The 94004-nt window shown below is 65.2% G+C and carries 77 protein-coding genes and 2 pseudogenes (1 of these 79 cut by a window edge); 34 read left to right on the top strand and 45 right to left on the bottom strand.

What is annotated here, in order from left to right; genetic code table 11:
- Nucleotides 1-500: 500 nt before the first annotated feature.
- Nucleotides 501-839 carry a hypothetical protein gene (locus F8S13_23325; protein KAB8140682.1) on the bottom strand — a complete coding sequence of 113 codons (339 nt, stop codon included), beginning with the start codon at nt 837-839 and terminating at the stop codon, nt 501-503.
- A 467-nt stretch (nt 840-1306) separates the two neighbouring features.
- Between F8S13_23325 and F8S13_23320 the strand changes: the two genes are divergently transcribed.
- The gene (locus tag F8S13_23320; protein ID KAB8140681.1) at nt 1307-2404 is read left to right on the top strand and encodes a D-hexose-6-phosphate mutarotase; all 1098 of its coding nucleotides are present in this window, start codon (nt 1307-1309) and stop codon (nt 2402-2404) included.
- Between the two features lie 37 nt (nt 2405-2441).
- Here F8S13_23320 and F8S13_23315 read toward each other — a convergent pair whose 3' ends face one another.
- Complete coding sequence (locus F8S13_23315; protein KAB8140685.1) at nt 2442-3314, bottom strand: DNA adenine methylase; 873 nt, start codon at nt 3312-3314, stop codon at nt 2442-2444.
- Nucleotides 3315-3566: 252 nt separating this feature from the next.
- On the opposite strand from F8S13_23315, the gene F8S13_23310 reads away from it, so the two are divergent.
- Nucleotides 3567-5267, top strand: a complete 1701-nt coding sequence (locus F8S13_23310) for a peptide ABC transporter substrate-binding protein (protein ID KAB8140680.1) — start codon at nt 3567-3569, stop codon at nt 5265-5267.
- Between the two features lie 75 nt (nt 5268-5342).
- Here F8S13_23310 and F8S13_23305 read toward each other — a convergent pair whose 3' ends face one another.
- The 9 genes from F8S13_23305 to F8S13_23265 form a co-directional block, all read right to left on the bottom strand.
- Complete coding sequence (locus tag F8S13_23305; protein ID KAB8140679.1) at nt 5343-5867, bottom strand: hypothetical protein; 525 nt, start codon at nt 5865-5867, stop codon at nt 5343-5345.
- 468 nt (nt 5868-6335) lie between these two features.
- The gene (locus F8S13_23300; protein ID KAB8140678.1) at nt 6336-7604 is read right to left on the bottom strand and encodes a DUF1911 domain-containing protein; all 1269 of its coding nucleotides are present in this window, start codon (nt 7602-7604) and stop codon (nt 6336-6338) included.
- A 32-nt stretch (nt 7605-7636) separates the two neighbouring features.
- The gene (locus F8S13_23295) at nt 7637-8272 is read right to left on the bottom strand and encodes a hypothetical protein (protein ID KAB8140677.1); all 636 of its coding nucleotides are present in this window, start codon (nt 8270-8272) and stop codon (nt 7637-7639) included.
- A 9-nt stretch (nt 8273-8281) separates the two neighbouring features.
- Nucleotides 8282-13861, bottom strand: a complete 5580-nt coding sequence (locus F8S13_23290) for a DUF4157 domain-containing protein (GenBank protein ID KAB8140676.1) — start codon at nt 13859-13861, stop codon at nt 8282-8284.
- Between the two features lie 404 nt (nt 13862-14265).
- Nucleotides 14266-15024, bottom strand: coding sequence for a hypothetical protein (locus tag F8S13_23285; protein ID KAB8140675.1), 759 nt, complete (start codon nt 15022-15024; stop codon nt 14266-14268).
- Between the two features lie 226 nt (nt 15025-15250).
- Nucleotides 15251-15679: a hypothetical protein gene (locus tag F8S13_23280; protein ID KAB8140674.1), complete on the bottom strand. Its 429-nt coding sequence runs from the start codon at nt 15677-15679 to the stop codon at nt 15251-15253.
- A gap of 31 nt (nt 15680-15710) precedes the next feature.
- Nucleotides 15711-16430, bottom strand: coding sequence for a YcxB family protein (locus F8S13_23275; protein KAB8140673.1), 720 nt, complete (start codon nt 16428-16430; stop codon nt 15711-15713).
- Between the two features lie 533 nt (nt 16431-16963).
- A complete protein-coding gene (locus F8S13_23270) occupies nt 16964-17974 on the bottom strand; it encodes an AraC family transcriptional regulator (GenBank protein KAB8140672.1) in 1011 nt (336 codons plus the stop codon).
- A complete protein-coding gene (locus F8S13_23265) occupies nt 17949-18797 on the bottom strand; it encodes an SDR family oxidoreductase (GenBank protein ID KAB8140671.1) in 849 nt (282 codons plus the stop codon). The genes F8S13_23270 and F8S13_23265 overlap by 26 nt, the downstream gene beginning before the upstream one ends.
- Before the next feature lie 483 nt (nt 18798-19280).
- Here F8S13_23265 and F8S13_23260 point away from each other — a divergent pair.
- The 7 genes and pseudogenes from F8S13_23260 to F8S13_23230 all read left to right on the top strand — a co-directional run bounded on the left by F8S13_23260 (nt 19281) and on the right by F8S13_23230 (nt 27753).
- Nucleotides 19281-19523, top strand: a pseudogene (locus F8S13_23260) (hypothetical protein).
- Nucleotides 19524-20533: 1010 nt separating this feature from the next.
- On the top strand, nt 20534-21040 hold the full coding sequence (uraD, locus tag F8S13_23255; protein ID KAB8140670.1) for a 2-oxo-4-hydroxy-4-carboxy-5-ureidoimidazoline decarboxylase: 507 nt from the start codon (nt 20534-20536) through the stop codon (nt 21038-21040).
- A 147-nt stretch (nt 21041-21187) separates the two neighbouring features.
- Nucleotides 21188-21550, top strand: a complete 363-nt coding sequence (uraH, locus tag F8S13_23250) for a hydroxyisourate hydrolase (protein KAB8140669.1) — start codon at nt 21188-21190, stop codon at nt 21548-21550.
- Between the two features lie 3 nt (nt 21551-21553).
- Complete coding sequence (locus F8S13_23245; protein KAB8140668.1) at nt 21554-22813, top strand: allantoate amidohydrolase; 1260 nt, start codon at nt 21554-21556, stop codon at nt 22811-22813.
- Complete coding sequence (locus tag F8S13_23240) at nt 22813-24177, top strand: allantoinase (GenBank protein KAB8140667.1); 1365 nt, start codon at nt 22813-22815, stop codon at nt 24175-24177. Before F8S13_23245 ends, F8S13_23240 begins: the two co-directional genes overlap by 1 nt.
- A gap of 11 nt (nt 24178-24188) precedes the next feature.
- On the top strand, nt 24189-25595 hold the full coding sequence (locus F8S13_23235) for a 2Fe-2S iron-sulfur cluster binding domain-containing protein (protein KAB8140666.1): 1407 nt from the start codon (nt 24189-24191) through the stop codon (nt 25593-25595).
- Nucleotides 25582-27753 carry a xanthine dehydrogenase family protein gene (locus tag F8S13_23230; GenBank protein ID KAB8140665.1) on the top strand — a complete coding sequence of 724 codons (2172 nt, stop codon included), beginning with the start codon at nt 25582-25584 and terminating at the stop codon, nt 27751-27753. Before F8S13_23235 ends, F8S13_23230 begins: the two co-directional genes overlap by 14 nt.
- 116 nt (nt 27754-27869) lie before the next feature.
- Here the strand turns inward: F8S13_23230 and F8S13_23225 are convergent, their stop codons facing one another.
- Nucleotides 27870-28697, bottom strand: a complete 828-nt coding sequence (locus F8S13_23225; GenBank protein KAB8140664.1) for an STAS domain-containing protein — start codon at nt 28695-28697, stop codon at nt 27870-27872.
- Nucleotides 28698-28901: 204 nt separating this feature from the next.
- Between F8S13_23225 and F8S13_23220 the strand changes: the two genes are divergently transcribed.
- Both F8S13_23220 and F8S13_23215 read left to right on the top strand, forming a co-directional pair.
- Nucleotides 28902-29318, top strand: a complete 417-nt coding sequence (locus F8S13_23220; GenBank protein KAB8140663.1) for a DUF3830 family protein — start codon at nt 28902-28904, stop codon at nt 29316-29318.
- A 42-nt stretch (nt 29319-29360) separates the two neighbouring features.
- A complete protein-coding gene (locus F8S13_23215; GenBank protein KAB8140662.1) occupies nt 29361-30725 on the top strand; it encodes an 8-oxoguanine deaminase in 1365 nt (454 codons plus the stop codon).
- 287 nt (nt 30726-31012) lie between these two features.
- Here F8S13_23215 and F8S13_23210 read toward each other — a convergent pair whose 3' ends face one another.
- The 5 genes from F8S13_23210 to efp form a co-directional block, all read right to left on the bottom strand.
- Nucleotides 31013-32905 (bottom strand): hypothetical protein, encoded by a 1893-nt coding sequence (locus tag F8S13_23210; protein KAB8140661.1) that lies wholly within the window; start codon nt 32903-32905, stop codon nt 31013-31015.
- Between the two features lie 3 nt (nt 32906-32908).
- On the bottom strand, nt 32909-33127 hold the full coding sequence (xseB, locus tag F8S13_23205) for an exodeoxyribonuclease VII small subunit (protein ID KAB8140660.1): 219 nt from the start codon (nt 33125-33127) through the stop codon (nt 32909-32911).
- Between the two features lie 102 nt (nt 33128-33229).
- The gene (gene xseA, locus F8S13_23200) at nt 33230-34423 is read right to left on the bottom strand and encodes an exodeoxyribonuclease VII large subunit (GenBank protein ID KAB8140659.1); all 1194 of its coding nucleotides are present in this window, start codon (nt 34421-34423) and stop codon (nt 33230-33232) included.
- 60 nt (nt 34424-34483) lie between these two features.
- Nucleotides 34484-34996 (bottom strand): acetyl-CoA carboxylase biotin carboxyl carrier protein, encoded by a 513-nt coding sequence (gene accB, locus F8S13_23195; protein KAB8140658.1) that lies wholly within the window; start codon nt 34994-34996, stop codon nt 34484-34486.
- 87 nt (nt 34997-35083) lie between these two features.
- Nucleotides 35084-35644 carry an elongation factor P gene (gene efp / locus F8S13_23190; protein ID KAB8140657.1) on the bottom strand — a complete coding sequence of 187 codons (561 nt, stop codon included), beginning with the start codon at nt 35642-35644 and terminating at the stop codon, nt 35084-35086.
- Between the two features lie 274 nt (nt 35645-35918).
- On the opposite strand from efp, the gene F8S13_23185 reads away from it, so the two are divergent.
- Together F8S13_23185 and F8S13_23180 are read left to right on the top strand one after the other, a co-directional pair.
- Nucleotides 35919-38921: a glycogen/starch/alpha-glucan phosphorylase gene (locus F8S13_23185; protein KAB8140656.1), complete on the top strand. Its 3003-nt coding sequence runs from the start codon at nt 35919-35921 to the stop codon at nt 38919-38921.
- A gap of 223 nt (nt 38922-39144) precedes the next feature.
- Nucleotides 39145-39405 (top strand): annotated as a pseudogene (locus tag F8S13_23180) (serine/threonine protein kinase).
- A gap of 4 nt (nt 39406-39409) precedes the next feature.
- Here the strand turns inward: F8S13_23180 and F8S13_23175 are convergent.
- The 4 genes from F8S13_23175 to F8S13_23160 form a co-directional block, all read right to left on the bottom strand.
- On the bottom strand, nt 39410-40945 hold the full coding sequence (locus F8S13_23175) for a response regulator (GenBank protein KAB8140655.1): 1536 nt from the start codon (nt 40943-40945) through the stop codon (nt 39410-39412).
- 112 nt (nt 40946-41057) lie between these two features.
- Nucleotides 41058-41705, bottom strand: coding sequence for a response regulator transcription factor (locus F8S13_23170; protein KAB8140654.1), 648 nt, complete (start codon nt 41703-41705; stop codon nt 41058-41060).
- Nucleotides 41674-43956 carry a PAS domain S-box protein gene (locus tag F8S13_23165; GenBank protein KAB8140653.1) on the bottom strand — a complete coding sequence of 761 codons (2283 nt, stop codon included), beginning with the start codon at nt 43954-43956 and terminating at the stop codon, nt 41674-41676. Before F8S13_23165 ends, F8S13_23170 begins: the two co-directional genes overlap by 32 nt.
- A gap of 57 nt (nt 43957-44013) precedes the next feature.
- Nucleotides 44014-44961, bottom strand: a complete 948-nt coding sequence (locus tag F8S13_23160; protein KAB8140652.1) for a heme A synthase — start codon at nt 44959-44961, stop codon at nt 44014-44016.
- Between the two features lie 300 nt (nt 44962-45261).
- Between F8S13_23160 and F8S13_23155 the strand changes: the two genes are divergently transcribed.
- Together F8S13_23155 and F8S13_23150 are read left to right on the top strand one after the other, a co-directional pair.
- Nucleotides 45262-46182 carry a spermidine synthase gene (locus F8S13_23155; GenBank protein ID KAB8140651.1) on the top strand — a complete coding sequence of 307 codons (921 nt, stop codon included), beginning with the start codon at nt 45262-45264 and terminating at the stop codon, nt 46180-46182.
- Nucleotides 46179-46850, top strand: a complete 672-nt coding sequence (locus F8S13_23150) for a hypothetical protein (GenBank protein KAB8140650.1) — start codon at nt 46179-46181, stop codon at nt 46848-46850. The genes F8S13_23155 and F8S13_23150 overlap by 4 nt, the downstream gene beginning before the upstream one ends.
- A 13-nt stretch (nt 46851-46863) precedes the next feature.
- Here F8S13_23150 and F8S13_23145 read toward each other — a convergent pair whose 3' ends face one another.
- A complete protein-coding gene (locus F8S13_23145; protein KAB8140684.1) occupies nt 46864-48768 on the bottom strand; it encodes a hypothetical protein in 1905 nt (634 codons plus the stop codon).
- A gap of 222 nt (nt 48769-48990) precedes the next feature.
- Nucleotides 48991-49470, bottom strand: coding sequence for a DUF1992 domain-containing protein (locus tag F8S13_23140; protein ID KAB8140649.1), 480 nt, complete (start codon nt 49468-49470; stop codon nt 48991-48993).
- A 238-nt stretch (nt 49471-49708) separates the two neighbouring features.
- Between F8S13_23140 and F8S13_23135 the strand changes: the two genes are divergently transcribed.
- The 6 genes from F8S13_23135 (at nt 49709) to F8S13_23110 (ending at nt 54468) form a co-directional block, all read left to right on the top strand.
- The gene (locus tag F8S13_23135; protein KAB8140648.1) at nt 49709-50728 is read left to right on the top strand and encodes a hypothetical protein; all 1020 of its coding nucleotides are present in this window, start codon (nt 49709-49711) and stop codon (nt 50726-50728) included.
- Nucleotides 50729-50890: 162 nt separating this feature from the next.
- The gene (locus F8S13_23130) at nt 50891-51277 is read left to right on the top strand and encodes a hypothetical protein (GenBank protein ID KAB8140647.1); all 387 of its coding nucleotides are present in this window, start codon (nt 50891-50893) and stop codon (nt 51275-51277) included.
- A 248-nt stretch (nt 51278-51525) separates the two neighbouring features.
- Nucleotides 51526-52299, top strand: a complete 774-nt coding sequence (locus F8S13_23125) for a hypothetical protein (protein ID KAB8140646.1) — start codon at nt 51526-51528, stop codon at nt 52297-52299.
- Entirely contained in the window at nt 52299-52757 is a 459-nt protein-coding gene (locus tag F8S13_23120) for a hypothetical protein (GenBank protein ID KAB8140645.1), read from the top strand. Before F8S13_23125 ends, F8S13_23120 begins: the two co-directional genes overlap by 1 nt.
- A gap of 559 nt (nt 52758-53316) precedes the next feature.
- Nucleotides 53317-53961, top strand: a complete 645-nt coding sequence (locus F8S13_23115) for a DUF4291 domain-containing protein (protein ID KAB8140644.1) — start codon at nt 53317-53319, stop codon at nt 53959-53961.
- Between the two features lie 63 nt (nt 53962-54024).
- Nucleotides 54025-54468 (top strand): DUF1569 domain-containing protein, encoded by a 444-nt coding sequence (locus F8S13_23110; protein KAB8140643.1) that lies wholly within the window; start codon nt 54025-54027, stop codon nt 54466-54468.
- On the opposite strand, the gene F8S13_23105 is transcribed toward F8S13_23110, so the two are convergent.
- Nucleotides 54455-55051 (bottom strand): TetR family transcriptional regulator, encoded by a 597-nt coding sequence (locus F8S13_23105; protein KAB8140642.1) that lies wholly within the window; start codon nt 55049-55051, stop codon nt 54455-54457. The two genes, F8S13_23110 and F8S13_23105, sit on opposite strands and share 14 nt — an antisense overlap.
- A 120-nt stretch (nt 55052-55171) precedes the next feature.
- Here F8S13_23105 and F8S13_23100 point away from each other — a divergent pair, with 120 nt between their 5' ends.
- Nucleotides 55172-55588, top strand: a complete 417-nt coding sequence (locus tag F8S13_23100; protein ID KAB8140641.1) for a nitroreductase family deazaflavin-dependent oxidoreductase — start codon at nt 55172-55174, stop codon at nt 55586-55588.
- A 42-nt stretch (nt 55589-55630) separates the two neighbouring features.
- Here the strand turns inward: F8S13_23100 and F8S13_23095 are convergent, their stop codons facing one another.
- From F8S13_23095 to F8S13_23085, 3 genes are all read right to left on the bottom strand, one after another.
- On the bottom strand, nt 55631-57478 hold the full coding sequence (locus F8S13_23095; GenBank protein KAB8140640.1) for a peptide ABC transporter substrate-binding protein: 1848 nt from the start codon (nt 57476-57478) through the stop codon (nt 55631-55633).
- A gap of 134 nt (nt 57479-57612) precedes the next feature.
- Nucleotides 57613-58533 carry an ABC transporter permease gene (locus F8S13_23090; protein KAB8140639.1) on the bottom strand — a complete coding sequence of 307 codons (921 nt, stop codon included), beginning with the start codon at nt 58531-58533 and terminating at the stop codon, nt 57613-57615.
- Nucleotides 58533-59492 (bottom strand): ABC transporter permease, encoded by a 960-nt coding sequence (locus F8S13_23085; GenBank protein ID KAB8140638.1) that lies wholly within the window; start codon nt 59490-59492, stop codon nt 58533-58535. The genes F8S13_23090 and F8S13_23085 overlap by 1 nt, the downstream gene beginning before the upstream one ends.
- Before the next feature lie 984 nt (nt 59493-60476).
- Between F8S13_23085 and uvrC the strand changes: the two genes are divergently transcribed.
- Both uvrC and F8S13_23075 read left to right on the top strand, forming a co-directional pair.
- Entirely contained in the window at nt 60477-62516 is a 2040-nt protein-coding gene (uvrC, locus tag F8S13_23080; protein KAB8140637.1) for an excinuclease ABC subunit UvrC, read from the top strand.
- Between the two features lie 66 nt (nt 62517-62582).
- Nucleotides 62583-63497, top strand: a complete 915-nt coding sequence (locus F8S13_23075; GenBank protein KAB8140636.1) for a sugar kinase — start codon at nt 62583-62585, stop codon at nt 63495-63497.
- Nucleotides 63498-63561: 64 nt separating this feature from the next.
- Here F8S13_23075 and F8S13_23070 read toward each other — a convergent pair whose 3' ends face one another.
- Nucleotides 63562-65364 (bottom strand): ATP-dependent helicase, encoded by a 1803-nt coding sequence (locus F8S13_23070; protein KAB8140635.1) that lies wholly within the window; start codon nt 65362-65364, stop codon nt 63562-63564.
- The gene (locus F8S13_23065; GenBank protein ID KAB8140634.1) at nt 65357-67174 is read right to left on the bottom strand and encodes an AAA family ATPase; all 1818 of its coding nucleotides are present in this window, start codon (nt 67172-67174) and stop codon (nt 65357-65359) included. Before F8S13_23065 ends, F8S13_23070 begins: the two co-directional genes overlap by 8 nt.
- A 376-nt stretch (nt 67175-67550) precedes the next feature.
- Between F8S13_23065 and F8S13_23060 the strand changes: the two genes are divergently transcribed.
- Nucleotides 67551-69029 (top strand): glutamate--tRNA ligase, encoded by a 1479-nt coding sequence (locus F8S13_23060; protein ID KAB8140633.1) that lies wholly within the window; start codon nt 67551-67553, stop codon nt 69027-69029.
- A 59-nt stretch (nt 69030-69088) separates the two neighbouring features.
- Here F8S13_23060 and F8S13_23055 read toward each other — a convergent pair whose 3' ends face one another.
- Nucleotides 69089-69589, bottom strand: coding sequence for a dihydrofolate reductase (locus tag F8S13_23055; protein KAB8140632.1), 501 nt, complete (start codon nt 69587-69589; stop codon nt 69089-69091).
- Nucleotides 69590-69708: 119 nt separating this feature from the next.
- Here F8S13_23055 and F8S13_23050 point away from each other — a divergent pair, with 119 nt between their 5' ends.
- Nucleotides 69709-70644 carry an AraC family transcriptional regulator gene (locus tag F8S13_23050; GenBank protein KAB8140631.1) on the top strand — a complete coding sequence of 312 codons (936 nt, stop codon included), beginning with the start codon at nt 69709-69711 and terminating at the stop codon, nt 70642-70644.
- A gap of 132 nt (nt 70645-70776) precedes the next feature.
- A complete protein-coding gene (locus F8S13_23045) occupies nt 70777-71829 on the top strand; it encodes a type III polyketide synthase (protein ID KAB8140630.1) in 1053 nt (350 codons plus the stop codon).
- On the opposite strand, the gene F8S13_23040 is transcribed toward F8S13_23045, so the two are convergent.
- Complete coding sequence (locus F8S13_23040) at nt 71826-72137, bottom strand: FHA domain-containing protein (protein KAB8140629.1); 312 nt, start codon at nt 72135-72137, stop codon at nt 71826-71828. The two genes, F8S13_23045 and F8S13_23040, sit on opposite strands and share 4 nt — an antisense overlap.
- 285 nt (nt 72138-72422) lie before the next feature.
- Between F8S13_23040 and F8S13_23035 the strand changes: the two genes are divergently transcribed.
- Nucleotides 72423-73673: a CBS domain-containing protein gene (locus F8S13_23035; protein ID KAB8140628.1), complete on the top strand. Its 1251-nt coding sequence runs from the start codon at nt 72423-72425 to the stop codon at nt 73671-73673.
- A 74-nt stretch (nt 73674-73747) separates the two neighbouring features.
- Here F8S13_23035 and F8S13_23030 read toward each other — a convergent pair whose 3' ends face one another.
- Together F8S13_23030 and F8S13_23025 are read right to left on the bottom strand one after the other, a co-directional pair.
- Entirely contained in the window at nt 73748-73948 is a 201-nt protein-coding gene (locus F8S13_23030) for a hypothetical protein (protein KAB8140627.1), read from the bottom strand.
- A gap of 62 nt (nt 73949-74010) precedes the next feature.
- A complete protein-coding gene (locus F8S13_23025) occupies nt 74011-75552 on the bottom strand; it encodes an NAD(P)-binding protein (GenBank protein ID KAB8140626.1) in 1542 nt (513 codons plus the stop codon).
- A 377-nt stretch (nt 75553-75929) separates the two neighbouring features.
- Between F8S13_23025 and F8S13_23020 the strand changes: the two genes are divergently transcribed.
- A complete protein-coding gene (locus F8S13_23020; protein ID KAB8140625.1) occupies nt 75930-77555 on the top strand; it encodes an NAD-dependent malic enzyme in 1626 nt (541 codons plus the stop codon).
- 543 nt (nt 77556-78098) lie between these two features.
- Here F8S13_23020 and F8S13_23015 read toward each other — a convergent pair.
- The 9 genes from F8S13_23015 to F8S13_22975 all read right to left on the bottom strand — a co-directional run bounded on the left by F8S13_23015 (nt 78099) and on the right by F8S13_22975 (nt 85451).
- Nucleotides 78099-79124 carry a prolyl oligopeptidase family serine peptidase gene (locus F8S13_23015; GenBank protein KAB8140624.1) on the bottom strand — a complete coding sequence of 342 codons (1026 nt, stop codon included), beginning with the start codon at nt 79122-79124 and terminating at the stop codon, nt 78099-78101.
- A gap of 84 nt (nt 79125-79208) precedes the next feature.
- On the bottom strand, nt 79209-79529 hold the full coding sequence (locus F8S13_23010) for a hypothetical protein (GenBank protein ID KAB8140623.1): 321 nt from the start codon (nt 79527-79529) through the stop codon (nt 79209-79211).
- 140 nt (nt 79530-79669) lie between these two features.
- Nucleotides 79670-81334 carry a hypothetical protein gene (locus F8S13_23005; GenBank protein KAB8140622.1) on the bottom strand — a complete coding sequence of 555 codons (1665 nt, stop codon included), beginning with the start codon at nt 81332-81334 and terminating at the stop codon, nt 79670-79672.
- A 59-nt stretch (nt 81335-81393) separates the two neighbouring features.
- The gene (locus F8S13_23000) at nt 81394-81891 is read right to left on the bottom strand and encodes a rhodanese-like domain-containing protein (protein KAB8140621.1); all 498 of its coding nucleotides are present in this window, start codon (nt 81889-81891) and stop codon (nt 81394-81396) included.
- Nucleotides 81888-82352, bottom strand: coding sequence for a hypothetical protein (locus F8S13_22995; protein KAB8140620.1), 465 nt, complete (start codon nt 82350-82352; stop codon nt 81888-81890). Before F8S13_22995 ends, F8S13_23000 begins: the two co-directional genes overlap by 4 nt.
- 155 nt (nt 82353-82507) lie before the next feature.
- Nucleotides 82508-83092: a hypothetical protein gene (locus tag F8S13_22990; GenBank protein KAB8140619.1), complete on the bottom strand. Its 585-nt coding sequence runs from the start codon at nt 83090-83092 to the stop codon at nt 82508-82510.
- 9 nt (nt 83093-83101) lie between these two features.
- Complete coding sequence (locus tag F8S13_22985) at nt 83102-83350, bottom strand: sulfurtransferase TusA family protein (GenBank protein ID KAB8140618.1); 249 nt, start codon at nt 83348-83350, stop codon at nt 83102-83104.
- A gap of 164 nt (nt 83351-83514) precedes the next feature.
- Nucleotides 83515-84567, bottom strand: a complete 1053-nt coding sequence (locus F8S13_22980) for a HAMP domain-containing histidine kinase (GenBank protein KAB8140617.1) — start codon at nt 84565-84567, stop codon at nt 83515-83517.
- A gap of 185 nt (nt 84568-84752) precedes the next feature.
- Nucleotides 84753-85451, bottom strand: a complete 699-nt coding sequence (locus F8S13_22975) for a response regulator transcription factor (protein ID KAB8140616.1) — start codon at nt 85449-85451, stop codon at nt 84753-84755.
- On the opposite strand from F8S13_22975, the gene F8S13_22970 reads away from it, so the two are divergent.
- The 4 genes from F8S13_22970 to F8S13_22955 all read left to right on the top strand — a co-directional run bounded on the left by F8S13_22970 (nt 85399) and on the right by F8S13_22955 (nt 89697).
- The gene (locus F8S13_22970; protein ID KAB8140615.1) at nt 85399-85947 is read left to right on the top strand and encodes a hypothetical protein; all 549 of its coding nucleotides are present in this window, start codon (nt 85399-85401) and stop codon (nt 85945-85947) included. The genes F8S13_22975 and F8S13_22970 overlap by 53 nt on opposite strands.
- Before the next feature lie 429 nt (nt 85948-86376).
- Nucleotides 86377-86817 (top strand): hypothetical protein, encoded by a 441-nt coding sequence (locus tag F8S13_22965; protein KAB8140614.1) that lies wholly within the window; start codon nt 86377-86379, stop codon nt 86815-86817.
- A 42-nt stretch (nt 86818-86859) separates the two neighbouring features.
- A complete protein-coding gene (locus F8S13_22960; protein KAB8140613.1) occupies nt 86860-88326 on the top strand; it encodes a hypothetical protein in 1467 nt (488 codons plus the stop codon).
- Between the two features lie 105 nt (nt 88327-88431).
- Nucleotides 88432-89697 carry a DUF2029 domain-containing protein gene (locus F8S13_22955; protein KAB8140612.1) on the top strand — a complete coding sequence of 422 codons (1266 nt, stop codon included), beginning with the start codon at nt 88432-88434 and terminating at the stop codon, nt 89695-89697.
- A 197-nt stretch (nt 89698-89894) separates the two neighbouring features.
- Here F8S13_22955 and F8S13_22950 read toward each other — a convergent pair whose 3' ends face one another.
- From F8S13_22950 to F8S13_22940, 3 genes are all read right to left on the bottom strand, one after another.
- Entirely contained in the window at nt 89895-90731 is an 837-nt protein-coding gene (locus F8S13_22950; GenBank protein KAB8140683.1) for a carbohydrate ABC transporter permease, read from the bottom strand.
- Nucleotides 90732-90746: 15 nt separating this feature from the next.
- Nucleotides 90747-91706, bottom strand: a complete 960-nt coding sequence (locus tag F8S13_22945; GenBank protein KAB8140611.1) for a sugar ABC transporter permease — start codon at nt 91704-91706, stop codon at nt 90747-90749.
- Nucleotides 91707-91796: 90 nt separating this feature from the next.
- Complete coding sequence (locus tag F8S13_22940) at nt 91797-93233, bottom strand: sugar ABC transporter substrate-binding protein (GenBank protein KAB8140610.1); 1437 nt, start codon at nt 93231-93233, stop codon at nt 91797-91799.
- Nucleotides 93234-93513: 280 nt separating this feature from the next.
- Here F8S13_22940 and F8S13_22935 point away from each other — a divergent pair, with 280 nt between their 5' ends.
- On the top strand, nt 93514-94004 hold the 5' portion of the coding sequence (locus F8S13_22935; GenBank protein ID KAB8140609.1) for a hypothetical protein. The gene runs 2476 nt beyond the window's last position; 491 of the gene's 2967 nt are visible here — the first part of the coding sequence; its start codon is at nt 93514-93516; its stop codon lies beyond the right edge, outside the window.

Genomic DNA, 94004 nt, shown 5'->3' with positions numbered 1-94004 from the left:
GCAGTGCAGCTTGTTCACCCTGGCCATCGCGTGGCAAAACCGCCAGCACGCGTTCGGTCTATCCATGCCCGTTCGCTGGAAAGTGTACTTCTGACACTTCCCAAAAGTGACACCATGTGAGGGGCAATGCCCCCTCGCGGGGTCGCTAGGGGCTGGCCCCTAGCCGCCGCCCGCGTAGGGCACACACCAAACAACCAAAAAAATCATCCTCGTCGAAGCCGCACATAGTCGGCCCATCCCACAACGCTCCACGCAGCATCTATGGTCGACCCGACGCAGAGACACCCCAAACGTGACACCCTGCGCGAAACCTGCGCCCTAGCGCGTCCGCCCTTGGAGCAGCACGCGCACATCCGGCGCGGGAGCGGCGGGGAAGCGCAGCGGACTGAACGATGCGGGCAGCCGCCTCTGCGTATCCAGCAGCATCTTGATATCGGCGATCTGCTGCGCCGATCGAGTGGCCATAGCACCTGCTCACGTTCTCGCTCCGCGCGGCGGGGCTAGGCATCGGGCGCGTCAAGCGCGGGGGGAATAAGATGCACAGTGGAGCGGCGCGCACGGCGCTTGCGGTCGCCCAGCGGCTTCAGTCCGATCGTCCGCAGCACGTGCGACCTGCGCCCATAGGCCGCTACGATATATGCGCGGGTGCGCATCAGCGCCTCGTGGCGTATCTGGGCGCTGCGCAGCAGCGCGGCCCGCGCCTGCTCTACTGCGCGCTCCGCCGCATCGAGCGCATCGAGGTGCATCTGTACGTCGTCGCTCATGGCCAGCAGCGCGGGCACGCTCGGCAGCGCCGACGGCGGCGCGTAGCTGGCGATCTGGCTGATCGCCAGCACCATCGCGCGCTCCTTCTCAAGGTACTCTCTTGAAAAACGATTTCTCCCGCTTATCTCCATCGTCTTCCTCCCGCCCTGTGGCACGCTCTAGCAGCCTGAAACCCGATCTGAAACTATCATATGCCTGCTATACCTCAGCACCAGATACAGAATCATTGCGACATCGACTCTGCTTGATAGCACTCGTATGCTGCGCGCTTCTCTATCACATATGCGCAGAGTTGCTATATACATGCACCCTTATACATGCCTGCTACCTGATACGACAAAAAGAATACGGTGTTTGAGAACATAGATATGGCTGATCGCATAATCTGTGCAATGCCTTGCACAATATATATTTCTTGCTACATCGATATAACTGCCCCCATCATCACCAAGCGAGAAACACATGCACTACCAAAGCGGCAAAAGAGACCCCTATCATAGCGCGAGAAGCCCTGGGTGAGATGGCCAAGCAAGCGTAGACAATGCCCGCAGCCCTGCCCACCCGCCGCAATCGTCGAAGCAGACCATACCATCGGGGTGACAAGCGCGCGCAGGAAACATATCCACGAGCAACATCCCAGGCGAACCCGAAGACCAAGGCCCACCAGCGTGCTATAATCCGGCAGAGAACCGCATTGACACGCCCCACAGCGGGCGGGAGCATACCACCCATGACACTCACCCCAAGCGAGCTAAACGAAGCCTACGCCATCCCCGACCACGTACAGGTGCTGCCGGGCCACGAGGGCTGCGCCCCCGTGGTCGAGCTGCGCCACGGCGGCGCGGTCGCCACAGTGGCGCTGGATGGCGCGCAGGTGCTGGGCTACACCCCGGCAGGGCAGCAGCCCGTGATCTTCCTGAGCAGGCAGGCCGCATTCAAGCCCGGCAAATCGGCGCGCGGCGGCGTACCGGTATGCTGGCCCTGGTTCGGCGGCGTGCGCGACAACCCGTCCATCCCCTTCCACGGCTTCGCCCGCATGACCACATGGGAGCTGCGCCGCGCCGCCGCCACCAACGAGCACACCACGGTGGAGCTGGCCCTGGCCCCCAGCGACTTCACCCGCAGCTACTGGCCGCACGAGTTCGAGCTGAGCCTGCGCGTGCAGCTGGGCGCGCAGCTGCGGCTCGACCTGACGGCCCACAACACCGACGGACAGCCCGTGGAGCTGACCGCTGCGCTGCACACCTATTTCCGCGTGGGCGACATCGGCCAAGTTGCCATCAGCGGGCTGGATGGCGTGGGCTACATCGACAAGCTGGATGGCGAGCGCCAGAAGCTGCAGCAGGGCGACATCCGCATCGCCGAGATGGTGGACCGGATCTATGTGGGCACATCCGGCGCGTGCGTGATCGACGACGCCGCGCTGGGGCGCAGGATCGTGGTAGGAAAAGAAGGCAGCGACTCGGTGGTGGTGTGGAACCCCTGGGCCGAGGAGGCCAAGAAGATCGCCGACATGGCCGACGAGGAGTACCGCGAGTTCGTGTGTGTGGAGACCACCAACGCCGGGGGCGACGTGGTGACGCTCGCGCCGGGGGCCAGCCACACGCTCACGGCGATCATCCGCGCCGAGCCGCGCTAGGCGGGCGGCAGGGGCGGGGCTGGCCCGCCCCTGCGCGCTAGGCATCCCATCCGTACGAGCAGACGATCAGCTCCTGCACCGCGCCGCGCTTGCGGCCATCGCAGTTGATCTTGCGGCTGGCCGAGACCGCCGCGCACGAGAAACCCTCGGCCAGGTAGATCTGCCGCGTCTGCGCCGTGTCCGAGTTCGAGAGCATCACCGCCACGCCGCGCTCGGCCAGCTGGCGGGTGACATGGGCCAGGCGGCGCTGCTCGGCGGCGCCGAAGGTGTGGCCGGTGTAGTGGGTAAAGGCCGAGGTAATGCTGAGCGGGATATAGGGCGGGTCGAAGTACACCAGATCGCCCTCCTGCGCAGTGTGCAGCACATCGGCGAAATCGGCCTGGCGCAGCTCCACCGTGCGCAGCGCCGCGCTGGCCGCCGTCAGGTTCTCGGCGTCGTAGACGCGGGGCTTCTTGTAGTGGCCAAATGGCGCGTTAAACTGGTGCCTGCGGTTGAGGCGGTAGAGCCCGTTGTAGCAGGTGCGGTTGAGGAAGAGCGTGCGCGCCGCCAGCTCGACCTTGCCCAGCTGGGCGAAGCCGGGGCGGCGGTCCCAGGCCCGCACATCGAGAAAGTAGTCGCGGTCGAGCGCGTGCCGCTCGTGCTCGCGCAGGCGGTCGAGCAGCGCGGGCAGGTCGTCGCGCACCACCTGGTAGCAATCGATCAGCTCGCGGTTGTAGTCGCTCAGCACCGCGCCCTCGCGCAGGCGGCCAGCGCGGTGCAAGAAGAAGAACAGCGCCGCACCACCGAGAAACGGCTCGTGGTAGCGGCGGAACGCCCTGGGCAGACGGCGGACAAGCTCTGGCAGCAGCTGGCCCTTGCCGCCGACCCACTTGATAAACGGGCGGGCGGAGTCATGCTGGGGCTGGGGCAGACGTGCGTCGCTTCTCACGGGCGGAAACCTTCTGACAATGCGCCCTGGGCCGCAGCGCCGCGCGGGTGGCGAGGCTCAGACGCGGCGCGCCCCCGAGCTGGCAGGCCCCGCGATCCGACTGCATAGCCCAAAGAGCCAAAGACACATGCCGCGCGATTATAGCACAGGAAGATCGCGCCGCCACACGGCCACACGCCCGCGCCAAGATGGTATAATCGCCTGCTGAACCCTACAGCGAGTTAAAGACTAACTATGATTGTTCTCCCAAATCGAAACATCCTGGTGGCATCCATGGCGGGCGCGCTGCTGGCGCTGGGCCTGCTGGCGGGCTGCGCCAGCAACAACACGCCCACACCGCTGCCCACGGCCACGCCCGAGCCGACCGTCACGCCCCTGCCGCGCGGCGGCAACCTGACGATCCGCGCCGCCGACGAGGTGGCCGAGCTGCGGCCCTGGCAGCCGCGCACGCGGGCCGAGGAGCAGGTGATCGAGCTGATGTACAGCGGCCTGACCTACCTGGACGACAAGCTCCAGCCCCGCCCCGACCTAGCCGAGCGCTGGGACGCATCCGCCGATGGGCGGCTGATCACCTTCACGCTGCGCACCAACCTCACCTGGCACGACGGCACCCCCGTGACCAGCGACGATGTGGCCTACACCCTCGGCGAGCTGCGCACTATCTCGCCCACCACCTCGCTGCTGGCCGATCTGCGCGCCCGCGTGGCCCAGGTGACGCCGCTGAACGCCAGCACCGTCGAGATCTCGCTCACCGAGCGCTACGCGCCGATCTTCGCCGAGCTGGCCGTGCCCATCCTGCCCAAGCACCTGCTGAACGGAAAAAACATCGCCGAGCTGAACTTCTGGGATGCGCCGGTGGGCAGCGGGCCATTCAAGCTGGAGAAACGCGAGGCGGGGCAGTCGATCAGCCTGGCAGCCAACCCGCTATTCTACCGCGGGCCGCCGCTGCTCGACCGCGTGGTGTTTGCGGTGGCCCCCGACGCCGCCGTGGCCGCCAAGGCCATGGCCGACGGCCAGCTGCTGCTAGCCGAGCTGCCCGCCGACAGCAGGCCGATCACGGCCACGGTGCCCGACGCGCGCGTGGGCGAGTACGTCGAGAACGGCTACTACTTCCTGGGCTTCAACACGCGCCAGGGGCGGCCCTTCGCCGACGCCCAGGTGCGCAACGCCCTGGCCAAGGCCATCGACATGCCCGCCCTGGTGCGCGAGGCCACCGGCGGCGTGGGCCGCGCCATCGGCTCGGATGCCGCGCCCGGCTCGTGGGCCGACGTGGTGCCGCCGCCCACCAGCACGGTCGATCTGGCCCAGGCCCGCGCCCTGCTGGATGAGGCCGGCTGGCGCGTGCCCGACGGCGGCGCAGTGCGCCAGCGCGACGGCAAGCCGCTGGCCGCCCAGCTCTTCGTGCGCGGCGACGACCAGCGCCGCATCAAGGCCGCCAACCTGATCGCCAAGGCCGCCGCCACCGTGGGCATCAGCCTCACCGTGCAGCCCGCCGACTTCGAGACCGTGCTCTCGGCCCGCTACATGCCGCCCTACGACTTCGACCTGCTGCTGGGCAGCTGGGTCGGCGGCGCGGGCGACCCAGCGTTCGGCGACTACCTGTTCTACGACCCCGACAACTACGCGCTGTTCCACAGCAGCCAGATCAACCAGGGCGTGGCCGACATGCGGGCGGCGCTGAACTTCGTGGGCTTTAGCGACGCCCAGTACGAAAACCAGGTGGTCGCGGCCCGCCAGATCTACGACAGCGCCCAGCGCACCGACGCGCTCCAGCGCGCCCAGCAGCGCATCAGCGAGCTGAAGCCCTACCTGTTCCTGTGGAGCGACCGGCGGGTGGCGGCGCTGAGCGCCAAAGTCACCACGCTGGATGGCCCGATCAACAAGAGCACGCCGCTCTACCTCTGGAACATCGAGCGCTGGCACCTGGTGAAGTAGGCCACACCCGGCGCGACACAGCGAAGGCGGGCCGCGCTGGCCCGCCTTCACTCATGAAGCCCGCCTCACCCAGAGTCAGCGCTGCGCGCGCTGCTCAAACACCCTCATGTGCTGCTCGCGCTCCCGCCTCAGCGCCGCGCGGGCCTGATCGGCAGCCGCGCGCAGCTCCTGCTGCAGCGTGCCCGCCTTATGCTCCTCAGCGGCCCGCTTGATCAGCGAGGTCTCCTGCTTATCCTCGCGCGAGAGCTTCTGCGATGCTTTCTCCTGGCTATCGGCAGCGGCCCACGCGGCCATATCCAGATCGTGCACCAGCGCCTCAAGCGTATCGATATCTTTCTCGGTCAAGCACTGCTTGACAAAGAACCCCCGCGCATCGGCGTAGAGCTTTTTGTAGGTAGGCAGCTGGTAGTGCGTCAGGATCAGGTCTTTGGCTGTCCCGACCGTGAGATCGGCGCGGCTTCGGATGGGCGCGCCGCAGGCGGGGCAGGAGTCGGGCATCTGCACCACGCCGGGGCGCGCTGGCTCAAACCAAGTGCGGAGGGGAAATGCCGTGTGGCAGATCGAGCAGGTGTAGGGGACGCTGGGCAGGTAGCGAGGCATGGGCATCTCTCCCCACAAATACGATCAGCTACGGCGCTGAATCGCATCCGCGACATCGGCATGCAAAAACGATGGCTGGGCATCCCGCAGGTGCTCCAGCACTCGCAGGGTCGCCGCGCATGCTCTGCCCTAGATACAGCGCCTACGTGGCCACGATCTCGCCGTAGACCTTCGTGTCGTCGCCAAGGAGCAACGTCTGGCGATACGCTCCATCGGGCTGCGTCACCAGCAGGTCAAGGCTGGCGATATGGCGCTGCTTCATCTCGCTGTAGCGTGCCCCAGGCGAAGCGCGAAGGTCAGGGCGCCAAACCGTGCGTTCTCGACCGAACCCTGCGCCGTGGTCGGCAGCAGCGCCACCCAGTCGGGGTACGTTTGTATCTCATCTGCGATCTGCTGGGCAAGAAGTTCGCGCTCATAGCGATAATTCATCATCAGAATAGAAAAAAACCTGCGCCTCATGCAGAAACATCAGCCCTTGATCTCTTCACGATAGCGCTGGTATGCGCTGCGATCTGCCGCCCCCTGCTCCGAATCCTCCCACGTCCGATACATCCGCCGCCCGGTCAGGTCGCGCGGGTAGAAATAGTCATCGGCAAACGCCGCATCCTCGACCCCCTCGCACACCACAAACGCCGCCACCTCGAAGCTCCAGTAGCCAAAGAACTTCTCGCTCGACCTCAGATGCAGGTCGTGCCACGAGAGCTTCGCGGCGCTCGGGTAGTACTGGCCCAAAAACATGCGCAGCAGCTCGCCGCGCCGAGGCTCCGCGCTAGAAAGCGCCATAGCGAGCGACGTATACGGCAGCGGGTGCAGCAGATCGGGACACAATTCCCCACCTGGGCGGCGATAGGCCACTAGCCGGTCGAACAGCATATCGCGCCCGCCCTGGTTGAGCAACCCCAGCAGCCGGTCAAACAGCGCGTCATCCACATGCAGCAGGGTAGCCAGCGACACCAGCCACATGCAGGAAACATAGTGCTCATAGAACTCAAGGGCGATCCCATACGAGTCGGGGGTAGCGAGATAGGCCGCAAGCGCATCCACAATCGCGGGGAACTCGGCCCCAAGGCTCGCGATGGCGTCCCCACGAGAGTAGCGCGCAATCAGATGGGACAGCCGGTAGCGGAAGATCATATCCAACGCGATCTCGCGCCCGCCCGCATCGGTAGATGGGTCGCTCGCCATCAGCGCGAGGCGCTCCACCTCCTCACGGAGGAATCGCACGGCCACCTCGCGGTGCGCAGGGGCGAGAAACGCCTCGCGCGGGCGAAGCGGCGCAAGCTGCGGAGCGATCCCCAGCAGCGCATCATCTGGGTCAACCGCAAGATAGTCGTCGGCTCCGCTCCCAAGCACAAATGCCCAGGTGGCCAGCACCTCGCTCAGGCGCGGGGGGCGCGCCATAGCATCCTGGTAGAACCGCAGCGTGCGGGCGCAGGCACGGCGGATCGGCGCGATCTGCCACGCATCAATCCAGCGCTCACCGTTCCCACTGATCGTCACACCAGAGCGCATGGTGGCCTCCAGGCCAGCCAGCGCCACACGCTGGGCATCATCCAGCACCGCCAGATCTGGCTCGCGCAGCACCGTGGCAAGCAGGCCGAGCAGATCACCCACGCTTGGCAGCGCGCCGCTGCGCTGCTGCGACTGTTCAGCAAGGACGTTAAGCGCCAGCGCCACACTATCGGCAGGGTCATCGCCAATCACATCGCCATCAGAACCTATTGGCCACCAACCCATTGCAGCACCTACATCTTCTTAGAGAGGAAACATCAATAGAAGCGTGCAAGATCAAATCCGCGTGAGGCCGCAAAGGGGTAGTATGGCTCATCTTCCGACAGACCAAGCGCCTGGTACACCTCGCTGCGGCGATCGTTGAAGCGCAGATCCTGGTTGGTGAGCTTGGCGTTAGCCAGTGCCGCTGGGGCAATTCCCTCGTGCCGCCCAAGATAGTATCGGCAGATGTTTGGCAGCACAATCGGCGGCTTAACCTTCAGCGGAACAGAAATGCCTTGCCAACCATCAATGCCTGGCCCCAGCAAGAGGCGTACCTCGCCCCGCATCAAATACATATTCATCCCAAACGGGCTGACAAACTCAGGAAACGCCACCTGCGTCGGATCAACTGGGACATGTTCCACAATCGGCCATGTCCCATCTTTCACCAGCTGTGGTGAGACAAAATAGCCTGGGATGAGCAGATCAGACTGCTCGCCCACGGGATGATCGTAGGTGGTCTTATAGATCTCAACCAGCAGACTATTCGAGAATGCGTGCAGCGGCGATGTATCCTCGATCAGCTTGGGCTTCCAGCACTGCTTTGCCACATCCAGCATGATCCGCCCGATGCTGTAGGTTCCATCCCCAAGCGGTATTGCAAACAGGTCTCCTGTTTTATAGGTCGGCATTATATACTCCTAGAGGCATGGATTATGCATACTCTTGAACTCATTATAGTTATCCTCAGTGATCGGTGCTATCTGATTCTGCATATGGGCCTCAAACTGAGCCTTCTCCTTATTGATGTAATAGAGTTCCCATATAGCAATTTCGTAAGCAGTCCGTTCACCAAGCGGCACTCTGTCTACAGATAGGCGTGCTTTAACCTCAGGATCCCCCCAAGGCTTACCATCTATACGCTTATAAGAGCTATCTTTTAATGATTCATCAAGGTGCTGCTGGTATCTTGTATCTGGATCCTGAATAGTTTTACCAACATATATGGTAACTTCACTACCATCTGCCTGCACACATTTAATAATATAAATATATGCATTCGCTTTTTCGGTACTAGCGAAGTTCGAAAGATCATCATCAGAACCATTGTGTACAAGAACACCATCGCCACCAACAAAGTAGTTATGGGTTTCCTCAACCTCAAGGTTATAGGTTGTCGAAACCGCAGGGTATACTCGTGCTGATTTCACCACCCCGATAGTCCCATCAAGCAATCGGATGAGCATACCCGTCTCAAGCTGTGCGGCTGGCAGCCATTCCTGGGCGCTCTCTACCCAAAATGGGTGCATACGGGTAGCTGTGATTATATCATTGCCAACCTGCACATCAACGAGATGTTCGGTATGGCCTTGATACAGCTTTAAAATCAGCCTCTTCACCACCGTCTTCTGTGTAAAATCATAGGTATAGACCAGATCCCCCACACGAAGTGACTCAATAGGGCAAGAGCCATTCGGCGTATGAACAAGCGTCCCAGGAACAAAACAGGGCTTCACATCAGAACTATTATACGAATGATCGGCCCAATCACCGCCAGCAAGCTCCGGCGCGACATAGTCTTTGCCCGAATTTGCGTCGATCCAGCGCTTCGTCTTCGGATCATAGGTAATTGATGGCATGCCTTGTTTCGTCGGCTCTAAGGTGTATTCATACTTGCCATTCTTTTGCTGCGGCTTCCACTGATAGTCTTTCGGGGGGGTGACATCCGGCATAAACTGCGAAGGTGAGTCGGCATCATAGCGAAGTGGGACAAGCGAGTCTCCCTGGCCTGGGTTTCGCTTCACAATAAGCTGGCCACCATCCTTGTACCAGTAATATCCCTCAGGGGCCGCAGGAAGGCCAGCCTGCTGCGCAGCCACCGCAGCCTTCGGATCAATACCAGCAGGAGTGCCATTACTCGTAGCTTCTACGCGTACCGCTTCTAGGCGCGCTGCAAGCTCTGCCGAGGCCTTTGCTTTTGCGGTTGGGTCTGCTATCTTTGCGATGGCGTCAAGCTCTGTCCGTAGCTTGGGATCGGCCAGCAACTCCGCAGCATACTGAGTACGAATCTCGCTACATGTGGAGCAGCGTATGATACGACCATCTTTAAGGACTTTGACCTGATGCCCACCATCAAGCTCCTGCTTCGCCACCACGCCTGGCTCGATCTCAGGCTGATCATAGTGCGTGCTAGATGATGGTTCGTCCAGCTTCGGCGCGGTAGCCTCTGGCTCCTCCACCTTCGGCGCAGGACTATCAGTCTTCGGCGCATCGGCCTTTGGTGCTTCTGTATGCGGCGCGGGCGTATCCGTCTTCGGCGCAGTTGGTGTGTCGGCCTTCGGCGCGTCCACCTTCGGTGTCTCCGCGTGGGTCGCGGGCGTATCGACCTTCGGCGCATCCACCTGCGGCGCGGGCGGGGCATCCACCTTCGGCGCATCCACCTGCGGCGTCTCGTTATGCGGCGCGGGCGTGTCAACCTTCGGCGCATCCACCTGTGGGGCGGGCGGCGCGTCCACCTTCGGTGCGTCGACTTTTGGCGTCTCCACGTGCGGGGCGGGCGCGTCCACCTTCGGCGCATCTACCTGTGGTGCGGCGGCCTGGGGCGCGGGCGTGTCGACCTTCGGCGCGTCCACCTGCGGTGCGGGCGGGGCATCCACCTTCGGCGCATCGACTTTTGGCGTCTCCGCGTGCGGCGCGGGCGTGTCGACCTTCGGCGCATCCACCTGCGGCGCGGGCGGGGCATCCACCTTCGGCGCATCCACGTGCGGGGCGGCAGAAGGCGCGTCCACCTGCGGCGTGCTGACCTTCGGCACCGAAATATCCATCGCCGCGCCCACCTTCGCGCCGATCGCGCTGCCGACCGAGTCGCCAGTGCCCATCGAGCGCTGCTGGATACCCTCAATGCCCTTGCCAAACTTGCCCATCTTGGTCAGGCCGTTGGTGATCAGCGACATGCCGCCGCTCATCGCCAGGCCCGAGACCAGATCGCCCAGCGTGATCGGCTGGCCGGTGGCCAGGCTGCCCAGCACATTGCCCACGGTGTCGGCCACCATGTCCACGCCGAACTTCAGCGCGGCCTTGCCGAACGTCGAGGTGAGCGTTCCGGCCAGCGCATCGCCCGCCAGCCCGCCCACGCCGCCCAACGCGCCGCCGATCGCGCCCACGATCGCGGCCTGGACCACGCCCTCCATCAATGGCTTGCCGTCGATCAGGTTGTTGCCCATCTGGATGACCGCGCTGGAGCCTGCGCCCACAATCGCGCCGCCCACAATCGCGCCGATAGCCCCCGCCGCCGCCGCGCTGGCTCCCAGCGCGCCCGCCGCCGCGCCCACCGCGCCGATCACGAACGGCCCGACCACCAGCGCCACCACCACGATCACTGCGATGATCAGCACGATCTTCAGGATGCCCTTCCAGCGCGGCTGCTCCTGATCCGCCGCCTTGTCGGCCTCCTCGCGGATCTTGGCCCGCATGTCGTTGAGCGCCCCGCGCAGACCTTCCTGAAGGGCCGGGGTGGCCTGGGCAAATGCGGTGCTGATGTTCTGATTGACCTGCTGGAACGACTGCTCGGTGCCCTTCAGCACCTGGTCGAAACCATCGGCTGCGCTCTTCTGGATCTGGGAGGACTGCGTGGTGAAGGACTTCTCGATCTCACCAAAGGCATTTTGCGCGCCGCTCTGCAGTTGGGTCAGGCCGCTTGTCATCTGCGCGACTAGCTGGGTGGCCGCAGCAGCGCCCTGCTGCGCCGCGGTAGCCAGGCCCTGCACCACCTGGGCGCTCTGCTGGGTGAGCTGCTGCTGGGCATTAGCCACACTCTGCTGCACCTGGGCCTGCAGCGAGGCAATACCGCTGTCGATCTGGCCCATCGCCTCCGCGAGCTTGTTGCCCACCGCCTCGGGATCGGGCACCTGCACGCCCGCCAGCGCGCCCGACACGCCGCCGATCGACTCCTGCAGTCCACCGACCGCCTGCTTCACCGACCGCTGTAGGCCCGCGATGATGCCCTGTCCCGCCTGCCCGATCGCCATCGACTGCTGCTGGCCCATGGAACGCAGCCCTTGGAGCTGGCTGGCCTCCTGCGACTGCAGAGTCTGCATAGTGCTGCTCAAGCTCTGGGTGATCGATTGCAGGAACTGGGTTTTGGCCTGCATAGCCTGCTGCTTCGCCGCATCGGCGGCGGCGCGGGCCTGCTGGAGCAGCGCCTGCTGCTGCTGCTGCAGGGTGGTGAGCGCCTGGGTCTTGATGCCACTCAGGGTCGAGAGATCGCGCGGCTTGCCCTTCTGGGCCTCGTCGGCCTGCTTGTTGGCCGCATCCACCAGCCCCGGCTGGTACTGGCTGGAGACCTCGCGCGCGGCCTTGGCCCGCGCCTCGCAGCGTCGGTCGGTCAGGTCGCCATCCAGCAGGCTGTCGTCGCGGTTGATCTTGTGGCTCAGGTACTCGGCAGCCATCTGATTGCCGATGCCCACGGCCTCCTGGCCCACCTGCACGCCTGTGGCGCGATAGTCTTTATCGGCCTTGGCGTAGCTCTGGTTGAGCACCTGCACCTGGGTCTGCTCCAGCTGCTGCACGCGCTGCATCGACTGCTGGTAGCGGGTATCGATCTGCTGGGTGGTCTTGGTGAGGTTAGCCTGGATCGACGCGACCGAAGCGGCATACTTCGCCTCCACCTGCGCCCGATTGGTGGCCGCCGCGCTCTGGGCCTGCGCGCGGGCCTGGGCAAACTGGGCGCTAAGCACGGCGCACTGCTCCTGCACACCTGCCTGGATGGTGGCCTGGGCGCTGGCCACCGGCCCCTGGATCTGCGCCGCCGCCGTCTGGCCCAGCGCCAGCGCGCCCTGCACCCGACCGGTGGCATTGGCCATGAATCCGCTCACCATGCCCTGGCACTGGCTGCGCATCTGCTCGATCTGGGCCTGCAGCTCCGCCGGGTCGACCTCCTGCTCGTCGCCAGTGCCATCGCTGGGCGGCGGGCCGCTCTCCTTGCGGAAGACGCTGGCATCTGGCCCATCGGCATCGTGGCGCTTGGGCTTGAGGCCCGCCTGCTTCATCACGCTCTCGATGTCCAGCGGGGCCAGCTCGGCGGGCTGGCCAGCCAGCTTGGCGGTAGCCTCCTGGGCGCTGGCCAGTTCGGCACCGGCGGCGGCGGCCTTCTCGCCAGCCTGGACCTGGGCCGCCTGGGCCTCGGCCATGCCATCCTGAGCGGGCGCGGGCTGCTTGGCGTCGGCGGCGGGCTGCTTGGCGTCGGCGGCGGGCTGCTTGGCGTCGGCGGACAGCATCTGGCCGCCCAGCTTCTGGGCCTGCTCCTGCAGGGCCTGACGTGGGCCGCCTTCGGCGGCCTTCTGCACCGACTGCGCCAGCGGCTCGCCCGCGCCCGCTTCCTCGGCGGCGGGGCTGGTGCGCCTGCTGGTGTCGGCCTTGGCCTTCACCTCGGCACCGGGGGGATTGCCCTGCGCCTGGGCTGCGCCCTCGGCGGCCTGGGCAGAACCCTCGGCGGCGGGCTGACCGGGCGCGGGCTGCTCGGCGGCGGGGGCGGCGGTCTCGCCCGCATGGTCGGGCGTCTTGCGCTGGATGCGCTTGGTAGCCACGCCGCCGGTCTGCTGGATGGTGTGGGTCAGCTCGTGGGCCAGCAGCTTGCGGCCCTCGGCGCTGCCTGGCTGGTACTCGCCAGGGGCGAAGGCGATGCTGTTGCCCACCGTGAAGGCGCGCGCGCTCAGGTCTTTCGAGGCGTCAGCGGCGTTCTGATCGCTGTGGATGCGGATCTTGCTGAAGTCGTGGCCCATCTTGCGCTCGAAGAAGGCCTGCTCGCTGGCGGGCAGCGGCGCGCCGCCGCCCGACTGCATGGAGGCAATGCGCTCTTCGGCCACCGGCCCAGCCTCGGCCCCGCCGCTGCGCTGGAGCTTGCCGCCTGTGGCCGCGCCCGCGCTCGGCTGCTCGGTCGTCGGCTCCTCGGGGTCGCGCATCACCTCCTCGGCCACGCGGTCGGCCTCCTGCTCGAAGGCGTCGCCGGGGGTGTTGACGGTGAGCTTGGCCTGCACCGGCGGCGTCCCTGGTGCAGCAGCCACACCCACCCCGCCGCCAGCCCGCAGCGGCACGCTGCCGAAGCTATGCCGCAGGGTGGGGACCGCCTGCTGGGAATCCTGCTGCGGTGCCGCCTCTGCGCCCGTGCGATCGATCTCCGCCACTCCAAATCCCTGTGAGATATCCGCCGACTCAGGCTGCGCCAGCGTAGGCTCATTGGCAAGATCAGGAGTACGTTTTCGAGAGCGCGTCGAGTAGGTCATCGCAGGGCTCCTCGTTCAGATGATCCCAAGACTCTATTAAGATTGAACAATATGTTGGGTGATTTAACAGGGTGAGTATACACTAGCCCTGTACAAGAATCAATCCATCTTGAATCTGGTTTTTCAATTGAAGAAGATAATAGGGCACTAGAACCATTTATCCCTTACACCGCGCCTAGCAGAGCCGCAGAGAGCAGGCCTTTTCTCAAAGATAAACGTGCGGTGGCATCGCTCTTGGGGTCTGCATCTTCGGTTCGTCGCGGGGTGCCACACACGTGGAGACATTAGCCAAGAGCGCCTAGGCATCTATCTTGCGCGCGACATACAAGCGCCGCCGCCAGCACACTGAACGGCGGCGCTCGGCCCAGGAGTCACAATAGTAGGCAGCAATATCAACAGCCGCGCTACCGATACGCCATCCGCATGGGCGCGGCAGCCCGCAGCGCCTCGGCCACGGCCTGGCTGGCAGGCCCGCCGCCTGCGGTCATGGCCAGGGCCAGCTGGCGAAGCACCCTGCGGCTGTGCGACTGGGTCTCAAGCAGCTGGCAGGCGTACCCAGCGGCGGCCTCGTCATCCACATGCGCCAGCGGCACCAGCAGGCAGGCCAGCTGGAAGCCCAGGTCGAAGGGCGGCTGCTGGTCGCGCAGCAGCGGCAGGCAACGCTCGAAGGCGGCGCGCAGGTCGACGTGCAGCAGCTGCGCGGCATCCGAGCTGCCGACGGCTATGGCCAGCGTGCGGTCGAAGTAGTAGCCGTGGTAAATGCGCAGCATGGCCCGCAGCGCCGCCACGCGTAGGTAGCGCGTCCCCGGCGTCAGGCCCGAGGCCGCGCCGCGCCCCACCGCATCGGCCAGAGTCTCGAAGGCCGCATCGGTGCCGCTGGCCGGGTGATAGACCACCGGCTCGCCTGCCCATGGCGTGCGATCTGGCGCGGTGGCCCAGCCGATCAGCGTCTGGAAGCCCAGCTCGTGCCCCCACGCGGTCAGCGCGGCGCAGGCCAGCAGCGCGTGGTAGGGCGACCCGCCGCGCACCACATCGCCCAGGCCAGCGATACGATCATCTAGGCCGCCATCCAGGCCGTCGCGCACCACATCCTGAAAGGCGGACCTGCTCCCATCCCTTCCGGTGAAGAGGAGTTGCTCGGCATACGTCGTTGTGATGCCCATGGGTCGCTCCTTGTCGAAAATGCTGCCGTCGTGGGGTTGCTGTGCCATAACGTGCCATATAATCCAAGATCATCGCTATTATAGCCTAGGGAGAAGGCGCTTGGCTATAGGGGTTTTCCTATTCCTGAAGCGGCAGCCTTTTTGTTTTCCGTGGGCATCGTAGGGTATCATAGCAAAAGAGCGCCTACTGACAGGGCATACATTGCACCTCGGTACGGGCGTAGGGTCACACCACCCACAGCCCCAGCGCGCCGTCGCGCTCTAGCGTGGCGCGCGGCCCCTCGCCCAGCACCCGCAGCGCGTAGCCCCTGGCGTAGCGCCGCCCCATGTGGGCGTTCCAGACCACGTGCGTCCGATCCGGCGTGATGTGGAAGCTGATCAGCCCATCCCCCCAGAACATGCCCGACTCCTCGCGGTTGAGGACAAAGGCCCGCCCCGCTGGCAGCGGCACCAGCGCCGCGCCATCATAGGCCCACAGCATGTCGGCGGGGCCTGCACACGTCAGCAGATCCGCTGTGCAGCGGGCGTGCCGCTGGATGTAGAAACGCCCCGGCGGCGTGCCGCGCGTGCCGCCGCCCTCGCCCTGCACGCCCACCCATGCCCGCTCCACCTGCTGAAAGATCAGGCCGTGCAGCCAGTCGGCCTCCCAATCCATGATGTCCCCCGATCCTCCAATGAATGCGGCGCTAGGCCGACCACGATCCATAGGCCGGATCTTGCTCCAGCACGGCGGCCCGACCCTGGCCCGTCACGCGCAGCACGCGGCCGCGCGCGTGCTTCCGGCCCATATACATGTTCCACACCACATGCCGCCCATCGGGGCGGATGTGCAGCATCAGCACGCCATCCGCCCAGTATCCCCCCCGCTCGTTCTGGTCGACAGTGAACGGCAGCCCGCCTGGCAGCGCCAGCAGCAGCGATCCATCGTATAGCCACAGCCGCTCGACCGCCCCCGTGCAGTAGGCCAGATCATCCGAGCAGGCCGTATGCTCCTGGATGTACCAGCGCACGGGCGGCTCGCCGGGCATCCCCATGGCGCTGGCCTGCACCTCCTGCCATGCCCGCCGTAGCTCGGGCAGCAGCAGGCCGTATACGCCAGAACACTCCCACGGCACCCCATCGGCGCGCGCCGTCACGCTAGAAAGGTGCGCGACAGCGGGCGGCGGTGGCACCGCATCCCCATACCGCTCATGCCTGCCTGCCGCAACAATCAGCCTGTGCATAAATCGCTCGCGCTGCATCTGCGTGGCGAAGGCCCGCTTCGCGATCCAGATCTCCTTGCCGCCATCCACCACCACAAAGTACAGGTCGGGCGACTCCAGCACGCGCTGGATCATCCAGATCGGGGTGCGATCCTCGCCGCGCTCGCTCACGTGGACCAGCTCCTGCCAGGTCTGCATCAGCATGTGCGGGCCAAGGTGCTCGCGGTAGCGCCCGCGCTGTATCGCAATGCGGACAGCGGCGGGGATGTAGGGGGGAAGAAGTAGGCCAAGCCAAATCGCGATGACAAAGACGATAGGGACGACGCTTATGAATAATTCCGTGCTTGGCGCTTCGGCAAGTACCGACACAGCCATCACCACCGCCATAGCCGCAAAACCGCCGCCCAGCACCAGGCGCGCTTTCTTGGCATTCTTCTTCCGCCGCGAATCCGCCACGTGGCGGTTCCATGTAAAAATATCGCCCTCTTCGAGCGTGTATGCGATATGCACAGCGATCTCGCGCTAATATACGGCAACCTACCGCGCATGCATGATCGAAGCTGCCGCAGAGCACAGACTGACAGCAGAGCGCGGGAGCTACCCCGCTATCATACACCACAAGCTGAGAGCGCCGCGTGCAGGTAAGCATCCAAAGCAGGGTCTATGGGTTGTGTGTGATGCCGTTTTGTGTCTTGGTGGTCAGTATTTTCTGCCGACCAAGGGTGCATAGCCCCCGGCTAGGGCCGCGCGCGATTGGCCGCGCGCCACTGCCCAGGCGTGGTGCCCTCCCACTGGTGGAAGGCGCGGTGAAACGAGCTGGCCTCCTCGTAGCCCAGCAGGAAGGCGATCTCGCTCAGCTCCAGCGCCGAGCCGCGCAGGTAGTGCCGCGCCATGTCGCGCCGCGCCTGCTCCAGCACCTGCTGGAATCCCAGGCCCTCGCTGGCCAGCCAGCGCTGCAGCGTGCGCACGCTCACGCCCAGCTCGTCGGCCACGGCCTGCAGGGTGGGCTGCTGCCCGGCCAGCCTACTGCGCAGCAGCGCACGCACCCGCTCGCCCAGCGGCTGCGGGGGCTGGCTGGCCCGCAGCTCGGCCTCCAGCTGCGGCTCGATCAGGGCCAGCAGCTCGGGGTTGAACATGGCGAAGGGCGCGTGCATCACCGCCCCGGCGTAGGCCATGGCGTCGCGCTCGGCCTCGAAATCCACCGGGCAGCGGAAGAAGCCCTCGTACAGGGCGCGGTCGCGCGGCGGGCGGCGCAGCGCCACCCGCGCGGGGTAGAGCGGCTCGCCCGCGCCGTGCCGCCCCAGCTCGACAAACGACGCGAACATCGCGTCGATCAGCAGCGTGGGCGGCGGCTCGCGCGTGGCCGTCCACGCCACTGTCAGCCGCCACAGGTCGCCATCCTGAGCCACCGCTATCTGCTCCGAGCAGAACAGCCGCTTGTAGCGGGCGATCTTCAGCAGGCCCTCGTAGAAGCTGCGCGCCGAGAACGCCGTGATCGCGATCGGGTCGTACGGCCCGCCCAGCACTGCGCCGGCCAGCCGCAGCCCCAGCGCGGGGTCGGTGTTCAGCTCGCCCACCGCCCGCCAGAGCGCAAACCACTGCGCCGTGCTCACCACCACGCGATCCTGCGCGAACAGGGCCTGCGGCACCCTGGCCCGCTGGCAGATCGCGGCAAACGGCACGCCCAGCGCATCCAGCCGCGCGGGCAGAAAATGCGTGACCCTAATCTGATCCGCCGCTGCTTCCATAGCCAAAGTACGACCTCATAAATGCGATATAGTCATCTTCCGACAGCTCGCGGCGGGCCTTCACAAAGCCCCGCTCGTCGCTGCCGATCAGGTAGCGCAGCCGCGTGCTGCCGTCGGTGGCGGCCTGCCAGATCAGCTCGGCCACCTCCTCGGCGCGGATGAGCTTGGCCGAGGCCATGGCGGCAAACGTCGCGCCCATGCGTGTGACAAAGGCATTGTACCCCGCCAGCGCCGGGTCGTGGGCGAAATCGCCGGAGGAGCGCTCGCCAAAGCGGGTCTGGCCCACGCCGCCGTGCGGGATCACCTGCTTCACCAGAATGTTCTGGTCGGCCAGCTCGTACGAGAGCGACTCGGCAAAGCCCTCCAGCGCGAACTTGCTGGCGTTGTACATGGTCATCATCGGCAGCCCAAAGATGCCCGCGCCCGAGCTGACGTTGATGATCGTGCCCGCGCCATTTGCGCGGAAGTGCGGCAGGATGGCGCGGATGCTGTCCATCACGCCGAACAGGTTCACCGCAAACTGCCGCTGGATCTGCTCGTGGGTCAGCGCCTCGAAGATGCCATACTGGCCGTACCCGGCGTTGTTCACTAGCGCGTCGATGCGCCCGAAGCGCGCGATGCCCTCCGCCACCGCCCGCTCGATGCTGGCCGGGTCGGTCACATCCAGCGGCAGCAGCAGCACCCCTTCCAGCCCCGCCAGCTCGTCCTCGGGCGCGGGGCTGCGCATGGTCGCCACCACATTCCAGCCGCCGCTGGCGAAGCGCCGCGCCGTCGCCCGCCCGATCCCCGACGAGCACCCCGTGATCAATATCGTGTGGGCCACTGTTGCTGTCCTTCCATAATCTCGCCAGGCCCAGGTAGCCCGGACACGCACAGTATAGGCAGGGGCACGGCGGCGGGCATTCGCAGAAGACGCCAGATCATTGTCCGATCACGCCAGGGGAACGCACGAGTGAGCCAGGTGAGCGCTCGATGAAGCATTCAGAAAAAATCGCCCCGCCTCGTGCGCAGCCGCCTCGTCGCTACGGTCTCGATTATGGCCAGAAGCCCCCATCGCACACCTTCGCCGGATGGGAAAGGTGGGTGAACAGATCCATTGCTGTTTTTTGCTGTTGGCGCATATGGCGATCACGGTGCGGCTGGCGCGGGTGCTGTATGCTTGAGCTGTTTTGGCCTTGGTTTTGTTTACCTCGACCCTCATCAACACAGCTCTGACCTTCGTCAACACAGCTCTGACCTTCGTCAACACAGCTCTGACCTTCGTCAACACAGCTCTGACCTTCGTCAACACAGCTCTGACCTTCGTCAACCCATCCCTGACCCGCGTCAACCTGTCCCTGACCTGCGTCAACCCGTCCCTGACCCGCGTCAACCCATCCCTGACCTGCGTCAACCCATCCCTGACCCACGTCAACCCATCCCTGACCTGCGTCAACCCATCCCCGACCCACGTCAACCCGTCCCTGACCCGCGTCAACCCATCCCTGACCCGCGTCAACCCATCCCTGACCCACGTCAACCCGTCCCTGACCCGCGTCAACCCATCCCTGAGGGCATGCAATAGGTTGAGATCGGGGCGACCGCCTGCGGCTTCGATCATGATGGTTCCTCACGGTTGGTGGGTGGATGCCCTGCACGGGCGGCGACGAGGGGCCTGCCCTTCGTAACCCCGCGAGGGGGAGATGCCCTCACATGATGTCACTTTTGCAGCGTTCCCAGGTCTGTTTGGCAACCATATGGGATCGATGGCCGTGAATCACATTGCCGTCATCGCCCCTCGACCCGATGCCCGCGATGATCCACAAGGGGTGTAGGGGCGGATCTTGTGTCCGCCCCATCGATGTGCGCCGCCCACATCGAATTCCGAATCCGATGATTTCGGCGCGTGACGATGCGCTCCGTGCCGCGTTTCATCGCCCATATCGTGGGGTCGTTCGATGCTGGCGCTGGCTACGGCGCGGGCGGGCACCAGACCCGCCCCTACCGCAATGAATGACATGGCTGGCGCGGCATCACCTGCCGATGGTGCCACTTGGGCAGGCGCGCTATTACCTGGCATGGCTCGGCACGCACGATGGTGCGTTTTGCCGCTTGCAAATGCCCCGCCCAAAAAAGTGACACCCCGCGAGGGGGCGATGCCCCCTTCGAACCCCCAATTTGAGGTGTTCCTGTGGCGAAAACTGGCGGCTCGTATTCGTGCATAGGACCATTAAAACGATAGCGGCACCTTCGCCGCAGGGGCCGGGTGGGTAGGGTGAAGCGCTCTCATCCGCTCGCTTGCCCATCATCATCGATTCCTCAGCCGGTCAGCCCGACCGGGCAACGCGCAAAGCATTTCCCCTGCTCTCTTGGTGCCTTGGGGCCTTGGTGGTAAAACAGGGTGGGCGCGGGTGATACAAAAGCCCGCTGGCCTGATACCTTTATGCACTGACAGCGCCCGAGGCATGGGCTACTATCCCCCATACACCAAACAGCAACCAGCACAGCGCAGCCATCCCAGCCACGCAGGGATGAACGATCCCCAGGCCAGGGGCGGCGAGAAGCAGAAAGGGAGGCGGCGTGCTCACCATCGATGAGATCAACCAGCTCGACGACGAGCGCTTTATCGCGACGTTCGGCCCGCTCTTTGAAGGCTCACCCTGGATCGCCGCCGAGACCTGGAAGCGCCGCCCGTTCGCGAGCGTGGCCGCGCTGCACCGCGCCCTGGTGGACACGGTGGCCAGCGCGCCCATCGAGCGCCAGCTGGCGCTCATCCGCGCCCACCCCGACCTGGCGGGCAAGGCCGCCATGGTCGGCGCGCTCACCGCCGAGTCGACCCGCGAGCAGGCCGCCGCCGGGCTAAGCCAGCTGACCCCCGAGGAGTTCGCCAGCTTCAATCGCCTGAACGACAGCTACCGCCGCCGGTTCGGCTTCCCCTTTATCATCTGCGCCCGCGAGCACAGCAAGAGCAGCATCCTGATGGCCTTCGCCGACCGCCTGGGCAACAGCGTGCAGGCCGAGATCCTGACAGCGCTGGGCGAGATCGCCAAGATCGCGCGGCTGCGGCTGGCCGACCTGGCAGGCTGAGAGGTGCCGTTTACCACGAAGACACGAAGACGCGAAGGCCGGGAAGAACCGTTTACCACCAAGGCTCCAAGACTCCAAGATTCTTGAGACGGGCTGAGACGTCACCATTTTTGCATGAGCAATAGGCGCAGCGAAGAGAGAGGGGCTATGGAAGGACGGCTGACCACCCACGTGCTGGATACGGCAAACGGCTGCCCCGCCGCTGGGATGCAGATCGCGCTCTGGCGGATCGCGGACGGCGAGGGCGCGACCAAGCTGCTGGCCGAGGTGCGCACCAACGCCGACGGGCGGCTTGACGCGCCGCTGCTGGCGGGGCCGACCATGGCCGCAGGAACCTACGAGCTGGTGTTCGACGTGGCCGCCTACTTCGCCGCGCGGGGCGCGGCCCTGGCCGAGCCACCGTTTCTCAGCCACGTGCCCATCCGCTTCGCCATCGCCGACGCCGCCGCGCACTACCACGTGCCGCTGCTGGTCTCGCCGTGGGCCTACAGCACCTACCGAGGGAGCTAGCCCATGGCGCAGCACAGCACACAGCCCGCCGCCTACGCCCCGCAGGTAATGGCGCGCTGCAGCGCGCTGGGCGAGATCAGCGAGGAGGCGGGCAGGCTCACGCGGCGCTTCGCCACGCCCGCGCTGGAGGCGGCCATGCTGGCGGCGGCGGCCTGGATGCGCGGCGCGGGCATGACGGTGCGACGCGACAACATCGGCAACCTGATCGGGCGCTACGAGGCCGACCGACCGGGGGCCAAGACGCTGCTGCTGGGATCGCACCTGGACACTGTGCGCGACGCCGGGCGCTACGATGGCCCGCTGGGCATCCTGGTGGCGCTGGCCTGCGTGCAGCAGCTGGCCGACAGCGGCACGCGCCTGCCCTTCGCGATCGAGATCGTGGCCTTCGCCGACGAGGAGGGCGTGCGCTACCACACCGCCTACCTGGGCAGCAAGGCCTTCATCGGCCAGTTCGACGCCCAGCTGCTGGCATCCATTGATGAGGACGGCATCTCGCTCTCCGAGGCCATCCGCCGCGCTGGCGGCGACCCCGCCGCGCTGGCCCGCGACGCCCGCGCCAGCCACGACCTGCTGGGCTACTGCGAGGTGCACATCGAGCAGGGGCCGGTGCTAGAGGCGCTGGATCTGCCGGTGGGGGTGGTCACATCGATCGCGGGGCAGAGCCGGTTCGCGCTGAGCTTCAGCGGTGCGGCGGGGCACGCGGGCACGGTGCCCATGCGGCTGCGCCACGACGCGCTGTGCGCCGCCGCCGAGTTTGTGCTGCTCACCGAGGCGCTGGCCTGCGAGACCAAGGGGCTGGTGGCCACGGTGGGGCAGCTGTGGGCCGCGCCGGGAGCCAGCAACGTCATCCCCGGCCATGTGACGCTGAGCCTGGATGTGCGCCACCAGGATGACGGGGTGCGGCTGGCCGCCATCGAGTACCTGCGGCAGCAGGCGGCGGATCTGGCCGAGCGGCGCGGGGTGGCGCTGGAGTGGGAGAAGGTGCAGGAGAACCCCTGCGTGCCCTGCGACGGCGCGCTGACGGCCCAGCTAGAGCGAGCCATCGAGGCCTGCGGCCTGCGCGCCCACGCCCTGCCCAGCGGCGCGGGCCACGACGGGGCCATCCTGGCCTCGGCCATGCCGATCGCGATGCTGTTCGTGCGCTGCGCGGGCGGCATCAGCCACAACCCCGCCGAGTCGGTGCGCGAGGAAGATGCGGCGGCAGCCATCGAGGTGCTCGCGGCCATGCTTGCGGGCATGGCGCGGACGCGAAAGGAAGGGTGATGACCCGCTACGACACGATCATACGCGGCGGCAGGCTGGCCGCCGCCCCCGGCGAGCCTGCCGACATCGCGATCGCGGGCGGCGCGATCGCCGCAATCGGCCCGGAGCTGGCGGGCGATGCGGGCGAGACCATCGACGCCAGCGGGCAGCACGTGCTGCCCGGCGGCATCGACGCGCACGTGCACCTGAACGAGCCGGGGCGCACCGAGTGGGAGGGCTTCGCCAGCGGCACGCGGGCCTTGGCGGCGGGCGGCATCACCAGCTTCTGCGAGATGCCGCTGAACGCCCACCCACCCACCTGCGACGCCGCCAGCTTCGCCGCCAAGCTGGCCGCCGCCGAGCGGTCGAGCCTGATCGACTTCGCGCTGTGGGGCGGCCTGACGCCCGAGAACCGCGATCAGCTCGATGAGCTGGCGGCATGCGGCGTGATTGGGCTGAAGGCGTTTATGTCAAACAGCGGCACCAGCGACTTCAGCGCCGCCGACGATCTGACGCTCTACGAGGGCATGCAGGTGGCCGCGCGCCACGGGCTGCTGGTGGCGGTGCACGCCGAGAGCAACACCATCACCGCCGCGCTGGCCCAGCGTGCCCAGGCCGAGGGCCGCACGGGCGTGCGCGACTACCTGGCCTCGCGCCCGATCATCGCCGAGCTGGAGGCGATCAACCGCGCGATCTTCCTGGCCGAGCAGACCGGCTGCGCCCTGCACATCGTGCACGTGAGCAGCGGCGCAGGCGTGGCCGCCGTGGCCGAGGCGCGGGCGCGCGGGGTCGATGTCTCGTGCGAGACCTGCCCGCACTACCTAGTGCTGACCGAGGACGACGTGGAGCGGATGGGCGCGGTGGCCAAGTGCGCCCCGCCGCTGCGGCCCCAGGCCGAGCAGGATGCGCTCTGGGCCCAGATCGCCGCTGGCACGCTGCCCATGGTCGCATCCGACCACTCGCCCGCCCCACCCGACATGAAGACCAGCGATAACTTCTTCGCGGTGTGGGGCGGCATCGCGGGCGCGCAGTCCACCATGGCGCTGATGATCTCCGAGGGCCACCTGCGGCGCGGGCTGCCGCTGGCGCTGCTGGCCGAGATCACCGCCGCCTTTGTGGCGCGGCGCTTCCGGCTGGCCCCGCAGAAGGGCGCGCTGGCCGTGGGGGCCGACGCCGACCTGGCGCTGATCGACCTGGGCGCGAGCGCGACCCTGCGCGCCGACGACCTGCACTACCGCCACAGGATCAGCCCCTACATCGGCATGGCAATGCAGGGCACGATCGCCCGCACGATCGTGCGCGGCACCACCGTGGCCCGCGATGGGGCGATCGTCTCCCCGCCGATCGGCAGGCTGCTGCGGCCCCTGGCAGCGACGGCAGACTAGAGGACAACGCTATGTGGGAACACTACTACCAACCAGCAACGCTCGACGAGGCCCTGCCGCTGCTGCGCGATCATGCGGGCGCGGCGCGGATCGTAGCGGGCGGCACCGATGTGATGGTCGAGCTGTCGCGCGGCGTGCGGCCAACCAGCGCGCTGATCGACATCAGCCAGCTGCGCGAGCTGGCCTACATCCGCGAGGATGCGGGCCTGCTGCGGATCGGGGCCTTGGCCACCCATAACGACGTGATCGCCAGCGCCGCATGCGTGGCCCGCGCGCTGCCGCTGGCCCAGGCCTGCTGGGAGCTGGGCGCGCCGCAGATCCGCACGCGGGCCACGGTGGCCGGGAACCTCGTCACCGCCTCGCCCGCCAACGACACGATCAGCCCGCTGATGGCGCTGGGGGCCGAGCTGGTGCTGGCCAGCGCGGCGGGCGAGCGCACAGTGCCGCTCCACGCGTTCTACACCGGCTTCCGCCGCACCGCGCTGCGCCCCGACGAGCTGCTGCGCGAGATCCGCGTGCCCACGCTGGGCGAGCGCTCGCGCGGGCTGTACCTAAAGCTCGGGCTGCGCCGCGCCCAGGCGATCTCGGTCATCCATCTGGCCTTCGCGCTAGAGTTCGAAGAGGACATGCGCCACATCCGCACGGCACGGATCGCGCTGGGATGCCTCGCGCCCACCGTGGTGCTGGCCAGCGCCGCCAGCGCCTACCTGGCGGGGCGGGAGCTGGACGAGGCGACATGCGCCGAGGCGGCGCGGCTGTGCGCCCAGGGTGCCCAGCCGATCGGCGACGTGCGCGGCTCCGCCGACTACCGGCTGCTGGCGCTGCGCAATATGGCCGCCGACGGCCTGCGGCAGCTGGCCGAGGGCCGCGAGCGCGAGCTCTGGCCCGCCCAGCCGGTGCTGCTGGAGAGCGACCGCGCCGCGACCGCCGCCACGCCCCGCGCGGGCGGGATCGTCGAGGCCGTGCGCACCACCATCAACGGCCAGCCCCACACGCTGGTGGGCGCGCAGGCCAAAACCCTGCTCGACGCCCTGCGCGACGACGCCGGGCTGACCGGCACCAAGTCGGGCTGCGCCGAGGGTGAGTGCGGGGCCTGCACCGTGTGGCTGGATGGCAAGGCGGTGATGTCGTGCCTCACCCCCGCCGCCCAGGCCAACGGCGCGCACGTCACCACCATCGAGGGGCTGGGCAGCCCCGACGAGCTGCACCCGCTGCAGAGCGCCTTCATCCGCAACGCCGCCGTGCAGTGCGGCTACTGCATACCGGGCATGCTGATGGCGGGCGCGAAGCTGCTGGATGAGCAGCCCTGCCCCAACCGCCAGCAGGCCCAGTGCGCGCTGAGCGGCAACATCTGCCGCTGCACCGGCTACCGCAAGATCCTTGATGCCGTAATGGACGCAGCCCATGAACAAGCCTAACAACCCCAAACAAGAAAGCCTGATCGGCGCATCGCTGCCCCGCCCCGACGCGCTGCGCAAAGTCACCGGCGCGGCCACCTACCCCGGCGACCTGGTGCGCGAGGGCATGCTGCACCTCGCGGTGGTGTTCGCGCACCGCCCGCACGCCCGCATCCTGTCGATCGACAGCGGCGCGGCGCTGGCCCACCCCGGCGTGGTGGCCGTGCTCACCGCCGCCGACGTGCCCTTCAACGCCTACGGCCTGATCGAGCGCGACCAGCCGGTGCTCTGCGCCGACACCGTACGCTTCGAAGGCGACAAGGTGGCGCTGGTGGTGGCCGAGAGCAGGGCGGCGGCGGCGGCGGGCGCGCAGCTGGTGCAGGTGGCCTACCAAGACCTGCCCGCGATCACCGACCCGCGCGCGGCCATGGAGGTGGAGGCCGTGCAGATCCACCAGGGCCACAGCAACGTGCTGGCCCACATCCCCATCCGCCGTGGCGACGCCGAGCGGGCGCTGCGCGAGGCCGACGTGGTGGTGGAGGGCGAGTACCACACCACCTGGCAGGAGCACGCCTTCCTGCAGCCCGAGGCGGGCGTAGCCCACATCGACGAGCATGGCAACCTGGTGCTGGAAACCGCAGGCCAGTGGCTGCACGAGGACCGCCGCCAGATCGCCGAGATCCTGCAGATCCCCGAGCAGCGCGTGATCATCCGCTACGCCTCAATCGGCGGTGCGTTCGGCGGGCGCGAGGACATGTCCATCCAGCACCTAGCCGCGCTGGCCGCCTGGAAGCTGCGCCGCCCGGTGGCGATTGTGTGGAGCCGCGAGGAGTCGATGGTGGGCCACCACAAGCGCCACCCGATCAGCCTGCGCTGCACCTGGGGCGCGATGCGCGACGGCACCATCGTGGCCGCCAAGGCCGAGCTGCTGGCCGACGGCGGGGCCTACGCCTCCACCAGCGTCGAGGTGATCAAGATCGCCACACTGCTGGCCACCGGCACCTACCGCATCCCCAACGTCGCGCTGGATGGCTACGCCGTCTACACCAACAACATCCCCAGCGGGGCTTTCCGGGGCTTCGGCGCGCCCCAGGCCCAGTTCGCCAGCGAGCTGATGCTGGCGCGGCTGGCCGAGGCGCTGGGCATGGACGCGCTGGAGCTGCGGCGCAAGAATATCTACCGCGAGGGCGATATCGAGCCGAGCGGCGACACGCTGCCAGCGGGCGTCAGCGCGCTGCCCGTGCTAGAGGCCTGCGCCGCCGAGATGGAGCGCCGCATGCAGCAGCCGCGCCCGCCAGCGCGCCCAGGGGTGCGGCGGGCCTGGGGCTTCGCCAGCGGGATCAAGAACGTGGGCTACTCGTTCGGCTACCCCGAGCAGGCCACCGCCACCGTGGAGCTGCACGGCCAGGCCAGCGTCGAGCGGGCCGTGGTGCGCGTGGGCGCGGCGGATGTGGGCCAGGGCGCGCACCTCGCGCTGCGCCAGATCGCCGCCGAGCGGCTGGGCCTGCCGCTAGCCCATGTGCAGATGATCACCGACGACAGCAGCCAGGCCCCCAACGCAGGGAGCGCATCGGCGTCGCGCATGACGCTGATGGGCGGGCGGGCCGTGCACGACGCCTGCGCCGCCGCGCTCACGCGCTGGCAGGAGGAGGATCGCCCGGCCATCGCCACCGCACAGTACCGCCCGCCCGCCACCACACCGCTGCACCCCATCACCGGCGAGGGCAGGCCCAACTACTGCTACGGCTACGTCTCGCAGGCCGTGGAGCTGGAGGTCAACACCCTCACCGGGCAGGTGCAGGTGCTCACAATCATCAGCGCGCACGACGTGGGCAAGGCCATCAACAAGCAGCAGGTCGAGGGCCAGATCGAGGGCTGCCTGGCCCAGGCGCTGGGCTACGCGCTGATGGAGGATTTTCAGGTGAAGGGCGGGAAGGTGCTCACGCCGAGCTTCAGCACCTACCTGCTGCCCACCGCGCTGGACATGCCCACCGAGATCGTGCCGATCATCCTTGAGCTGGCCGACCCCAATGGCCCCTACGGCGCGCGCGGCATGTCCGAGATGGGGCTGGTGCCCTTCGCGCCCGCCGTGGCCGACGCCATCCACCGCGCCACCGGGGTGTGGCTGCACCACCAGCCCATGACACCCGAGCGCGTGCTGCGGGCACTGGAGGGGTAACGAATATCACGAAGATGCGAAGGCGCGAGGTTTTGAAGAGAAAAGCCACAAGGCGCGGAAAAGCCAGCGCCCCACGGGCAAACCCGCAGGGCGCTGGCAAGAGAAGGGGGGAAATTCTAGCGCTGGCGAAGCGCAAACGCAATGCCCGACTGTAGCGAGCTGAGCGTCACAATGCTGCTCAGGTCGACGCCCAGGCCCACCAGCGTCTGGGCCACCTCGGGGCGGATGCCAGTGAGCACCACCTTCGCGCCCAGCAGCTTCACGGCCTGGGTGGCGTGCAGCAGCGCATTGGCCACCTGCGTATCTACGATGGGCAGGCCGGTGATGTCGATAATCACAAACTGGGCTGCGTAGGTCGTCACGCCCGTCAGCAGCTCCTGCATGATCATCTCCACCCGCCGCGAGTCGATCGCGCCGATCAGCGGCATCACCACAGTGCTCTCGCTGATCTGCAGCAGGGGCGAGGACAGCTCGACCAGCACCGCGTTCTGGCTGGCGATGATCCGGTCCTTCTCCTCCTGATCGCGCTGCTCGCGCTCTTTCTGCTCGGTGATGTCGACGACAATATTCACCGTGCGCACCAGCTGGCCACCATCGTCGAACAGCGGGACGATCTGGCCGCGCAGCCACATGGGGCCAGCCGGCGTCTGGGCCAGCAGATCGCCCTCCACCATGGCGCGGGTGCGGGCGCTCTCCTCGGTCTGGGCCACAATCCACTCGACCGAGGCGGGCGGCATGAACTCGCCGATCTCCTTGCCCAGCAGCTGCGTGCGATCCTCGCCGAAGCTGCGGGCGGCCATAGCGTTCATGCCCGACAGCCGATAGCGCGTGGGGGCGAGCACATCGAACACGAGCAAGATCATCGGCAGGCTATCGAAGATGGACTGCTGGGCATCGATCATGGCAAGCAGCTCATCTGGGCTTGAGGCATGAGAAGGGAACATAGCACATCTCTCGTTTATTCGATATAGAGCCGGTTTCGCAAGTTGTCACTCTCTATTGTACGAATAACGATACGGGTTAAGATCACCTATATCGGCTCAACTGGCGCACATTTTGAGAAAGAAAGCTGCGGTACACTGTGGCGGCGCGGCATATATTGCCACCTGCCCATCTGCCGCTATACTATGAGCGAAGGAGAATCGCCCATGACCACGCTGAAGATCACCGCTGGCCCATTCACCTACACCGCCCGCCTAGAGGAGGAGCTGGCCCCCGAGACCTGCGCCGCATTCCTGAAGCTGCTGCCCTACCACCAGAAGCTCATCCACTGCCGCTGGAGCGGCGAGTCGTGCTGGATCCCGCTGGGCGACTTCCAGCTGGGCGTCGGCTTCGAGAACCACACCAGCCACCCCTCGCGCGGCGACATCCTGTTCTACCCCGGCGGCTTCAGCGAGACCGAGATCCTCTTTCCCTACGGAAGCGCGTGCTTCTCCAGCAAGGTCGGCCAGCTGGCCGGGAACCACTTCCTGACGCTGCTGGATGGCCACGAGCAGCTGCCCGCCATGGGCAAGCTGACGCTGTGGGAAGGCGCGCAAGACATCGTGTTTGAGCTGGCGGAGTAGCCGCAGCCACGCCGCGCTACCCGCCAGCGAGGAAGGACAACTATGGCAACCCTTTTGGTACGCAACGCGGCCATGCTCGCCACGATGGATGACGCGGGCACCACCTACGCCGACGGCGGCATGTACATCGTGGATGGCGCGATCGAGCAGGTGGGGCACAGCGCCGACCTGCCGCAGCAGGCCGACACGATCATCGACGCCAGCGACATGGTGATCCTGCCCGGTCTGGTCAACACCCACCACCACTTCGTGCAGACGCTGACGCGCAATGTGCCAGGGGCGCAGGACGCGGTGCTCTTCAACTGGCTGCGCACGCTCTACCCGATCTGGGCGGGGCTGACGCCCGAGGCCATCCAGGTGAGCACCAAGGTGGCGATCGCCGAGCTGATGCTCTCGGGGTGCACCACCACCAGCGACCACACCTACATCTGGCCCAACGGCGCGCGGCTGGATGACCAGATCGAGGCCGCGCAAGACATGGGCGTGCGCTTCCACGCCACGCGCGGCTCGATGTCGGTGGGCGTATCGAAGGGCGGCCTGCCGCCAGACCACGTGGTGGAGAGCGAGGAGTTCATCCTGCGCGACTCGCGGCGGCTGATCGAGCAGTACCACAACCCCAAGCGCTACTCCATGCTGCGCGTGGTGCTCGCGCCCTGCTCGCCCTTCACCGTCTCGCCCGACCTGATGCGGCAGAGCGTGGAGCTGGCCCGCAGCTACGGCGTGCACTCGCACACCCACCTGGCCGAGACCCGCGACGAGGACGACTACTGCCGCGAGCACTTCGGGCGCAGCCCTGTGGAGCTGGCCGAAGACCTGGGCTGGGTGGGGCCGGATGTGTGGCACGCCCACATGGTGCACCCCAGCCCCGACGAGGTGACGCGGCTGGGCCGCACCCACACCGGCGTGGCACACTGCCCCACATCCAACATGCGGCTGGCCTCGGGCTTCGCGCCGCTGCGCGGGCTGGTGCGGGCCGGGGCCAGGGTGGGCCTGGGCGTGGATGGCTCGGCGTCCAACGATGGCTCGCACCTGCTAGCCGAGGCCCGGCAGGCGCTGCTGCTGCACCGCGTGCTGGGCGACCCCGCCGCGCTCACCGCGCGCGAGGCGCTGCGCCTGGCCACGCGCGGCGGTGCCGAGGTGCTGGGCCGCGACGACATCGGCGTGCTGGCCCCCGCCATGGCCGCCGATTTCATCGGCTACCGGCTCGACACCCTGGGTTTCGCGGGCGGCGCAGTGCACGACCCGCTGGCCGCACTGGTGTTCTGCCAGCCGCCCATGGTCGACCTGAGCGTAATCAACGGCGTGGTGCGCGTGCAGGAGGGCCAGCTGCTCGGCATCGAGCTGCCCTCGCTCATCCAGCGCCACAACCAGATCGCGCGGGCTTTGGTGCGCGGCGAGCTGAGCTAGCGGCGCGGCCCAGCGGCGTAAACAGGGGGCGTCGGAGCCAGGGAACCCTGGCTCCGTGCTTGTCAGCCTACCTTAGGGGATCGAAGGCGGCAACGCCCTCAGCAGGTTTCGATGCTATCGATGCGAGCAGCGCGGGCGGGCACGCGACCCGCCCCGACAGCACCGATGACCTTGTTGGCCTAGCATAGCCGCAACAGCGCCGAAGGGCCGCCTAGCGGCAGAGCATACCATGCACAAAGGGGGAGGCCGCATATGCGGCCTCCCCCTTTGTGCGCTTGTGCCCCGCCCTAGCGCAGCGCAAACATATAGACAAACAGCACCAGCATCTGGAAGATCGCCGGGATGGCACCGCCCAGCAGCAGCTGGCTGCCGCGCCAGTCGTAGAGCGTGCCCCACAGCCCCGCCGCCAGCATGAACGACCAGCCGATCGCGCCTAGCCACAGCAGCGCGGGCAGCGCCGGGACGCCCAGCAGCGTGAGGATCAGCGCGCCCAGCAGCGGCAGCGCGCGCGGGATCTGCGTGGTGGGGTAGAGGTAGAAAGGCCGGTGCCCCTCCTCGCCGCCGCCCGACATCTCGTCGTACGTCTCGGCCGCCAGCGCCACCACCGGCCACTCGATCATGCCGATCACCACAATCAGCAGGCACATCACGATCAGGGCTGGGCTGGGCAGCAGCGCCCGGTGGATGGAGCGCTCGGCGAAGCCCAGCAGCGCGGGCAGCACCGCGAGCCACAGCATGGGGTTGGCCGCGCGCAGCAGGCGCGGCGTGCTGATCGCGGTGGTATCGTTGGTCTCGCGGATGTCCTCGATCTGGCGGTCGATCGACGCGGCGGCCCGCATGCTGGTGAACAGCAGCGGCGAGTAGGCGTCGCTCTGGAAGATCGGCGAGTCATCCAGATCAACCTGGCCGCTCTGATTCCGCGTCACCTCCAGCACCACGCGCTGCAGCAGCGGCTCGAACGAGCTAATCGCCGAGGTGAGCAGCACGCCCGGTTTGAACGAGCCATCGTAGAGCAGGCTGGCAAACCGCGTGGATGGCGGCAGCCCGCCGCTGGCCTGGATCAGCACCACCTGGCTATCTTCCGAAAGCTCGGTCACCTTGATCGCCGCGATCCGCGCCCAGGGCAGCACGATCCAGCGATTGAAGTGGCGCACCGCCAGCCCCTCGGCCCGCGCCTCGATCTCGGGCAGGGTGTGGCGCAGCGCGATCAGCAAGCTAAACATCGCGATCGCCATCAGGTGGGCGGCCACCAGCAGCCACCACGGCGCGAGCGTCTGCTGCTGGGTCACCATCAGGCGGTCGAAGACCGGCAGCCGCAGCAGATCGGTGAAGGTGAGCGCCAGGAACTCCAGCCAGTAGATCACATAGCGCACCAGCGTGAGCACGGCCAGCAGCATCGCACCCCAGGTGAACAGGCCCGAGATCCGCGCCGGGTAGCTGCCGCGGATGGGCCCAGAGACCGGCCCAGCCGAGAAGGCCACACCCTCCTCGCTGCTATCGCGGCGGCTGAAAAACGACGCCGGGCCAAGCATAAAGCGGAACAGCGGCGAGGCGGTGTTCTCCTGCAGCTTGACCGTGTTGATGCGGTCGAGGGCCCGGGCCACACGGTCGGTCTCGCTGAGCAGCGTCTTCACCAGGCCGTCGAAGTTCTGGATGGCCGAGGTGATCAGGAAGCCGCGCCGCAGGCTAAAGCGGTAGAGGAAGCCATAGAGCCGATGCCAGCCGGTCAGGTAGTCCTTGCTGGCCTCGGCAAACAGCACGAAGCGCTCGGCCCCAAAGTCCTCGGTCACCTTGATCGCCGTCAGCGACTCCCAGGGGATGGGCAGCCAGCCGCCAGAGAACTCCACCAGCATGCCGCGCGGGCTGGTGCGGATGGTGGGCAGGCTGTTGCGGGCCAGCAGCGAGAACAGCAGGGCCAGCATCCACCATGTGAGCGAGGGCAGCAGCGCGGTGGGGCTGAAGAGGCCATGGTTGGTCGCGCCGCCGCCCAGCGCCGTCACCACATCGGTGAACCAGGGCAGGTAGCGCGAGATCGACAGATCTAAATCGTAGGTAGACCAGATGTAGCGCAGTATATCGCGCCCAGCGAGCAGCGTCGTGCCGCCCACAAGCAGGGCACACAGCACCTCGATCGAAAACGTAATCCAGCGCGGGTAGCGGTGTGTCTGTTCGGCAACCATCGATTACTCCTCGGAGCTGGCGGCCCCCCCAATGCGAAGCTCTTGGATGCGCAGCTCGGCGGCGTCGAGCAGCTGCTGGCAGGTGGCGGCCAGCCGCGTGCCCTCCTCGTAGAGCGCCATGGCCTCGGCCAGCGGCAGCTCGCCCGCCTCCAGCCGCGCCACGATCTCCTGCATGCGGGTGTAGCAGGTCTCGTAGGTCTGCACCTCGGTGGGTGTTGTCATGTCATTCCTCGTATGCCTATGCCATAACAACCAGGCGCGGCCCAGTGCATTGGGAAGCCAGAAAAAGTCCTGTATGCACTCTAGTTGGCCTGCGGGGGGTTGTCAAGCCTGCGAATCGGAAGATGCCCCAAAAGTACCATGGCGCACCGTAATCTCCAGCGGCTCGCCGGGGGCGACCTGCGCGGGGTCGGTCACCACCGCGCCATCGGCCAGGCGGCGCACCACGGCGTAGCCGCGATCGAGCGTGGCCTGGGGGCTGAGCGCGGTCAGGTGGGCGCGCAGGCCATCCACGCGCGCGCGGCCCAGGCTGATCCGGTGGCCCAGCGAGGCCGCCATGCGCCGCTGCAGGTTGTCGATGGTCTGGCGGTCGCGCATCACGCGGGCCAGCGGCGAGGCCGACTCCATGCGGCGGCGCACGCCCGCCACCTCGTCGCGGGCCTGGCGGATCTGCTCGCGCAGGGCCTGCTCCATGCGCAGGCGCATGTCCTCGGCGGCGGCGGCCAGCGCGTCGATCTCGGGGGCCACCAGCTCGGCGGCGGCGCTGGGCGTGGGGGCACGCAGGTCGGCCACGTAGTCGATGATCGTCACGTCGGTCTCGTGGCCCACGCCGCTGATCACCGGCACCGGGCTGGCGTAGACCGCCCGCGCCACCACCTCCTCGTTGAAGCACCACAGATCCTCGGCGGAGCCGCCGCCGCGCGCCACGATGATCACATCCACCGCCTGATCGTACAGCGCGTAGAGCGCCTCCACCACCGAGTCGGCGGCGCCGTCGCCCTGCACCTTGCAGGGGGCCAGCACCAGCTGGGCCAGCGGGTAGCGCCGCCGCAGCACGTTCTCGATGTCGCGGATGACCGAGCCGGTGGGCGAGGTGGCCACGCCGATCCGGCGTGGCAGTCCGGGCAGCTCGCGCTTGCGCGAGGCGTCGAACAGACCCTCTGCGCCCAGGCGCGCCTTCAGCTCCTCGAAGCGGGCGTGCAGCAGGCCCACCCCAGAAGGGCGGATCATGTCGACATACAGCTGCAGCTTGCCGCTGGCCTCGTAGAAGCCCACCCGCCCGTGGGCCAGCACGGCCTCGCCATTCTGCGGGCGGTAGCCGATCCGCGCCACGTTCGAGCGCCAGCACGCCGCCGCCAATGTGGCCTCGCCCTCTTTCAGCGAGAAGTACCAGTGGCCCGACGACGCCTGCTTAAAGTCGAAGATCTCGCCCTCGACCCACACATCGCTGAGGATGGGGTCGGCGTCGATCAGCTCGCGCAGGTAGCTGTTCAGATGAGAGACCGAAAGAATCTGCATAGAAAAAAAGATGCAGCGGCACAGGCAGCCCTGCGCCCTGCATGTAGATAGGGGGTGCGGCTAGGCTGGCTCGATGATCATGAGCGGCTGGCCGTACTCGACCGGCTGGCCGTTCGTCACCAAGATTCGCGCGATCCGGCCCGAGAACTCGCTATCGACCTCGTTCATAATCTTCATCGCCTCGACGATACCCACCACATCGCCCGCCTGGATGAGGTCGCCCTCGTTCACAAACGCGGGGTCTTTGGGCGTGCTGGCCGAGTAGAAGGTGCCGACCATCGGCGATACGATCGTCGAGCTGCCCGCTGGCGGCTCGTATTCAGCAGGCGCGGCGTGGCCAGCGGCGGGCGCGGCGGCAGGCGCGGCGGCTGCGGTAGAGCTGGGTGCGGGGGCGAAGCTGGGCGCAGGGGCGGCAGCCACCTGCTGGCCACGTTTGATATGCAGCTTGGTCGCGCCGCGCTCGATCTGAATCTCGGTCACATCGGTGGCGCTGATCAGGCGCAGCAGCTCGCGCACGGCCTCGAGGCCAAACTCATCGGCTGATCCCTGCTGATCCTGGGGCATGTCGGTCATGGTCGCTCCGCAAAAGTTCAAAAACAACAGTCGGAATAGCGCTGCCAGGGCGCGCCAGCCGGTGCGCCCTGGCCCTGTGCAAGCCCTCTAGCCGACGCGCTCGATGTAGGCGCCCGTGCGCGTGTCCACCCGCAGCTGCTCGCCCACGCCCACAAACAGCGGGACCATCACCCGCAGGCCGGTGGACATGATCGCGGGCTTCATAGCGCCCGAGGCGGTGTCGCCCTTGTAACCCGGCTCGGTCTCGGCCACCTCTAGCACCACGCTGGGCGGCAGCGAGATGTCCAGCACCTCGCCCTCGTATGTCAGCAGCGAGACCGTGTCATCCTCGCGGATGTAGCTGGCCGCGTCGCCGATGATCGCGGCGGGCACGATCGGCTGCTCGAAGGTCTCGTTGTCCATGAAGTAGAAGTCGTCGCCCTCACGGTAGAGGTACTGCACCTTGCGCACATCCAGATCGGCGGTGTCAAACTTCTCGCCCGCCTGCACAGTCTTCGTCACCGTCGCGCCCGAGCGCACGTTGCGAAGCGTCAGGCGCACGTAGGCGCTGCCTCGGCCCTGCTTCACATGCTGAAAGTCGGCGATCCGCAGCAGATCGCCTTCCATAAGTAGCACAACGCCTTTTTTTAGTTCGCTTGTTGTAATCATTCGTCCGTTCTCAACGTGTTACGATACACAGTACGGGTGGCAGCATCGGGTGCCTTGCTGCCCTGGTATACCAAGCGGGCATTATAACACAAGCGCACGCCCGCCCAGCGCAGGCGCGGCGGTTTTGGCTTCGCTACCGTGCGCCAGTTGCACGCCACCAGCAAGCATCCTATACTAGTATGGGGTTAACCGGTTTAGCTCCTATAGCGACGCAGCACCTGCCGTAGCACTGCTACGGTATCTGTTTGAATCTTTAGGCTTACGAGGAGACAGCATGACGGCACAGCGTGAGGTCCATACCCGCACAGGTATGACCGTCGATACCTTCAAGCGCGCCTTTCTGGACAACCTAGCCTACCTGCAGGGCAAAGACATCAGCTTCGCCACGCCGAACGATCAGTACATGGCGCTCAGCTACACGGTGCGCGATCGGCTCATCCAGCGCTGGCTGAAGACGCTGCACACCTACGCGGCGGCAAACGCCAAGACGATCTACTACCTCTCCGCCGAGTACCTGCTGGGCCGCCAGCTCGAAAACGCCCTGCTCAACACCGGCCTGACCGAGACCGCCAAGCAGGCCATGGCCGAGCTGGGCCTGAACATGGACGAGATCGCCGCGCAAGAGGCCGAGCCAGGCCTGGGCAACGGCGGCCTGGGGCGGCTGGCCGCCTGCTTCCTCGACTCGCTGGCCACGCTCAAGATGCCCAGCATCGGCTACGGCATCCGCTACGAGTACGGCATCTTCCAGCAGAGCTTCCAGGACGGCTGGCAGACCGAGCACCCCGACGAGTGGCTCAAGCGCGGCAACCCCTGGGAGTTCCCCCACCCCGACACCGAGATCGAGATCGGCTTCGGCGGCACGGTGGAGAGCTACACCGACGAGTTTGGCCGCCTGCGCCGCCGCTGGAAGCACGCGCGCAGCGTGCTGGGCGTGCCCTACAACATGATGGTGCCCGGCTACCGCACCGGCAATGTCAACACCCTGCGCCTGTGGAGCGCCAAAGCCAACCACTCCTTCAACCTCCAGTCGTTCAACGCGGGCGACTACGAGCGCGCCGTGGAGGACAAGACCCGCTCCGAAAACATCTCGAAGGTGCTCTACCCCGAGGACTCGACCCCGCAGGGCAAGCAGCTGCGCCTGGAGCAGCAGTACTTCTTTGTGGCCTGCTCGCTGGCCGACATCCTGCGCGCCCCGGCGGCCCAGGGCGACTTCGACCGCCTGCCCGACCGCGCCGCCATCCAGCTAAACGACACCCACCCCACCATCGGCATCGCCGAGATGATGCGCCTGCTGGTGGATGTGCACGGGCTGGACTGGGACCGCGCCTGGAAGATCACCCAGGGCACCTTCGCCTACACCTGCCACACCCTGATGCCCGAGGCGCTGGAGAAGTGGTCGGTCAGCCTGTTCGAGCGCCTGCTGCCGCGCCACCTAGAGATCATCTACCAGATCAACGAGCGCTTCCTGGCCGAGGTGCGCGCCCGCTTCCCCGGCGACGGCGACCGCCTGCGCCGCATGTCGATCATCGAGGAGGGCGGCGAGCGCCAGGTGCGCATGGCCCACCTAGCCGCCGTGGGCAGCTACTCGATCAACGGCGTGGCCGCGCTGCACACCCGCCTGCTGCAGGAGACAGTGCTCAACGACTTCTACGACCTCTGGCCCCACAAGTTCAACAACAAGACCAACGGCGTCACACCGCGCCGCTTCATGCGCCTGGCCAACCCACGCCTGGCCAGCCTGCTGAGCGAGACAATTGGCGACGAGTGGCTGACCGACCTCGACCAGCTGCGCAAGCTGGAGCCGCTGGCCGACGACCCGGCCTTCCGCGCCGAGTGGTGGCGGATCAAGCAGGCCAACAAGGTCGAGCTGGCCGCAATCATCCAGCAGCGCACCGGCATCCTGGTCAACCCCGACTCGATCTTCGACATCATGGTCAAGCGCCTGCACGAGTACAAGCGCCAGCACCTCAAGCTGCTGCACGTGATCACGCTCTACAATCGGCTCAAGGCCGACCCCGAGGCCAGCGTCACGCCCCGCGTGGTGATCTTCGGCGCAAAGGCTGCCCCCGGCTACCGCATGGCCAAGCTGATCATCAAGCTGATCAACAACGTGGCCCAGATCATCAACAACGACCCCGACATCCGCGGCATGCTCAAGGTGGTCTTCCTGCCAAACTACAACGTCTCGCTGGCCGAGAAGATCTACCCCGCCGCCGATCTGTCCGAGCAGATCTCGATGGCGGGCAAAGAGGCCTCGGGCACCAGCAACATGAAGTTCGCCCTGAACGGCGCGCTGACCACCGGCACGCTGGATGGCGCGAATGTCGAGATCCGCGACATGGTGGGCGAGGAGAACTTCTTCCTGTTCGGCCTGAGCACCGAGGAGGTGTTCGAGCACAAGGCCAAGGGCTACTGGCCGCGCGGCTACTACGAGCGCAACGGCGAGCTGCGCCAGGCCATCGACCAGATCGCCAGCGGCTTCTTCTCGAACGGCGACAGCAGCCTGTTCCGCCCGATCGTTGACCACCTGCTGAACGAGGACACCTACATGCTGATGGCCGACTACGAGTCGTACATCCGCTGCCAAGATGTCGCCGAGCAGGCCTACCGAGACGGCGAGAGCTGGGTGCGCAAGTCGATCATCAACGCGGCCCGCTGCGGCTTCTTCTCGTCGGACCGCTCGATGCAGCAGTACTGCGATGAGATCTGGAAGATCGCGCCGGTGGAGGCCGAGCTTGGGCTGGGCGAGGCCGAGCAGCAGGTGGAGGCCGAGCAGGCCAACCGCGCGCTGCGCACCAGCTTCACGCCCACCAGCGAGGACATGTACCAGTTCCGCCGCGCCGCCGCCCTGATCGGCATTGCGATGATGCACACCACCGAGGGCAGCCTGACCGACACCATGCAGGAGGGCGAGATGATCCTCTCCATCCTACGCTCGGCGGGCCGCAAGTTCCCCGCCAACACGCTGCTGCGCACCATGCTGCAGGGCAGCACCGGCAAGTCGCTCTCGATCGAGCAGCTGATCAGCATGCAGAAGGGCACCGACGCCTCGGTGCTGCGCGCCGAGGCGCTGGCGGCCTGCCGCCAGGTGGCCGAGCAACTGGGCCAGCGCGCCACCGCCCAGCAGGCCGCCGAGCTGAAGCGCTGGCTGCTGCTGGTGGGCGAGCGTGTGGCCAACGCCGCCAACGAAGGCTCGTTCTGGGGCCTGGGCGGCACCAAGATGAGCCTGGAGGAGCAGTCGTTCCTGGCCGAGGTGACGACGGCGCTGGGCATCTAGCCCAGCAATAGCGCAAAAGGCGGCCTGGGGCGAAATCCCCAGGCCGCCTTTTTGCTAAAACTGCCCCACGGCAGATCGTTCTTGCACCACGGCAGATCGTTCTTGCACCACGGCAGATCGTTCTTGCACCACGGCAGATCGTTCTTGCACCGCTGCAGATCCTTCTTGCACCGCTGCAGATCCTTCTTGCACCGCTGCAGATCCTTCTTGCACTGGTGCAGATCCTTCTTGCACCGCTGCAGATCCTTCTTGCACCACGGCGGATCCTTCTTGCACCGCTGCAGATCGTTCCAGCACCGCTGCAGATCGTTCCAGCACCACGGCAGATCGTTCCACCACCGCTGCAGATCGTTTCTCCACCACGGCAGATCGTTCCACCACCACGGCAGATCGTTCCACCACCACGGCAGATCGTTCCACCACCACGGCAGATCCTTCTTGCACCGCTGCAGATCGTTCCAGCACCACGGCAGATCGTTCCGCCACCGCTACGGCGCGATGGGAAACCACACCTGGAAGATCGTGCCCTTGCCCAGAGCGCTCTCGACATACATCGCCCCGCCGATCTCGCGCACGATGTGCTGGGTGGAGGCCAGCCCGAGGCCGCGCCCGTGGGCCTTGGTGGTGAAGAACGGCTCGAACACGCGCTCAAGCGTCGCGGCATCCATGCCGCAGCCGGTGTCGGACACCGACAGCCCGATGTAGCGCCCAGGGGCCAGGCCGCCGCCAAACAGCAGCCGCCCCAGCTGCTCGCGCGCCAGATCGCGCACCTCGGTGGTGATGATGATCGTGCCATCATCCTCGCCGATAGCCTCGCAGGCATTCACGGCAAAGTTCAGCACGATCTGGATGAGCTGGGCGGTGTCCAGCTCGATCGGCGGCATGCGCTCGGCCAGGTGGTAGACCAGCGAGCAGTTCTTGGTGCAGGCCACCTGCAGCAGCTGGTCGAGGTCGCGCACAAACTGGCTCAGGTCGATCGCCAGCCGCTGCTGCTTGCGCCGCCCGGTGGCGTTCAGCAGTTGGCGCGTGAGGTTCATGGCGTAGCGCGCGCTGCTGCTGATCGCGCTGAGCGACTCGCGCGTGGCGTCGGAGTCGGGCGGAAGCTCCAGCAGCGAGAGATCGGCGTAGGCCTTGATGCTGGTGAGGATGTTGTTAAAATCGTGGGCCACGCTGCCGGTCAGCAGGCCCAGCCGCTCCAGCTTCTGGGTCTCCAGCATCTGCTGCTCCCACTGGCGGCGCTGGTCCTCGTGCTGGCGCAGCTTGGCCTCAAGGAACTTGCGCTCGGTCAGGTTGTGCAGGGTGAACAGCACCAGCGACTCTGGCTCGCGCCACAGCAGCGAGGCCTGGGCCTCGGCGTGCAGCACGCTGCCATCGGCGTGGCGGATGGCCAGCTCGACCGGCGGGGTGGGCACCTTGGGCTGGGCTGCCGCCAGCATGTCGCGCAGGGTGCGCGCCCGCCCTGGGTCAAGCACGATCGACTCTAGCGGAGCGCCGCGCAGCGAGCTGCGCTCGTAGCCGCACAGGCGCTTGCAGGCCGGGTTGAGCGCCACCACCACGCCCTGCATGTCGGCCAGCAGCATAGCGCAGGGGCTGGCCTCCCAGATCGGGCCAAGCTCCTCGGGAACGGGCGGGGTGGCGGCGGGGGCGTGCGCGGCGCTGGCGGCGGGGAACAGGCGCGCCACCAGCGCGGGCAGCTGCGTGTCGATCTCATCCTTGGGGATGAAGCCGTCGGCCCCCACCGCCTCGCCCGTCGCGCGGTAGATAGCCGAGTTCGACAGCGAGACCAGCACCACCCGCGTGGCCAGCTGGAGCTTTTTGATCTGCTGGGCCACCTCGATGCCCGACATGTCGGGCAGGGCAATATCCAGCAGCACAAGGTCGGGGTGAAGCTGGGCGACGCGGGCCAGCGCTTCCCGCCCGGACTCGGCGCGCCCGGCGACAGCGCAGCCGGGGATGCGCCCGATCTCGTGTGCGGCCACATCGAGAAATGCCGGGCTGTCATCAACGATCAGTACGTGGATCATAGGGAATATACCTAATACCGCTAGTCTTCATCTCGCAGTAAGGATAGCCCAGGAAGACTGGCCATGCCTAGTAGGATTTTCCTACCTGTGCAGTAGCAGATTTCCTACCCGCCTATCCATCGACCGAGATGATCCGCGCGCGGATGGCGTAGCGCACCAGCCCCGCGATATCGTAGATGCCCAGCCGCTCCATCAGCTGGGCGCGGTGCTTCTCCACCGTCTTGGCGCTCAGGCCAAGCTGCAGCGCGATCTCCTGGGTGGAGTGGCCCTCGGCGATCAGGCGCAGGATCTCGCGCTGGCGGATGCTGAGCGGGGCGGGGGAGTCGGGCTGGGTGCGCTGGACATAGCTCTCGACCACCTGGCGCGAGACAAAGGGGCTGAGGTAGATGTCGCCACGAGCGGCGGCGCGGATGGCCAGCTCCAGCTCGACGGTGTCGGCATCTTTGAGCACATAGCCCGCCGCCCCCACGCGCAGGGCCTGCACCACATACTCCTCGTTGGCGTGCATGGAGAGGAAGATCACGCGGGTGGGCGAGGCGGCGCGCACTAGGGCCTGGGCCACATCCAGCCCGCTCATGCCCGCCATGGCGATATCCATCAGCACCACATCGGGGCCGAGGCGGTCGATCAGCTCCAGCGCGCCCGGGCCATCGCTGGCCTCGCCGAGGATGACGATATCATCCAGCGGCTGCAGCAGCGCGCGCACCCCGGCGCGGAACAGCCGATGGTCATCGGCCAGCAGGATGCGAATCGGTGCCATGTCTCCCCTCCGTGGGCGCGTCGGGTGCCGTCACGCCCGCCTGTAGCGGAACCCAGGCGCTCAGCGTAGTGCCGTGCCCTGGGGATGATTCGATTGAAAGGCGGCCATCGCACAGCAGCAGACGCTCGTGCATGCTCAGCAGGCCGCCGCTGCCGCCCTGGCGCATGCTGGCCAGCACCGGCGCGGGGTCGAAGCCCACGCCATCGTCGCTGATGCTCAGCAGCAGCTCGTCGTCGCTCTGCTCAAGGCGGATGGAGACTTGGCTAGCGCTGGCGTGGCGCACCGTGTTGGCCAGGGCCTCCTGCACCATGCGGAAGCAGGCCGTCTCGATCTCGGTGGGCAGGCGCGGCGGGGCCTCGGGCAGGTCGAAGCGGGCCTCAAGCTCGGCCAGGCGGGCCTGCTGATCGACATACCAGCGCAGCGCCGAGGCCAGGCCCAGGTCATCCAGCATGGCCGGGCGCAGGTCGAGCGCCATCTGCCGCACCCGCAGCAGAGTCTCCTCGATGATCCCCAGGCTCTGCTCTAGGCGCAGCGACACGGTCTCGGGCAGCTCCATGCGCTGCAAAGCCCGGATGTTCAGCTTGATCAGGGCCAGCGCCTGGCCGATCTCGTCGTGCAGCTCGCGGGCGATCCGCCGCCGCTCGGATTCCTGTGCGCCCATCAGCTGCCGCGAGAGCGAGCGCAGCCGCTGGTTGGCCGCCGACACCTGGCTGAACAGGCGCGCGTTCTGCAGGCCGACCGCGAGATGGTTGGCCAGCTCGACCACCAGCGCGCCCTGCGCCTGGGTGAAAGCGCTGGCGCGCGGCGAGGAGAGGTGCACCAGGCCGATCAGCTCGTTGTTCGCAAACAGAGTCACGGCCATGCAGCTGCGGAACCCTGCGGCGTGCAGATGCGCCAGCGCCGGGTCGCCATCGTAGCTCGCCTGCAGGTCATCAATGACCGAAATCATACCATAGGTGAATATTGACTCAAACGGGCAGCTACCAAGCGAGACCCGGCGGCCTAGCTGGGCGTCGTCGGGGGCATCGGCGGAGATGGCCAGGATCTGCAGCTCGCGCTGGTCGGGGTGGATGAGCGCGACCGCCGCCCGCTCGCAGCGCACCGAGCTGCGGATCTGGTCCAGCACCGTGTGCGCCAGGGCCTCGGGCTGCAGCGCCGAGAGGATGGCGCGGTCGATCTGGCGCAGGAACTCCAGGCGGCTGGCGTGCAGCCGCAGCGCCTCGCTGGCCGCGCGCGTGTCGGTGATATCGCTGATCGAGCAGACCACCATGTAGGGCAGCGGCTCGCCGGGGCGCACGATCGGCTGAGTGCTGACCGAAAACACCCGGGCATCGTGCCCAGGCCGCTGGAAGCGGCACAGAAACTGGCAGATCGGCTGGCCGGTGCGCAGGGTCGCCAGCGCAGGGAAGTCGTCGAGGCCCAGCGGGCGACCCGCCATGTCGAACAGCAGCGGCGGGGCCGACTCAATCTTGCAGGACAGCACCAGATCCACCGTCGAGCCAAAGATCGCGGCGGCGCTGGCGTTGCACAGCACCACCCGCCCGCTGGCGTCGATCGCTATCACACCCTCGGCGATGGCCTCCACCACGGCGGCGTAGCGCTGCTCGCTCTCGCGAAATGCCCGCTCGACCGCGCGCTGCTGGCTGGGGTCGTGGAAGCTGAGGATGATGCCGCCCACCCCCGGCTCGGCCAGCGCGCTCGCGCCCGTGACCTCGGTGCAGCACCACGAGCCGTGCGCGTTGGCGGCGCGCACCTGGCACAGCTCGGCAAGCGAGGCCTCGGTAGATTCGGCCAGTGCGGCTAGCAGGGTAGTGAAGCGGGTGCGGTCCTCGGGGTGGATGAAGTCCAGCGACTGCAGGCCCAGCACCGGGCGGCCCAGCAGCCGATCGGCGGCGGGGCTAGTAAATGTCACCAGGCCGCGCCGGTCGACCACCACCAGCACCTCGGCGCTGCGGGCCAGCAGCACGCGCAGCCGATTCTCGCTGTCGAACAGATCGCGCCGCGCGGCCCGCCCCTGCCGCAGCGCCACGCCCGCCAGCAGGGCCACAGCCAGCGCCCACAGCAGCGCCAGCGGAGAGCGGGCAGCGAAGGGCGGCCAGCCGAGCAGCGACCAAAGGGTGGCCAGCGCACCTGCCGAGAGCGCCAGCGCCGCTGTGGCGCGAGAGCGAGGGCCGACGGCAGATGGTGAAGCAGAGAGCCAAGAGCGAAATCGCGAGATCATGCCTGTTACGCCATAGAAAGCGGCGAGCATATGCCCGCCGCCCAAGAGCACACATCACCGTTGGGGAACTGCCGCGCACTGCAAGGCCTAGCGCTGGGCCTCGGCCATGCGGGGCAGCGCCACCGCCGCAGGCTCGGCCAGCGCGGTATTGGCCAGCAGCACCAGCGCGATCCAGACTAGGTCGGCCAGCAGCAGGTGGATGATCTGCATCGGCACCGGGGCCAGCAGCACCAGGTTGACCACGCCCACCAGCCCCTGCAGCACAAACAGCGCGGTGAGCGCCAGCGCCGCGCGCCGCGTGCCCACGCTGGGCCGCTGCCGGGCGGCCAGCCAGCCAATAGCCACCGAGTAGGCCCCCACCAGCACCGCGATCACGGGGTGGAACACGCGCAGCTGCACAAACAGGTGGGCCGCCGCCGAGAAATCCTGCTGGATGCCCTCGGCCAGCGAGTCTGATGGGAACAGCGTGTCGCCCAGGGCTGCGATCGCCCCGCTGGCCCCCAGCAGCAGCGCCCCGGCCAGGCCCGCGCCCAGCAGCCAGGCCAGCAGGCCCTGCCCGCGCAGCCGCCACACCGCCCCGCCCGAGGCCCACCAGGCGGTCAGCACCAGCGCCGCCAGCAGCAGGAAGGTGTTGACCAGGTGCAGACCGCCCGACACCCCGCGCTCCAGCGACTGGTTGTGGGCCACATAGCGCAGCAGCACGATCGCCGCACCGATCAGGGCCTCGATCACCATAAACACCATCGAGGCGATCGCAGCCTGGCGCACCGCATGGCCCTTTGGGAAGGCCCGCAGCGCCCAGATCAGCATGCCCAGCACCGACAGCAGCGCCAGGCCGCTCGTCAGGCGGTGCGAGAACTCGATCATTGTCTCGACCGAGGGCGCGCGCGGGATGATCTGGCCGTTGCACTGCGGCCAGTGCGCCCCGCAGCCAGCCCCCGAGCCGGTGGCGCGCACCACCGCGCCCCACAGGATCACCAGAATATTCCATGCCAGCACGCCCCATGCGTACCGCGCGAATCGTGAGAGGTTCATTGGCCTTCCCTAAGCTGGTATTTTGGTAGATTGTATCACAGGCGGCGGGCAGTGCTACAATAGCACCGAGCGCACCAGGGCCGATGCGTTCTCGTTCGGCAGAACTTTTTCACCACCAGGACTCCAAGACTCCAAGGAACAAAAGGGAGCCAGTACCACGAAGGCATGAAGATTTGAAGAAAGCAGTGATACGACTTTCGCGTCTTCGCGTCTTCGTGGTAAAGAATCTTTGGTGACGAAAGAACGCGTAGACCCTACCTAGTGCACACGCCTTTCTACCCACAGGAAGTCAACCTAGCCATGCAGCACCTCGCCGCAGCACCGTGGCAGCGACAGCATATCGACGAGCTTGCCGCCCGGCTCGGGCCGCTTCACGCCATGCCTGACGGTACGCTGGCCGATGTGACCACCGCCCTACACCGCATTCGGATCATCAAGCAGGGCCACCAGATCCACTTCTACTTTGTCAATAGCGATGGCGAGCTGGATGGCCCTATGTCGCGCATCGATCTGCGCCGCCCGCTGCACCTGATCGCCGAGTACACCCAGGCGGCGGCGCTTAGCCTGATCTGGCAGCCCGCGCCCGCCCGCATCGGCCTGCTGGGGCTGGCGGGCGGGCGGCTCTCGCTGGTGCTCTACCACCACCTGCCCCAGGCCACCATCGACAATATCGAGATCGACGCCAGGGTCGGCCCGCTGGCCGAGCGCTTCTTCGGCCTGCAGTTCGACCAGCGCCAGCGCCTGGTGGTATCCGACGCCCGCAGCTACCTTGAGCGCACCGAGCAGCGCTACGACATCCTGGTGATGGACGCCTTCCGCGACGCCAGCGACGACCTCGACCACCTGGCCACGCGCGAGTTCTACCGCATCTGCAAGGGCTGCCTGCGCCCCGAGGGCGTGATCGCCGTCAACACGCTGGCCTCCGACCCACATTTCCCCGAGAAGCTGGCCACCTTCGAGGCCAGCTTTCGCCACAGCGCGGCGGTGGCGCTCAAGCACGGGGCTGTGCTGATCGGCGGCGACCGCAGCAACCTGAGCCACGCCGAGATCATCCGCCGCGCCCAGGCGCTGGCCCAGCAGCACCAGTTCGATTTTCCCTTCGCCGAGCGCGCTGGCCAGATCACCAGCCTGCGCGGGCTGCTGCGCAGCCTGGGTGTGGGGCGCGAGCGCACGGCGGTGCTCAGCGACCAAGTGACCGAAGAAGCAAAGGAGCAAAAATGAGCGAGATTGTCCCGCCACCATGGGAGCTGAACGGCAGCGGCATCGTGCTGCTCTACCGTTTTCCCGCCAGCTTCATCCGCCGCTGGGCGCCAGATGTGCCCGCCCAGCGCGATCAGCTCGGCGCGGTGATGTGCGTGCGCTACAGCGCCTCGGGCGTGGGGCCATACCACGAGCTGCTGTTCATACCCGGCAGGGTGGCGGCGGGCGGCCAGCGCGGCTGGACGATCAGCCGCATCTATGTCTCCACCCAGGCCAGCGTGGCAAGCGGTATCGCCAACTGGGCCATCCCCAAGCGGCTGGCCGATTTCAGCTCGGGGCCGGGGCTTGGCCACTTCAGCGCGCTGCTGGGCGGCTCGCCCTTCTTCAGCATCGACTCCCAGTCCTATGGCCCGCCCCTGCCCGCCAGCAGCGCCTGGCTGCCCGCGCCGCCCGCGATCATCCAGGCCAGCGAGGGCGGCTGGAAGCGGACCACTCCCAGCGCGCGCGGCGCGGTGCGGCTGCTGCGGCCCTGGCGCGTCACCGCCGACGAGCGGCACTTTCCGCCCATCGGCCAGCTCAGGCCGCTGCTGGCGCTGGCCATCTGCGGCTTCACTATGCAGTTCCCCGTGGCCCAGCACATCCCCGCGACAAGAGAGAAGGCCACAGGCGACGCCCGTGGCCTTGCCTAACATAGAACCTCGACTAGCGCTGCTCGGCCTCCTCCATCAGCGCGATCTGGCGGGCCACCTCCTCGATCGCGGCGCGCTGCTTGCGATACAGATCGGACTCGCTCATCGCCAGGCGCTCGGCGGTGTCGCGCACCCGCTTGCCCTGCAGGAAGCGCATCTCAAGGATGTTGTACATCAGCCACTCCTGGGCCGAGGGGTCGAGCTGCTCGGTCGGGCGGATGTTCTCGATCGCGCGGCGCAGCACCGCCTGCAGCGCCCTGGTCGGGCTACCGCCCTGGTCGCCCAGCGCGCGGCGCACGGTGCGCAGGCCCAGCAGCGGGCTGTCCGACAGCTTCACGCCGCCCCAGTAGTGGGCCAGGGCATCCTTCACCAGCTGCGGGAACTCGGGCAGCAGCGCCACCTCGGTCTCCAGCTCCTCTAGCGAGGCCGGGGTGGCCTGCTCCAGCCGCGTGTTCAGCTTCTGCAGCGACTCCATCTCGGGAGCCATGCCGCGCAGGGTATCGAACAGGCGCTGCTGCATGGTCACGGTGGCCAGCGCCAGCTCCATCTGGTGGGCCATCACGCCGATCAGGCGGCGGGCCTCAGCGGTTAGGCCGCCCTGCGGGTAGGCCACACCCAGCGCGCCCAGGAAATCGCCCTCTGGGCCGCGCAGGGGCAGCAGGCAGAACCCATTGCAGCGCACAAACGACTCGGTGGGCGGCACGCTGCCCGGCTCGTGGGGCGGCGCGGCGCGGGCCTGGGCCATCACCTCGATCAGCGGGTGCTCGGCCACAAACTGCTTGATCTCGCGCCGCACCCCCACCAGCGTCTTGATCGTATAGCCCTGGCCCTCATCGGGCGCGGCCACAAAGCCCGTCTCCACCCGCAGCGCGCCACACACCACCACCAGCGTATTCTCAAGCAGGCTGCGCAGATCGGCGTAGGTGAAGGTGTGGCGCGGCAGCTCGCGCAGGTAGTCGATCTCGGCGCGGTCCTGGGCGTAGATCAGGGTGTCCAGATAGGGTCGCACCCGGCTGACCAAAATAGGCATGATCACCGTCATCACCATCACGCCGAAGGTCAGCAGCATCTCGCTCGGCAGACCGATCCAGCGCGCCAGCGGCGGCACCATGCGCAGAAACAGGATCAGGGTCACGCCCACAAAGGGGCCGTAGAGCCCCCAGCGCACGAAATCCTGCTTGATCAGCCTATCGGGCAGCAGCAGGCCCTGCATGCCGATCGAGTAGACCATCACGATCAGCATCACCGCCACCACGCAGTTCACCGCAGCCGAGAGCAGCTGCAGCACCCAGGTCGGAAAAATCGCGATCGCGCCCGCCGCCACCAGGTAGGGAAAGACCGCCAGCGCCGGGGCGAAGAAGGTAAAGCTGAGGTAGGTCAGCCGCCGCCGCAGCGTGGCGGTGAGCGCGCTGCGCCGCACCTCGAACACCGCCCGCAGCCCGCCGAAGCAGGCCAGCGCGAAGTAGATGGCGAACAGCCAGAACAGCGGGCCTGCGGTAAACTGGGCCAGCGGGCCGCGCGCCACGCCATCGCGCACCACCATCGTGCCGCTCACCGCCAGCGCCAAGAACACAAGGCTCAGGCCATAGGCGGCCAGCACCATCCACCTGCGGCGCGCCGAAGTTAGGCCATTCTGGCTCAGCAGCGCGTCGCCCAGGTGCAGGTAGCCCGCAGGCACGCATACCACGCCCAGCCACTGCGCCCGCAGCAGGAACAGGATCGTGCTCTCGCGCTGGGCCTCGGAGAGCAGCACATCGCCGCCAAACACCACCACCACGCCAGCCAGCAGCACACACAGCGCACGGGCGATCGGGGCATTCAGATTCTGCAGGGCGATATAGGCCAGAAGCGAGAAGGCCACGATCACCACCGCCGATGTGATCAGGCCGTTAAACGCAAGGACAAGATCGGAAAACAGGGCACATCCTCCCCATCGCACACAGAAAAAGCGGCTGGCGATACGGCCAAAGGCGTATCGATATACCGCTTAGGCTTTCGACAGCGTGGTCGATAGAAGCATTATACCACGGGCTATAATCGGCGCTCTGCGGCTTCACAACGCCGCACACGGGCTATGCGACAGTCAAAAAAAGGCGGCAGGCCAGCCCACCGAGCTGCCTGCCGCGACATATTCGGATCGCTACTCGACGCCCAGCCGCCGCAGCTCGCGGGCCAGCTCTAGGCCGCGCATCTGCCCCACGCTCGGCGGCACGCGCAGGTTGTAGTCGAGAATCATGCTGCGCAGGCCCTCAAGCTTCTGGCGGAACTCGCCCTGCAGCTTGGTCCGGCCAGCGCCATCCAGGTGGGGCCAGCGGTCGTTGGCGTGCACCAGCCAGCCATCGATCCGGCGGCGCTCCTCGTCGATGTCTTTGCGGGCCTCGATCCAGGGCGGCGAGAACTCGGTAGTGCCCAGCATGCGATAGCCCAGCCGGTCTTCCTCGGGCACAAAGCGGTCGTCGGCGGATGGGAGCGGTTGGCCTTGCCCAGGCAGGTTGGCGAACTGCCCGGCGGCCTCGGCCTGCGCGATCTGCTGGTCGATAAAGCTGCCAGGGCGGCGCGGCGTGATGGGCTGGGGGCGCTCGTCACGCTCCTCATCCCGATCAGGGTCTTGCTGTTGCATGGCACGTGCTCCTTTGCGCGTTGACGAATAGCAACCGATATGTGCATTTTATCACAACATGTAGTAGTTTCAAGAGGCGATACGTATTGCAGAATCTCTGCGTTCTTGACACAGGAACGTATCGAGAACGACCTCGATAACAGCAACGATGCTGGGCATATAGTCAGCATGCGGGTGCTGACCACACACCGGCAGTCCAAGATTCCTCCACGGCAAGATCCGCTCGGATGGCACCCAGGTGCTCTACGCCTACGGCCCCGAGAGCGTGGTGGCCGAACGCACAATTGTGGGCACGACCGTCGCCGACGCGGGCAAGGCGGCGTTCCGCGTGCTGGATGACACGCTTGCGGAGGGCGTGGAGCACAGCGCGAACAAGGCCGATGAGGCGGGCGAGCTGATCGAGGCGGTGGTGGAGCAGTGCCTGCGCAACAGCTTCAGCGCCGACACACTGGTGACTACCGCCTCCGGCCTGCGCCCGATCAGCACGATTGCGGTGGGCGAGCTGGTGCTGGCTTGGGATGCGACCACGCGCTCCACCGGCTACTACCCTGTCACCGCCGTGATGCTGCACACCGACGCGGCCCAGGTCCACCTGAGCGTGGGCGGCGAGCATGTGGAGACCACGCCCGAGCACCCGTTCTACACGTTGGAGCGCGGCTGGGTGGCTGCTGGCGACCTGTGGGATGGCGCGCACGTGCGCCGCGCCGACGGCAGCTACGCCCTCACCCTGGTGCTGTGGCTGGATGCCGAGCCGCAGGTGATGTACAATCTCACCGTCGCAACCGCCCACACCTTCTTCGTGGGCGTCGAGCGGGCGTTGGTGCATAATGCCGGGTGTCCTGGTGATGCATTACCGCCTTATGGGACTAAAGGGAGTAAGACTACAGGTATACTTGATACAGGCAATGAATCTATATTGTTAGAGAGCGGAGAGAATGGTCCTGGGATGATGGTTCCGCGTGATACTCCTGGTATGAGCGGTGCTATGCCAAACCGAGCTCATGTGGAGGGCCATACCGCTGCCATAATGCGAAATGAGAATATACGATTAGCTGATCTGTATATCAATCGGATGCCATGTTCAGGAGCATATGGTTGTATGGTTAATTTGCCCCATATGTTACCAGAAGGGTCTATATTACGAATACATGTGAGGGCGAAACTTAGCGATCCTTGGACTACTCTTCCTCCTTTTGTAGGGATATCTGATACACTTTGGCCTCCATCAGGATTGAATCCTAAAATAGTATTACCTTAAAATAATTAGTATTAACCAATCAATATATCTTTCAACCTAGTTAGAGGATATATTGGTTGGTTAATAAGATTGTTAAAATATCTCCGTTGGTACTTTTAAGGAACTATTAAAATACTTCTAATGCAAATGTGGTGATTTGATAATAGTGGAGGGAAGTTCGATATGACACCTTTTGTTATGTGGGATGAAGATAATAAAGTTGAGGTAAAATCGGTTGAAGATATAAAAATTTTAATGGATCAAATATTTAATATATCTCAAGGGGAATTGCCTATATCTATTGAAATGTATTTAGATGAGCAAAAAAGTATGTATATAGTTATAGGCTCGAATAGGAGTCCTGTTGGATTTATTTGTAACGCAGATAACCCATTGATGTTAGGGGCGTATAGTAGTCACCTTGAGGGTGCCGGTTACTTCACATTTAATCATAGAGGTCACTATTCTGTTGTTCAAATGGAGTATACTATTCCGGTGGATGATGCCAAAATGGCATTACTGCACTTTTTTGAAACAGGTAATCCAAAAGATGGTATAGTATGGCAGTAAAACTATATTATTCTTAAATGATTACTTTATTGTTTAGTGCGTGATTGGAAACGTTTTGTGTGTAGTCTAACGATATAAAGTGCTTCTCTTTCGGGAAGGCGACTAATTTTTCCCTGGCCCGAAACCTGCACACCCCCTGCTGATCGCACCTGTTGATCACAGGGGGTGTTCTCTGTCGTCTTCACCGATACCGCCGACGCCCATGGCGCAGCACGCGCGGGCACGGCAGCTTCAGCGCCGACACGCTGGTGAGCACGGCCTCGGGTCTGCGCCCGATCAGCCAGATCGCGGTGGGCGAGCTGGTGCTGGCCTGGGATGAGACCACGCGCTCCACCGGCTACTACACCGTGACCGCCGTGATGCTGCACACCGACGCGGCCCAGGTCCACCTGAGCGTGGGCGGCGAGCACGTGGAGACCACGCCCGAGCATCCGTTCTCCACGCTGGAGCGCGGCTGGGTGGCTGCTGGCGACCTGTGGGATGGCGCGCACGTGCGCCGCGCCGACGGCAGCTACGCCCTCACCCTGGTGCTGTGGCTGGATGCCGAGCCGCAGGTGATGTACAATCTCACCGTCGCGACCGCCCACACCTTCTTCGTGGGCGTCGAGCGGGCGCTGGTGCATAATGCCGGGTGTGAGTCGTGGTATTTTGGAGAACTACCTAATAGGCAGGGTGCAGGTAAAACCTCTGGTTATTTGGTTGATGAATACGGTAATAGGATTAGCGAAATATTTGAGAGCGGTAGGAATAAGTATAGTAAGGATAAAAGTTTAGTTAGAGGCAATGATGCAATATACGTGATTCAGGATCATGTTGAGGCTCAAGTTGCAGGATGGATGCGGGATAATAATGTTTTGGACGCTATACTCGTTATTAATAACCATCCATGTTCTAATGGTATAAATAATTGTAATAACTTGCTTCCAAGAATGTTGCCGTTGGGGTCTAAATTAAGAGTAATTGTCCCTGATGGGTTTGATATTCGTGGTTTATTTGATAATATATATCATGGAGGTATTTGATGTTTTATAAAGTTAAGTATATAGAATGGGAATATGGTAAGGATTACGGTAATGTTTTTTACCCTTTAGATGGTAATATAAGAGATAAGGTTCTTGAGTTGGATGAATATGGTTTATTAAAAGAATACTCATTCCTTATATCTGTAATTTTTGAAAATGAGAGCTTGTATGTAGCTTTCACAGTTGGTCACGAAAAATATAGCTTTTTAGAGTTTATGTACGGTATCGACAGGGAAAGTAGTAGAGGACTCGGTCCATTCTATGTCGTTAATGATATGGGTGATCCCGATGAAATTATACCGATATACTATATGTCGTCTTATACTGAAGTAGATACCGCGCAAATGTTGCCTAAAGAATGTATATTTGATGCTGTATTTCAGTTTTGTGATAAAGGTAATTTTCCAGGAAGGATTAGATTTAACGATGATTGCGTTAATATGAGATTTGTTTCATAATACAGTAAGATCTGTTTTTGATTCCCACCTCTTAACCTAACTAATATACATTTATTTTTGGTAAGTGGGTGTCACCCCAGGGCAAACGCATTATGAATTGCGATTATGTGATGTCTATGAGCAGCAAAGTCATGGTATTCGATAAAGCTCATGTTAGATTTGACATCACAACACCTAACTAATAAATACTCTTTTAGAAAAGTGGGGCGTCACCCTCAAAATAGGCGTATTTTTACCTGCTTTGTGGGGAGAAATCTCCAATTTTCAGGCAAAATCATAATGCGTTCGCCCTGTGGGTTCTAACTCTATCAGAACCTAGCTATTGCAGGTTGCCTTCTCACACACCCTCCTCCTGGCCTGAAACCTACCCACCCCCTGCTGATCGCACCCGACGACGGCAGGGGGTGTTCTATGTCCTCTTCACCGATACCGCCGACGCCCATGGCGCAGCACGCGCGGGCACGGCAGCCCACAAGAGACGCAGCAATGGCGCATGCTATACTTCACCAACAGGGGCTAGCACATAAGATGGTTAAACGTTAGGAATTCCAGCACAACCATGAATCTCTCTACCGAGCCATACCTTGTGCAGAAGGAGCGCTGGCCCCAGGCTGGACGCCACATCCTCGCGCAGTTCGACGCCGAGTCTATCATCGTGTACCAGGCCTACCAGCCATCCATCGGGCACTTCGCCGCCCAGCACCAGGCGTTTGGCGGCGAGTTCAGCTTCACGCGCATGAGCTGGGTCAAGACCAATTTCCTGTGGATGATGTACCGCTCGGGGTGGGGCACCAAGCCTGGCCAAGAGGTGACGCTGGCCATCCGCATCCGGCGCAAGGGCTTCGACCAACTGCTGAGCGAGGCCGTGCACTCTACCTTCGATCCCAGCATCTACCCCGATCAGCAGGCATGGGCTGCGGCGGTAGCTGGCTCCTCGGTGCGGCTCCAGTGGGACCCCGACCATAACCCAGGCGGGGCGAAGCAGGAGCGGCGCGCCATACAGCTGGGGCTGCGCGGCACGGCGCTGGCCCGCTACGCCCGCGACTGGCTGATCAAGATAGAGGATATCTCGGCGTTTGTGGCCCAGCAGCGCGAGCATGTGCAGCCCCGATCTGGCTACAGCCAGCTGCAGACGCCGCACGAGGAGATCTACGCCGTAGGGGATGCCAGCACGGCCCAGCGGCTGGGGCTGGCTGCATCATAAAGCGGCGACTCAGGCTTCCCACACGCCTACACTCAGTCCACCACAACATCAAAGGACACGCCCATGACCAAGCTCGCCAACCTGCACGACACCCGCGACTACCTGCTCCAGACCTTTGCCGACCGCGAGGTAGAGAAAGAAAACTGGAGCCCGTTCAAGACCTTTGTCCACTGCGCCCAGACCATCGACTTCGCCAAGACCGGCTACCCCGCGTACAAGCCGGTGATCATCCAGGAGACCGTGGGGCGGCTGGTGATCGGCACGTTCCTGCGCCAGGGCTACATGCGCCACGACCTGACCGCGCCGGTGCCGGGCGCGCCCGAGATCGCCAGCACCGGCGCGGCGGGGGCCGGGCTGTCCATGCTGGTCGAGTCGATCGACCACTTCCTCACCTGGGAGGGCGACCTCAAGCGGCACCTGATCTTCGGCAAGCTAGACAAGGCCGACTACGACCGCTACTTCACCATGCACATTGTCGATCACCTGTCCGAGTTTAAGCTGCGCTAGGCTGCCCCTTCTCCAGCGGCCCGGCCACACCCACCGTCATATCGTCCATCCAGGCCGCCATCTGCTCAGGGCTGATCGCGCGCCCCTCCTCCAGCCACCAGCGGATCGCGCCGATGCCCGCGTAGGCCAGGCTGCGTATCCACAGCTCGGCTGGCGCGCCGCCCGCCTGCTCGTGGCGCACCAGCCAGGCGCGCAGGTGCTGCTCGGTGTTGCGCCGGAAGTGCTCGACGAACACCGGCTCGCAGCGATTGCCCAGCATGGACTGGTAGAAGTCGGCGTGCTGCTGGATATGGCGCAGCAGCGCCACCGGCCCGCGCAGGCCGCGCCCGCCAGCGCTGGCGGGCGCGGCCTCGGTCAGCGCCGCGATCTCGGCCATGTAGGCCTCCAGCAGGGCGTATTTGTCCAGATAGTGGCGGTAAAACGTCGAGCGGTTGATCCCGGCCCGCTCGGCGATATCGCGCACCGTCAGGCTGCCGAAGCCGCGCTCGATCGTCAGCGCGATAAACGCCTGGAAGATCAGGCGGCGCGTCCGCTGCACCCGCAGGTCGGCCTGCTCCCGCTCCTCGTATGCGATCTGCACCAATTTCGCCTCCTCTGTTGCATATGCCGCACATGTGCGCCCTCTGTCGGTTGATGGCGGGGATGCGCGTGGCTAGAATCATGCTACAACACCGTGTTGCATACCAAGCGAGGGAGGCAGAAGATGAGCGAGATAAACGACTGGAACGCGACGGTGATCCGCGAGTTCCGCGCCAACGGCGGCGTGGTGGGCGGGCAGTTCAGCGGCACACCGCTGCTGCTGCTGCACACCACCGGGGCGCGCAGCGGCAAGGCCTACGTCAGCCCGCTGGCCTACACCAGGGATGGCGACCGTGTGGTGATCATCGCGTCCAAGGGCGGGGCGCCGGAGAACCCCGCGTGGTACCACAACCTGCGGGCCAACCCGCAGGTAAAGGTGGAGCTAGGCGGCGAGATATTCGAGGCGCGGGCCACGGTGGCGGCTGAACCAGAGCGCACGCGCCTGTTCAACCAGATGGGCGCGCAGATGCCAGGGTTCTTGGAGTACCAGCGCAACACCGAGCGCATCATCCCCGTGGTGGTGCTAGAGCGGCTGAGCTAGCGAGGCGGGGCGGCGGGGTAGCTCCCGCCGCCCCACACTACCCTAGTGCTCGGCGATGTAGAGGTAGCGCTTCATGTTGCGGTAGACACTGCCGTCGGTGACGGGCAGACCCGACTTGCCGCTGAGCAGGCCCTGCACATACGGCTTGAACACGTTGACCGCGCTGGCGTAGTACAGCGGGATGTAGGCCGCATCCTGCACCATCAGCCGCTCGGCCTGGATGTAGAGATCGGCGCGCTTGGCCTTGTCCTGCTCGCCCGCCGCCGCATCCAGCAGCTTGTCGAAGGCGTCGCTCTTCCAGGCGAAGCGGCGGCGCGCCGACTGCCCGTACCAGATGGCGTTGTAGTGGTTGCTGGGGTCGGGGTAGTCGGTATACCAGATGTAGAAGACAAACTGCTGCTTGCCCGCGTAGAGGTCGGCCATGAACACCTTGCTGTCCTCGGGGCTTTCGACCTTTACCGTCAGGCCGAGGTTCTGGGCCAGCTGCTGCTGGATGACCTCGGCGGCCAGCTTGCCGGTGGGGCCGACGGGCCGCAGCGTCAGCGTCACCTCGGGCCAGTTCTTGCCGCCCTCGTAGGGCGTGCCCTTCAGCTTGCTCTTGGCCAGCTCGGGGTCGAAGGTGTAGGCGCTGGCAAACTCGGGGTGTGCCTTGGGGTCGATGGCGTAGGGCTGATCCTGCGACACCAGACTGTAGGCAGGCTCGCCCAGGCCGTAGATCACCTTCAAGATAGTCTCGCGGTCGATGGCGTGCTGCAGCGCCTGGCGCACACCCAGCTGGTCGAAGGGCGGCTTGTTCACCTCGGGCGAGAGGAAGGCGGTGGCCGGTCGGCGCACGCTCACCAGCTGCTTGCTCAGCTCGGGGTCATGCTGTAGGCGCTCGATCTCGGTGGCGGGGATGCCCTGGTCGTTGCGATAGTCGATCTGGTCGCTCTCATAGGGCAGCAGGCCTGCGTTGTTGGGGATGATCGAGGCCAGCACGCGCTTCAGCTTGGGCTTCTCGGCCAGCGCGAAATCCTCGTAGCGCTCAAACTCCAGCTCTTTATTGTGATCCCAACGAATCAGCTTGAATGGCCCGTTGCTCACAATATGCTCGGCCTCGGTCCATTTGTCGCCAAACTTCTCGACCGTGGCCTGGTGCGCGGGCAGCGCGGATGCGTAGCCCACCAGCAGCGGGAAGTACTCGCGCGGCCCCTTCAGCGTGATCTCCAGCGTGGTGTCATCCACCGCCCTGATGCCCACGCCGTCGGCGCTGCCGCCCTTGCCGGTGTTCCACTCCTGCGCGCCCTTGATGTCGTAGAGAATGGCCGCGTAGCTGGCCGCCGTCTCGGGGTTCAGCTGGCGCAGGAAGCTGTAGACAAAATCCTTGGCCGTCACCGGCTCGCCGTTGGTCCATTTGCCCTTGGGGTTCAGCTTGAAGGTGTAGACGGTGCCATCGGGCGAGACGCTCCAGCTCTCCGCCGCGTAGGGCTGCGGCTCGTAGTCCGCCGAGAGCGTGGTGAGGCCTGCAAACAGCGACGACTCGCCTCCGCAGTAGAGATCTTTGTTGAAGTCGTGGCTGGCTGGGTCAGTGGCGAAGGCGATTCGGAACACCTGCTGGTCATCCGGCGCGGCCTTGCCGGTGGTGCCCACCACCGCGCTCTGGGCGGTGGCCGCTGGCCCAGCGCCCTCGGTCGCGCCCGCCGCGCCGCTAGGCTCCGCCGTCAACTCGGCGGCAGGCGAGCCGCTCGCCGCCCCGCACGCCGCCAGAATGGCCGATGCCCCGCCCAGGCCCAGCGCCGTCAGAAACTGGCGGCGGCTGACGCCCGCCCGCGCCGATGTCTCGGCGACCCGCTCCACAAACAGCCTGCGCTGCTCGCCATCACCCAGCCACTCGGTGGTCTTCCGTGCCATGTGCTGTCTCTCCTAACCTATGTGGGGCGAATCCAGGCAATGCGGCGGCCAGGCGCACATGCGTGGTGCGCCCTTCATGTCCGCCAGGGGAAGAGGCCAGCCCACAGCGCGGGGCGCTGGCCTGCGGTGCGATGCTAGTTCCTATCGCGGGGGTCGAAGGCGTCGCGCAGGCCGTCGCCCAGAGCGGTGAAGGCCAGCATGGTCAGGCCCAGCGCCGCGGCGGGGAATACCGCCAGGTGCCACGCCGAGCGGATGTACAGGATGTTGTCGCTCACCATCTGGCCCCAGCTGGGCATGGGCGGGTTGATGCCGATGCCGATGAAGCTCAGCGTCGCCTCGGCCAGGATGGCCTGCGGGATGCCAAACGTCACCGAGGTAATGATGGCCGAGAAGGTGCTTGGGAAAATATGCGCCCACAGGATGCGGCCCACCGGCACGCCCACCGCGTGGGCCGCCGTCACAAACTCACGCTCGCGGATGCTGAGCGTCTGGGCGCGCACCAGGCGGCAGATCGTCAGCCAGCTGGTCAGGCTGAGCGCGATCACCACATTCTGCAGGCCCGAGCCGAGCCAGCTCATCATCAGGATGGCGAACAGCAGGCTTGGGAAGGCGTAGAAGGTATCGACCACGCGCATGATCAGCGCATCCACGCGCCCGCCGCAGAACCCGGCGATCAGGCCCAGCGGCACGCCCACCAGCACCGCCACCGCCTGCACCACCAGCCCCACCAGCAGCGAGACCCGCGCCCCGTACACGATCCTGGCCCACAGGTCGCGGCCCGCCGTGTCGGTGCCCAGCCAGTACAGCGCGCTGGGGAAGCTGCGCAGGTGCTCGTAGTCCTGCGCAGCGTACCCGCGCGGGGCCACCAGCGGCGCGAGCGCGGCCAGCGCCAGGGCCAGCAGCACAAACGCCGCCCCGGCCACCGCAGGCTTGCGCGCCCAGAAGCGCCGCGCCACATCGCCCCAGAAGGTGCGCGGCGCGCGCCGCCGCACAGGCTGCTGCGCTACAGGCGGCGCAAGCGGCACCGCGCGCGAAAGCTTATGCTCGATGCTCATCACGCCCCTCCCTTGGCCGAGAAGATCGCCCCCTGCGCACGCGGGTCAGCTACGGTGTAGAGCGCATCCACCACCAGATTTGAAAAGGCCAGGAACATGCCGTAGATCAGCACCAGCGCCATGATCACGGGGTAGTCTTTTGCGAAGATGCTGCTGACGAAGAAGCGGCCCATGCCCGGCACGCTGAAGATCGTCTCCACCAGAAACGAGCCGGTGGCGATCGAGGCGAAGATCGGCCCGGCAACCGTGATCACCGGCATCAGCGCGGCCTTCAGCACATGGCCGTAGAGGATGGAGGACTCGCGCAGGCCCTTGGCGCGGGCGGTGCGCACATAGTCGCTGGAAAGCTCGTCGAGCATGGCGGCGCGGGTGTAGCGCGCGAAGATCGCCAGCGGCCCCAGCGCCAGCGAGGCCGTGGGCAGCAGCCAGGCACGCGGGTCTTCCCAGTGCACACTGGCGGCGGGCAACACCCGCAGCACCAGCGCGAACAGCAGGATGAGCAGCACGCTGATCACAAAGCTGGGCATGGCGATGCCCAGCATGGTCAGCAGGCGCACTAGGTGGTCGACCATGCCGCCCTGGCGCGCGGCGGCCAGAATGCCCAGCGGGATGCCCAGCGCCAGCGCCAGCGCGAAGGCCATCAGGCCTAGGTGCAGCGAGATCGGGAAGGTCTCGCCCAGCAGCTCGGCCACCGTGCGCGAGCGGCTGGCGAACGAGTAGCCGAAGTCGCCGCGCAGCGCGCCGCCGATAAAGCTCAGGTACTGCAGGGGCAGCGGGCGGTCAAGCCCATAGCTGGCCTCGATGCGGGCGATCACCTCGGGCGGGAGGTCGTTGCCGCCGCGTGTGGATGGGTCGAAGGGGCTGCCGGGAATGGCGTGCATCACCGCAAAGGTTATCAGCGTCATCGCGAGGAGTGTGGGGATGATCGAGAGCACCCGCTGGATAAGGTATCTTCCCATAGCCCTCTCTTTGGTCGGAACAAGCACTGATCACGTGCCGCTGAGAACATGAGGACGATCTGTATCATCTATCAGCACTAAACAGCAGAATCTCACCTATGAATGAATGATTGAGCTATTTTCAATCCCCAATAGCGACTTAATAGCGCTGGTTGCGATCACCTACCTATGCGCCTAATTGCCGCATTTCCCGCCGAAAAAGCACGGCAAGGCTCGGCCTATGCACCCATGCCGTAAGGCCGCATACTCATGGGGCTGATGCTGGTATCGCTGCTAATTGGTAGCTGAAGCGCTACAAAATATGGAGATATACCTCATATCCATCACCCTGGCCGTGGTTCTCTATTGTTAGTATGGTTTGCTGCGAAAACAATCATAACTTACTTAATCAACTTTGTCAATATAGTAATATTACGCATTGGAACGCGATCTTGCAGGTCGGGCCGACCGGTTGCGGCCTCGATGATGGGAGTAGTGCTTGGATGATGGGTGGGTACGCTGCGCGGGCGGCGCATCGGGGCCAGCTCACTCATAGGGTGTCTCTTTTTCGGCTTTTCTGTGTCGGGGCGACTGTGCTGCTACGATCAAGATAGTGGCGCGCTTTTGGTGGGTGGGTGCCCTGTGCGGGCGGCACCAAGGGCTCCGCGCCCTTGGAACCCCGCCAGGGGAGTGGCCCCTGGACGCCAATTTCAGGCGTTCCCATGCGGCAGGCTAGCGGCAAACGTTCGTGCATATGGCCAGCAAAACACGAGCGGCACCTTCGCCGCATGGGATGAGTGGGTATGGTGGAGTGGCAATAAGGTGCAGTGTATGGTCTAGTACGCCATATTGCTTGGTGTCTTGGCATCTTGGTGGTGAATCGGTTCTTTTTCCGCCTTCGCGCCTTCGTGGTATTCGTCCCCTCGCCAGCTTGCCCATTTGGCCAGAAAGCCGCAAGATACGGTATACTACACTTGTTCTAATTCACCAAAGAAACACATACTTATGTCAAATCTTCAGTATACATCGGTGGCCAACCCCGAGCTGTTCGAGGAGCGCATGCGCCACGTGCCGGTCTCGCCCGGCGTCTACCTGTGGAAGAACGCCCAGGGCACGATCATCTACGTGGGCAAATCCAAGGTGCTGCGCGACCGCATGCGCTCGTACCTCGGCTCGCAGCGCGGCCTGAGCGGCAAGACGCGGCGGATGGTGGCGCAGATCGCCGACTTCGAGATCATCCTCACCAGCAGCGAGCTAGAGGCGCTGCTGCTGGAGATGAACCTGATCAAGCAGCACCGCCCCAAGTACAACATCCTGCTGAAGGATGACAAGACCTACCCCTATATCAAGGTGACGCTGCACGAGCCGTGGCCGCGCGTGTTCACCACCCGCACCGTGCTGAACGATGGCGCGCGCTACTTCGGCCCCTACGCCAACGCGGGCGCGGCGCGGCGGCTGCTCAAGCAGCTCAACCAGCTGTTCGCCTTCCGCCCGCCCTACGACTGTAAGGACGACAAGTTCTCCCGCCACCGCAAGCTGGGCAAGCCCTGCATGTACTACGACATCCACCGCTGCCTGGGGCCGTGCGTGCCCGAGCTGGTCTCAAAAGACGACTACCGCAGCACCATCGAGTCGGTCTGCCGCTTCCTTGAGGGCAAATCTGAGCAGATCGTGCGCGACCTGCGCAGGCGCATGGAGCAGGCCGCCGAGAACATGGAGTTCGAGCGGGCCGCCTACGTGCGCGACCAGATCCGCGACATCGAGAAGCTCTCCGAGCGCCAGCAGGTGCTGCGCACGGTGGACACCGACCAGGACGTGATCGCCTTCGCCCGCGAGGATGGCTCGGCGGTGGTGCAGGTCTTCTACATTCGCGGCGGCAAGCTGATCGGCTCCGAGCCGTTCGCGCTGCAGAACACCGAGGACGAGGACGACCAGCAGCTGCTGGGCCAGTTCCTCACCCAGTTCTACGACAACGCCGCCGAGGTGCCGCCCAACATCCTGCTGGCCGACCACGTGGAGGAGCCGGTGATCATCGCGCAGTGGCTCCAGCAGAAGAGCGGCCACCGCGTGGAGCTGGCCGTGCCACGGCGCGGCGACAAGCGCCAGCTGATCGAGCTGGCCGAGCAGAACGCCCGCCAGAAGCTCGATGAGCTGCGCCTGCAGTGGATGAACTCCGAGCAGCGGGCGGTGGCCAGCCTGGCCGAGCTGCGCGACATCCTGGGCCTGCCCGCCATGCCGGTGCGGATCGAGTGCTACGACATCTCGAACACGCAGGGCACCAACGCCGTGGGCGCGATGGTGGTGTTCGAGCACGGCGAGCCGAAGAAGAGCCGCTACCGCAAGTTCAAGATCAAGACGGTGCAGGGGCCAAACGACGTGGCATCGATCCAAGAGGTGCTGCGCCGACGCCTGAAACGCGCCGCCGACGCCAGCGGCGAGCCAGCCGCCGACTTCGCGCCCATGAGCGCCAGCCAGCCGCCCGTCGCCGCCGACGCGGCCAGCCCGGCCCAGCGCGCCGAGGACGAAGCCGCCGCCCTAGCCGACGACACCGCCACCATCGAGGAGGGCAAGCTCCAGCCCCAGCGCGCCAGCGACGAGACCTGGGCCGAGCTGCCCGACCTCATCCTGATCGACGGCGGCGTGGGCCAGCTGGGCGGGGCCATGGATGTGCTGCGCGACCTGGGGTTCGCCCACATCCCCACCGTGGGCGTGGTGAAGGGGCCGAACCGCGACCGCTTCGACCTGCTGCTGCCGGGGGCCGCCGAGCTGATCGTGCTCGACCGCGACAGCCCGGCGCTGCGGCTGGTGCGCCAGATCGACGAGGAGACCGACCGCTTCGCCAAAGACTACCACCGCTCGCTGCGCAGCAAGTCGGCCATCCGCTCGACGCTGGACGAGATCCCGGGGATCGGCCCGCGCCGCAAGCGCGAGCTGCTCAAGCGCTTCGGGTCGCTGGATGGTATCCGCAACGCCACCGTGGAGGAGCTGGCCGCGACGCCGGGCATGACCAAGAAGGCCGCCGAGGAGCTGAAATCGCTGCTCTGAAATACGGTATGATAGCCAGCACAGCGATCTTTCAGCAGCTCTGCTGCATGCCAACGGAGGCACCCCATGCCTGAGATTGTCACCCTCGGCGAGACGATGGCCGTCCTCTACCCGCCCGACCCCGTGCGCCTCGACGACACCGCCGCCCTGAAGATCGACATCGGCGGGGCCGAGTCGAACCTGGCCATCGCGCTCTGCCGCCTGGGCCTGAGCGCCCGCTTTATCTCGAAGGTGGGCGGCGACCCGTTCGGGGCGCGCATCCGCAGCACCCTGGAGCGCGAGGGCGTGGACACAGCCTACCTGCTGACCGACCCCGCCGCGCCCACCGGCGTGTTCTTCCGCGAGTGGCTGCCCGACGGCGAGCGCCGCGTCTACTACTACCGCAAAAGCTCGGCGGCCAGCCAGCTCGCCCCCGCCGACCTGACGCCCGAGATGTTCAGCAGCGCACGGCTGCTGCACCTCACCGGCATCACCCCCGCGCTGGGCGGCGCGTGCGCCGAGACGGTGGTGCGGGCGGCGCAGCTGGCCAAGCAGGCGGGCGCGCTGGTCTCGTTCGACCCCAACTACCGCGCGCGGCTGTGGTCGCCCGCCCAGGCCCGCGAGGCGCTGCTGCCGATCATGCGGCTGGCCGACATCATCCTGCTGGGCCACGAGGACGCGGCGGCGGTGCTGGGGACGACCGACGAGCAGGAGAGCATCGCGGCCAGCCACGCGTGCGGCGCGGGGCTGGTGGTGCTGAAGCTCTCCGAGCGCGGCGCGATCGCCAGCGAGGGCGGGCGGCAGGTGGCGGCCCCCGCCGAGTTTGTCGAAAGCCCCGTGGACCCGGTGGGCGCGGGCGACGGCTTCAACGCGGGCTTCCTGGCCGCCCGCCTGCGCGGCAGGGGCCTGGAGGAGGCGCTGCGCATGGGGGCACACGTGGGCGCGGCCTGCGTGGCCACCCTGGGCGACTACGCGGGCTACCCGCGCATCGCGCAGTGGTGAGGCTGGCGGGGTAGGACACACAGCGACGGCCCGCGCACCCAAGGGTGCGCGGGCCGTCGCTAGGCTAGGATATTAAGTGTCTCACTTCGGTGATAAACCGAGACTCGCCTCCATTAATATGCCTACCATATGGTGTCGAATACCATCCAGAATAAAGAAGGTGAACTTCATGCCTAGCACGAGTAAGACCAACATAGAAAAGGCGACGCTCTTCTTGCATTTGCTTTTCTTTTTTTGCACGATAATTTGGCAAGATACCTTCTTCAAGAAACGGCAGTATAACTACATCGAACTCTAGACCTTTAGCAGAATGAAGTGTCATTAGATTAAGATGAGTGCCCGTACCCCGCTGCCCTCCAAAAGCCAATACGGTAAATCCGGCTAGACGAGAACCAAGATCACAAACACCTGCCAACTTTGATATAGCTATAACCTCCTCCCGAAGTCTTGGCTCACGATTAAGACTAAAATCTAGACAAGCTTCTCGAAATTCAGATAACCAATCTCGTAAATATTGATCCGTATTTCGGTGAGAATATAGAAATTTCACCAAATTATGACGTAGAATACGTCGATCAGCATCAGTAGTAACTGTATAATTAAAGTTTTGCCATTTTCTTACCAATTCAGAAAGATGTGGATTACCAATCTCCCAGCCTCCACCACACCAAGCCGCACAATCCTCTAACCAAAAGATAATAGGTGTTCGTATATATGGATTACCTTGATCAATCCGAATAAAATCCCATCCTTCATTCTCCACAGCCATAGAAATTTTATCACCATGATACTTATCTCGGTAAAGAATAGCAATATCACCAAATCTCCTTCCCTCCCGCCGTTTAATAGCATCAGGAATAATGGTTTTACATATGAAACTGGCTTGTTCATCAAAGCCTGATGGCTTCTCATGAATATACAAAACACCTGATTCTTCTGTTCCAGCTCTGAATCCTCTATATTCTCCCAAAGCAATTTCTGACGCACGAATAATCGCCGACCCACAACGATAATTTAGTTTTAATTGTATTCGCTCAATATCTGGTTTTCCTGCCAGATCTTGCACTAAAGATGGATCTGCTCCAGTAAAGCCATATATAGACTGGTCTGGATCACCTACAGCAACAAGTCGTATCCCTGCCTTTACACAAAGAGATAATACAATCCTATGAAGTGCAAATCCCAAATCTTGGTATTCATCAACAACTATAATAGGAAATCGCGCCTTTAAGCATTTACGCACCCAATCATACTTCTCAACGAGCATTAAACCAAAAATAATCATCATATCGAAATCAATGAGGCCAGAATCCAATAAACCTTGTTCATACAATTCAATGCTCTTAGAAATATTCTCATCATCTGCATGCCATTGGTCTTTATCTCTATCAAGATGCGTGTGTCTATATAAATCGCGTCTAAACGTCAAATCTCGTGGGTTCTCACTAGACCCGAAAACCCTTGCTACAGCTATCGCCCAAAACTCATTTTGCTCTTCAGTGGTTGCTACATTCAATATATCTGGGATAGGGAACCCCGAAATATTGGCATATGGAATAACAATATGTTGTAGGCAGAACGAATGGAGTGTAGAAATCACGACCCTCTCGCCATCATAGACTCCAAGATCTAAAAGCCTACGTTGCAATTCTCGGACACAGTAGTTGTTATAAGTAATACATGCAATGCTTCGAGGTGCCTTTATATCTTCAGCCAGCATTCTTGCCATCTTAATTGTCAATGTCTTAGTCTTACCACTACCAGGCCCAGCCAAAATAACACAGTTACCTTTGGACTCATACGCACTCCATTGGCCTTCATTATCACGAAGAGATTCAGATGCAATAATGTAGGAAAGCTTATTCATATTGACACCTCCTAATGATATACTCTAAACCCTTAGCAATATATTCTGGACACTCCTTTGCATCATTCATTAAAATAATAGATGCAAGTCTCTGAGCAAATCTTCCTTTTCCAACACTCTCGATATCTTTTAGAAATTTCTCTATAACTAGAGAGTCTGGGTTTACAGACCATGTTTTCATTCTTTCTTTAGCTGGTTTACTACAATCAAGGCTTTCCATAGATGTAGCAAACGAACTACTAAGACCTGACTGAAATAAATCTACTTCAAATGTATAGCCGTTAATGTATATGCCATATTCTTCCGCCATAGACAATAATTCGTAAAGTTCTTTTCCCTGGTATATAGTTTCTTCAATTAGATGAACCAACATCTGATAAGCTACACGTTTAGGTCCTTGTGGTTCTTGATCTTCTCCGTCTTTTTTAGGTGGGTCCATATCCGTAAATGCAATAACGGGTATATTTAACCCCTTGGGACCAAGCAAATTAAGATATGGTCCAAAATTTATCCCAGAAACAGAACAAATAGAAATGCCTAACTCATCTAGATCAATCCCCTGCTGTCTAGCTAAAACGGGAAGAAGAAATCGTTCAGCATCACCCTCAACAAGGATGATGCCACGTGCGAACAAAATCTCTCCTCGATTGATATCAAGATAACGCTCTAAATCTGCAATGTCTGCATCTGAAAAATTTAGGCCAACGGTTGAAACAGCCTCTGTTGCATTGCCAGAATTATTACGCCGTAACAATACGAGATCTTTTATAGGAGTTACACTTACTACATGGGGTGAATGAGTAGTCATTAGAATAGTAGAGGATGGTCCAACCATATTGTTCTCAGCGGCATCACGTGGCCTCAAATAATGCCGAAAGATTAACCGTTGCAAGTTCGGGTGAAGATGGGCTTCAGGCTCCTCAATTGCTAAGAAAGTGTGGTCTCGATCTCCATCTTCTGCTAGTTGGTCATACTCTAGTGACTTCAGCGCAAAGTAAAGCAGATTTGTAGAGCCCAAACTAGCATTTCCAATCCCACGCTTTCCACCATCAATAAACAATCGAAGGGTTCGAATAAGCATATCCGGATCAGCCGATGAAAACCTCAGAACATTATCCAGCATCTGCGCTGAGCCAACCATTCTCTCAAGTTTACTACTGATAGATCTCGCAACTTTATCGACTTCAGGGACATGTGCTATTCTCTCTGTAGCTTCATCTACCCCTTTTGCAAGTTCTTCAAGCAAAGGTTGAGTAATAGTGCTAGCAGCTTTATTCAAGAGTGGTCGGAGAGGAGAGCGTGTCCATCTTTCTAGATCGTTCGCGCAATCACGTAATGCTGGCAGCAACTCAAGTGGAAGGCGTCGCCGAACCTCATAACTAATACGATTTCCTAATCGGCCACCACCATATATAAAGAACTCATAGTCAGCATCTTTGACCGGATTACCCTGAAGTCCTGGAAGCGGCTGAAAAACATATGTTAGTCGAGCTACCATCGGATTGGGTTGAATCAAATGTTCAGCCAGAATAGCCAACAAATTTTCGTTGTTTTCGAAATCTGTAATATCTATAGAAATGGTGATCTGGTGATCTTTAGTAAGAGGTCGATTAAGACCATCCCAGAAATCTTCTTGACGAAGATTCCGGGCAGAATCAGAAAGGGAGGGGTCAAGAATTAACCGCAATGCATATAGCAAATTAGACTTACCAACCTTGTTTTCACCAACTATTACGGCATGCTCTCCTAAAAACACTTCCAGATTGGAGAAGTTTCGAAAGTTCACAATTTCTATTCGTGAAATATGCACCCACTTGCCTTTCTTTTCCTAGAAAATATGTTCTGTGGTAAAAATTGTGTATAGCAAACCTCAACAACATATAACGGCAAAATATTCTACCACATCCCATCGCGCTCGTTCAATCCCCCAATAGGCATCTCGCCCCGCGCGCTAGCGGTCAGCCAAACGAAACAGGCGCAAACATCATGCGCTAAGCCTTCGCGGGGTGCGCCCCCGTTTCTTCCTTGGTGTCTTGGTGGCAAACCGCGCCGCCGAGCGAGCGCGCAGCGGCGCATTTCTCAGGTATAATATCCCCCAGTCTGAAGATGAACGGTCGCGCGCAGCCTGGGCCACTGGCCCGCATTTTTATGCCTAGCCGCGCGCGCCAAGCAAGATGAGGTCAACCATGGCAGAGATCACCGGCCCGGTGCGCGTGCGCTTCGCGCCCAGCCCGACAGGATACCTCCACATCGGCGGCGTGCGCACCGCCCTGTTCAACTGGCTGTTCGCCAAGCACTACGGCGGCCAGTTCCTGCTGCGCATCGAGGACACCGACGAGGCGCGCTTTGTCGAGGGTGCCGCCGACAACCTGATGGACTCGCTGCGCTGGGTGGGCATCACCTGGGACGAGGGGCCGGACATCGGCGGGCCACACGGGCCGTACGTGCAGTCCGAGCGCAAGCAGGCCGGGATCTACCAGCCCTACGTCGAGCAGCTGCTGGAGAGCGGCCACGCCTACATGTCCTTCACCACCCCCGAGGAGCTGGACCAGCTGCGCGCCGAGGCCGACGCGCGCGGCCAGAAGGCGTTTCGCTTCCGCGGCCCCGAACGCGACTGGACGCTGGCCCAGCAGCGCGAGCTGGCCGCCACCGGCAAGCCCTACACCGTGCGCCTGAAGGTGCCGACCGAGGGCACCACCCACTTCACCGACCTCATCCGAGGCGGCGAGGAGGGCATCAGCATCGGCAACGACCAGCTCTACGACATCGTGCTGCTCAAGACCACGGGCATGCCGGTCTACCACCTGGCCCACTTGGTCGACGACCACCTGATGGGCATCACCCACGTGCTGCGCTCGGACGAGTGGGTGCCCAGCGCGCCCTACCACGTGCTGCTGTACCGCGCCTTCGGCTGGGAGCAGCCGCAGTTCGCGCACCTGCCCGTGGTGCTGCGCCAGGACGGCAAGGGCAAGCTCTCGAAGCGCAAAGACGACGTGGCCGCCAACCGCTTCTGGGAGCGCGGCTACCTGGCCGACGCCATGTTCAACTATCTGGCGCTCCAGGGCTGGAGCTACGACGACCACACCGAGATCATGACGCGGGATGAGATCGTCGAGCGCTTCACCGTCGACCGCGTGCAGTCCTCGCCAGCGCGCTGGAACCCCGAGAAGCTGCGCGACATGAACGGCATCTACATCCGCAAGCTCTCGCCCGAGCAGGTGGCCAAGCAGATCCTGCCCTTCCTGGCCAGCGCCGGGTTCGAGGCCAGCGCCGACTACCTGCGCACGCTGGTGCCGCTGGTGCACGAGCGGCTGGAGGAGCTGGGGCAGGCCCCCGAGCTGCTGGAGTTCTTCTTCAAGGATGTGAGCTACCCCGACACGGCGCTGCTCATCCCCAAGAAGATGGACCAGGCGGGCACGCTGGCCGCGCTCCAGGCCGCCCGCGCCAAGCTGGCCCCCGCCGAGGGCTGGTCGCACGCCCAGCTTGAGGAGCAGCTGCGCGCGCTCTGCGAGGAGCTGGGCCTGAAGCCCGGGCAGCTCTTCGGCGCGATCCGCGTGGCCGTCACGGGCCGCAGCGTGGCCCCGCCGCTGTTCGAGACACTGGAGGCGCTAGGCAAGGAGCGCACGCTGGCCCGCCTAGAGGCCGCCGCGCAGGCCCTGGCCTAGCACAGCACAACGCCCCGCCGATGCCATGTGCATCGGCGGGGCGTTTTTTCACCCTCGGCTCACCGCGCCAGCGCGTAGCGCAGCTGGATGATGCCCGACCCCAGCGGGCGCTGCTCCAGCAGCCGCAGCTCGCGGTAGTCGCCCTCGCGCAGCAGGATGTTCAGCCCGCGATCCTCCAGCACGGGCACGATGTTCAGCACCAGCTCATCCACCAGCCCCGCCGCCAGAAAGGCGTTGTGCAGGGTCTCGCCGCCCGAGATCAGCGCGGTCTGGTGGCCCTTGGCCTCCAGCAGGGCCAGCGCTGCCTGCGGGTCAGGCGCGACCGCAGGCAGGGGCAGCGGCTGGCGGGAGACCACCACGATGTCAACCCCAGCAAACGGGCTCGGGCTGTTCGGCCCGCCTGCGGCGAAGTTCTCGAACGTCCGTCGCCCGACGATAAAGTTGCCCACCTGGCGCACGTGGTCGGCAAAATCGGCGAGCGTCTCGGGCTTGGGCGGCTGCACGTGTGAGCGTGCGTAGTTGCCGTTGGCGGTGAGGGTGGCCCAGAGGATCGTCTTCATCTGTCTTCTCCCATATTGCAGATCTTGATTCGATGTCGCCTATTCTAGGGCGGACAGAGAAGACGGATAAGGTTATAATATCGCAGATATGGGTCTGATCGTCCAGAGAGGGAGGCGTGATGGATGTGCTCACCGATGTGCTCAACGGCCTAGAGCTAAAGGGCTGGCTCTCCTCGCGCCGCGAGCTGACGCCGCGCTGGCGTGTGGCCTTCCTGGCATCGAGCGACAGCGTCTTTCACATGCTGCGATTTGGCGCGGGCTACATCTTTGTGGAGGGCGAGGAGCGAGCCATCGAGGTGGGGCAGGGCGACGTGGTGTTCTTCCCCAGGGGGCAGGCCCACACGATCTGCGACGACCCCGCCGCGCCGCTGAGCTACACCGTCCCGCTCGACCACACCATAGGCCAGCCCTACGAGATCTTCCCCAGCGCGGGCGGGCGCACCGACCAGGCGCTGCTGTGCGGCGCGTTTCGCTTCGAGCACCCCGGCCTCTTCCCGCTGCTGCACCTGCTGCCCAACGTGATCCACATCCCCGGCGCGCACGGGCACATGCAACCAGCCTTCGCCGCCATCGTCAACCTGATCGCCAGCGAGTCGGCTTCACCCCAGCCAGGCCGAGGGGCGGTGCTCAGCCGCCTCGCCGAACTGCTGGTGATCCAGATGCTCCGCGTGTGGATCGAGCAGCAGGATGCGGCGGCCACCGGCTGGCTTGCGGCCCTGCGCGACGGCCCAATCGGCGGCGCGGTCGGCCTGATCCACCAGCACCCCGAGCGCCAGTGGAAGGTCGAGGAGCTAGCCAGCGCCGTCGCGCTCTCGCGCTCGGCCTTCTCGGCCCGCTTCACGCAGCTGGTGGGCGAGCCGCCCATGCGCTACCTCACGCGCTGGCGCATGCACTGCGCCACCCGGCTGCTCAAAAAGGACAGCATGCCGACCGAGGAGATCGCCGAGCGGCTGGGCTACGAGTCCGAGGGCGCATTCCGCAAGGCCTTCAAGCGCGAGGTGCGCCTGACGCCCGCGCAGTACCGCAGGCGGCGCAGCGCCAGCGCGGCGGGCTAGAGCAGATCGCCCACGCTGCTTGCGCCACCAAAAAGGCGAAAGCTGAATCCGGCCAGCGACATCGTGCGTTTTCCTGATAGCATGGCCGCCATCCTGCTGAGCAGAGCGCAGGATACACAAGAAGGAGATTCTATGCCCAGCATTCGCGCCATCGGCACCGCGCTGCCGCCGCACCAGGTCGCGCAGGATCAGGCCCGCGACTTCGCCCGCGCCTACTTCGGCCCGGCCTTCCCCGGCATCGACCGCTATATGAGCGTGTTCGCCCACGCCCAGATCGACAATCGCGCCATCGCCGCGCCGCTGGAGTGGTTCCAGACGCCCCGTAGCTTCAAAGAGTGCAACGACCTGTTCATCCAGGTCGCCACCGACATCGCCCAGCAGGCCGCCGAGCAGTGCCTGCGCTCGGCGGGGCTGGGCGCGGGCGATATCGACCACCTGATCTTCGTGACCACCACCGGGCTGGCCGCGCCCAGCCTGGATGCCATGCTGATCAACCGCATGGGCATGGGGCCGCACACCCGCCGCACACCCATCTGGGGGCTGGGCTGCGCGGGCGGCGTGGGCGGGCTGGCCCGCGCCTACGACTATGCCCTGGCCCACCCCGCCGAGCGAGTGCTGCTGGTCACATCCGAGCTGTGCAGCCTGACCTTCCAGTGGGACGACTTCTCCAAGCGCAACCTGATCGCCTCCTCGCTCTTTTCCGACGGCGCGGCGGCCCTGCTGGTGGAGGGCGACGCCGTGGCCCAGGCCGGGCCGCGCATCTTGGCCACCCAGAGCACGCTCTGGCCCGACACCCGCGAGGTGATGGGCTGGGATATCGTGGACACCGGCATGCGTGTGGTGTTCTCGCCGCGCATCCCACACATCGTGCAGACGCTGATGCGCGACAACGTGGCCGAGCTGCTGGCCGCCCACGGGCTCACGCTCGACAGCGTGGCCCACTGGGTGCTGCACCCCGGCGGCGCCAAGGTGGTGCGCGCCTACGAGGATGCGCTGGGCATCGACCCCGAGCGCCTGCGCCATACGCGCGGCGTGCTGCGCGACCACGGCAACATGTCGTCATCCACGGTGTTCTTCGTGCTCGATCGGTTTCTGCGCGAGGGGTCGGTGCGCCCGGGCGAGTATGGGGTGCTGGCGGTGCTGGGGCCTGGGTTCAGCTGCGAGCTGGCCCTGGTGCAGGGTTAGCTCGCCTTACCGATGGAGATGCGGTAGCTGGTAGCCCCGAGCGTCAGCACATCGCCCGCCGCCAAACGGCTGCGGCCCGAGACCGGCACGCCGTTGAGCGACACGCCGCGCCCATTCGGCGTGAGCGGGATGATGAAGAAGTGGCCAAACATCTGGTGGATCTCCGCGTGCCGCTCCTCGACGTGGCGCTCGTAGAACACCAGATCGTTGCCAGGGGCGCTGCCGATTGAGGTCACCCGCTTCTCGGCAAGAAACTGCTTGCGGCGCTCATCGCCAGTGATCGCCGTCAGCTCAAGCACAACCGCCATACCATGCCTCCTTCTATCGGCAGCATATGCCGAAAGCGGAGCGCCCGACCCACGCCCTGGGCGAGCGCTCCGCTGGTTTGCTAATCAAGGTACCACAATTCCTTCGCAAGAAAGAACGGTTTCCCAGCACATTTCGGCGTACCCTACCACAGCGCTATTACGAGTGTCCATCATAGACAGCGCAGGGCAGCCCCGCGCGAAGATCTGACCATGCGGCTATGGCGGCGGCGAGGCGCGCTCTGGTATAATCGCAGCAATTATGCGCGATAGCAGCAGGAAACCACCATGCAATCCGACAGCGTTCAGCGTGTACGAATCTACCTGAGCGAGAAAGATACGATCAGCGGGCGTCCCAGCTACCTGGCTACGCTTGAGACCCTGCGCGAGGCCGGGGCCACCGGCGCGACCGCGCTGCGCGGGCTGGCCGGGTTCGGCGTGAGCCAGCGGCTGGCCACCGAGAGCGGCGACCCCAACCAGAAGCTGCCGGTGGTGATCGAGTGGATCGACCGCGCCGACCGCGTGGGCCGCATCCTGCCCTCGCTCGACGCGCTGCTGCCCGACGCCCTGATCACCATCGAGCAGGTGCAGATCTACCGCGCCACCCTGCGCAGCAGCGGGCCGTTCGGTGAGCGCCGCGTGGGCGACCTGGCCGCCCGCGATGTGGCCACCATCGCGTCCCACCGCAGCGTGGCCGACGCCATCCGCCTGATGCTGGGGGCGCACAGCGCCCTGCCGATCACCGACGACCAGCAGCGCCTGGTGGGCACCTTCAGCCACGCCGACATGCGCCGCCACGCCCAGCTCGCCCCCGAGCTGCTGGCCGCCCTGCCCGAGGCCCAGCGCGCCGCGCTGCTGGCCCCGCTTGAGGCCACGCCGCTCGCCCAGGCCATCCGCAGCGAGGTGCTGGCGCTCTCGGTCGACTCGTCGGTGCTGCAGGCCACCAAGGCCATGATCGAGTGGGGCCTCGACGAGGTGCCCGTCACCAATCGCGAGGGCCGCTTCCACGGCATTTTCACCACCAGCCACGCGCTCCAGGCCGCCCAGGAGAGCCGCGCCGCATCCGACAGCCCCATCCGCGACGCCGAGCGGCCCTCGCCGATCGGGCTGCTGATGCAGGGCGTGCGCAAGTCGGTGCTAGGCTACGCCCTGGCCAACGAGGGCATCGAGCGGCTCGCCGAGGTCGGCGATGTGCCGCTGGTGGTGCTCGACAACGGCCACCCCCTAGGCGTGCTCGACATCGGCGCGCTGCTGGCCGGGGCCGAGCCGCCCCTGCGCGATTCGCTGGTGGCCTTCTTCCGCAGCGGCCAGCCCAGCAGCCCGGCCCTGGCCGAGCTGCTGGGCGAGACCCGCGTGGCCTCGCTGCCGCTCGCGCCCCTGCCCAGCCTACCCACCGCCGCCGGGTACGATCAGGCCATCGCGCTGCTGCACGAGCAGGGCAGCGCCTGGCTGGCGGCGGTGGATGAGCAGGGCCGCGCCCAGGGCCTGATCGGCCAGCGCACCATCCTGCGGGCGCTGGTGCAGGAGAGCGGCGCGTAGCGGGCGTCCCAAAACAACAGCGGGGCGGGCGCATCTGCGTCCACCCCGCTGTCATACCCCATGCGGCCTGCCGCCTAGCGCGGCTGCCTCTCCCTCACCACGCGCGCGTACCGCGTGAAAAACATAAACCCGCCCGCCATCACCGCGATCGGCAGCAGCGCCACCGCCGCATCCATCGGGCCTCGCCACGCGGGCGTATCCCCAACAACACCCACATCGATAAAATCCATCGCCACCCCGGCCTGCTGAAGCAGCGTGACGATATCCAGATCCACGAGTTGATAAGGCTTTCCATGGCGTTCCTCTGAGCAGATGCTCAGCGCAAGCAGAAAGACACCTACTCCTTGCCCCGCGCCCGCCGCCGGAGCATCGCGTGGCGCAGCCGCTGGAGGCCGCGCGCCATCGCCCCGGCCAGCGGCTCGGGGCTGGGGTGGGGCAGCAGCGGCCACGGCTCTAGCCCGCATGCCTCCAGCACGGCGTTGGCCGCCAGCATGCCGGTGGTGGTCGCCCGCTCCAGGTACAGCGCGGGGTTGGGGTCGAACACCCAGTCGCCACAGGCCACTAGCCCGGGCCAGGGCGTGCGCACCGCCAGCGAGCGCTCTGGGGCGCCGGGGGTGAACAGCGTGTGGGTCGCAGGGTTGCGGTCGATCGTGCAGTGGATCATGCGGTCGCGCAGCTCGGGGAAGGCGCGGGCCATGTCGAAGCTGGTCTGGGCCAGCAGCGCGCCGTCCGGTCGATCCGCGATCTCCTGCGGGCCGTAGATGTGGGCCTCCACCGCGCTGCCGCCGGTGGCCTCGTGCCAAGCCTGGTAGGCGGGCTGCAGGCGGTGCAGCCAGAAAAAGTTATCCACCAGGAAATCGCCGGTGCAGATCCCCGTCTCGGCCACCGCGCCCTTGGGCGTGGTGTCATACCAGAAGCGCATGATCACGGTGGGAACCCCGGCGGGGAACACCATGTCGGCGGCCTGCGCGGCGGTGGGCGGGCTGTCGCGCAGCAGCCGCGCGGCGGATGGCGAGTCGAGCGCCAGCACCACCTGCTCGCTCTCCACCGCGTGCTCCTGCCCGCCCCGCTCGTAGGTCACGCGCCAGCCCTGGCCCGCCCGCTCCAGCCGCGTGGCCCGGCTACCCAGCCGGATCTCCACGCCCAGCTCGCGCGCCTTCGCCGCCAGCGGCCCGCTGATGCCGCCGCCGCCCGTGCCGCGCAGGTAGTGGAAGCCCCAGGCATCGCGCCGCAGCAGCGTGTAGAAGCGCAGGAAGGCAATAAACCCCGCCGCCGGTGCCTGCTCGGGGTGCGCCGCCAGCGCGTTGCGCGCCAGCCCGGCGAACAGACTGCGGATGCGCGGCGACCAGCCCCGTGTGAGGTCGGCCAGCGTCATGCCCGCCAGCGACTTGCCCTCGGCCAGCGGGTCGATCGCCATCACGCCGATCAGCGAGCCTTCGACCGCGAACATCGACACGATATCGGCGGGCGTCAGCATAGCCAGGAAGCTGGGCCGTAGGAACAGCGCCAGGTAGTGGAACGGCGCAGGCACCCAGCTGCCCCGGATGGCGCTGCCGATGTGGGCCATCCGCACGCTGCGGCCCTCGCCGTAGATCCAGGTCTCCTCGCGCGATGGCGCCATGTCGGGGGTGATACCGTGGCGCTCTAGCAGCGCCAGCAGGTTGCGGTAGGGCGACCAGATGCCGTGGACGCCGTGCTCGGCGGGAAAGCTCCACGCCTCGCCCGCGTGCTCGACCGTCACCGGCGGGGTGTCGCGCAGCCGCCCGCCGATCTGCTCTGGCTCGGCCTCAAGCAGCAGGGGGCGCAGGCCGCGCTCGGCCAGCTGCACCGCAGCTGTCAGCCCGGCGACCCCGCCGCCAAGGATGGTGATGGATGTCATGGTAGGGGTTCCTCACACGGTGCGCAGATGCGCAGGATGCCGCGCCAGTATAGCATAGCTGGATGATGCAGGGGATCTCCCTAACACATCTGCAGGCACATCGATGAACAGATACCCCATATCTATGAAAAAAAAGACTTCAGATCACATCGATGCCTGCGCGGAAACGTTTGCAAGATGCGTAGCGACGTGATAGACGCGCATCTGCCACGACGTGTCGAGCGTCACAAATCAAATGGTAAAGATGTGTAGACGCAGCAAGCATAAACTTTTCCCAAAAAGAGACTATTCCTGCGGTACGATACTGGCGACTTCCCAGAGACTCAGCCCAAAGCCTCTTCAACGATCAGCCATATACACATCCAACGAGGGATTCTATGTCTCAGCTATGTGAGGAGATCACCGGCCTTTCCCGCCACCACGACCCGAAGCTCAACAAGGGCACGGCGTTCACCCAGGAGGAGCGCGACGCCTACGGGCTGCGCGGCCTGCTGCCGCCGCGCGTCTTCACGCTCGACGAGCAGGTCGAGCGCGTGCTCGGCAACCTGCGGCGCAAGCCGAACGACCTTGAGAAATACATCTTCCTGATGGCCCTGCAGGATCGCAACGAGACCCTGTTCTACCGCACCTTGGTCAGCCACCTGACCGAGCTGATGCCGATCGTCTACACCCCCACCGTCGGCCAGGCCTGCCAGGAGTACGGCCACATCTTCCGGCGCTCGCGCGGCCTCTACATCTCCATCAACGACATGGGCCACGTCGCCGAGATCCTCAATAACTGGACCGAGGACGATGTGCGCGTGATCGTCGTCACCGACGGCGAGCGCATCCTTGGCCTAGGCGACCTGGGCGCGAACGGCATGGGCATCCCCGTCGGCAAGCTGGCGCTCTACACCGGCTGCGCTGGCGTGCCGCCCTGGCAGTGCCTCCCGATCACGCTCGACGTGGGCACCAACAACCCCGCCCTGCTCGAAGACCCGATGTACATCGGCCTCCAGCAGCGCCGCGCCCCCCGCGAGCAGTACGACGCCCTGATCGAGGAGTTCATGCAGGCCGTGCAGGTGCGCTTCCCCGACGCCATGGTCCAGCTGGAGGACTTCGGCAACGCCAACGCCTTCCGCCTGCTCGACGCCTACCGCGATCGCCTCAGCCTCTTCAACGACGACATCCAGGGCACCGGTGCGGTCGGCCTGGCCGGGCTCTACAGCGCGCTCCGCATCAGCGGCCAGCAGATGCGCGACCAGCAGGTGGTCTTCCTCGGCGCGGGCGAGGCCGCCGTGGGCATCGCCCACATGGTGGTGGCCGCCATGGTCCAGGATGGCCTCAGCCACGAGGAGGCCCTGCGCCGCTGCTGGTTCGTCGACTCCAAGGGCCTGGTGGTCGCCTCCCGCACCGACCTCAACGCCCACAAGCGAGAGTTCGCCCACGAGCACGCCTTCGCCCCCGACCTGTTCAGCGCCGTCGAGGCCCTGCGCCCCACCGCGATCATCGGCGTGGCCGGCCAGGCTAGCATGTTCACACAGCCCGTGGTTGAGGCCATGGCCCGCTTCAACCAGCACCCGATCATCTTCGCCCTCTCCAACCCCACATCCAAGCAGGAGTGCACCGCCGAGGAGGCCTACACCTGGACCGAGGGCCGCGCGATCTTCGCATCCGGCAGCCCCTCGGCCCCCGTGCTCTACCAGGGCAAGACCATCGTCCCCGGCCAGGGCAACAACTCCTACATCTTCCCGGCGGTCGGCCTGGCCGTGGTGGCCTGCAAGATCGCCCGCGTCACCGACGACCTGTTCCTGGCCGCCGCCCAGGCCCTGGCCAAGCAGGTGGCCGACAGCGACATCGAGCAGGGCCGCATCTACCCGCCGCTCAGCCAGGTGCGCTCGGTCTCCCACGTGATCGCCACCGCCGTGGCCGAGGTCGCCTACCAGCACGGCCTGGCCAAGCTGCCCCGACCCGCCGACCTGGACGCCTACCTCCGCAGCTACATGTACGAGCCGGAGTACTAGGCCCCAGAACCCCATCGCACAGCGGGGGGCGGCGTGAGAGATCACGCCGCCCCCCGCTGCGTCTGCCCAAGGGCCTACCCCGCGCCCGCTGGTGAACCACCCCCGGGGAACGCCCAAAATTGGAGGTTCGCAGTGGCATCCCCCCTCAACCAGTATCTCTTCTTCGTGCGGGGCATGCAGATGCGGCAGACGCAGCGATCTGGCGTGCCGGGTCATGCCTGAGGCGTGCGCAAGGCCAACCGTACCCACCCGGCCCATGCGGCGAAGGTGCTGTGACGGCCAGCTGGCCATATGCACGAATATCAGCTGCCAGGAAATAGCATAGGAACGCTGCAAATTGGGGGTTCCAAGGGGGCATCGCCCCCCGGCGGGGTTCACAGGGGCTGGCCCCTGTGCGCCGCCCGCGTAGGGCATCCACCCACCGAGCAAGAACGGCCGCCATTGCTCAGCTGACCCACCACCGCAGACGTGGCCACACCGCACGCCAAGCGTTGCCAGCGCCATCCTGCGCCCCGCCCGCAGCCATGGCCCCAGCCCCTGCCGCTACTGCGGCAGCCCGCCCAGAAACGAGCGCACCGCAGGCACCCACAGGCCCGGCGCGCCCACCGCAAAGGGCATCGTGTGGCCCTCGCCGGGCGCGGTCAGCACCTGCGGCGGGGTGGGCAGCGCCGCCGCGATCGCAGCCATGTCCTCGGCGCGCACCCACGGGTCGCGCTCGCCGCGCATCAGCAGCACGGGGCACGTGACCGCGCGCGCGTACGCGCTCGGGTTGTGCGCGAAGCCGTTCTGGCCGATCTCCAGGCTGCCCCACAGCAGCACCAGCTCGGATGTCGGCCAGCGCGGCGCGATCCGCTCGATCCGATGCCCGATCGTGTTCAGCATGCTGTCGAACGGCCCCTCCAGGATCAGCGCCGCTGGCGCGATCTGGCCCTGCGCCGCCGCCCGCATCAGCGCCGTGGCCCCCATGGAAATGCCATAGCCCACCAGCGGCTGCCCCGGCCACTGCTGCGCCGCGTACCCGAACGCCGCCGCCACATCATCCGCCTCGCGCATGCCCAGCGTCACCAGCTCGCCGCTGCTGCCCCCGGCCCCGCGCACATCCACCAGCAGGCATGCGTAGCCCATCTGGTGCAGCTCCTGCGCGGGCCGCAGCATCGAGTCCTTTGCTGCCATATAGCCCGTAAACATGATCGCCACGCCGCGCGGCTGGGCCTCAGGCACGTACCACGCCTCCAGCTGCTCGCCTGCATCCAGAGGGATGGAGCGCACCTCGTAGGCCAGCCCCACCACATCCGGCGTCGCGGTGCTCATCGGGCGGTCGGTGGTGGTGCCGCCCAGCATCCCCCAGGCCTGCGCCAGCGGCGTGGTGGCGTACTGGGCAAACGTGGGTCTATCGGCGGGCAGCACGTGGGTGGAGATATAGGCCAGTTTTGCCGCCGCTAGGTTCACCAGGATCACCGCGCCCAGCGCGAACTGGGCGGTGATGCGCAACAGGCGGCGCGGCCAGCGTGGGTGAGACATCGTATGCTCCCTTTTAGTATAGGTGGTGGGGTGAGAGAACGCCGCCATTGTAGCAGAGCGCGGCGGGCATACGAACGGCGGCGGCCCTGCTGGACCGCCGCCTTTGGGTGATGAGCGAGCTACCCGCCAACGCTACCGGTGCCGCGCGCTGCGCATCGTGTACAGTGCCGCGAAGTCGGCGCTAAAATCCGCCCACGACACGCGCTCGCACCCATAGAGCGCCCGCAGATCCGCCGCCATCGTCTCCAGCGGAATAGGCAGCGCTGCGCGCGGGTACATCGCCTGGATATCCACCAGGACGGTGTCGACCGTCATCTCGCGCTGCGTGCCGCTGTAGAGCGCGCGCAGATCGTCGTACAGGGTGCGAAAAGAGATCGGCTGCGCCTGCTGCGCCTCTGGCCCGACATCGGACCAGCTATCGGCTGTCATCGGTGACATACCTGCGAAGACCATGGTCGTTCTCCTTTTTCAGCGAGCCACAACCTCGCATGCTTGGCGGGCATCCTCGCCCGCCGTGTGCCCCGCTCGCAGGGCACGTGGCTCACCCCGCAGTATACTCCTTTGAACGCCCCCTGACCTTCGAAAAAACGCCATCACGCCAGCGCGGGCGTCTCCGCTGGCCGGTGCGCCAGCCGCAGCGTCTTGGCCCCGCCCGCCAGCGTGGCCACGTCGGCCACATCGCGCTGCACCAGGATGCGGTACGCGTAGTAGCTGCGCATCCCCACGAAGCAGTACAGCAGCACCCGCCGCCCGCTGGCCCGCAGCTCCTCGGCGCGGTCGCGCAGCTCGCGCAGCGGGATGTTCACCGCGCCCTCTAGGTGCCAGGCCGCGTACTCCTGAGGGTCGCGCACATCCACCACCAGGGCGTCGCCGCGCTGCTCGACCTGCTCGGCGTACCAGAACCGCACGTCGCCGCGCAGCAGGTTGGATGCCAGGAAGCCTGCCATGTTCACCGGGTCTTTGGCCGAGCCATAAGGCGGCGCGTAGGCTAGCTCTAGGTGCTCCAGGTCATACACGGTCATCTTGGCCCGCAGCGCGGTGGCCAGCACGTCGATGCGCTTATCCACCCCGTCGCCGCCCACGATCTGCGCGCCCAGGATCGCGCCGTCGGCGGGCGAGAACAGCAGTTTCATGTGCATCGCCTCGGCCCCTGGGTAGTAGCCCGCGTGGCTAGAGGGGTGCAGGTAGACCTTGGCGTAGGCCACACCGGCGCGCTGGAGCGCCTTCTCCGAGCTGCCGGTCATCGCGGCGCTGCGCTCGAACACCTTCACGATGGCGGTGCCCTGCGTCGAGCGGTAGGCCGAGGCCCGCCCGCAGATCGCGTCGGCAATGATCCGCCCCTGGCGGTTGGCCGGCCCGGCCAGCGCGATCACGGCGGGCTGCCCGGTCACAGTGTCCACCACCTCCACCATATCTCCGGCGGCGTAGATGCTGGCGTCCGATGTGCGCATCTGCCCATCGACCTTAATCCCGCCGCGCGGCCCTAGCTCCAGCCCCGCCGCCTTGGCCAGCGCCGATGCGGGCCGCACGCCCACCGCCATCACCACCATGTCGGCCAGCAGTTCGCCGCTGTCGCTCAGCGTTGCGCGCACGCGCCCGTCCGCATCCTCAAACGCGCTTACCGACACGCCCAGGTGCAGCCGCACGCCATGGGCCGCCATGTGGTCGCCCAGCTCGGCGGCCATCTCGGCATCCAGCAGCGGCATCACCTGCGGCTGTAGCTCCACCAGATCCACCTTCAGGCCCCGCGCCACCAGCGCCTCCACCACCTCCACGCCGATGTAGCTGCCGCCCACCACCAGCGCGCTGGCCGCGCCCTGCCCGATGGCGGCGTTGATCGTGTCCATATCATCGACGGTGCGCAGCGTGTGGATGTTCGGGTGGTCCATCCCCGCCACCGGCGGGCGCAGCGCATCCGCGCCCTGGGCCAGCACTAGCGCATCGTAGGCCACGGCGGCCTCCTGCCCGCTGGCGCGGTCCACCACGCGCACCAGCTTGGCCGCGCGGTCGATGCCCGTCGCCTCGTGCTGGGTGCGCACGTCGATCCGCAGCGTCGAGCGCAGGTACTCAGGCGTGGCCACCAGCAGCTTCTCGCGGTCGGCAATTGCGCCGCCGATATGATAGGGCAGCCCGCAGTTGGCATACGACACATAGCCGTCGCGCTCCAGCACCACAATCTCGGCCCTCTCGTCCAGCCTGCGCAGGCGCGCTGCGGCGGACATGCCCGCCGCCACACCGCCGATGATAACAACCTTCATGGGTCTTCCTCTTCTTGAAAAAGGGCGCTTGGGGCATGCGCCGCCAAGCGCCCACTGTGCTAGTTCGTCGCGGCGTAGCCAGCGTCCAGCCACGCCTTCATCCCGCCCTGCATGTTGGCCAGCTTGGTGTAGCCCTTGGCCGCCAGCAGCGCGCAGGCCTGCCCGCTGCGGTTGCCCGAGCGGCACACGCAGGCCACCTGCCTATCCATCGGCACCTCGGCCAGCCGCTGCTCCAGCTGGTCCAGCGGGATCAGGTGCGACCCCGCAATATGTTTGTCGCCGGTGTATTCCTCCGGCGTCCGCACATCCAGCACGAACAGATCCTTGTCCTGCTCGATCTGCTGCTTTAGGTCCGACACGCTCCACTGGGCCACGCCGCCAGCCGCCGGGGCAGCGGGCGCTGCCGCCGCTGCTGCGGTCGGCTGGGCAGGGGCGGCGGCGGGCTGCGCGCCGCACGCGCCCAGCGCGGCGGCCACGCCCACCAGCAGGGCGGCCTTGATCATTACTCGCATAGGGGTAGCTCCTTGCTTTCGACGATCCAAACACGCCCTCATCATACCGCCGCAGTCCGCTCTAGGTAGTCATCAATACAGTACGCGCACGCGTCGATAGCTTCACCGTTGTACCCGGCGGCGGCCAGCTCGGCCAGCGCCTCGGCTGGCGACCACCCCAGGTGTACCACGCGGTACAGCGCCCACAGCAGGCTAGCCCGGCGAGCGCCCCGGCAGTGGATGCACAGCCCGCCCTCAACCTCTGCGATCGCCCGCGCCGCCTCGGCTAGATGCTGCGGCTCCAGCTCGTGCATCGGCAGCGGCAGGTGGATGTAGCACAGCCCCGCCGCCTCGGCGTTCTGCCGCTCCAGCGCGGCCCGCTCGGCATCGCCCCGCAGATTGATCACCGTGCGCACCCCGCGCCCCAGCAGCCCCATGAAATCCTCGGGTTGCGGCTGCGCGGCCAGCAGCACCTCGCCGCCCACGGCATACTCCAGCAGCCCCTCGCGCTCCATATTGGGCATCATCTATCTCCTGCCCCAGCCCCCACGCATCTGCAGCAGACTGGCTATCTTCTCGCTTCTCTCCACCAGAAATCTTGGAGTCTTGGTGTCTTGGTGGTTACACAAACAGCGTCACCTTCGAGTCTTCGTGCCTTCGTGGTTCAAACGGCTCTCCGTGGTTACACAAACAGCGTCACCTTCGAGCGTGCCGCATCGCCCAGGAAGGTCGCCACGCCGCCCGTCTCCAGCCCATCTACTAGCTCGGCATCGTGCACGCCCAGCAGCTCGCGCGACATGTCACACACCACCATGCGCACGCCTAGCTCGCGGGCTAGCCCAAACAGCTCCTCGACCGAGGCCACCTCGTGCTCGCGCATCAGCCTGCGGATGATCGCCGCCCCGGCCCCGAAAAAGTTCATCTGCGAGAGGCCGAGCTGCCCGGTGCCCGCCGGAAGCATAGCGGTAAACGCCCGCTCGAATAGCGTCTTGGCCCCAAATTGCCGCCGCTGCTTCAGGATGTTGATGCCCCAGAACGTGAAAAACATCGACACCTCCAGCCCCACCGAGGCCGCGCCGGTGGCGATGATCAGCGCCGCGATCGCCTTATCTAGATCGCCCGAGAACACCACCATGGCCAGCCGATCCTCGATCCCCTGCGCCGGGGCCTGCTCTAGCTGAGCCACCCGCTGCTCTAGCTGCGCGATCCGGTCTAGCAGGGCCTTTGTATCGCCAGCCGCGCTGGCGGTCAGCGTATCGTAGGTCATCGCGCCCTCCTAGGCGGTGCGCCGCAAGTAGTGGATGTACACCGCCTGGCCCTGCTCGTCCGCCGTCTCCTGCGCCACCAGCTCGACATGCTTGGCAGTCTTCGCCCAGCCCTGGAAGTCGGCCACCGAGCCACGGTCGGTGGTCAGCACCTTCAGCACCTGCCCCACCGGCAGCTCGCCCAGGCTCTTGCGGCTCTTCACCAGCGGCATCGGGCACTTGGCCCCTTTCACATCCAGCTCTCTATCGAAGTCGCCCATGATCTCAGCTCCTCGCAACAATCGCGCCAGCCAGTCTGCAAAAAAATCCTGCCTGGCAGTATTCACCACCAGGCAGGATAGCAGCCCAGCGTAAGGGCAGGGCAAGGAGCGTGTAAGAGTTGTGTAAGGGCCGCGCGCTGCTGCGCCGCCTGCACCCGCAGCGCCTAGCCGCCCGGTGTTGGCAGCTCTAGCGTGAACGTGCTGCCCTGGCCCGGCCCCACGCTTGCGGCCCGCACGTCGCCGCCCATGGCCCACGCCAAGTGCCGCGCGATGGTCAGCCCGATGCCGCTGCCGCCGCTGGCCCGCGACCGCGAGGAGTCCACGCGGTAGAAGCGCTCGAACAGGTAGGGCAGCGCCTCCGGCGGGATGCCCACGCCCGTATCGGTCACCTCCACCAGACCCACCCCGCCCCCCGCGCGCACCGCCACGCGGATCTGGCCGCGCTCTGGCGTGTAGCTGATAGCATTGCCGATAACATTGAGCAGAATCTGGGTAGTCCGGTCGCGGTCGGCATACACCATCACGGCCCCCGCCGCATCCAGATCGAGCGACAGCCCGCCGCCCATCAGCTGCGGGCGCAGCTGGGCCACCGCCGCCCGCGCCACCTCGGCCAGATCGAAGCACGTGGGCGCAAGCGCGATCTGCCCGGCCTCCACCCGCGAAAGCGCCTGCAGATCATCCACCAGCCGTCGCATGCGCCGCAGCTCGCGCTGCATCATGGCCAGCGTCTCGGCGTCGCCCGCAAACACCCCATCGATCAGCCCCTCCACATAGCCCTCTAGCCCAGCCAGCGGTGTGCGCAGCTCGTGGGCCATGTTGCCCAGCAGCGCCACCCGCTGCTGCTCCACCTGCCCCAGCGCCGCCGCCATCTGGTTGAAGCTCTCGGCCATCATCCGCAGCTCATCGCTGGAGGGCACGCCCACACGCTCCTCGTAGTGCCCATCGGCGATCCGCTGGCTGCTGGCGGCGATCTCGCGCAGCGGGCGCATGATCTGGCGCGTCAGCAGCAGCGCCGTGGCCAGCCCCACCAGCGCCGAGGCCAGCGCGGCAAAGGCCAAGGCCTGCGTCACCACATGCCGGATGAGCGGCAGCAGCTCCGGCGTCACCGTGGCCGTTGTCACCAGATGCGCACCCGCCACCAGCGTGGCAACGCCCACCAGCACCACCCCCATCTGCGCCCCCACGATCTGCCACCGCAGCTGCCGCCACACCATCATAGCCGCCTCTCTCTGCATAAAAACCACGAAGACACGAAGACACGAAGATCTTTCTGTCTCTATCTCTTGCGCAGCTATGCTTAAAACTTCCCGTCACTATATTGAGTTTTCACCTTATATCAATGGTATCACCCCCATCACCCTTCGTGTCTTCGCGTCTTCGTGGTTCAATTCGTCCCCCGTGGTTAGCGTCCCCCCGCAGGCTCGTCGGTGAAGCGGTAGCCCACGCCGCGCATGGTCGCGATCAGCGCCGCCCCCGTGGCCGCCTCCAGCTTGCGCCGCACCTGGCCCACATACACGTCCACCACGCGGTCGGTGCCGTAGAAATCCGCGCCCCACACCTGATCGATGATCTGCTCGCGGCTCAGCGTCCGGCCCGCGTGCCGCGCCAGCACCAGCAGCACATCAAACTCGGTAGCCGTCAGCTCCAGCTCGGCATCGCCCGCCCGCACCACGCGGCCCTCACGGTCGATCTGCACGTGGCAGAAGCGCAGCGCCTCGCTGGCGGGGGAGGGCCTGCGGCGGCGCAGGATGGCCTCCACCCGCGCCACTAGCTCGCGCGGGCTGAAGGGCTTGGTCAGGTAGTCGTCGGCCCCTATCCGCAGGCCCGCCACGCGGTCGGCCTCCTCGCTGCGCGCGGTCAGGATCAGCAGGTAGACATCGGATGCTTGCCGCACCCGCGCCGCCACCTCCATGCCGTCCATCCCCGGCAGGTTCAGATCAAGCACGATCAGGTCGAGCGCCTGCGCCAGGGCGATGTCGAGCGCCTCTGGCCCGCTCTCGGCCAGCAGCACCTCGAAGCCCTCGTGCTCAAGGTAGGCGCGGGCCACCGTGCGGATGCTCGGCTCATCATCGACCACCAGGATGGTGCCACGGCTTTTCATTGGGGGATGCCTTTCTGCTTGCTGTCTGGCCATTATAGCGCGGCCCCTTAGGCAGGCTAGCGATCTGGGAAAAAGCGGCCCGCCTCGATCAACTCACACCTTCGCTGCGGCTGTGATCATGGCCCGCCGCAGCCCGCTCACACCTTCGCCGGATGGGCGAGGCCGCTGGGACCAGCTGCATTGCCCGTCACCCGCACTACATTGCCCGTCACCCGCACTACATTGCCCGTCACCCGCACTACATTGCCCGTCACCCGCACTACATTGCCCGTCACCCGCACTACATTGCCCGTCACCCGCACTACATTGCCCATCACCCGCACTACATTGCCCGTCACCCGCACTACATTGCCCATCACCCGCACTACATTGCCCATCACCCGCACTACATTGCCCGTTACACATAAGATTCTATCCATTCTTTAAAAAATACTGGTCTAACGTCCTATACAATAAGAAAAATTCTAAATCGTTACCTTCCCCACCTATTAAATAATACAAGCTCGCTCTGCCTGTATAAAAACCAACCATAAATAATGCTAGCAATCTAGCTCAGTTAGCTCTCACCAACACCACCTGATTGCTCTACCGTTAATCCATACGATAACAAATCGTAACTTTTTTCCTGACAGCTCGGTATACACAGCAATAGCTCAGGTGTCTGCACCAGCACTGGATAATAACTCATGAAAAGGAGCACCGCATGAGTAGCACCGCCAGTAAGCGAACAATCCTCGGCCAGCTTCACCTCGCTGCCACCGCTATCGCTAACGCCCAAGCTAACCCCTTGATTGCCGCCGCCCTACTCCCCTACGGCTACACCCCCGAGCGCTTCTCTATCGGCCAAAGCCTACTTGACACCGCGCTTGAATGTTTCCGCCAGCAGCAGCACCATGCAAGCCTGTTGCGCACCATGCAAGACACTGTGCTATCCGCTCGACAGACCCTGAGCATCACCTACAGCGCCCACTTCAAACTCGCACGCATCGCCCTGGCCGAGCAGCCCGGCCTGCTCACCATACTCCAGCTCAACGGCCCCCGCCACGAAAGCCAGCTCCGCTGGATCGAGCAGACGGAAGCCTTCTACACCCACAGCCTAGCCCGCCCCGACATCCTTGAGCTACTGGCTACCTGCGGCGTCACCCAGGCCCACATCCAAGACGGCATGGCCAAAGTTATCGCGCTGCGGCAGGCTATCACCAAACACCAAGATCAGCTAGGCATCGCCAAAGAATCCACCAGCGCCTGTACCCAGGCCCGCAAGCAGCTGCAGAAATGGTTCACCCCCTTCACCCAGGTGGCGCGGGTAGCCCTAGAAGAAAAGCCCCAGCTGCTGTCCTCGCTCGGCATCAGCACGCCCGCCTAGGCGGTAACGCAGCCCGTGACGCTCCCGTGACGCGACCGGCCTATGCTTTCAGCGAACTCGACGCGCGAGGGATCCTTGCCCGCGCGCACCCTCTCAAAGGAGAGTCGCTTGAAACGCTTTCTGACGCCGGTCGCGCTGCTGGGGGTGCTCCTCACCGTGCTGCCGCTCACCCTACCCACCACCACCGCCGCCGCCAGCAGCACCTGCTCGGTGGATTACACGCTCAACCAGTGGAATACCGGCTTTACCGCCAACGTGACCATCCACAACAGCGGGGCCGCCATCAACGGCTGGACACTCGGCTGGAGCTTCAGCGGCAACCAGCAGATTACCAACGCCTGGAGCGCCACCGTCACCCAGGTCGGCGCGCAGGTCACGGCGCAGAACGCCTCGTACAACGCCAGTATCCCCACGGGCGGCAGCGCCAACTTTGGCTTCCAGGCCACATCCACCGGCACCAACGCCGTGCCCACCAACTTCACCCTGAACGGCATAGCCTGCGGCGATCAGACCACGCCCACCAGCGTGCCGACCACGGTGCCCACCGCTATCCCCACCGCCGTGCCCACCACTGGCCCGACCAGCGTGCCTACCGCCGTGCCCACCACTGGCCCAACCAGCGTGCCCACCGCCGTACCCACCACTGGCCCCACGGCCACCCCGGTGCCCGGCACCAGCTACACCGGCAACGGCACCTACTTCGACGGTCTAGGCAGCCCCTACGGCGGCTGCGGCCTGCCGCAGTCGGCCATCGACTCGCAGAACTTTGTGGCGCTGAATGTGCAGAACACACCCGGCGACTACAGCACCTTCTTCCAGCGCCCGATCTCTAGCGCCAACGCCAGCAAGATCGGCTTCTACAACAACGGCCTGAACTGTGGCCGCTGGGTGCGCGTCACCATCGGCGACTACTGCACCGGCGTCAACGACGGCGCGCCCAACGCCGCCTTCTGCCGCAACGGCGGCTGGGTGGCCGACAGCTTCAACGGCGCAACCCTCGACCTGATCGTGGCCGACAGCTGCCAGGATGGCAACGCCTGGTGCCGCGACGACGCCAACCACCTCGACTTCTCGAAAAACTCGCTCAGCCTCTTTACCAAAAATGGCGCTCCGGCGGGCGACATGCTGAACGGCCACTGGAACAACCGCCAGATCCACTGGCAGTTCATCCCAGCCCCCAACTACACCGGCGACATCAAGGTTGGCTTCATCCAAAACTCGGCGGTCTACTGGGCGGCTATCGCTATCAGCAACCTGCCCAATGGCATCCACGGCGTCGAGTACTACAACAACGGCACCTGGAAGAAGGCCACGATGAACGGCGATATGGGCCAGTCGTATGTCATCGACGGCACCAGCACCGCAGGCACCAACTACCAGATCCGCATCTACGACGTGAACGATCAGCTGATCAACGGCGGGCGGGTCTACAGCTTCAGCAGGCCATCCTCGTGTGGCACGCAGTGCGGCCCGGCCTACACGGCGGCAACCGTGACGGGCAGCAACTAGGGCAGTCTCCTTGCTGCTCTAACGCACCAGGGCGGGGCGCGTGGTGACGCGCCCCGCCCTGGTTTATGCTATCCTTCGCAGGGTTTCTTCTGCGGAGATTCGACCATGGCCGCTTTTCGCGCAATGCCGCGCTGGCTCATCACCCTGCTCGCGCTGGCCGCCTTCGCTATGGCGGCAATTGCCCTGGGCAACATTGTGCTCAAGGCCTATGCCGATGGGGCCTTCAGCAACCCGCGCTGGGGCCACGACCTGACCCAGTGGTGGCAGGGCGGCAGCCTGCTCATCCAGCGGCGCGACCCCTACACCACCATTGTGCCCAGCGCCGCCCCAGTGCTGCTGCTGCTGGCCCCACTGGCCTACGCCCCCTGGGGGGCCGCCACGCTGATCTGGGCCGCGACCAACCTGCTGCTCGCGGTCGCCTGCGTGTGGTGCATGGGTGCGCTGGCCCACATCCCGCCGCGCTCGGGCCAGGGCTTGCTACTGCTCGGCCTATTCCTAGCGCTGATCGCCACCCGCCAGGTGATCGAGCTAGGCCAGATCAGCCTGCTGATCGCCGCCTGCACGCTCGGCGCGCTGCTGCTAGAGCGCGACCGACCCTGGCTGGCCGGGGTGCTGCTGGGCATCGCCATATCCAAGTACACCATGTCGCTGCCTGTGCTGCTAGTGGCCCTGCTGGCCGGGCGCTGGAAGGTGGTGGCGGGCTGCGTGGCCACCCAGGTGCTGGCCCTGCTGGCCGTGGCTCTGATCGCGTGGACCAGCCCGCTCGTCATCATCGGCGAGTACCTTGGCTACTCGACCATGATCATGGGCCAGACCCAAGGCTACGCCATCCACCTGCTGAGCCTTGGCTGGGGGCCGCTCGGCCCGCTGGCCCTAGCCCTGGCCACGCTGGCCCTGGCCGCGCTGCTCGGGCGCTGGCTGCTGCGCCCGCACGCCATGGCTGCCATCCGCGCTAGCGGGCTGGCCAGCCTCACCCTCGCGGGCGCGCTCACGATCTGGAGCATGTGCGCTGTCTACCACGGGCGGCAGGACATGGTGCTCAGCTTCCTGTTTGTCCCCATCGCGCTGGGCCGCACCAACCACGGGGCCGACGGCTACCGCCTGCCGCCCCGCGCCGCCAATGCCCTGGCCGCATTCACCTGGGCCACCGCGCTCTACTGGTGCATGCCCGGCTACGTGGTGCTGGGCATGCCCGCCTACCGCTCGCTCTACGCCCTGCTCAACGTGGCCATCTGCCTGGTCTGGGCCACCCTGCTGTTCACTATCCCGATCAACACTCAAGAAGCGCCATTTAACCACCAAGACACCAAGGCGCGAAGGGGAAACACCCTGTTCAAGCACCAAGACACCAAGGCACCAAGAAAAAAATAGAAGCGCAGAGCACAATAAAAAGGAGGGCTGGCGCAGCCGTGGTTGCACCAGCCCTCCTCTTTGCTTCATTACACCAATCTAGAACGCCGTCCCTCAAAGCACCATACACGCACATTCAGCGCCCCACACCCCATCCCCTAGCAATCTTGGAGTCTTGGAGTCTTGGTGGTAAACATGCGCGTCTTCGTGGTGAAGTATCACCGCCCGCCGGTCATTGCCACGCCCTGGATGAACTGGCGCTGCGCCGCCGTGTACAGCGCTAGTATCGGCAGCATCGCGATCACCGACCCGGCCATCAGCAGGTTCCACTCCACCTTGAACTGGCCCTGGAAAGCGCTCAGGCCCACCGGCAGGGTGCGCACCGCATCCGAGTTGGTCACGATCAGCGGCCACAGGAACTCGTTCCAGCTGCCTAGCGCCGTGATGATCGCCAGCGCCGAGAGCGCGGGGGCGATCAGCGGCAGCAGCACGCTCCACCAGATGCGCAGCGAGGACGCCCCGTCGATCCGCGCCGCCTCATCCAGGTCGTGCGGGATCGACCGGAACGACTGGCGCAGCAAGAAGGTGCTGAGCGCCGAGAACGCGGGCGGCAGGATGAGCGCCTGGTAGGTGTCGTACCAGCCCAGGGCGCGCACAAGCACAAAGTTGGGGATCATTGTCACCTGCGCGGGGATCATCAGCGCCGCCAGATACAGCAGGAACAGCGCCTCGCGCCCCCAGAAGCGCAGCCGCGCAAACGCAAAGGCCGCCAGCGAGGCCGTGAGCAGCTGAATGACCGTCACGCTCGTCGTCACCAGCAGACTGTTGAGGTAGTAGCGCCCAAACGGCATCGAGGCCCAGGCCTTCTGGTAGTTCTCCCAGGCCAGCGCGCTGGGCAGCCAGATCGGCGGGTAGGCAAACACCTCCGCAGGCGGCTTCAGCGAGGTGCTGAGCATCCACGCGAAGGGCAGCAGCATCACCACGCCGCCCGCGATCAGCGCCAGGTGCAGCGGGATGTGGGCAGGGCGGAAGCGCGGGCGCGGCCCGCGCAGCATATCATCGCTCATCGGCTACTCCTCCCCCGCCTCGTAGTGCACCCAGCGGCGCTGCAGCCAGTTCTGGGCCAGCGTGCACAGCAGCACGGCGGCAAACAGCACCCAGGCCACCGCCGAGGCCTTGCCCATCTGGCTGTAGCGAAACCCGCTCTCCCAGATATAGAACACCAGCGACTTGGTGGCGTGCGCCGGGCCACCCTTGCCACCCGTCATCACATACGGCTCGCTAAACAGCTGGATCGCACCGATCATCTGGATCACCAGCAAAAAGAATGTCGTCGGGCTGATCAGCGGCAGCGTGATGTGGCGGAGCCGCGCCCACGCCCCCGCGCCATCCACCGTCGCCGCCTCGTACAGGGTTGTGGGCACGGCCTGCAGGCCCGCCAGGTAGATCACCATGGTGAAGCCCACGTTCTTCCAGACCGTCAGCGCCACCACCGAGGGCTTGGCCCAGGCCGTACTGTTCAGCCAATCCGGCGGCGCGATCGGCAGCCCGGTGCGCTCGCCCAGCTCCCAGAACAGCGCGCTCACAATCCCGAAATCGCGATTAAACATCCATTGGAAGATCAGCGCTGTGGCCACCACACTGCTGACGACCGGCATAAAATAGACCAGCCGATACAGCCCCAGGCCGTGGATCCGCTGGTTCAGCGCCAGCGCCAGCAGCAGCCCAAGCCCCAGCTGCAGCGGCACAATCGTCACCGTGTAGAACAGCGTGTTTCCGGCGGCCTTCGCAAAGATCGGGTCGGCGGTAAACAGCAGCGCGTAGTTGCCCAGGCCCACAAAGCGCGGCGGCGCAAGCAGATTCCAATCCATCAGGCTTAGCGCCAGCGAGCCAAGCATGGGCAGCAGCACAAACAGCACAAAGCCCAGCAGGCTCGGCAGCAGAAACAGGTAGGCCTCGGACTGCTGCCCCGGCCTCCACCTGCGGCCCTGGCTGCGCTGCGCCGCCGCACCCTTCGAGCGCGAGAACATCGGCAATCCCTTATCATCAGGCCAGAAGAACACCGTAGGGGTGCATGATAGCACCCCTACCAACACGCTATGCAGGTTGAAGACCAGCGGCTACTGGGCCTTGGGGTAGCCCTTGCTCTTCAAGAAGGCATCTACCTGCTGGCAGAGCGCGGGCAGCACATCGGCTGGCTGGGCCTCGCCCGCCCAGATCGGCTGCAGCCCTGCGTCGATCACCGAGCCGCTCAGCTCATCCCAGTCGGGGAAGTAGCCAAACCGGCCCACCTTGGCGCTCTCGCCCTCGGTCAGGAAGGCTTGGCGGTTCGCCGGGGGCTGGCCCGACTTCAGGAAGGCCTCGGACTTGGCCACCGACTGCAGCGCCGGGAAGATTTCGCCCGCCTCGGTGTAAAGCTTCTCGCCGCCGTCCTTGCTCTGCAGCCAGCTGAGGAACTCCCAGGCCGCATTTTTGTGCTGGCTCTGGGCGCTCATCACCCACGCGGCCCCGCCAGCACTGGCGGCGCGCTGGCCGCCCTTGGGGATGGGCAGCGCCGCCACGTCGTAGTCCAGCCCCGCCGTGTTAAACGCCGAGACGCGGCTGGAGTTCTGGATGATCATGGCGGCCTGACCGGCCTGAAACACCGCAGCGTCGCCGCCCGCCTGGCTCAGGTCGGCGTCGCGCATCGCCAGCTTGTCATTCAGCAGGCCGCTGAAGAAGCCAATGGCATCCTGGGCGGCAGGGTCGGTCAGCTTGCAGGCGCTGGGGTTGCGCAGGTCGTCCAAGATCTGCCCCTTGTTCTGGTTGACCCACAGCGACCACTTGCCCGCCTCGATAGCTAGGCCGTAGCGCTGCACGCGGCCATTGGCCTCCACCACGCTCAGCTTCTGGGCGGCGGCGCGCAGGTCGTCCCACGTCCACGAGTCGGTGGGGTAGGCCACGCCCGCCTCGTCGAAGATCTTCTTGTTATAGTAGAGCGCCTCCACGTCGATGTCGCGCGGGAAGCCGTAGACCTTGCCCTGGTAGCTGGAGGACTCCAGCAGCGCGGGCCAGTAGTCGCTCAGGTCGTAGCCGCTCTTCTCGATATATGGCGTCAGATCCTCCAGCACGCCGTTGGCGGCATAGCTGGGCGTGGGCCACAGGAACAGCACATCGGGGATCTGGCTGGGGTCGCCGCCCGCCCACAGCGTCTTCAGCTTGGTGAAGTAGTCATCCCAGGGCTGGTGCCAGATCGCAACCTTGATGTTGGGGTGGGTCTTTTCAAACTCGGCGGCCACACGCTCGTGGCTGGCCTTCTCCTCGGGGCTGCCCCAGAAGCCCCAGGTGATCGTCACCTGCTCACCGCTGGCGGCGGGCGCGGCGGTGGCATCACCGGCGGGCGCGCTGGCCGCCTCGGTGGCGGCGGGCGCACTGGCCGCCTCGGTAGCGACGGGCGCGGCGGTGGCCGGGGCCGCTGGCGCGGCGGTGCTGGCGGCGGGCGCGCTGGCCGTGCCGCCGCACGCGCTCAGCAGCGCGATGCTGGCGAGCAGCACGGCGCTCACAAAACGATGCCTCATCTTATCCCTCCAAGAATCTGTACAGTACCGGCCATCATGGCGTTCCGCAGTCTACCACATCCTGCCCGCCGCACTGCGAAAAACAGGCCACGGTGGGTGCAGATGTATAAACAGGATAAACTTGCGCAGGAAACTTGACAACATCATCATAAAAGGGCAGGCATGGGCTGTCAATACGCACATCGATGCAGAAAACCAGCCAATCTTCGCACCCCAAAGTTACCCAGATCTCTGCTAAGATACCCACACCACAATCGCCCCCTATCGCAAAGGCAGTGCCATGGCCCGCTATCCCTATGTTACCCAGAGCCAATGCCACCCCGACCCCAGCGCCGTGCCAATCGCGCTTGGCAGCCCGGATTGGTACACCTGGTTGGAAAGCGCCCAGCACTTCAGCTACCGCGACGCAGGCGGCAGCTTCACCGCCCGCCACGAAGAGCGGGCGGGCGGGCGCTACTGGTACGCCTACCGCCGCAGCCAGGGCCGGCTGCGCAAACGCTACCTTGGCCGCAGCCAAGACCTCAGCCCCCAGCACATGCGCACGGTCGCCGCCGCCCTCAGCGCTAGCACGGCCACGGCCCCACCCATGCCGGAGAGCGCGATCATCCACACCCGACTGGCCATCCCGCAGCCGCCCCAGGCGCTGCTGCCGCGCCCGGCGCTCATCCAGCAGCTCACGGCGGCGCTGCGCAGCCCCTGCGCCCTGATCATCGCCCCAGCGGGCTTTGGCAAGACCACGCTGCTGGCCGACGCATGCCTGCACTACCAGTG

The organism is Chloroflexia bacterium SDU3-3, from assembly GCA_009268125.1.
Lineage (GTDB): Bacteria > Chloroflexota > Chloroflexia > Chloroflexales > Roseiflexaceae > SDU3-3.
Note: the sequence above shows the minus strand (reverse complement) of the source record. Positions and strands in the feature narration are given on the sequence as shown.

Coding starts and splice junctions, on each gene's coding strand:
- F8S13_23325 (KAB8140682.1), bottom strand. CDS start 839: ATGGTGCTGGCGATCAGCCAGATCGCCAGCTACGCGCCGCCGTCGGCG.
- F8S13_23320 (KAB8140681.1), top strand. CDS start 1,307: ATGCCCGCAGCCCTGCCCACCCGCCGCAATCGTCGAAGCAGACCATAC.
- F8S13_23310 (KAB8140680.1), top strand. CDS start 3,567: ATGATTGTTCTCCCAAATCGAAACATCCTGGTGGCATCCATGGCGGGC.
- F8S13_23305 (KAB8140679.1), bottom strand. CDS start 5,867: ATGCCTCGCTACCTGCCCAGCGTCCCCTACACCTGCTCGATCTGCCAC.
- F8S13_23300 (KAB8140678.1), bottom strand. CDS start 7,604: ATGGGTTGGTGGCCAATAGGTTCTGATGGCGATGTGATTGGCGATGAC.
- F8S13_23295 (KAB8140677.1), bottom strand. CDS start 8,272: ATGCCGACCTATAAAACAGGAGACCTGTTTGCAATACCGCTTGGGGAT.
- F8S13_23290 (KAB8140676.1), bottom strand. CDS start 13,861: ATGACCTACTCGACGCGCTCTCGAAAACGTACTCCTGATCTTGCCAAT.
- F8S13_23285 (KAB8140675.1), bottom strand. CDS start 15,024: ATGGGCATCACAACGACGTATGCCGAGCAACTCCTCTTCACCGGAAGG.
- F8S13_23280 (KAB8140674.1), bottom strand. CDS start 15,679: ATGGATTGGGAGGCCGACTGGCTGCACGGCCTGATCTTTCAGCAGGTG.
- F8S13_23275 (KAB8140673.1), bottom strand. CDS start 16,430: ATGCTGATGCAGACCTGGCAGGAGCTGGTCCACGTGAGCGAGCGCGGC.
- F8S13_23270 (KAB8140672.1), bottom strand. CDS start 17,974: ATGGAAGCAGCGGCGGATCAGATTAGGGTCACGCATTTTCTGCCCGCG.
- uraH (KAB8140669.1), top strand. CDS start 21,188: ATGGAAGGACGGCTGACCACCCACGTGCTGGATACGGCAAACGGCTGC.
- F8S13_23245 (KAB8140668.1), top strand. CDS start 21,554: ATGGCGCAGCACAGCACACAGCCCGCCGCCTACGCCCCGCAGGTAATG.
- F8S13_23240 (KAB8140667.1), top strand. CDS start 22,813: ATGACCCGCTACGACACGATCATACGCGGCGGCAGGCTGGCCGCCGCC.
- F8S13_23235 (KAB8140666.1), top strand. CDS start 24,189: ATGTGGGAACACTACTACCAACCAGCAACGCTCGACGAGGCCCTGCCG.
- F8S13_23230 (KAB8140665.1), top strand. CDS start 25,582: ATGAACAAGCCTAACAACCCCAAACAAGAAAGCCTGATCGGCGCATCG.
- F8S13_23225 (KAB8140664.1), bottom strand. CDS start 28,697: ATGTTCCCTTCTCATGCCTCAAGCCCAGATGAGCTGCTTGCCATGATC.
- F8S13_23220 (KAB8140663.1), top strand. CDS start 28,902: ATGACCACGCTGAAGATCACCGCTGGCCCATTCACCTACACCGCCCGC.
- F8S13_23215 (KAB8140662.1), top strand. CDS start 29,361: ATGGCAACCCTTTTGGTACGCAACGCGGCCATGCTCGCCACGATGGAT.
- F8S13_23210 (KAB8140661.1), bottom strand. CDS start 32,905: ATGGTTGCCGAACAGACACACCGCTACCCGCGCTGGATTACGTTTTCG.
- xseB (KAB8140660.1), bottom strand. CDS start 33,127: ATGACAACACCCACCGAGGTGCAGACCTACGAGACCTGCTACACCCGC.
- xseA (KAB8140659.1), bottom strand. CDS start 34,423: ATGCAGATTCTTTCGGTCTCTCATCTGAACAGCTACCTGCGCGAGCTG.
- accB (KAB8140658.1), bottom strand. CDS start 34,996: ATGACCGACATGCCCCAGGATCAGCAGGGATCAGCCGATGAGTTTGGC.
- efp (KAB8140657.1), bottom strand. CDS start 35,644: ATGATTACAACAAGCGAACTAAAAAAAGGCGTTGTGCTACTTATGGAA.
- F8S13_23185 (KAB8140656.1), top strand. CDS start 35,919: ATGACGGCACAGCGTGAGGTCCATACCCGCACAGGTATGACCGTCGAT.
- F8S13_23175 (KAB8140655.1), bottom strand. CDS start 40,945: ATGATCCACGTACTGATCGTTGATGACAGCCCGGCATTTCTCGATGTG.
- F8S13_23170 (KAB8140654.1), bottom strand. CDS start 41,705: ATGGCACCGATTCGCATCCTGCTGGCCGATGACCATCGGCTGTTCCGC.
- F8S13_23165 (KAB8140653.1), bottom strand. CDS start 43,956: ATGCTCGCCGCTTTCTATGGCGTAACAGGCATGATCTCGCGATTTCGC.
- F8S13_23160 (KAB8140652.1), bottom strand. CDS start 44,961: ATGAACCTCTCACGATTCGCGCGGTACGCATGGGGCGTGCTGGCATGG.
- F8S13_23155 (KAB8140651.1), top strand. CDS start 45,262: ATGCAGCACCTCGCCGCAGCACCGTGGCAGCGACAGCATATCGACGAG.
- F8S13_23150 (KAB8140650.1), top strand. CDS start 46,179: ATGAGCGAGATTGTCCCGCCACCATGGGAGCTGAACGGCAGCGGCATC.
- F8S13_23140 (KAB8140649.1), bottom strand. CDS start 49,470: ATGCAACAGCAAGACCCTGATCGGGATGAGGAGCGTGACGAGCGCCCC.
- F8S13_23130 (KAB8140647.1), top strand. CDS start 50,891: ATGACACCTTTTGTTATGTGGGATGAAGATAATAAAGTTGAGGTAAAA.
- F8S13_23120 (KAB8140645.1), top strand. CDS start 52,299: ATGTTTTATAAAGTTAAGTATATAGAATGGGAATATGGTAAGGATTAC.
- F8S13_23115 (KAB8140644.1), top strand. CDS start 53,317: ATGAATCTCTCTACCGAGCCATACCTTGTGCAGAAGGAGCGCTGGCCC.
- F8S13_23110 (KAB8140643.1), top strand. CDS start 54,025: ATGACCAAGCTCGCCAACCTGCACGACACCCGCGACTACCTGCTCCAG.
- F8S13_23100 (KAB8140641.1), top strand. CDS start 55,172: ATGAGCGAGATAAACGACTGGAACGCGACGGTGATCCGCGAGTTCCGC.
- F8S13_23095 (KAB8140640.1), bottom strand. CDS start 57,478: ATGGCACGGAAGACCACCGAGTGGCTGGGTGATGGCGAGCAGCGCAGG.
- F8S13_23090 (KAB8140639.1), bottom strand. CDS start 58,533: ATGAGCATCGAGCATAAGCTTTCGCGCGCGGTGCCGCTTGCGCCGCCT.
- F8S13_23085 (KAB8140638.1), bottom strand. CDS start 59,492: ATGGGAAGATACCTTATCCAGCGGGTGCTCTCGATCATCCCCACACTC.
- uvrC (KAB8140637.1), top strand. CDS start 60,477: ATGTCAAATCTTCAGTATACATCGGTGGCCAACCCCGAGCTGTTCGAG.
- F8S13_23075 (KAB8140636.1), top strand. CDS start 62,583: ATGCCTGAGATTGTCACCCTCGGCGAGACGATGGCCGTCCTCTACCCG.
- F8S13_23070 (KAB8140635.1), bottom strand. CDS start 65,364: ATGAATAAGCTTTCCTACATTATTGCATCTGAATCTCTTCGTGATAAT.
- F8S13_23060 (KAB8140633.1), top strand. CDS start 67,551: ATGGCAGAGATCACCGGCCCGGTGCGCGTGCGCTTCGCGCCCAGCCCG.
- F8S13_23055 (KAB8140632.1), bottom strand. CDS start 69,589: ATGAAGACGATCCTCTGGGCCACCCTCACCGCCAACGGCAACTACGCA.
- F8S13_23050 (KAB8140631.1), top strand. CDS start 69,709: ATGGATGTGCTCACCGATGTGCTCAACGGCCTAGAGCTAAAGGGCTGG.
- F8S13_23045 (KAB8140630.1), top strand. CDS start 70,777: ATGCCCAGCATTCGCGCCATCGGCACCGCGCTGCCGCCGCACCAGGTC.
- F8S13_23040 (KAB8140629.1), bottom strand. CDS start 72,137: ATGGCGGTTGTGCTTGAGCTGACGGCGATCACTGGCGATGAGCGCCGC.
- F8S13_23035 (KAB8140628.1), top strand. CDS start 72,423: ATGCAATCCGACAGCGTTCAGCGTGTACGAATCTACCTGAGCGAGAAA.
- F8S13_23025 (KAB8140626.1), bottom strand. CDS start 75,552: ATGACATCCATCACCATCCTTGGCGGCGGGGTCGCCGGGCTGACAGCT.
- F8S13_23020 (KAB8140625.1), top strand. CDS start 75,930: ATGTCTCAGCTATGTGAGGAGATCACCGGCCTTTCCCGCCACCACGAC.
- F8S13_23015 (KAB8140624.1), bottom strand. CDS start 79,124: ATGGCGGCGTTCTCTCACCCCACCACCTATACTAAAAGGGAGCATACG.
- F8S13_23010 (KAB8140623.1), bottom strand. CDS start 79,529: ATGGTCTTCGCAGGTATGTCACCGATGACAGCCGATAGCTGGTCCGAT.
- F8S13_23005 (KAB8140622.1), bottom strand. CDS start 81,334: ATGAAGGTTGTTATCATCGGCGGTGTGGCGGCGGGCATGTCCGCCGCA.
- F8S13_23000 (KAB8140621.1), bottom strand. CDS start 81,891: ATGATGAGGGCGTGTTTGGATCGTCGAAAGCAAGGAGCTACCCCTATG.
- F8S13_22995 (KAB8140620.1), bottom strand. CDS start 82,352: ATGATGCCCAATATGGAGCGCGAGGGGCTGCTGGAGTATGCCGTGGGC.
- F8S13_22990 (KAB8140619.1), bottom strand. CDS start 83,092: ATGACCTACGATACGCTGACCGCCAGCGCGGCTGGCGATACAAAGGCC.
- F8S13_22985 (KAB8140618.1), bottom strand. CDS start 83,350: ATGGGCGACTTCGATAGAGAGCTGGATGTGAAAGGGGCCAAGTGCCCG.
- F8S13_22980 (KAB8140617.1), bottom strand. CDS start 84,567: ATGATGGTGTGGCGGCAGCTGCGGTGGCAGATCGTGGGGGCGCAGATG.
- F8S13_22975 (KAB8140616.1), bottom strand. CDS start 85,451: ATGAAAAGCCGTGGCACCATCCTGGTGGTCGATGATGAGCCGAGCATC.
- F8S13_22960 (KAB8140613.1), top strand. CDS start 86,860: ATGCTTTCAGCGAACTCGACGCGCGAGGGATCCTTGCCCGCGCGCACC.
- F8S13_22955 (KAB8140612.1), top strand. CDS start 88,432: ATGGCCGCTTTTCGCGCAATGCCGCGCTGGCTCATCACCCTGCTCGCG.
- F8S13_22950 (KAB8140683.1), bottom strand. CDS start 90,731: ATGCTGCGCGGGCCGCGCCCGCGCTTCCGCCCTGCCCACATCCCGCTG.
- F8S13_22945 (KAB8140611.1), bottom strand. CDS start 91,706: ATGTTCTCGCGCTCGAAGGGTGCGGCGGCGCAGCGCAGCCAGGGCCGC.
- F8S13_22940 (KAB8140610.1), bottom strand. CDS start 93,233: ATGAGGCATCGTTTTGTGAGCGCCGTGCTGCTCGCCAGCATCGCGCTG.